Raw genomic sequence first — 115343 nt, 5'->3', positions numbered from 1 at the left:
TTCCGGATGCATGGGGCAAACATAGGTTTTTTGCATGGCCTGTGTTGGTTCTGCCAAGGCTTCAGTAGCCTCATCTTTGACCAAAAACATGTTGCACTTGGGGCAACGTCCCGGCTCATGACTGGTGACTTCCGGATGCATGGGGCAGTAATACTCCTGGGTTGCCGTCCCATGTTGATGATCTTTGTGTTGTTCCTGTCCTTGGGGCTGATTGCCCAAGGCCATTGCCTGCATACTCCATTGCGGGCCGACAGCCAACACCAGACTAAGTGCGCAGGCCAGTCGTTGGCGTTTACGGTTTGAATCGCTCATATGCCTCATCTCCAGCTACAGCTTGATTAGTGGTGGTGGTGTTTCTGGCCTGCTACAGGCTCAAGATTCATACCACACTTGGGGCAGGAGTCCCCTTTCTTGCCTGTCACTTCCGTATGCATGGGACAGTGGTGGCCGGCTTGTTGCTGTTTTTCCAGGAACATACCGCACTTGGGGCAGGAATCCCCTTTGTTACCCGTCACTTCAGGGTGCATGGGGCAGCTATACTCGGCCGTTACCTTAGCATGATGTTGGTCGTGGTGATGTTCGCGTTCACTTGCAAAGCTGGCACGAGCCAGGGTGACAGACAAAAAGGCAATAATCAGGACACTGATAAAGGTTTTCATTGATTCACTCCGTTTGGGATACGGCTTTGACCAGGTGCCTGCGGGCATACCTGGAGCTTATCCCATTAAAAATTTGTATTTATTGGCAGATTTTGGGCACGAGTGTGCCTTGGATATCAAACTATGGGTGGTTTGATGGTCTGGCCGACAGAAACAGAGTGGAAATGAGGCATAGGCGTGGCCACGGCAGCTTCGGGCAGAGACATCACCGGCCAGGAACCGACGGCAATGAGAGTACCCGTTACGGATATCACCAGACAATGGTTACAGTCACTCTTGCACAATCCTTTGCCTTCACAGCAATGACTCACAGTGTCGGGAAGCACTGTATCAATTTGCGGGTCATCGCAGCAGTGACTGCTTTGTGTCTGTTGAGGGTGACAATCCATGGTGGCAGCCATTGGGTGTGCCGTGGAGTCCATTTCTCCGGAATGCGCTTCAGCTGTGGGTACCATCCAGTGTCCATTGGTTAGCATACCCTGCCCGAGCAATGCGAGCATGGTAAACAAAACCAGGATGTGGCGGCGAACCGATAGCATCTTAAGCTAAGACTCCATAGAAACTGAACCTAAAGAGTCTACCATGCATTTACAACGCTTACCTTGATGTTATTCACATCTAGCGAACACTGAAAAAAGCTTCAGTGATTATCGGGCAATCATTGGTTTGCTGGTCGACTCTTTGCCTCACTCCACTCTGAAAACTCAGCGGCGCAGTTGTGCCAACCAGTCGGCCATCAGGCCTCCATGGGTCATTATCTTGGCCGGAACAGCCTGGCCAGCTTCATCCACAACTTGCAACTGTGGGCTGCGAATAAAGGCGTTGGCTTCGGCCTCGGTATCCAGAGTCGGTAACTGCAGTTGTAGACTTTGTTGTTCGGCAACAGTCAGTGTCAGATAAAGGGGACCAGACTTAACCCAAGCGCCCGAGTCATCGGCATTGACGGCAAAAATATCCCGGTACTGGAGCTCAACGACATGTTCACCGGCAGCCAGTTTGTGGTTGTCAAAGTTGGATACTGCCTGACCATCGATAGCCTTGATCGCCAGATTATCCGGCAAGTTCAACTCGGCAGCGAAACTGCCAGGAGTCATAAACAGGCCGGTAAGCACTAACAGGGCGGCGCTAAAACGAGATGCAGAAATTTTGTATGCAGACATAGTGGGAACTCCCAAAAATATTCAGATGTAAAAACATTAACTAAAGTTGTGTGGCCGCAAGGCCAGAGTTACATCTGTGCTGAATTGGGAGGGGGTGTTTGCTGCGAGAGTATAGCGGTTTGCAGGCTCCAGCTCGGCAGAGCGATCGGCTGGCTTCCTGTCACCATCAAAGGGTGGCTGGCGGTAAGCAGGCTTACCCCTGGTGTGCAGTGGCTGGCACAGTTGCCCATGGTGCCGCAATCCATACCCAGACCGCAGTCGGGGCAATGCTGCTGGCCTTGGCAACAATCCATAGCCATGCTGGTGGATGCAGATGAGTCCATGGCTGCCATCGGCTGATGCTCAGACACAGAAACAGACGCGGCTGCAGGCATCACGGCCTGTCCCAGCGTCATTATCAGTGTCAGTATCAGCAGCAAGCTTCTCATCGTCATCCTTTGGTTTTTGGCTAAGCTCAGTATTTGGCTAACCTGCTTGAATAGACAGGGGGAATGATTAAATAGTTTCGTTTTCTTCAAAATAAAATTGCTCCCCGCCTCTTAATGTCGCTTGGATCACATTTATTGTTTCGAGAATTGGTTGTATGTTAATTATTCGATTGACTATGCTTGATTAAGCCTATGCCATGCATTAGGTTTAGGAAAAGTGCATATATGGCACAGACTTAAAATCCAGTCCTCAATAGGGCTTGAGAGTTAGAGCTAAGTCTCATTTTGCACTTTTCAGGTCAGATTAATGAAAGAAAACTGGTTTATAATCAAATTTCAGAACAACTAATAGTTCAATATAGATATAAGAATTTTATTTTGGAGAAGAGTGATGAACTGGCGTGCAATCTTTAAACCCAGCGCAAAGTATTCCATCCTGTCGCTGCTGGTTGTTGGCATTGTGATAGGGGTTGTGGGCTACTTCGCTACCCAGCAGACGCTGCATGCAACCAGTACAGATGCATTCTGTATGACCTGCCACAGCAACCACTCACTGAAAGACGAAGTGCTGGCTTCTGCCCATGGCGGCGGTAGCGCAGGTGTCACTGTTCAGTGTCAGGATTGTCACCTGCCCCATGGTCCGGTTGACTATCTGGTGAAAAAGATCATCGTGTCCAAGGACCTCTACGGTTTCTTGACTATCGATGGTTTCAATACTCAAGAATGGCTGGATGCTAACCGTAAGGAACAGGCCGATAAAGCACTGAAGTATTTCCGTGCTAATGATTCAGCCAACTGCCAGCATTGTCATACTCGCATCTATGAAAACCAGCCTGAAACCATGAAGAAAATGGCTGTTAGAATGCACAGCATGAACTTCAAGAAAGATCCTGAAAGCAGAAAGACCTGTGTGGATTGCCACAAGGGTGTGGCGCATCCTTATCCTAAGGGCTAATCTTCTTTGAGCTGGAAAAACCGCTGCTTGCAGCGGTTTTTTTATGCTCGGACATAACTTATTGATGTCGCTTAGCAAGGGTAGGTGTCGCTATCAATCATATTGAAGCGCTGCTTGCCGGACTTTGTCCGGAAGATTTTCGTTCTATCTGCTCGCCTGTAATTGTCCTGGGTTTTGTTATCTCATAAGGCGGAGGCCGCCGCAGATCTGTCTCTTGGATAAAGCTACTTGAAATTATGCCTCGTGTAATGAAAAGGGCCGCCGATTGGCGACCCTCAATTTGTCATTAACAGGCTGGATTAGAAAGGTAAGCTGAAGCCTATGCTGACAGTACGGCCCATGCCCTTGAAGTAACGATTGTCGTTAGCCATAGTCTGTGAGTAGTAACTGTAGTAGTCCTTATTCAGCAGATTCTGTAGCCCCAATGTCAAAGTGCCTTGGTAAAGCGGCATAGAGAAGGAGGCATCAACCGTGACATAGCCGTCAAACTCGGCATATTCTTCGCCATTGGCCTTCTTGAAGCTACGGTCCATATAGTAGTTGGCCTGAATGCGCCCACTCATCTCGGCATTGAACCTGTGTTCCCAGAACAGGTTGAGACGATTGGGTGCTATGTTGGTGCCGTCGAGATCTGTGTCTGTGCTGCCATCTTTATTTGAGTCATACTCACCTTGCTGCAGCGCCAGGTTCAGCCCCAGATCGTCGTCATTACCCAGGTAAGCCGTGACATTGGCTTCCAGTCCCTGGATCACGCTCTTTTCCCGTTTCACATTGTAGAAGCCGTCTTCATTCAGGGCCAAGCGGGCACCCAGTTTGGCCTCGGAGCGATACAGTGCCAGCTTGGCTGCCAACAACTCGCCTTGATAGTCCAAGCCTAGTTCATAGTTGTCTGTGACCACGGGCTCCAGCGTCAAGGAACCTTCCACGCTGGGGTTCTGGTCCGGGAAGCTGTTGCCGTCACGCAGAATTCGCCCTATGTCGGCCATACCAAAACCTTGGCTGTAACTGGTATAGAGGCGCAGCGCTGAGGTGAAGTTATAGCTGGCACCTATATTGAACAGGGTTTCATTGAAATCCGGTTCGCCACCGGCAACCTGTTTGTGGCCAGAGGCCCACAGAGTTTGGAAGTCATCTACCTTGAGTTTGGCATATTCATAACGAACGCCGCCGGAAAGGGTCAGGGCATCCACAGGTGAGAAGCTCAACTGGGCATAGGGGGCGATATTGTCGTAACGGGTCTCGGGTACCCAGGAGCGTCCGGTCTGCACAAGATCCTGCTCTGTGGTATCGCTGAAAAGGTCTACCCCATAGGCCAGATCCACACCGCTGTCGGCCAGATTATTAGCGATCATCGATGCCTTGAGGCCCCACTTGTTGGACTTGTTACGTGACTGGTCATAGAAGTACTGCTCGCCATTGGCGCCGGTATCACAGGTTGTCAGATTCGCTGCACCTTCGAAGGCCGGATCATAGAAGCTGCCGAAACAGCCACCGCCATAGACACCCTTGAAGTTCTGGTTGAACAGTTGCAGCTCCAACTGCTGCCCGGCGATGTTGCGATGCTTGTAGGTGAGGCTGCTGGTGGTGACCTTGTTGTTGGCTGCCTGCCAGGGTTGTTGCTGTTTCACCGCCGATGTTGGAGTATCTGTGGCGACATTGCCTTTGACCGGCATCCAATCACCATTGTTGTCCATATCGTAGTGGTTGACCATCAGCTCCAGTCGCGACTCGCTGAACTCATAGCCCAACTTGAGGAAGAAGTCCTTGCTCTGGCTGTCCATCGACTCGCCCTGGGTGGTGTCGACACCTATGACATCATCGTTGGCATCATAGTAAACGCCATTGCTGTGGTATCCCACTGAACCCAGCATATCCAGGTTGCCGCTTTGGCCGGAGAAGGCATAGTTGGCACCAAAGCTCAGGCTATCGGACTCGAAGCTGGTGGGGGTGGACAGATCAAAACTTACCCGACTTTCGTTGTCGCCGCTGGGTTTCTTGGTGATGTAGTTGATGATGCCGCCCTGAGCACCAAGGCCGTGCATGGCGTTGGCTCCATGGATGATTTCAATTCGTTCTATCATCATGGGATCTATGGTTTGGCCTGAACGACCACCACTGCGCAGAGGGTTTGACTGAGGCACGCCATCTATCATGATGAGTGGGGCGCGGCCACGCAGGGTTTCGCCGGTATTGGTCATTTTCTGGCGGCTGGGGGAGAAGCTGGGGGCCAGGTTGCCCAAAATGGTCGACAAGTCCCGGGTGGTGGCCAACTGTTGTTTGAGTTGTTCCTGGTCTATGACGGTCACAGTATTGGGGATGGCACTGAGTGGTTTTTCCATCCGACTGGAAGTGATGACCATGGTTTCCATTTGGGGCTCTTTGGCGTAAGCCGCCTGGGCTGCCAGTCCGGAAAGTACTGACAGAGCGACGAGGGAGCGAGTGAAATTCATCGTTATTCCTAATGTTTGCCATCTTGGAAGACGGCTTATTGGTTTGCGGTTTCCGGCGCTCCCTGCCGACCAGATAAATACAAATCATTGTTATTTGTATAACGGTTAAGGAGTATAAAATAGGCTGGTTTTCTCTGTCCATAGCAGTGATGAATTTTTGTAAAGAGTGTCAAGGCGCTAAACCTGAGCGAGTCAAACGCTTAATCGGGAATGTGATTAGCCGACTAATGGCTGGAATCTCGCTCTCCGGCTATGAAACTTTCAGGCTGCCTGTGGTATGGTTGGCGCAACTGAATTTTGTCAATCCAACAGATCCTTACTATGCATAATATTGCTCAGATTATTGCCCAGGAGCTGAACGTTCGTGAGCAGCAGGTTGCTGCTACCATCAGCTTGCTGGATGAAGGTGCAACAGTGCCTTTTGTGGCCCGTTACCGCAAAGAGGTGACTGGGGGGCTGGATGATACCCAGCTGCGTAACCTGCACACTCGTCTCGGTTATCTGCGAGAGCTCAACGATCGGCGTCAGGTGATCCTCTCCTCGATTGAAGCTCAGGGAAAACTGACCGCCGAGCTGAAGCACGCTATCAACGAAGCCGACAGCAAGACCCGGCTCGAAGATCTGTATCTGCCCTATAAACCCAAGCGCCGTACCAAGGGCCAAATTGCCATTGAAGCCGGTATTGAGCCCTTGGCCGATGCCCTCTATGCCGCTGCTGGCAGCGCCTCCATGGATCCTGAGCAGGCCGCCGAGGCCTATCTCAATCCGGAAGTCGGTTTTACCGATACCAAGGCGGTGTTGGATGGTGCCCGTTATATCTTGATGGAGCGGATCGCCGAAGATGCCGAGTTGCTGGCCAAGGTGCGTAACCACCTGCAGCAGTCGGCTGTCATTGAAAGCCGACTGATCTCTGGCAAGGAGAAGGAAGGCGCCAAGTTCCGCGACTATTTTGAACACACTGAAAAACTCAGCTCAGTGCCTTCTCACCGGGCGCTGGCTATGCTGCGCGGCCGCAATGAAGGCGTGTTGAGTCTGTCGATGAATGCCGACCCTGAGGCAGAAGCCAAAGCGGGGAGCTATTGTGAGGTGCTCATCGCCGAGCACTTGCGTCTTAAGCTGAGTGACAGCGCTCTGGATAACTGGCTGAAGACGGTTGTCACCGCTACTTGGCGGATCAAAATCGCCCTGCAGATGGAAACCGAGTTTATCGCCAGAATGCGTGAAGCGGCGGAAACCGAGGCGATTAAAGTCTTTGCCCGTAACCTGGGCGACTTACTGATGGCGCCTCCCGCCGGAGCCAAGGCTACCATGGGGCTGGATCCCGGGTTGCGTACCGGGGTTAAGGTGGCGGTGGTCAACGACACAGGCAAGCTGGTGGGCCATACCACTATCTTCCCTCATGCGCCGCAAAACCAGTGGGACAAGTCGATACGCACTCTGGCTAATCTGGTCAATATGCACAAGGTGGAGCTGATCGCCATAGGTAACGGCACGGCTTCCCGTGAAACCGACAAGCTGGCAGCTGAAGTGATTGCCATGGTCAAAGACAGCAATCCCGGTATCACCAAGGTGATGGTCAGTGAAGCCGGAGCCTCTGTCTATTCGGCCTCTGAGTTGGCGGCCAATGAGTTTCCTGATCTCGATGTTTCACTGCGTGGCGCCGTGTCCATCGCCAGAAGGCTGCAGGACCCGCTGGCGGAGCTGGTTAAGATTGAACCCAAGTCCATTGGTGTGGGCCAATATCAACACGATGTCAGCCAGAGTCAGCTGTCGGCTTCTTTGGAAGCCGTGGTTGAAGACTGTGTAAACGGCGTCGGTGTCGATGTGAATATGGCGTCTATGCCACTGTTGAGCCAGGTGGCCGGTCTTAACCGTACCTTAGCCAAAAATCTGGTGGAATATCGCGACGAGCACGGCCGCTTCAACGACCGTAAAGAACTGCTCAAGGTGCCACGTCTGGGGCCCAAGGCTTTCGAACAGGCCGCCGGCTTCCTGCGGATCCGTGAAGGCAGTAACCCGCTGGATGCATCGGCCGTTCACCCCGAAGCCTATTCGCTGGTGGAAAATATCGCCAAGCTTAAGGGTAAACCGGTTGCTGAACTGATAGGTAACAGCGAACTGCTGAACAGTATCAATCCGGCCGAATTCATCACAGACGCATTCGGTCTGCCGACAGTAACGGATATCCTCAAGGAGTTGGATAAGCCGGGGCGTGACCCCCGAGGCGAGTTCAAGACAGCCAAATTCAAAGATGGGGTTGAGGCGCTCAAGGATCTCAAACCTGAGATGATCCTCGAAGGCGTGGTGACCAATGTCACTAACTTTGGTGCCTTTGTCGATATCGGCGTGCATCAGGATGGACTGGTGCATATTTCTTCATTGACCGACAAGTTTGTCAGCGATCCTCATACTGTGGTTAAGGCCGGTGATGTGGTCAAGGTAAAGGTCATGGAGGTAGATATTGAGCGTAAGCGTATTGGATTGTCGATGCGCCTGGACGAAAAGATTGAGCCAGGCAAGCCACAACAAAGAACCGGCAAGCCGCAGGCCAAGGGCAATAAGCCTGGTCAGGGCAAACAACGTCCTGCCGCCAAGCCGCAGCCAGTGAATGCCGCCATGGGCAATGCCTTTGCCGATGCCTTTGCCAAGCTGAAGAAAAACTGATCGGTAGGCCACTGAATATCTGTCACTGTTTGGCTGACGCCAGCTAATGAATCCCCCGATAACGTTTGGGGGATTTTTTTGTCTCTATTTTCAGGCTCAAGGTGTTTGATTCGCTATTTTCTGTTTCGAATCGATTTTACCTGGCTTTTGCGAGCCGCTTCACCCTCTGGGAACATGCCTGGGTAGAAACAAATGTTAATGAAACTTAATTGCGCTCTTTTTGTCATAATGGCGCAGTAAATCGGCTCAGGTAGAGGGGGAGTGCGGTTTTATTGCAGTTTAATAACAAATGCCAAGATACAAGAGTAACAAGGATTTTTAGGGTATGAAGTTTTTCCCGTTTAAGTTTGCAGGGCCGTTTCGTAGTGTACTGACTTTCTGTTTATTGGCGTTGCTATGTTTGATGCTGAGTCGAATTGGGCTGGGGCTTTGGCAATATGAACGGGTAGCAGCCGTTGGTGGTTGGAGTCATCTGTTGTTGCAGGGGCTGCGGGTCGATGTGGCCATACTCTGTTGGCTCTGGGGCGTTGCGGCATTGGGGACCGCCTTGTTTGGTGGCGAACATTGGCTCGGGCGTTGCTGGTCTTGGATACAGCGTCTGTGGTTGACTCTCGGGCTTTGGTATTTGTTGTTCTTGGAATTGTCCACTCCGTCCTTTATTGAAGAATATGGTGTCAGGCCTAACCGTCTTTACATCGAATATCTTATTTACCCCAAAGAAGTGCTTTCCATGCTCTGGAGTGGCCGCAAGCTGGAGCTGATCCTCTCAGTGGTCTTGTCCGGCGTTATCCTCTGGGGCGGCTGGAAACTCTCAGGTTCCCTCTGTCGCAATTGTCGTTTCCCCAAGTGGTATTGGCGCCCAGTGCTCGGTGTGCTGATCATTGTCTTGTCCTTGGCGGGGGCCAGATCCACTCTCGGTCATAGACCTTTGAATCCGGCCATGGTGGCCTTCGCCGATGATCCACTCGTTAACTCGTTGGTGGTCAATTCCGGTTACTCGCTGGCCTTTGCCATCAGCCAAATGAATAACGAGGCCGATGCATCGCGGATCTATGGCGACATGGAGCGAAAGGAGATCTATCAGATAATCCGCCAGGAGAGTGGCCGTGCGCCCGCTGACTTCATATCAGACCAGTATCCCAGCCTGAGCCAAAACCAGGCCAGTTATCGCGGTAAACCCAAGAATATAGTCATCATATTGCAGGAGAGCCTGGGTGCTCGTTTCGTTGGCAGTTTGGGTGGCTTACCACTGACGCCCAATCTGGATGCCCTGGCCGATGAAGGCTGGTACTTTGAGAGCCTGTATGCCACGGGTACGCGTTCGGTCCGCGGTATAGAGGCGGTGACCACTGGTTTTACCCCCACGCCGGCGCGTTCTGTAGTGAAACTAGGCAAGAGCCAGAGCGGCTTCTTCAGCCTGGCGACATTGCTGCAGGCTCAAGGGTATTCCACCTCCTTTATCTACGGTGGTGAAAGCCATTTTGACAATATGCGCAGCTTCTTCCTCGGCAATGGCTTTAGCACCATAGTCGACCAGAAAGACTATCCTAAACCTGCCTTTGTCGGCTCCTGGGGGGCTTCAGATGAAGATTTGATGCGCAAGGCCGACTCAGAGTTCAAGCGGCTCCATGCCGAGGGCAAACCTTTCTTTAGCCTAGTATTCAGCTCCAGCAATCATGATCCCTTTGAATTTCCTGATGGCCGTATTGAACTGTATGAACAGCCAAAACAGACCCGCAACAATGCTGCCAAGTATGCCGATTACGCCATAGGTGAATTTTTCCGCCTGGCCAAAGAGGCTGACTATTGGCGTGATACCCTGTTTCTGGTGGTGGCCGATCATGACAGCCGGGTTTCCGGGGCCTCCTTGGTGCCTGTGCCCAGATTTAGGATCCCGGGCTTGCTGCTGGGAGAGGGTATTCCGGCCAAATGGGATCAGCGGGTAGTGAGCCAGATAGATCTGCCGCCAACGCTGTTGTCTTTGGCCGGCATCGATGCCACTTACCCCATGTTGGGACGAGATCTGTCAAAGGTGCCCGATAACTGGCCGGGTAGGGCCTTGATGCAGTACGACAAGAACTTTGCTTATATGCAGGGCAATAAGGTCACTATATTACAGCCGGAAAAAGCACCTGTAACCTTTGATTATGACCCTGTAAAGGAGCAACTGCACACGGCTCCACTCTCGGATACCATGGCTCGTAAGGCGCTTGGGTTGGCACTCTGGGGTAGCATGGCATATCAGGATGGCTTATATAAGCTTCCCCCAAAGGCCATTCAAGCCAAGGCGGAAATGCCGGCTTCGGGCAGGGGCTCAGTACGCTGATGGTAGAAGGTGTCGATTCTCTGCCCCAGCTCACGATAAAACTGCGGCGCTTCATTTGGCATGGGATGATGCTCGCGACTTGATTCTATGGTTGGCTTGGGAAAAGCCGCGGCGTCGAGCTGACGGTTACGGATATCGCGGCGATCCAAGGCCGGCTTGCTGATCAGATTCAGCTGCAATGGCTTACCGCCTTGGCGATGCTGTTGTTCCTGTTGCTGCTGTTGTTGACCGGATTGCTGTTGGCGCTCCTGGACTCTGTCGGCCAGTCTGGCCTGTTGCTGCGCCGAGTCTGCCGTACGTTCGTGCTGCGGATTGAAGGCCCTTTCTTCATGGCCTTTACTGGGTTGCTGCGGTGGAATGACCGGCGGTCTTTGCTGACTCTCTACCCGAGCGGCATCGGTCGCGGGATTACTGGTCGCGATCGGTACCTGTGGATAGTGGGAGACAAGTTGCATAGGGCATTCCTTATATTGCTGCCCAAATAATAGTCAATCAGGGCAAGGAATTAAAGTCTTTCTCCGTTAACCAACTATTTAGCCCCTGAATAAACTCCTGAGGATGGGAAATAAAGGGGGCGTGTGATGCCTTGGCCAGCAGTAAATCTGTGGTTGATGCGTTACCCGGCATTAGGTTAGCGACTCTTCTGGGCACCAGCCCATCCAGCCTGCCCCAAACCCTGAGCCAGGGAAGGGCGAGCCGTTCCAGTTCGGGGCGCAGATCCACTTTGGCCAACATCTCCAAACCCTGCGCCAGAGCCTGTTCATTGGGTAGCGGCCGCGCCAGAACCAGCTCGCGAATGGTGCGAATATCATCGCGGGCGCTATCACTGCCCATGGCTTGGATCGCCAGAAACCTTTCTATGGTTCGCTGCAGATCCTGTTGCAGTTGCTCGGCAAACTGAGTCAGCACATTCGATGCTATTCCAGGCCATGGGTTATCGCTCCTGGCCATAAAGCAGGGAGAGGAGGCGACTGTGATAAGTCCGGCAACTCGTTCTGGAAAGCGCTGAGCTACGCGGGTGGCGACCAGGCCACCGAGCGACCAGCCCAACCATACTGCCTGCTCGGGCAGAGCTGCCTCCAGGGCGTCCACCCAGTCATCAAGTTCCCCGTCAATGGCCTGGCTAAAGCCAAATCCAGGCAGGTCGACACTGTGGACTCTATACTGAGACAAGCTAGGTAGCAGGGGATGAAAAACGGCACTGTTGACGCCCCAACCGTGGAGCAAGATCAGATCCCGTCCCTGTCCTTGGCTTTCGATATGCAGACTCACTGAAACACCTCATGGAAGACTTATTATGTGGAGCCCTCTATTGGCAGGATGCCGGGCCCTATTGGCCGCCAGTTTACCCAATCGCTGCCTACTGTGTCATCAGCAGATCCCGTCAGCTAGTCAGGGGTTGTGTGCCTGCTGTCTTGCAGCCAGCAGCTACCGACAACCTATCTGCCTCGGCTGTGGCAGGGAGCTGGCTGTTATTGGTCGCTATTGTGGTTCCTGCATGAAACACAGCCCTATTCCTGTAGTGGCTCCGGCCAGCTATCACTCGGCATTGGGGCCACTTGTCGGCCGAGTCAAATACCAGCAGGATTTTGCTCCACTGCCGGCATTGGTCCGGGCCTTGTCTTGCAGAGTAAAGACGTTGGCGACCGCCGGACTTATCTGTTGGCCACAGGTCTTGGTGCCTGTTCCTTTGCATCCGGCGAGGCTGCAACAGCGGGGCTTTAATCAGGCCTGGGTGATTGCATCTATGCTGAGCCAAGAGCTGGCGTTGCCGTTGGTGGATTCTTTGCTGCTGCGTGTAGCAGATACCGCACCCCAGGCCGGTCTCAGTGGCAAGGCCCGCAGGCGGAATCTGGCCAAGGCGTTTGCTGTGAGGGGGGAATTACAGTGGCAACGGTTGGTATTGGTTGATGATGTGGTGACGACAGGTACCACTATCCGGGAAGCGGCCAAGGCTTTGGCTCCATGGTCACCGGACATACAGGTATGGTGTTTGGCCAGAGCCGAGGCGCCCGGATTGAGTCATAGTTCCTGGGCGGTTAAAGGGAGGCAAGATGGTGCCGACTAAAGATCAGGATCCGGCCTGGAATTGTGGAAGATAAAATCGAGATCCCGACAACAAAAAACTCAGCTCTATCGCTTTCGGGACTACAAAGCGATTGACAGTCAGAGTATGATAGCTTTAATTCTTACTAATTTACTCAGGTTTACCCTGACGGAGCAGGTTGTCATGATTACCATTTCCGAAGCAGCTCAGGCGCACTTTGTTAAACTCCTGGATGGTCAGCCGGAAGGCACTCATATTCGGGTCTTTGTTATCAGCCCTGGGACTCCTCAGGCCGAATGTGGCGTTTCCTATTGCCCACCGGATGCGGTTGAAGCCGATGATATCGAGTTGGAATTCAATGGCTTTAAGGCCATGGTCGATGAAAAGAGCGCTCCCTTCCTAGAAGAAGCCAGCATTGATCTGGTGGCCGATCAGTTGGGTTCACAACTGACCCTGAAAGCGCCCAATGCCAAGATGCGTAAAGTGTCTGACGATGCTCCGCTGACCGAGCGTTTGGAGTATATGATCCAGGCCGAGATCAACCCACAGCTGGCCAGTCATGGCGGTCATATCATGCTGGTGGAGATCACAGACGACGGCGTGGCGGTACTGCAGTTCGGCGGTGGTTGTAACGGTTGCTCCATGGTCGATGTGACCCTGAAAGATGGCATCGAGACTCAGCTGTTGGAGCGTTTCCCCGGCGAATTGACCGGTGTTCGTGATGTAACAGATCACCAGCATGGCGACCATTCTTACCAGTAATATTGGTACTCGGCGCCAAAGAGCTAAAGAAAAAAAGGACAGTTCAACACTGTCCTTTTTTATTGTCATTAGGCCTGGATAAAGTGGTGTTGGCGCCAGAGGAAGTGCAGCCCGAGACTCAGACTACGCGCCAGCATAAAGGCACTCATCGCAACCCAGAGAGCATGGTTACCCAGAGGTTGCAGTATGAACCAGACCGGGAAAAATACTGCCAAGCTGGCGAAAATCATGCTGTTACGCATCACTTTACCCTTGGTGGCACCAATATAGACGCCGTCAAATAGATAGGAAGCAAATGCCAGCAGCGGCAGGACGATAAGCCATGGCAGATAGAGTAGGGCGGTGTGGCGAACCTCGGGAATATTGGTCAGTATGCCGATGAGCTGCTCACCGAAAATCCAGAAACAACCGCTGAAGCCCAGGGCTATGATGGCAGACCAGCTAAACGCCAGGGCGACCGCTTGCCTGAGTGCATCCAAGTGTTTTTGTCCCATAGCTCGGCCCACTTCGGCCTCTGCGTAGTAGGCTATACCGTCCAAAGCGTAAGAAATCAGCAGCAACATATTTAATAACACGGCATTGGCTGCGACAGTTTCATCGCCGAGCCCGGCTCCCTTGAAGGTCATAAAGGCGAAGGTGGCCTGCAAACACAAGCTGCGGATAAAGATATCCAGGTTCAGGCTCAAGAGGCGACTAAAGTCGCGGGGATGCAACTGCCCGAGCAGCTCAGCAATAGGCGGCACATTGAACTGTTTTAACTGGCGCAATACCATAGTACAGGCTACGGCACAGGCGGTCATATCGGCGATGACGGATGCCAGGGCCGCGCCTTCTACGCCCCAACCCAAACCTATAACAAACAGCAGATCCAGAGCTATATTGGCACAGTTGGCGATGATCAACTGCCACATGGCGGCCTTGGGTTGCTGACGACCGAGTAGCCAGCCAAGTAGAGCCAGGTTCAGCAATGCAAACGGGGCCGACCAGATACGAATGGAAAAGTAGCTGGCGGCGTAGTGGCTGACTTGCTCACTGGCATCGGAGAAACTGGCGGCCAGGCTGAGTATCGGCCCTTGCAACAGCAGAGCCAACAAGCCGAGAAAAAGTGCCAGCGAGCCAGCCTGCAACAACAGCTGTAGTTGCCGAGGCTTGTCATCGGCACCATAGGCTTGGGCAACCAGGCCCGTGGTGGCCATACGTAGAAAACCCAGCAACCAGAATAGCAGTGTTATAATGGTCGAACCGACGGCGACGCCACCGAGATAATAGGCGTCACTCAAGTGTCCTATGACAGCCGTATCTACCAGACCCAGTAGCGGTACCGTAATGTTGGACAGTATCATTGGAAGCGCCAGTGCAAACAGCTGACGATTTTTTTGCCTGTCGAACAGGCCAATGCTGGTGGTCATAATTTCTCAGAGGTTAATGATGTTGAAAAAGCTGTGCTTTTTGCTCTGCAGTTGCCTTGGACTAATGAGTTCATCTGCCCTGGCGGCTGTCATTCTACAGTATCACCATGTTTCCGACAGCTCGCCGGTCAGTACCAGTGTGACTCCGGCCCAGTTTCGGGAGCAGATGCAGTATCTGGCTGATCATGATTTCAATGTGGTGCCGCTGACCCAAGTAATAGAGGCGATTCGTCAGTCCAAAACGCTGGCTCCGAGAACGGTTGCCATTACCTTCGATGATGGTTACCTCAACATTGCTGAGACGGCGCATCCAATACTGAAAGAGTTTGGCTTTCCCTACACATTGTTTGTGGCGATTGAGCCGATAGAAAAGGGTTACCGCGAGATGATGAGTTGGGAGCAGCTCAGAATACTGGCGGCAGAAGGCGCCGAAATTGCCAATCACAGTTGGGGGCATGAGCATCTTATCCGCCGCAATACCGCCGAAACCGAGGAGCAGTGGCTGGCGCGAATCGAAGCCAACCTGCTGGCGACCGAAGCCCGAATTGCCAAAGAAACCGGCGACAACTTGAAGATACTCGCCTATCCCTATGGCGAATATAACAGCCAGTTGGAGGCCTTGTTGCAGCGTCTGGGATTTGTTGGATTGGGGCAGCAGTCCGGTGCGGCTGGCCCTCACTCTGCCTTGACCTCTTTGCCGCGTTTCCCCGTGGCCGGCGCCTATGCCGATATGAATGCTCTCAAGGTGAAACTGCATAGCCTGAATATGCCGGTGCAGGCCATCTCCCCCAGTAACCCTGAGTTACCTATGGGCCAGTGGCGGCCCGAACTCGAGGTGACTCTGGACATGAGCGATATCAATCAGTCGCAGCTCATGTGTTATGTACAGGGGCAGGGCGCCAAGAAACCGCAATGGTTGTCGGCGAATCGTTTCCGAATTCAGGCTGAACTGGACTTGCCGCCGGGGCGTTCCAGATACAACTGTACTGCTCCCAGTAAACGTCACGGCAGCTATTATTGGTTTTCCCAAGCATGGGTTAGGCCAAAGGATGATGGCAGCTGGGTCAAGGAGTAGTCAGTAATTGCAACAACCTAGCCGGGATATTCGCCAGTGGTAACTGCTCGTTGCAGGCATTGAGTGCCACTGCCGAGCCCGGCATTCCCCAAACCACAGAACTGGCCTCATCCTGGGCTATGGTGTGGGCTCCCGCTTGATGCATTTTCAGCAGGCCTGCCGCACCGTCTTTACCCATGCCCGTGAGTATCACCCCTATCGCCGACTTAGCGGCAATCTCGGCAATGCTGTTGAACAGCACATCCACCGAGGGCTTATGGCGGTTGACGGTTTCCGTGTCCAGCAGCCGGGTGTAGATATGAGCGCCACGGCGCTCGAGTACCAAGTGGGCATGGCCCGGTGCCAGATAGGCAACGCCCTGAGTCAATCTTTCCCCGCCTTGAGCCTCTATCACTTCCATTCTGGCGTGTTGGTTGAGGCGGCGGGCAAATGAAGCGCTGAAGGCCGCGGGAATATGTTGGGCTATGACTATGGGGGGGGTATTGGCCGGCAGCGGCGCCACTACCCGTTGAATGGCCTCAGTACCGCCGGTGGAAGCGCCTATGGCTATGATGCGGTTTTTGAGTTTGGCATCACCGTTCAGTGGCGCAGTGCTGCCTTGTTGAGGGGTGACATGGCTGGCGGCAGCCAGATGCACCTTATCGATCAGCTCTTGCTGATAGTCCAGAAGCCTATTGGTCAAGTCCTGTTTAGGCTTGGCGATAAAGTCGACCGCCCCGAGGGATAAGGCCTCCAGGGTCACGTCTGCGCCGCGCTCGGTCAAAGACGATACCATCACTACAGGCATGGGTCTTAGGCGCATCAAGTTGCGCAGAAAGGCCAGGCCATCCATCTTGGGCATTTCCACATCCAGGGTCAGTACATCTGGCTGCAGCGCTTTAATCATCTCTCTGGCTTCGTAGGGGTCCTCGGCGCAGCCGACGACATCTATGTCTTGGGCCTGGCTGAGCATATGACTCAGCAACTGGCGTACCAGTGCCGAGTCGTCAACAATCAGAACTTTTACCATGATCAGTATGGCTCCTTGCTTCCTGAGACATGGGACAGCCGCGGCAGAGTCGAATCCTGATGCCGTAGGCGATAAGTGGTTTGAGCGACGGTTTCAAACTCACGGGAGATATTGGTCAGGCTTTCTGAGTGACCGATAAACAACACACCATCATCGGCCAGGAGTTTTCTGAAACCGGCCACTATCTTCTGCTTGGTGCTCTGGTCGAAATAGATCAGCACATTACGGCAGAAGATGGCATCGAATGGGCCCTGCATCGGCCAGGGCTCCAGTAAGTTGAGCTGCTTGAAGAAGAGTAACTTTTTGATCTGGTTGCTAATGCTGAACTCTTCCGCTGCGCCTTGCAGATAGTGGTGCCACCTTTCAGGGATGGCCTCCATTCCGGCCAGGGGATAAACTCCGGCTTCGGCTCTGGCCAACACATTGGTATCGAGATCGGTTGCCAATATTTTCAGATCCCAACCCGAGGCGGCGGGAAAGTGCTCTGCCAAGATCATGGCTATGCTGCAGGGCTCTTCACCACTGGAGCAGGCTGCGGACCAGATTCTCAGCCTGTGCTGCTTGCGCTGCTGCCAATAGGGTACCAGCTCGGTTTCCAGAAAATTGAAGTGATGCCGCTCCCGGAAAAAAGCGGTCAGATTGGTGGTCAGCGCGTTGATAAAGGGCGCCAGTTCCAGAGGGTCGCTTTGTAGTTTGAGACAATAATCGCCGAAATTGGTCAGCCGCAACATCCGCAATCGGCGGCTGAGCCTGGAATACACCATATGGCGCTTACGCTCGGGTAACACTATCCCTGTGTGTTGGTAGGCCAGCTCGCGGATAATGCCAAAGTCCGCGGCTGTCATTGGGAATGCCTTTTCCTCATTTAAACTCAATTAGCGCCTCCTAGAACTCGCTCCACTCTTCTGAACTGACACGGATCTTGGGGGACTTATCCCCGGCGATCAGGGTCAGAGGTTTATTGGTGCCCCGTTCCAGATTAGCGGTATTGAAAAAGCCCAATTGACGCTTCATGCTCCTGGCCTGTTCGGCCATGGCATCACCGGCTGCCGAGACCTGCTCCACCAGGGCGGCATTTTGCTGGGTCATTTCATCCATCTGCGACACAGCCTTATTGACCTCCTGGATCCCAACTGATTGCTGCTCGGCGGCTATGCTGATCTGGTTGATCATGTCGGCAACTTTAGAGACGGCTTGCACTATCTCCTGCAGGGTTTCACCGGATTGATTGACCAACTGGGTGCCATCCGTAACTTTGTTGACGCTGTCGCGGATAAGTTCTTTGATCTCTTTGGCAGCACCGGCGCTGCGCTGTGCTAGGTTACGTACCTCTCCGGCCACAACTGCAAAACCACGGCCCTGTTCTCCGGCTCTGGCTGCCTCGACCGCAGCATTCAGCGCCAGCAGGTTGGTTTGGAAGGCGATTTCATCTATCACGCTGATGATGTCGGCAATGCGCTTGCTCGAGGTGTTGATCTCCTCCATGGCACTAACGGCCTGTTTGACTACCTTGCCACCTTCGCCAGCCTTCTCGCTGGCCTGCTGGGCTAAGTTGTTGGCTAGATTGGCATTTTCGGCGCTTTGTTTCACAGTGGCCGTCATCTGCTCCATGCTGGAGGCGGTTTGTTCCAGGGAGGCGGCCTGCTCTTCGGTACGCTGGCTAAGGTCGGCGTTGCCCTGAGCTATCTCTTCGGCTCCAGAGGTGACGGTATTGGCCGAGTCATTGATACCCCCAATCACTTCGGTCAACTTGCTGATGGTGGCGTTGGCATCTTGCTGCAGCTTGGCAAACTGACCCCGATATTCGCCGTCGAGTTTACGATCCAGTTGCCCCTTGGCCAGGCCATCGAAGATATCGGCGACTTTGGAAATGACATTGTCGGCGATGCCGACCAAGCGGTTAAGGCCGTTGGAAAGATTAAGGAAGAAGCCTTCCTTGTTATGAATATCCAGGCGGCGGCTCAGATCACCGTCGTTGGCCGCCGTGATAATGGCATCAATCTCCTGCTCTATGGCTACCTCATCGGTACGATCGGCCCATTCAACCACAGTGCCAATTCGTCCCTGTTCCGCGTCCAGTATCGGGTTGGCAATGATTCTGAAGGTACGGCCACCGACTTGCAGCTGGCTGTCGTAGGTCTCGGTTAATCCGGCGAGAATATTGCGCTGGTGACTGGGGACCTTGTGGAAACCATCGATATTTTGTCCCAGCAGTTTGTCGGCATTGAACTTGGGCAGATCGCGAAGAATATCTTTCTCGGCTGCTTGAAACATCTGCTGCACAGCCTGGTTGAGGTAGATGATATTGCCGTCGTTATCCGCCACCATGGTATTTGAACTGACATTATCCAATGCCTGACGAATGCGAGCATTTTCGGCCGCCAGCTGTTTTTCCTGCTGCTCTCTGGCCAGGCTGGCGGTGATATCCTGCCACTCCACAACTGTGCCGGTACGCTTGCCTTGTTCAAATACCGGGGTGGCAATCAGGTTGAATGTCAGCCCGGCCACCTTGATGCGGGTGTTATAGCTGTCGGTGAGCTGGTCCAGCAATTGTCGCTGATGCTCAGGATGGCGATGGAAGATATCGATATTGCTGCCAATCAGCTTGCTCATGTTGAAGGTCTGCAACTCCTGTTGCAGCTTTTGCTCATTGCCGGCCAGCATTTCATTTAGTGAGTCGTTCAGGTAGATGATCTTGTAGTCGCTATCGGCGACCATCACATTGGCCTGGCAGACATTGAGGGCCTGCTTGATGCGGGTGTTCTCTGTAGCGCTTTGCTGCTCCAATTGTTGTTTGCTAAGGGCTTCGGTGAGATCTTGCCATTCGACCACAGTGGCAATACGTTGCTTGTTTTCGTCGAATACCGGCGAAGCTATCAGGCTGAAGGTACGACGACCTACCTTGATTTGAGTCGAGTAGACCTGCTCCAAGCCGGCGATCAATTTCCTTTGATGCTCAGGGTTGCGGTGGAAAACATCCATATTGGCACCCTGCAGCTTGTCGGCCTGGAATTTGGGCAACACCTCTTGAATGTCGGCCTCGGCGTCCTGCATGGTTTGTTGCAGCGAGTGGTTGAAGTAGAGAATGTCACCGGCAGGATTGGCCACCATCACATTGGCCTGGCAGATATCCAGAGCCTTGAGAATGGCTTGCTGCTGTCGTTGGCTCTGACGCCAACGGCTGAGCTCCTCCAGCAGTGGCTTCCAGCCCGGCAGATCAAGCTCGGCAAACTGCTGCGTGCCGTCTTTCAGCAACCTCTGCAGTTGGTTGATGGCGCTATCCAGGGTGCCTTTGTGCTTGAGTGAGTGCAATAGCCCAAGCAGTATGCAAACCAGAGTGACGCCCTGCAGAATAATAATGATATTGGGATCCTGGCCTAGCAGCATGAGCGCCATCACGGCGATGCCCGTGATTAAGCCAAGCAGATTCCAGGGATTGCTGTTGATTAGGTTGGCATTGGCGGCATCCATTCTTCTTTCCTCGATGTCTTAAAGGTTGGCAGCCTGAGGCTGTTCCAAGTCCAGTTGCTGCAGCAAACTGGAAAGTTGTGATGCATCCGGCAGCACTTCATTACCGAGTAACATATTGATATTCAATAGTATGACCATCTTATCGGCCACACAGGTGAGCCCATGGATGAAACGCATGTCCGTGTCCTGGCCAAAATCGGGCGCACTGCGGATCTCGCTCTGGGTGATACTGAAAACATCGGAAACGGCATCCACCACTATGCCCATCACCTTGTGCTGTTTATCCAGGCGCACTTTCAGCACTATCACTACTGTGGTTGGGCCATATGCCAGGGTCTTGATACCGAACCTTTGGCGCAGATCTATGATGGGGACTATGGTGCCGCGCAGATTGATCACCCCTTTGACATGGGGCGGTGCATTGGGAATAACCGTGGTTGCTTCCCAGCCACGGATCTCCTGCACCGAGAGAATATCGACGCCATATTCCTCATCGGCCATCATAAAGGTGAGGTATTGCTGTGATTGATCTTCCGCAGCTGCCGATGTTGCAGGGTTGGATTCTGTCATTGCGCTTCCCTTCTAGGCTGCATGTTCCTGAGTTTGATTGAGGCCAGACATGGCTACGAGTCCGGGAATATCCACTATCAGTGCCACCCGGCCGTCACCGAGAATGGTGGCGCCGGAAACCCCGGGCACTTTGGCGTAGTTGTCTTCCAGACTCTTGATCACCACTTGTTGCTGCGCCAGTAACTCATCGACCAGCAGGCCGACTTTTTGGTTGTTGTTGTCCACCACCATCACCAGCCCCTCTTTGACCTCTTTGGCCTGAGCCTGGTGATTGAACTGCTGATAAACGCGGATGACCGGCAGGTACTCGTCTCGCAGGCGGATCACTTCGTGCTCTTCAGACAGCTTGTTGACCTTGCTGCTTTCCACTTGCAGCGACTCATAGATGGAGACCAGCGGCACCACATAAGTATGCTCGCCGACCCTCACCAACTGGCCGTCGAGAATGGCCAGGGTTAAAGGCAAACGAATGGTAAAACGGCTCCCCTTGCCGGGCGTTGAGGCCAGCTCTACACTGCCGCTGAGTGCTTGAATGTTGCGTTTGACCACATCCATACCCACGCCCCGGCCAGAGAGGTCGGAGACGCTGTCGGCGGTAGAAAAGCCGGGTTTAAAGATGAGTTGCTGAATCGCCTCTGTGCTGAGTTCTTCTTCAGCGCCGACCAAGCCTTTATCTCTGGCCTTGGCGAGAATTCTGCCGGTATCCAATCCTGCGCCGTCGTCGGTGATTTCTATGACGATATTGCCGCCTTGATGGAAGGCGTTGAGGGTGATCCTGCCGGTTTCCGGTTTACCCTTGGCGCTGCGCACTGCTGGGGATTCAATGCCGTGATCCAAAGAGTTACGTACCAGATGCACCATGGGGTCGACAATTTTCTCCATCACAGTCTTGTCCAGCTCTGTCTCCTCACCTTTGAGGAGCAGCTCGACTTTCTTGCCCAGCTGCTGACCTATATCGCGTACCAAGCGGGGAAAACGGTTGAAGGCGAAGCTGATAGGCAGCATGCGGATCTGCATCACGCTTTCCTGCAGATCCCGGGTGTGATTGGCCAATTGCTCCAGCCCCTGTTGCAGTGACAGCAGGGCGTTATCGTCAATGCGTTCCTGTTGGCCTATCTGCCCCAACATAGCTTGGGTGATCACCAGCTCACCCACCATATTGATCAGCATGTCTATCTTGTCGGTGCTGACCCGGATAGAACTGGTTTCCGCCGTTTTGGCAACAGCCTTGCCGGACTCCACTTTGGCTGTGGGGGCTGCGACCTGTGTCTCTTGGGAGGCAGGGACAGAAGTCGAGAGGGGGGCTTGTTCCTGCGGTGAGACACCTTCGACAAGCTGTGCCTTGGCGGGTAACTGCTGATAATGGATTTCACAGTCGTCCTCGACCCACTCAAACACCTCTTTTATCCGCTCAAGTGGCGCCTCTGTGTCGAGTTGCAGCTGCCAATACAGACGGCAGGATTCGGGGTCCAGGTCTTCAAACTCAGGCAGTTCCTGCGCTGGCAGGCTGACCTTTAGCTCACCCAGCTCGGCGAGTTCGTTGAACATCAAAATGGGGTCGTTGCCGCATCTGAGAATGTCGGCGCCGGCATGGAAATCTATCTGCCAGCTGAGCCCAATATCTTTGGTTTCAGACTCTTTGGTTTCAGAATCTTTGGTTTCTGATACTTTGGCTGCTGCCTTTTCATTGTTTTGGCAGGCGTTATCCGGCGTGTCTTCGATCCCGGCAACTGCGGACAGCTCCTGATTGAAGCGGTTTTCCAGCTCTTGTTGCTGGGGCGATTCAAAGCTTTGACCTGCCATCAAGGCCTGCAGCATGTTGCGCAGCAGATCCACCGACAAGAGCAACATATCCTGATGATTGGCGGTCATTTCCCGGCGGCCATCACGGATTTCATCCAACAGGGTTTCCAGCAAGTGGGTGAATCCGGCGACCTGGTTGAAACCAAAAGTGGCACTGCCTCCCTTAATCGAATGGGCGGCACGAAAAATGGTATTTATGGTTTCCGGATCCGGTTGCTGCACGTTCAGTTTCAGCAGCTCAGATTCCATGACCTCCAGGCCTTCGAGGCTTTCTTCAAAGAACACCTGGGTGAATTGGCTCAGATCTATGTCCATATATCCGCTCCTTGCCGGAGGCTAACCCAATACTTTGCGAACCGTGGCCAACAGCTGATCCGGGTTGAAGGGTTTGACTATCCAACCGGTGGCTCCGGCGGCTCGTCCCTGTTGCTTCTTGTCTGTGGTCGACTCTGTGGTCAGCATCAACATGGGCACAAACTTGTAGTTGGGCAGCTCGCGCAAGTTACGTATCAGCTCGATACCATCCATAATTGGCATGTTGACGTCCGATATCACCAGGTCAAACTCTCTGCCTTGGGCTACTTTCAACGCTTCCTCGCCATTGTTGGCTTCGGTCACGTCGAAACCTGCTGTCTTGAGAGTAAAGCTCACCATTTGCCGCATGGAGGCTGAATCATCAACTGCGAGGATTGTCTTCATTGAGCGTTTCCTTTTCAAAATCTGAATCGAGTGTCGGGATCCTGATCCCCAGGCGTGTCAGTTGAGCGATAAAGGCGGGTTGAGCCTGTTGCCATGACAGTTTCAACCCTCGCTTGTCGCAACTCAGCGCAAACAGGTACAGCAACTGGGCGCAGGCAGTATCCACCTTGTGCAACTCACCGGCATCCAGGATCAATTCATCGACCCGATGCAGGAGTTCCAATAGTTTTTGGTAGAGTGGCTGAATATTGCGAATGCTGATCTCTGTTCCCAGTGCCAGTGTGTCGATGGACATAGTGCTTCCCTGTTTTCCCAACACACAAAAGATAGTCGGCAAATTTCACTTCTGCCTCTTTTCAAAAGAAAAATGGTATATGAATGACTAGGCTCTTTAGGGGGTTAGTGAGGCCCTCGATACTGAGTAACCAGAGTACGGAAGTCGGCCAGCAGTTCATCGTTGCGGATTTGCGGCAGTTGTCCGGGAGTTTGTGAACTGGGCTTGATGGTGGCGTAGCGGCGGCCGTCGGGTGAGATCAGGATCAAAGAGGCGCTGTGATCCACTTGGTAGTCAGGGCCATCGCCGACCAGTGAATACACCAGGCCCAGATCGCGGCTGAAGGGCAGTAATGCCGGGTGCTCGGCCCGCAAACCTATGAACTCGGGATTAAAGAAGGCCAGGTAGTCCTTGAGTTTGCTTTGGCTGTCACGCTCAGGATCGACACTGAGTAGTATCACCTGTATTGGTGCCACTTGTGCCAGTTTCGGGTAGACGGCACTGAGTTTGCCGAGGGTGGTTGGGCATACGTCCGGGCAGGAGGTGTAACCGGCGAAAATCAGACTCCATTGCTGTTTTAGCTTGTCATTATCGAATTGATGACCGTTTTGGTCCTGCAACTCAAAAGGTTGCAGTGGTCTCGGGGTTTCATATTGAAAGCTGGTTTGTAGTGCCTGCGGCGGCTGAGACGAAGGTCGGTGAAACAGCTGCACACTGGCCAAACCGCCAAGACCTATGAGTAAAATCCCCGCCACCAAGATGCGTTTCTTCATGATTCAACTCCAGAGGTAATGATCCACCAGCAGGGCAATAAACAGCAGCATCAGCTGATAGATGGAGAAACGGAACACGGCCATCGCCAGTCCGGGGCGATCGGCAAACTTGAGTTGCCAGGCCTTGTAGATAAACAGGCAACTGAGAATGGTGGAAGCCAGCAGATAGACGGGGCCACTCAAGCCAACCAAAACCGGTAATAAGCAGGCGATGGCCAGCAGAAGGGTGTAGAGCAGAATACAGGTCTTGGTAAATTCCACCCCGTGAGTCACAGGCAGCATGGGGATATCCACCTTGGCGTACTCTTTTTGACGGTGAATGGCCAAGGCCCAGAAATGAGGCGGAGTCCAGGTGAAAATAATGATCACCAACAGCCAGGCGTGGCCGTGAAAGTCATTGGTTACCGCCGTCCAACCCAGCAGTGGCGGCATGGCACCGGCAAGGCCACCTATCACGATATTTTGGGGGGTTGCCCGCTTTAAATAGGCGGTATAGATAAGGGCGTAGCCAATCAGGCTGGCACAGGTTAACCAGGCGGTGAGTGGATTCACCAGCCAATAGAGTAGGGTAAAGCCCGCCAGTCCAAGCAAGACGGCAAAGCTCAAGGCTCGACTCACGCTCACTCGTCCCTTGGGTAAGGGGCGGTTATAAGTGCGGGCCATCAGGCCATCGATGCGTCGATCGATAAGGTGATTCAAGGCGGCCGCCGAGCCCGCCATCATGGCAATTCCCATTAACCCGGCAAGCAAGGGCTGTAGGGGGACGGCACCGGGCAACGCCAGGCACATGCCCACCAGGACGGTGAGCAGCATCAGCGCCACCACCTTGGGTTTGGTCATTTCCAGGTAATCGCGCCAGGAGATCTCTGTGCGGGTCGCGTCCTGGGCTATGGAGAGTAGTTTAGCCATAAACAGTCCCTCTTTAGGCTTTACGCCAAAGCGCATAGTTGATGAATACCAAAGTCAGCAGCAGCAGGGCTGCGCCGCCGTTATGGGCAACCGCCACCGGCAGCGGCAGATGCAGCAATACGTTGGCCAGGCCCAATGACAGCTGTAATCCCAGCACTAAGGTGAGTACCAGAGCCGAGCGTTTCAGCATGCTCGAGTCGGCTCTGCGCCAGAGCATGAATGCCAGGGTGAGTACCACTATCGCGGTCAGCAGGGCACCTATTCGGTGGGCAATATGTATGGTCATCCGGGTGTGATAATCCAATACGCCGAACTCAAAGCTGGGATGCTGCCCCTGAAAAGGAGAGAAGGCATCTGCCAGACGTAGGTTGCTGCTCCAGTCACCTTCGCAGATAGGCAACTCTGTGCAGGCCAGGGCGGCGTAGTTGGAGGAGGTCCAACCGCCAAGCAGAATTTGCAGTACCACAATGGCCAGCGCCACCATGGCCAAAGGCGCCAAGGTGCGGGCTTTGGGATCGCCATCCGGAATTTGCAGCGGCCGGAGCCTGAGATATAGCAGCAACAACAGCGAAAACAGGGTGAATCCCCCGAGCAGGTGAGACATGACCACGATGGGCATCAGTTTCATGGTCACAGTCCACATTCCCAGCAGCGCTTGAAATACGATCAGTGCGGCGATCAGTCCCGGCAGCTTCTTCGGGGTTGCGCTGCCACGCCAACTCTGGAGCAAAATAAGTAATACCAGGATCCCCAGTGAACCGGCCACGTATCTGTGGATCATCTCCAGCCAGGCTTTCTTGGGTTCTATTTCTTGTCCCGGAAAGTGGCGTTCGACATGAGCCAATTCATGGGCCTGAGAAGGCACCTTGATATGGCCATAGCAACCGGGCCAGTCGGGGCAGCCAAGGCCGGCATCCGACAGCCGGGTGTAGGCGCCCAACAGGATGACCGTCAGAGTGCAGATGAGGGTCATCTTCAGTAGCAAGTTCAGTTTCATCAGCCCACCCTCGAGAGTTTCAACAGCTTGCGCAGGTCGCTGACCAAGGCCTTGCCTTGCAGGAGTTGGCCCTGGTGATCCACTACCCCCGGATAGGCCAACACCCAAGCGCCCAGAGGGTCGACTATCACTAACATCTGCTGCTGTAATGGATTCTCGGCGGTCAGAGGTTTATCCAGAGTAACTCGATGAAAGTCCTTGTTTAGCGGAGCACCCGTGTCGCTGTCCCGGTTGATGAAAATCAGGGTGTCGACCCTGTCCATCTCGGCGCCCAGCGCCGTATGGCTCTGCTGTAATATGTAGAGCCGTTCCTGGCACAGTTCATCGCAGTTGGCCGGTATCAGGTATAGGACTTGCCAACGGCCGGGAAGTGGGTTGTCGAGCCCAAGTTGTTGATAACCCAGATTAGCCGGCAGCAACTGGCCCTTATTGGTGGCTCCGCCTTGATACAGCTCGAAGCTCAGTACCAGTTTTGCCAGTATCACAGGCAGGGCAAAGGCCAGCAGTAGTATCAAGAGTGGTCTTTGGGTTCGGGAGTTCATCCTGGCTCCTCTTGCTGTAATTGGGCGTTCTGAATTCAGCTCGCCCTATGGTTAGTGTGGTTAGTGTCGATTCAGTTTCCAGCGCCACCAGACAAGCAGTAACAACAGGGCGGCAGCCATGGAAAACCACTGCAGGGCATAACCCAAGTGTTTTTCAGCCGGCATGGGCAATGGCTGCCAGGGTCTTGGCAAGTCCACACCTTCCAGCTGAACCGGCTGCAACACGGCTGGGATCAGTTTGTGCCCAAGCAAGTGCTCGAGCTGCGGCCAGTTGAGATTTTGTATTCGCTTGGGCCAACCGGCTTCGGCCAAGAGCTCCTGGCTCAGTGGGTTACTGCCCTTTTGCCACAATCGGCCTTCGAGGGTGAGGCGTGGCGGTAACGGCAATATCTCTGGCAGTTCACTGCGTTTTTCTGGAGCTGGGATAAACCCCAGCTCCAGCAATAACCAGGGTTGCTCCGGCTCAACTTGCAGAGGTTGCAGCAACAGGTAGCCCACGCGTCCTTGGTACACCTGGTTGTCCAGCAGCAATTGCTTGCCGCTCAATACATTGGCACTCAGCTGCAGTTTCTGCCCTGTGAGTCGGCTGTCAGGGTCTTGCCTCAATAGAGCTGAAAAGCTGCTTGGCCCCGCATCCGCTCTTGCGGCAATCTCCTGGGCCAATAGTTGCTTTTCTTCAGCGCGCTGCAGTTGCCAGAATCCCAGCTTGACCATGAGTAGAAACAGCCCCAAAGTAAATAACAGTGCAAGGTAACGCCCCCAAGGGATGGGAGAGTGAATGTCAGTCAGTTTTTTCTTTAAAGTCATATTGGTACTGCTACTGCTGTTCATCATTTTCAACCTTGGTCGCGCCCTGTGGATCATGGTGCGCGGCGATTCATCTGTTCCCATGAGCCGTTTTCTTGGCCGCCGGGTGTTGTTTTCGGCGCTGGTGGTTCTTTTGTTGCTGCTGGCATTGGCGCTGGGGATTATTTCCCCCAATCCCCGGCCTTACTAAAGCACATACACAAAAACAAACAGGCATAGCCAAACCACATCGACAAAGTGCCAATACCAGCTGCCGGCCTGAAAGGCAAAGTGACGCTCAGCGCTGAAGTGCCCCTTTAAAACCCTGAAAAACAGCACCAACAGGAATAGCGTGCCCAGAGTCACATGCATGCCGTGGAAACCTGTCAGCAGGAAGAAGGTGTTGCCATAAACGCCGGACTGCAGCGTCAGCCCCAGCTCAGTGTAGGCATGGACATATTCCTCTCCCTGCAAGATTAAAAACGCCAGTCCCAGCAAGATGGTGAGTCCAAGCCAAAGGGTTAAGGCGGTGCGTTTGCCTTTCTCTAACCCCAGGTGGGCAAAATGCAGGGTAATAGAGGAGGTAAGCAGAATAATGGTGTTGAAAAGGGGTAAACCATTCCAACCCATGGCTTGGGTTTCAGTGCCGTCCGGGGTTTTCAGTAAGGGCCAGCCTGCGCTGAATCCAGGCCAGAGCACTTCGTTGGTCATGGCATTGTTGGATGCGCCACCCAACCAAGGCACGGCCACCATACGGGCATAGAAGAGGGCGCCGAAAAAGGCCGCAAAGAACATCACCTCAGAGAAGATGAACCAACTCATTCCCTGACGAAATGACCTGTCCATCTGTGGCGAATAGAGACCACTCATGGATTCATGGATCACGTTTCTGAACCAGCCAATCAGCATGAACAGAATGACGGCAATTCCTGCCAGCAGTACGTAACTGCCGTGGCCACCGTCAGACTTGAGCTGGGATACATAAGTACCGGCACCATAGGCGATAAGGAAAAGCCCCAATGCGCCGACAATCGGCCAGGCGCTTTGAGCCGGAACATAATAGTGTTCATGTTTACTGGTCATTTCGCTGCTCCTTGCTCCAGGGCATCGGATATCTGTCTATCCGTGATGTCATAGAGGGTGTAAGAGAGGGTCAGAGTGCTGATGGAGTCCGGCAGGTCCGGATCCACGTAAAACACCAGCGGCAGCTCGGCACTGGCATCGGCAGCCAGCGGCTGCTGATTGAAACAGAAGCACTCGGTTTTATTGAAGTAGGCGGCGCCTTGTCCCGGTGAAACGGAAGGGATCGCCTGACCTATCTTGTATTGGTGTGACAGGTTGCGGGCCAGAAAGCGGGTATGGGTCAACTGGCCGGGATGCACCTTGATACGGGTCACTTCCGGCTTGAACTCCCAAGGCATTCCCTTGGCCACCTGAGAGATAAACTCCACAGTGACCAAGCGGCTGTTATCCACTTGGGCACTATAAGTAGCGGCGCTGGTGTTGGTCTTGCCATTGATCCCCAACTGCTGACAAAGCACGTCATAGAGCGGCACCAGGGCAAAGCCGAAGCCGAACATGGCTACGGCGCCAAGCAGCAGCAGGCGTACCAGTTTACGGTTGTCGGGGCGGGAGTCTGCCATATCACTTAATCTCCGGCGGGGTGCTGAAGGTGTGATAAGGCGCCGGACTTGGGAGGGTCCACTCAAGCCCTTGGGCACCTTCCCAAGGTTTGGCCGGAGCCTGGGCGCCGCCGCGAATACACTTGATCACCAGTGCCAGAAATATCAGCTGTGACAGGCCAAAGGCAAAACCGCCTATGGAGACAATCTGATTGACATCGGCAAACTGCACCGAGTAGTCGGGGATGCGTCTGGGCATGCCGGCCAGCCCGAGGAAATGCATCGGGAAGAACAACACATTGACCGAAATGACCGAGCACCAGAAATGCCACTTGGCCAAGGTCTCGCTGTACATATGCCCGGTCCACTTGGGTAGCCAGTAATAGGCGGCGGCCATGATGGAGAAGATGGCGCCGGTGACCAGCACATAATGGAAATGGGCAACCACAAAGTAAGTGTCATGGTATTGGAAGTCGGCTGGGGTGATTGCCAACATTAGGCCGGAGAAGCCGCCTATGGTGAAGAGAATAATAAAGGCACAGGCGAACATCATAGGGGCTTCAAAGCTGATGGCTCCCCGCCACATGGTGGCAACCCAGTTGAATACCTTGACCCCGGTTGGCACGGCAATCAGCATGGTGCAGTACATAAAGAAGAGTTCGGCAAAGACAGGCATACCTGTGGTGAACATGTGGTGTGCCCACACCAGGAAGGAGAGGATCGCGATGCTGGCGGTGGCGTAGACCATTGAGGCGTAGCCAAACAAAGGTTTGCGACTGAATGCCGGAATAATGGCCGAGATGATGCCGAATGACGGCAAGATCATTATGTACACCTCGGGGTGGCCGAAGAACCAGAAAATATGCTGGAACATTACAGGATCTCCGCCGCCGGCGGCATCGAAGAAGCTGGTGCCGAAGAATTTGTCTGTGAGTACCATGGTCACGGCCCCGGCCAATACCGGCATGACGGCTATCAGCAGGAAGGCGGTGATAAGCCAGGTCCAGACGAACAGGGGCAGCTTCATCCAGTTCATGCCAGGTGCGCGCAGATTCACTATGGTGACTATCACGTTGATCGCCCCCATGATTGAGCTTATCCCCATGATATGTATTGAAAAAACAAACAAGGCTGTGCTGTCTGCGCTATAAGTTGTCGACAATGGCGCATAGAAGGTCCAGCCAAAATTGGGGCCGCCACCTTCCATAAACAATGAGCTAAGCAGGATCAGGAAGGCGAAGGGCAAAATCCAGAAGCTCCAGTTGTTCATCCGCGGCAGTGCCATATCCGGCGTACCTATCATCATGGGGATCAACCAGTTGGCCAGACCGGTAAAGGCCGGCATCACGGCGCCAAAAACCATGATAAGGCCATGAACTGTGGTCATTTGGTTAAAGAAGTTGGGTTCGACCAGTTGCAAACCGGGCTGGAATAGCTCAGCACGGATCACCATGGCCATGGCGCCCCCTATCAGGAACATGATGAAGCTGAACCAGAGATAGAGTGTGCCTATGTCTTTATGGTTGGTGGTCAGCAACCAGCGCATGATCCCCTTGGGGGCGTGATGATGCTGGTGTTCCTGTTCAGCGATTTCCTGAACACCGGCTTTCGCATCTTGACTGAATGAGTTCATCTTCTCCCCCCTACTGCCCGTGGTTATTGACGTCGGCGGCTTGCACTGTGTCGCCTGTATTATTGCCCCAGGCATTACGCTCATAGGTCACCACAGCGGCCAGTTCCTTGGCGGTAATCTGTTTGCCGAAGGCCTGCATGGCGGTGCCTGTCTTGCCATGGATCACTATGTCCAGATGGGCAGCCATTGGGCCTATGGCAATAGCACTGCCCTTGAGCGCCGGGAACACCCCTTGAAGTCCGGCGCCGTTGGGCTGATGACAGGCGGCGCAACGCGCCATATAGATCTGTTCGCCAAGCGCCATGGCTTCATCATGGCTCATGGTCTCACTGAGGGCAGCCTGAGCTTCTTCGGCGGCCGTAGCCGCAGCTTGTTTCTGCTCTGCCATCCAGGCGTCGAACTCATCTTCTGCCAGTACCTGCACCACAATCGGCATAAAGCCGTGGTCTTTACCGCAAAGCTCGGCACATTGGCCGCGGTAGATCCCCGGTTTGTCCACCCGGGTCCAGGCTTCGTTAATAAACCCGGGATTGGCGTCTTTTTTGACGGCAAAGGCGGGCACCCACCAGGAGTGGATCACATCATCTGAGGTCATCAGGAATCGGACTTTGCGATTGATGGGCAATACCAACGGCTTGTCGACTTCAAGCAGGTAGTGCTCACCCTTGGCTTCCTGGCCTTCTATCTGGGACCTCGGCGTTGCCAATATGCTGAAGAAGTCGATGTCTTCGCCGAAATAGCTGTAGTGCCATTTCCATTGCGAGCCGGTGATCTTGACCGTCAGGTCGGCATCACTGGGATCCTCCATGGCAATCAGCGTCTTGGTTGCGGGGATTGCCATCAGGATAAGGATTAAGAAGGGGATAAGCGTCCAGGCAATTTCTACCTTGGTACTTTCATGGAATTGGGACGCAACCGCCCCTTTGGACTTCCTATGGTTGATCATGGCGTAGATCATCACGCCGAACACGACCAAACCTATGGCGCAGCAGATATAAAGAATGATCATGTGCAGGTGATACACCTTGCCACTGATCTCAGTTACCCCTTGAGTCATATTCAAGGGCATATCTGCCTGGGCGCATGGAGACAACAAGCTGACGCACAACAAGGTCAGCAAAACACACAGCCATTGCTTCACAAGACATCTCCTCTGTCAATTGCATTCGCAACTACAAAGAAGAGTCACACAGTAAGTCTTTGCTCTATGCAAACTCTTCAGTTCCCAAAAAAGCAACGATGACTTCAAAGTGCGGCGGCGGTTTCACTTAGATCTAGGTATACAGGTGGTAACCACTGTTGCACTTACCGCTGAATATACTCAGCATTTCCGGCGGCGGCCGCACTCGCTATAAAGCGAAATGGGGCGGTCAGCCTACGACGAATTGCATGGAGGTAACACAATCGTTGTTCTTACAATATTTGTAGATTAAATATTGATCAAGATCACGATGTTTTCTAACTATATGAAAAAAAACATCTATAAATTCTTAGGTTCATACCGCGCGAAAGCCGAGCCCGCGCGGTTTACAGGTAAGCGATTACGTCAAGAGGGGGCGGAAAATAGGCCATCTCAAGGATGGCCTTTAAAGGAATATATTAATGGATGGAGCGAGTCAGCTCACTGAGACGGCTCTCCATCTCCTTAGTCAGGGGGCCGGTTTCCAACACTATGCCCATGGCTCTGGCGTTACGGGCGACCAGTTGCAATCGGCGGTTATCACGGGCATCCAGGCTATCAATCCAACTGATCACTGCACTGGAAGTGCCGTTGGTCAGGGCTCTTTCCGTTGCCCACAAGGCTTCAACCTCATCCTTGGTGCGCACCAAGAGCACTCTATCCATTCTAACACCGGCCCTCGCTAAGGTTTCCTTGTAACCTATGCTGGCCGGGGCGTTAATCAAGACTATCCAGCGCCCCTGTTGGCTCAGTTGCGCCAATTGAGGGCAGAGGCGTAATAATTCCTGGCGTCCTTGACTGTGGCTGGCCAGGCTGGAGATGCCTGTATGCGGACAAGGTTGGTTACCGGTGATATTGGTATCTGTCCATAGGCCTGGGTGTCTCGGGGCGTTGCCAGTCATTATGCTCATAGCCAGTCTCCATTGCGTATTATCCCTACCGCCAGTCCTTCAATGGTCAATGGCTGGAAAGTCAGGTCGACTTTGATTGGGGAGTAAGCTTCATTCTCAGCATGTAGATAAACTACATTACCTTTCTTTTCAAAGCGTTTTACCGTTACGTCATCTTCAACCCTGGCCACTACGACTTGACCGTTACGGGCTTCCTGTACCTTATGAACCGCCAGAAGATCACCTTCGAGAATGCCTATATTCTTCATGCTGTCGCCGCGCACCCGCAGCAGGAAGTCGGCATTGGGATGGAACATACTAGGGTCGACCTGGTAATACTGTTCTACATGTTCCTGTGCCAGTATGGGTTCACCGGCGGCGACCTGACCTATTAGCGGGAGGCCGGTTTCTGACTCGGCTTGATCATCATGAGGTAGACGAATGCCGCGAGAGGTGCCTGGTATGATCTCAATACAGCCTTTCTTGGCCAGCGCCTTGAGGTGTTCTTCGGCGGCGTTGGCGCTCTTGAAGCCTAACCGGGTAGCAATTTCGGCCCGGGTTGGTGGCATGCCGGTATCGGCTATATTGCGTTTAATCAGTTCCAGAATCTGTGCCTGGCGCGGTGTCAGTGGTCTCATGATGATTCCTGTTTTTTCATACAGTACCTGTCAGTATATACAGTATTTTTTTTAGTGCAAGTATTAACCAGTGTTGAGATTTTTTAGCCGTGGCATAAATAGGTTAGAGAGCGGCTCCGGCATCAGATAGACCTGGGCTCCAGATCTCTGACATAAGGCTTGCCGGGGCCGGTTCGCAGCTTTCCTAGCTAAGGTTCAGGAAATTCTGGTATTCTATTGAGCTATTGATTGCGACCCAGACTCTGAAAGAACATGTCCAAACAAGATTCATTCTGGTTTAAATCCCTTCGTTGGATCCAAAGTAAACTCGTGCACACCATAGTGGTGCCTCAGGATCCTTTCGCAGATTTAAACTTGGATCCGGCTAAGCCGATGGCCTATGTCATGAAGACGGAATCTGTCAGTGATATTGCTGCGCTGGCGGAAGTCACCCGTAAGTTTGGCCTGCCTTGTCCTTATGAGGCGCTCAAGGTCGATGATATTACCGTCCCCAGAGTCGTCTGTCTGGAAGGAGCTAAGCCTCTGTTTGGCAAGCGTAAGAGTAATAAGCCTTTTCTCAGCTGTTTTACCTCCTTGCTTCATTTGCATCAGACCAATCCACAACTGGACATTCAGTTGGTGCCCGTGAGTCTCTATTGGGGCCGCACTCCAGGCAAGGAAGATGACAGCATGCGCGCCGCCGTATTTGAGCGGGAAAGCCCGACTTGGCTGCGCAAATTTTTAATGATCCTGTTTCTGGGGCGCGACAACTTTGTGCAGTTTTCCAATGCCGTGTCGCTGCGGCTGATGGCCGATGAACATGGAACCGATAAGGCTATTGCCCATAAGTTGGCGCGAGTGGCCAGGGTACATTTCCGCCGTCAGCGTAAGGTGATGACCGGGCCATTACTGCCCAACCGCCAAGCGCTGTTCAATGAACTGTTGCGTTCAGAAACTCTTAAAAAGGCTATTAAAGAGGAAGCCGCAGCCAAGAAGATCCCCGAGGCCAGAGCCAGGGAAATGGCAGAGGAATATCTCGATGAGATTGCCGCCCACTATTCTGACAGTCTGGTGCGTATTGCCCAGCGGATCCTTACCTGGTTATGGAACAAGCTCTATAAGGGGATTAACATCAAGGGCGCCGAGCAGATACGCCAACTGCATCACGATGGCCATGAGATAGTTTATGTACCTTGTCATCGCAGCCATATGGATTACCTGCTGCTTTCCTATATCCTCTATTTTCAGGGCATGGTTCCGCCCCATATCGCCGCCGGTATTAACTTGAACTTCTGGCCCGCCGGACCCATGTTCCGCCGTGGTGGTGCCTTCTTTATCCGCCGCAGTTTCAATGGTAATAAACTCTATACCGCCGTGTTCCGTGAGTATCTCGATCAGCTGTTTGCCAAAGGCTATTCGGTCGAATATTTCACCGAAGGCGGCCGTTCCCGTACCGGACGATTGTTGTCGCCCAAGACAGGTATGTTGGCGATGACGGTCAACTCTGTGTTGCGAGGCATTGAGCGGCCGGTGACTCTGGTGCCCGTATATCTGGGCTATGACCATGTCATGGAAGTGGCCACTTATCACAAAGAACTCAGTGGCAAGAAAAAGCAGAAAGAGTCAGTCTGGCAGGTGGTTGGCGCCTTGCGCAAGTTGGGTAATTTTGGCCAGGGTTATGTGAACTTTGGTGAACCTGTGACCCTGCAGAACTTCCTCAAAGAAACGGCACCCAATTGGCGTGAAGATGTGGCAGCCGATCCCGAGCAGAAACCCAGCTGGCTGACCCCAGCGGTCAATACCTTGGCCAACCGGGTGATGACTCATATCAATGACGCGGCAGCGGCCAGTGCGGTGACTCTTACCAGCTTGGTGCTCTTGTCCTCAGAGCAAAATGCGCTGGAGCGCAGCCAGTTGGAACGGCAGTTGGACCTGTATCTGGATCTGCTCAAGGAAGTGCCTTATACCCAGTACATCTCGGTGGCCGAGGGTGACGGTAAGCAGCTGTTGCAACAAGGTCTGGAGCTGAACAAGTTCACGGTTCAGAAGGATGAGTTGGGTGATATCATCTCAATCGATGAATCGATAGCGGTAACCATGACTTATTACCGCAACAACATCATTCACTTATTTATTGTGCCATCTCTGCTGGCCAGTTGTCTGGTGCGTCTGGAACAGTGCAGCCGGGCTCAGATGCAAGCTGTGCTTGAGGATTTCTACCCTCTGTTGCAGGCCGAGCTGTTTATGGGCAAGACAGATGTCGGCGCCTATGCCGATCAGCTGCTGGATCGCTTCATTGCCAAAGGCCTAGTCGCCGAAGAGGCTAATGGCTTCAGGGTGTTGGAGGCCGGGATCAATCCTCTGGCGCTGTTGGCCGAAACCATGAGTGAGACTCTGCAGCGCTACGCCGTCATCTTTAACCTGCTGGCGGCTCACCCAGGTATTGAGCGCGGCGATTTGGAGCGGGAAAGCCATAAGTTAGCCAGTCGTCTGGGCGCGTTACATGGGATTACCGCCCCTGAGTTTTACGATAAAAAACTCTATGGCATTGTGAGCATCAAGCTCAAAGAGCTGGGTTATCTCACCAAAGAAGACACTCGCCACGATATCGAGCGAACCCGGGATTATGCCAACCTGTTACTGCGTCCTCAGGTCAAGCAAACCATTGTCGACAGCATCGCCGCCGAACAGGAGTCCTGATGGCCAATCATATGAATGCGGCGCCTGCCAAGGCGTCTTTGCTGGGCGGTGCCATGATCATCGCCGGAACCACAGTCGGTGCCGGGATGTTTTCTCTGCCGGTGGAAGGTGCGGGTATGTGGTTTGGCTACTCGGTACTCATGCTGCTGGGGGTATGGTTTTGCATGTTTATGTCCGGGTTGCTGCTGCTGGAAACCAACCTGCATTTTGAGCCGGGAGCTAGCTTTGACACCCTCACCAAGGAGACCCTGGGACAGTTTTGGCGGGTGCTTAACGGCGCTTCGATAACCTTCGTACTCTATATCCTTACCTATGCCTATATCAGCGGTGGTGGCTCCATAGTCAATCACAGCCTGCAAGGAATGGATATCAGTCTGCCACAGAGCTTTGCCGCCTTGGTGTTCGCCTTAGTGTTGGCGTTGGTGGTGCTGATCAGTACCAAGGCCGTGGATAGGATCACGACCATAATGCTGGGAGGGATGATCATCAGTTTCTTTCTGGCGATAGGTAATCTGTTGATCGGCATAGATACCAGCAAGCTGCTGTTGCCGGAAGAGGGGTCTTACGGTTCATATCTGTGGGCTGCGATTCCTTTCGGTCTAGCCAGTTTTGGTTATCACGGCAATGTGCCGTCGCTGGTGAAATACTACGGTAAACAGCCGGGCACTATTATCAAGGCGATTTTTGTCGGCACCTTTATCGCTCTGGCCATTTACCTATGTTGGTTGGTGGCAACTATGGGTAACATTTCTCGCGCCGAATTCAGCAATATTATTGCCCAGGGCGGCAATATGGGGGTCTTGGTCGGTGCCTTGTCCAAGGTGATGGATAACTCACTGCTCAACACCATGCTGACCCTATTTGCTAATCTGGCGGTGGCCTCTTCATTCTTGGGGGTAACCCTGGGTTTGTTTGATTATCTGGCTGATCTGTTTGGTTTTGACGACAGCCGCAGCGGCCGAGCCAAGACCGCCTTGGTGACTTTCCTGCCACCGACTCTGCTAGGTATGCTGTTTCCAGATGGCTTCCTGGTCGCCATCGGCTTCGCTGCCTTGGCGGCCACGGTTTGGGCCGTCATAGTGCCGGCCTTGATGGCTTGGCGCTCAAGGCAACAGTTTGCCGACCACCCGGGCTTTCGTGTGCCGGGGGGAACCCCTCTGATAGCCATAGTGGTGTTGTTTGGATTGCTGACGGCGGCTTGCCATCTGTTGGCCATGGCCGGTATGTTACCCAAGTATTCCTGAAGCGGGAACTGGCTCTCTTTTTCAACGGATTGAGAGAGCCTCATCTTGACAAGGTCATAAAAGTCAGTAATTTATATGTCCACGCCGAATATTTTGTGCGGGTGTAGTTCAATGGTAGAACGGCAGCTTCCCAAGCTGCATACGTGGGTTCGATTCCCATCACCCGCTCCAAGTCTCTCTGCTACAGTTGTTCGAATGCTGTTGGTTTGTCGGCACTGCCTTGATTGAATTCCATACTTTCGAACTCGACTTTGATTATCTGCTTTCCATTAGCTTATTTTCATCGGCGTGACAGCATAGGTCGAAGCTCACACTCCATAAATAGACTCGCCATTCCGGTTTGTTCATTGTTGAGAAGACAGAAGCCCTGTGGGTCATAGCGTTAATAAGTAATTGTTTTAACCACAACAAAATATATTTCCCTGGGTTTTGACTCGTGTCTTTGGTCGTCTGCAATTTGTAATCGAACACTTTCTATACAGCTTGGTATAATTTCTGTTAGCGTTTAACTGAAAGGAACCGGCCTTGGCCGCCTCTTTCGCTTACGATAACAAGGGAACTGGGTAATGAAGATTACAGAATACAGGCATGGTGAGCCCTGCTGGGTAGAGCTGGGTAGAGCTGGGTACGCTGGATTGGAACAGTGCCAAGCATTTTTATTGTCGGTTATTCGGTTGGCAAACGCAGGACATTCCTATGCCTGAGGGGGCTTATTCTACCATTCGGCACGGTGAGGAAGAAATCGGTGCCATGTATCAGCTACCTACCGAATTACAACAGCAAGGCGTTCCCAGTCACTGGGCGGTTTACTTTGCGGTGGAGGATATTAATCACTGTATCGAGGCCATCAGTTCCGCCGGCGGTCAGCTTCTGATGGGCCCTCATGAGGTTGGCAGCGCCGGTAAGATGGCGCTATTTACCGATCCCGAGGGGGCCCATTTTTCGGTTTGGCAGGGTATCGAACATCCTGGCGCTGGGCGTAAGTGGGAAGCCAACACTCTCTGCTGGGTGGAGCTCGCTTGTCGGCAACCCGAGAAGGCCAAGGATTTCTATCCCAAGGTGTTCAACTGGCAGATGCGCCGTAGTGAAGATGCCCCCGACTTTGAATACACAGAGTGGTTGTTGCGTGGCGATGAAAGCATTGGTGGCATGCTGCAAATGACCGAGCTGTGGGGCGATGTGCCGCCCCACTGGATGATTTATTTCAGTGTTGATGACTGTGATCTGATGGCTTGTCGGGCGGCCGAGTTGGGCGGCAAGGTTTGTGTGCCGCCCACTGATATCCCCAACGTGGGGCGCTTTGCGGTGATCAACGACCCGCAAGGGGCTGTCTTCAGCATCATCCGGCTGACGATGGCGCTTTAATTTTTCTTAGTTGGCCGCATCGATGCGGATTTGGCTACCACAGTTGCCGGGAGCAATTCTGGGGGCCTGTTGCAGCAGGGTCTTTAAGTCGCTGTCATCTATCTTTTCGGGAAGACTGAGCTGAATTTCGGTCAACATCCCCCGGTGACATTTAAGGCTCAGCTTGTGCTCGCTCGATGTGCCAAAGCTCTGCTGAAACGCTTGTCTGAAAGAAGCGGTCGCTATCTTGGCGCCGATATTTTGTTGTAGCAGGTTGAGCAGAGGTGCCGCTTGGTTCACTTCTGTGGTCAGCCTGAGTGCCAATGAAAAGTAGGCTTCGGCATTTTCATCCCGGCAACTGCCGTGTTTCCACCATTCATGCCGCTCCAAGCAACTGCCATAGGCGTGACTAGGCATCATCTGAGCCAGGCGTTCGGATACGGCTTCACTCAACTCAATGGCGGGATAAGCGCAGAAGTTGTCGGGCTTGTGTTTGACCTTGCCGCAATAGCCATAGTTGATGCCGCAAGAGCGCTTATTGGGCCATAAGCCGTGCAAGCTGAAATGACTGGCATCGAAGCGGTCGGTGCTTTGGCTGCGACATTCGGGTTTGCTGGAACCTTTTGACTCACAAAAGGCGTTTTGCCATGACAGAGCCAGCAGATGGCTATCGTATTTATCGGCCAGGTTACAGGCGTTTTGGGTTTGAGGTTCAGCGGGCAGCGCGCCCGCTTGCAGCTGACCACAATCGGCGGCAATCCAGCGCAGAGGTGATTGTGTTGCTGAGGTTCTAACCCTGAACCAGGTGGGCGTGTCGTGACCGAGGCGTTCAACTATCTCCAGCCTTTGTCCGGGGTTGCTGTAAAGCTGCCCGGGATTAGTGCCCTTGTTCTTCGATTGAAACAGCGGACAGGTCTTGTCTATCAGCAACTCACCGGAAAAGGGGGCTGCCATGATCCCAACAGGCAGCAGCCACAACAGGAGTATCAGTAAGCGGGTCATAAGATTCCTCTTTGATGAAATAGTCATGATGCGATACTTAGTTTTTCGTAATGCTTTGTATCTAAAGTAAGTTTTTGCGCAACTTAGGTTGAGCCAATGATCTTTGGCTTCTGTTCCAATATTCAGGCCTGATGCACCATAGCCGGAATGTCCGATGTTTTGGCCGCGGATCAGCGGCGCCAATTCTTTATTGGTCAAATGCAGCGTAATTATTGCCGGCCGATAAATTGTGTCGCTTGGCAATGACAGCAGAATTTTACAGGAAAAAATGAATGAAAGGATGTGCCGCCGCGGCGGTTATGGTGTTGATCCTGGGGGCTTGCCGTAGTTCTCAGGAGGCGCAGCAGGCTAAAGCTGAGGGTTATCGCTGTGAAAAAGTTACAGTGACGGGTTCGAGGATGCCGATAAGAAGGTGTATCACTCTGGCACAAAGGGAGCAAGAGCGCTTAGAAGCGGGAGAGATGTTGTGTAATGGAAGAGTGCTTTCTAAGGAGTGAGTAAGGATGCCAGTGGCTGGTGCCACTGGCATACAGGGATCAGGCTGACTTGATCAGTCGGCCTTCGGCGTCACGGAAACTGCCGATGGCGATACGAACAAAGTCGATCAGAGTCCAGATGCCCAGGCCGCCCAGGGTCAGCAACATCAGCAGACCTGTACCGATTTTACCTGTGTAAAAACGGTGTACGCCGAAGCCACCCAGGAAGAAGCACAGCAGCAGAGTTGGTACGAAACCCTTGTCGCTCAGTTGCTCATTTTCGATTGTCATTGTTTGTCCTTAAGTTAACTTTTGTCCCGGGTAAGTGATCAGCCTACCCTGCCCATCTTTATAGCTTCCCACGAGTAACATGAAAGTGATTATCACTGTGTGGATAATATCGACCGCCAGCACTGCTATTCCGGTGAATACCAAGGTAGGATCATCGGTTGAAATCAGCGAGATGCCGATTATTGCCAAACCGAGATCAAACAGGCCATGAAGAATACGACCACAGTAAAAATGGTGTATGCCCAAGATGCCGAAAATGCCTGAAAGACACACGGCTACGCCATAACTCTTATCGGATTTTTTGAGAGTCTGCACTTCCTTGTTCCTTTGTTGAAAGCTGAGTAGTCTGGCTCGGCAGGCATTTCCCTGCACATCTTCGAGCTAAACGGGAGGAGTCTACCTTTTTCCTAGGATTTTTTTCAATAACAAATTGTTAAATTGAGATTATTCTGACACATCTGTTTCAAACGCCTGGTATTGGATCACATTGATGTACCACTCTTTGATCCCGGACGGCGTTTGTACCTGGACCTCATCATCAACCTGTTTACCTATGAGGGCCCGTGCCATGGGGGAATCTATGGTGATATAACCTTTCTTGGTGTCTATCTCATCCTTGCCGACAATCCGGTAGCGCACCACAGTGCCCTGGTCATTTTCCAGTTCGACCCAAGCGCCGAAAAACACCTTTCCTTCCTGTTGCGGTGAGTAGTCAACAATCTTCAACTCTTCCAAGCGTTTGACCAGATAGCGGATCCGGCGATCTATCTGCCGCAGCAAGCGTTTGTTGTAGGTGTAATCTGCGTTTTCGGAGCGGTCACCCTGGGCCGCGGCCTCTTGCACCTTGAGGGTGATCTCGGGGCGATATTCCTTCCACAGATACTTGAGTTCTTTGTCCAGGGCTTCCCAGCCCTTACGGGTAATCAAATGGGCTTTCATCGGTTTATTCGATCAACTGCTGATGGCGCCAGGCGCCGATGCCAATAGTGCTGAAGATTTACAGAACTCAGGCGTGCTTGCAAGTGCGCCTTTCTGCCAATGGGATAAACAGGACGCCTTTGTTTGTCATTTAACACAGGCGATGAGTGTCTGTCCCGGCTCGAAGCTGGCTTGCAGATGATCGCCCAGAGCCAACTGCAGTCCCTCAAGGCTGTCGTTGCATACCGAGGCATAGAGGCGGTCACTGCCGCCAATATCCAAGGTAATTTCGCTGCGCTGGGTATCGCGTTTGATTTGCAATAATTGGCCCTTGAGGCGGTTACCACTGCTGAGGGGGTGTTGCAGCGAGTGGATGCTGACGGCGGGAGCCTTGAACAGCAGCAATACCTTCTTACCGATATGCAGCCCCAGTTTGTCTGTGCTGGCATGGGTGATGGCGGCATCTATCTCCTGCCCGCCGGCCAATTTGACCCTGACATTGTCATTGAGTGAATCATCCTTGAGCGCAATGACTTCACCGGCCAGCTGATTGCGGGCGCTGGTCTTGAGCGAGAAGTGGGCCATCAGATCCAGTAGGTTGTCCATGGGAACGGCCGCATCCAACAGCGCCTTGAGCACCATGTCCTGCATCTGATCCATCAGTTCGTAGAGCTTCAGCAGACGCTCGCCAAACTCGGTTAACTTGGCGCCGCCACCGCCCTTGCCGCCCTTTTCACTGCTGACCACAGGCTGGGGAGCTTGCAGATTCATGTCGTTGACCGCATCCCAGGCCGCCTTGTAACTGATGCCCGCCTGCTTGGCCCCCTGGCTGATGGAGCCGGTAATGCGTATCTGCTTCAACAGTGCAATGCGCTTGGGATTGGCAAACAGTTTATCGGCATTGTTGAGAGTCAACAGGGCTTTGAGATCCATGGCGTATTCCTTATCAGTGTCGGGGTTATTCTCCCTTATTGCGCTGATAAAGACCACAGGGATCACTCACTGACGATCACAGGCTTGCTTATCGTTATATAACTATGTATATAACGTTGGCAATCTCTATTGAGTACCTATTTCACCAAGGAGTCGTTATGAAGTCCCTGTTTCGTCCTGCCCTGAGTCTAGCTCTGGGGCTGCTGTTGGCCTTTAACGTCAGTGCCAAGGAAAAAGTCACCGTCTTTGCCGCCGCCTCTCTCACCAATGCTATGAATGAGTTGGGCGCCGAATATGACCGCAAGCATGACACTGAAACCGTATTCTCTTTTGCTTCCTCTTCGACGCTGGCCCGCCAGATTGCCCAAGGTGCGCCCGCCGAGCTGTTTCTGTCGGCCAACCAGAAATGGATGGATTATCTCGATGAAAACAAGGCCATCGACAGTCATAGTCGGGTCACTCTGCTGCGTAACACGCTGGTGCTGATCGCGCCGAAAAGCAGTGCACTGAACCAGGTTGAAATCTCGGCTTCCTGGGATCTCAAACAGGCATTGGGTAACAGCCGGATGGCGGTTGGCGATCCAGATCATGTGCCGGTCGGTCGCTATGCCAAGCAGGCGCTGGAAAACTTGGGTTTGTGGCAACAGGCCGAACCTTTGCTGGCCAGAGCCAATAGTGTTCGCGGCGCCTTGGCGTTGGTCGAACGCGGCGAGTCATCTCTGGGGATTGTCTATTCCACAGATGCCAAGGTTGCCAAAGGGGTCAAACAGTTGGCGGTATTCCCGGAAAAGACTCACAAGCCAATCAGCTATCCCATGGCACTGGTGGGTAAAGAGCACAGCAAAGGTGCCGAAGGTTTCTATCAATTCCTGCAGTCTGACGCCGCCAAAGCGGTATTTGCCAAATACGGCTTCGGCGTAAACTGAGAACTTGTCCTTGAGCATATTGACCGACTATGAAGTGGCCGCCTTGTTGCTCAGTCTCAAGGTGTCCACAGTGGCTGTGCTTTGCAGCCTACCGCTCGGCATTTTGTGTGCTTGGGTGTTGGCGCGGCTGGAGTTTCCCGGCAAGTCTGTGCTCGATAGCCTGATCCATCTGCCTCTGGTGCTGCCGCCTGTGGTCATAGGGTATTTGTTACTGGTCTCCATGGGCCGCAGCGGTTTTCTCGGTGGTTGGCTCTATGACACTTTTGGCTTCAGCTTCAGTTTCAGCTGGCGCGGCGCCGCGCTGGCGGCCGCGGTGGTGTCATTCCCGTTAATGGTTCGTGCCATTCGTCAGGCGCTCGAAGGGGTGGATGTGCGCCTGGAACAGGCGGCGCGCACCTTGGGAGCTGGCCGACTCAAGGTCTTCTTCACCATTAGCTTGCCGCTGACCGCGCCCGGCATCGTCTCGGGCATGGTGCTGGCCTTTGCCCGCAGCCTCGGGGAGTTCGGCTCCACCATTACCTTTGTTTCCAACATACCCGGTGAAACCCGCACCATTCCCTTGGCCATGTACTCCTTTATCGAGACCCCGGGCGCCGAGGCCGAGGCGGCCAGGCTGTGTGTGATTGCGATATTGATTTCACTGGCCTCGCTGATCGCTTCCCAATGGCTCAGCAAGCGGGCGCAACAGAGGACGCTGGGACAATGCTGAAAATCGCTATCAGACAACAACTGGGGCAAACCTTGCTGGATGTGGACACAGAGTTACCCCTCTCCGGGGTCAGCGCCGTCTTTGGCCGCTCGGGTGCCGGCAAGACCTCGCTGGTCAATATTCTCGGCGGCCTGGCAACGCCGGATGCCGGAGAGATCCGTTTGGGAGAGCGCTGGCTGTTTCATAAAGACAAGAAGATCAACCTGCCACCGGAGCGGCGTAACGCCGGCTTTGTGTTTCAGGATGCCAGGTTGTTTCCCCACTATCGGGTGCGCGGCAATCTCAACTATGGCCGCAAGGATAAAGACAGCCGCGAGTTTGACACAGTAGTACAACTCTTGGGGTTGGAGAAACTGCTCGATCGTTTTCCCTTCACTCTCTCCGGTGGGGAAAAACAGCGGGTCGCCATAGGCCGGGCCTTGCTGACCCGCCCAGAGATCCTGTTGATGGATGAACCGCTGGCATCGCTCGACTTGCCCCGTAAGCGCGAGCTGTTGCCCTACCTACAGAGGCTCACCGCCGAACTTAAGCTGCCGATTATCTATGTCAGCCACAGTCTGGATGAGATCCTGCAACTGGCGGATCAGATGCTGGTGCTGGACAAGGGCCGCTGCGTCCTCAGTGGCCCGCTGGAACAGGTGTGGGACAGTGACGAGCTGAGACCTTGGCTCAGTGCCCAGGAACAAAGCTCACTGCTGAGTGCCACAGTGGCCGAGAGTCATCCCGAGTATGCCATGACTCGTTTGCAACTCGCCGACGGTAACAGCCTGTGGGTCAATGAACTGTTACCCCAACAGAATAAGCCGATACGGGTGCGGGTTCACAGCAATCAGGTCTCTGTGTGCCTGCAGGTGCCGAGTGGCAGCAGTATCCGCAATATCTTGCCGGTAACCCTGGAAGAGGTGAGCCGGGTCGATAGCCGCGACTATGTGCAACTCAGGCTGAGGTTGGCGGGTATGCCACTGTGGGCCAATATTACCCGCTGGGCCCTCGATGAGTTGGCGTTGCAGCCCGGAATGTCGCTCTTCGCCCAGATCAAAGGGGTCAGCCTCACGGCCGCCGACTTGGCTCGTTCTCACTGAGGTACAACAGAAGATCAACTACTGTTACAAAGTCTCGGGTGATTTTTGGTATTAAAATGGCTAAATTTAAGATATTTAGCCATTTTTTTAGATACTATTGTGCAAGTTGCAGGCTTGGCACTCGAGGAATAGCCCATGGGACAAGAAACCTCCAAGATTCTGGTTGTCGATGATGATATGAGGCTGCGGGCCTTGCTGGAGCGCTATCTGATGGAACAAGGCTATCAGGTACGCAGCGCCGCCAATGCCGAGCAGATGGATCGCTTGCTGGAGCGGGAGAACTTTCACCTGCTGGTGCTCGACCTTATGTTGCCGGGAGAGGATGGCCTGTCCATCTGTCGCCGCCTGCGACAACAGGGCAACCCTCTGCCGATAGTGATGCTGACCGCCAAGGGCGATGAAGTCGACCGCATCATAGGCCTGGAACTCGGCGCCGATGACTATCTGCCAAAACCCTTCAACCCCAGAGAATTGCTGGCACGGATCAAGGCGGTGATGCGCCGTCAGGTGCAGGAGATCCCCGGCGCGCCTTCGCAGCAGGAAGAGATGGTCACCTTCGGCGAGTTCAGCCTCAACCTGGCCACCCGCGAGATGTACCACAACGAAGAGTCCATCGCCCTCACCAGTGGTGAATTTGCCGTGCTCAAGGTGTTGGTGACTCACCCCAGGGAGCCCTTGTCCCGCGACAAGCTGATGAATCTGGCTCGTGGCCGCGATTATTCGGCGTTGGAGCGCTCCATCGACGTTCAGGTTTCCCGGCTTAGGCGGCTGATTGAAAAGGATCCCGCCAACCCGCGCTATATCCAAACGGTTTGGGGCCTGGGGTACGTGTTTGTGCCAGATGGTGCCGCCCGTAAATGAAGCTGCGCTGGTGGCAACGCCTGTTGCCCAGGAGTGCCTTCAGCCAAACAGTCATGCTGATAGGCTGCCTGCTGCTGATCAATCAGCTGGTCTCCTATTTGACTGTGACGGTTTATTTCATTAAGCCCAGCTACCAGCAGATCAACCAGCTTATCGCCCGCCAGATCAATCTGTTGTTTGTCGATGGGGTCGAGGTGGGCCGGGAACACCTCACCATAGTGGACGCCCTCAATGCCAAGGTGCGCGACGATGGCATGCATGTCTATAACCAGAAGCAGGCCAGGGAAGCCGGTATCGAGCGGGCGACCTACTATGGTTTCCTCTCAGCCCAGATGTCGGAATATCTCGGTGGCCCGGCCGAAGTGCGTATTGCCCAGAGCAATCTGCTGCAGATCTGGATCCGCCCGCCTCAGGCTCCTTCCATCTGGATTAAGGTTCCCCTCAATGGTTGGAACGAAAATGTACTGTCGCCCCTTAACCTCTATCTGCTGGTGATAGGCGCCTTGAGTGTCGCCGGTGGCTGGTGGTTTGCCCGGCAACAGAACCGGCCGCTGCGGCGGCTGCAAAAGGCGGCGATCTCAGTTTCCAGAGGCAATTTCCCTGATCCGCTGCCGCTGACCGGCTCAAGTGAACTTGTCGAAGTGACCAATGCCTTCAACCGCATGTCCCAGAGTATGAAACAGCTGGAGCAGGACAGGGCGCTGCTGATGGCGGGGATTTCCCACGACCTTAGAACCCCCCTGACCCGAATTCGTCTGGCTTCCGAGATGATGGTGGACGACGATGCCTACCTGCAGGAGGGCATAGTCAAAGACATTGAAGACATGGATGCCATCATCAATCAGTTTATCGCCTATATCCGCCAGGATCAGGAGAGCATTCGCGAGCCGGAACAGATCAACCGTTTAATCCGCGAAGTGGCCCAGGCCGAGAGCAACAGAGTCGGTGAGATAGAGCTGGTACTGGCCGAATGCCCCGAAGTGCCGATGCAGAGCCTGGCCATCAAGCGGGTGATCGGCAATCTGGTGGAAAACGCCTTCCGCTATGGCCGCGGCTGGATCCGGATCGCTTCCCAGGTGGAAAAACACCGCATAGGTTTCAGTGTGGAAGACAATGGCCCGGGTATTGCCGAGAGCCAGATCCCCAAGCTGTTTCAGCCCTTTACCCAAGGTGACAGCGCCCGCGGCAGCGTCGGCTCAGGGCTGGGACTGGCGATCATCAAACGCATCATAGACAGGCATCAAGGCAAGGTCATTCTCAGCAATCGCCCTCAGGGTGGGTTGCACGCTCAGGTGTGGTTGCCAAGGGACTAGCCATAGACGCTGTCTGTCATTCAACTGTCATGCTCCAGTCATAAACTGCGCTCAGTTCAATCAATTGGGCGCAGTTTGCCATGAAGATTTCCACCCTTTCTCTCGGCGCTTCGGCGTTGTTGCTCTTGTTGGCGGCCTTGCTCGCCTCTCTGGTGCTCTGGAGCAGTGAACAGAGACAAGAGGCAGAACTGCAGAGCCAGACGCTGCAAGGCTTGCAGCAAGAGTTTTTGGTAGATATCCGTGCCAATCTGGATAAGTATCTCGCCAGTGGCGATGCCGGGCGGTTGGAGCAGGCCAGAGCCCAGCTCAATGATATTCATGACCGTTTGCCGGTAGATTCACAGTTGACACAGGAGCTGGCGCAATTGGTGACGGCTCTGGATAGCAAGTACCGCGCCGCCGGCAAGTTGGCCGGAAACCCCAGGCAGCTGTTGGCCCATGCCGAAACCGAAATGTTGGATAACAACAAGCGTCTGGCGGATTACGGCGATCAAGGGCTGGCAACGGCGCCACAAGCAGCGCATGAATACCTGCAGCTCAGTCGGGAGCTTCCGCCGCTGGTTTACCAGTTGTCACAGCTGACCCAGGATTACCTGCTCGGACGGGAGCAAAGACTCAAGCCTTACCTCGACAGCACCATAACCCAGTTGGCCGATTGGCATGACAGACTCAACGCCTTGCCACTGCTTGGTCTCTATCGCACTGTAGAGGCCGATGAATTTGCCCTGGGTGACGATGAACCCGAGCGCGAGGAGATAGGCGAGAGCTACCGCGCCGAACTTCTGAGTCTCAGCAGTCGCTATGCCAAGGAAGTGACCAATACCGAGCAGCAACTGTTGGATAACCGTCAGATGCAGGATGCACTGCGCGCCGATATGCACAAGTTGCAGCAGAACTTGCTGACCATGGCCGCTGAGCAGCAACAGCGTACCGACAAGCTCAAACACGAGCTGCAGCTGTGGCTCTATCTGGCTTTGGCAGTGCTGGCTTTATTTGCCGTGGCTTATTTGATTTTGCAGCAGCTCAGGGTGGTGAAGCCGTTGCAGCTGCTCAACACCGCTTTCAGTCAACTGAGTGAGTCCAATACCCGCGAGCGCCTCAATATCAGTCGCCGCTGTGAAACCGGCCAGATAGCCGCCCACTTCAATGCTCTGCTGAATCGTTTCGAGTCCGAGGATGAGCAGCAGCGGCAGCAATTGGCGCGTATCTCCCAAAGCCTATCGGCGCTGGTGCAAAAAATCAGTGAAATGGCCGGCAGTACCCGTGAGACCCAGCAAGTGGTGGATCAGGCCCGGCAGCAAACGCTGCAGCTCAGTGAATTGGCCGGACTGGTGAGTGACAGCTCAGCTGCGCTGGCCTCCCGTGCCGGCAATACCGCCGAGCAGATGCACCAGAGTGAACTCGAAGCGCAGCAGATGCTGGAAGCCACAGATTCAACCCGCACCGCCGTTGCCGAGTGTCATCAAGCGCTTGCCAGTCTGGATGATTCAGTGGCGGCCGTGGCGGGAATTATCGACGTGATAGGTAATATTGCCGGGCAGACTAATCTGTTGGCGCTCAATGCCGCCATAGAAGCCGCCCGTGCCGGTGAGCAGGGCCGAGGCTTTGCCGTGGTGGCCGATGAGGTGCGCAGCCTTTCCAGTCGCACCCAGAGCTCGCTCGATGAGATAGGTGCCATTCTTAATCGGCTCACCAATGCCAACAAGAGTCTGGGGCAGAGTATGGATGGCATAGCCGAGGCGAGCGACAGGCAGAGACAGAGAGCCGAGAGCCTGAAACAACTGGCGCAGGAGGTGAGACTGCAGGCTTTTGCCATGGCGAGCGGGACTCAGCAGGGCACTGAGTATGCCCAGTCACAGCTGGCGCATCTGCAATCCTTCTCCAGCGCCATGGAACAGCTGCGCAGCCAGGCGATCACCGCCTCAGAGCAAGGGCAGGCAATCGCCTCTCAGGTGGCTGCAGGTGTCGCCGAGATAGAACAGAATCTCGGCATTAAAGCCGCCTGAGTCGCGATTAGAGGCTCGCCAGTATGGTTTCAGCCTTGCTGACTTCGAAAGTCTTGGGCGCTTCCACATTCAACAAAGAAATCACGCCATCGTTTATCACCATGGCATAGCGCTGCGAGCGTAAGCCCCCGAAGGCGCCAGTGTCCACTTCCAGCCCCAGCGCCTTGGTGAAGGCACCATCTCCGTCGGCCAACATCATGATCTCACCGGCGTTTTGGGCTTCACCCCAGGCTTTCATCACAAAGGCATCGTTAACCGATACACAGGCAATGATATCGACGCCTTTGGCCTTGAGTTCATCGGCCAGCACCACATAACCCGGCAGGTGAGCTTCGGAGCAGGTGGGGGTAAAGGCACCGGGAACAGCAAACAGCACGGCTTTCTTGCCGGCAAACAGTTCCTTAACCTTGTGGTTGATCATGCCCTCTTTACCGAGTTGGCTCAGAGTGGCATCCGGCAGAGTTTGACCTTGTGCAATCATGGTATTTGTCCTTTCAGTGGGAGTTACAAACCATCATAGCCGTTAATGGAATGGACAAACACAGACATTCTACAGGGGCAATCAGGCGGCGGCCGGTCGGCGCCGAAACAGCGTTCGCAACACCAGCCAGCATAAGCTGAGAAGCAGTTCTGCCGAGGCTGCAAGCAGCAGGCCACTGAGTAGGCCAATAGCAATGGCATCGCCCTTGAGCAGAATATTGTGGCTGTAGTTGTCCCAGACTTCGCGGCGGATATCCGCCTGTGGCGCAAACGCCAGTTGCAGGTAGGGGCTGTAGAGACTCTCGCGGAAGTCGGCCAAGGCCTGCTGCAACTCGGAGCGGCGTTCTACCATGGCGTTGAGCTTATCGCCGCCGGAGGTAAATACCGGATCTTTGTTGGTCACATAATGGGCGATAAGCTTATCCAAATCGCCATCGAAGAAACGGTCAGCATCGCGCTGAAACCCGGCCAATTGGGTTTGGATCTCGCTCAGGTGGGCCTGCAGGCTCTTGCCGTATTGATCGACAAAGCCGGGGAGTTGGATCCCCGCCAGTACCCCCACAAAGAACAGCAGCAGTCTGAGATAGTCGCGTATGGTTCTAAGCATCATGTCTCCCTGAGTTTCGGCCAAACCAGATTGCCGCAGCCGCCCGGTATCTTAACTGACCGGTTCTGGCTTTGTTGCCCATAGCACCCGGGGCTGCAACCAAAATGGCTGCTGACTCAAGTGTATGGTTTGGTCTCAGTTCATCGCCGCTTTGACATAGACATCGAAGCGGTTTTTCTTGGTGGCGATAACTGTGCTGGGTTTAACCCCGGCCAGGTCTTCGGCGTAGTCCGGCCGTTTGACCACTACCCGCTTGCTCGCCAGTGCCAACGCCGGGGCCAGCAAGCCGTCGGCATCGGTATCTGCGCCGACCAGGGTCTGAAATACCCGCATCTCTTTTTTTACCAATGCCGACTTGTCTCTGTGAGGATACATGGGATCCAGATAGACCACATCCGGTTGCGGACTTATCTGGCTCAGTGCCTCCAGACTGGAGTCGTGCAGCAGCACCATTCTTTGCTGCATCCAGGGGCCGATCTCGCAGTCCCGATAACCGCGGCTGAGACCGTCTTCCAGTAGCGCTGCCACCAAGGGGTTACGTTCAATCAGAGTCATTTGGCAACCAAGGCTCGCCAGCACAAAGGCGTCACGGCCAAGACCGGCCGTGGCATCTACCACAGAGGGGCAGGCGCCTTGCTTGAGACCGACCGCCTTGGCTATGGCCTGGCCACGGCCGCCGCCGAACTTACGTCTGTGGGCCACGGCGCCGCCGACAAAATCGACACAGATACCGCCAAGCTTGGGTTCGTCACGCTTGAACAGGGTCAGCATCTCCTGCTCAAACCCCAAGGCAAACACCGAGTCTTCATCATGCTTCAGGCCCCAGCGCTCGGCAATGGCGCACAGGCGTGGCTCCCGGGTATCAAAATAAATGCTATGGCTTGGTTGCTTCACTGTGTTTGAGTCCTTGGCTGAATTGGCGCCATTATGCCAAATGCCAACCTGACTGAATACGTTCAGCTGCAACTCGCAGGCAGAGCCGCTATAATGCCGCGGTCATTTACCCGTCAGTCATTGGGGAACCCATGCTCAGCTACCGTCACGGTTTTCATGCCGGCAACTATGCCGATGTGCTCAAACATTCCATCTTGTTGCAGGCGCTGAGCTTGTTGCAGAAGAAAGATAAACCTTTGGTTTATATCGATACCCATGCCGGTGCCGGTGGCTATGCGCTGGAAGATGATTTCGCCCAAAAGACAGGGGAATATCTGGAAGGTATAGGCAAGCTCTGGCAGGAAACGAGTGTGCCGCAGGCGATGACAGCCTATCTGGAGGCGGTGCGCCATTTCAACGAAGGCAACGAGGAGCAAGCCACAGATGAGCTGGCCTGGTATCCCGGATCTCCGGCGATAGTGGATATGCACCTTAGAGAGCAGGACAGAATGCTGCTGCACGAGCTGCATAATACCGATGTCGAACTGCTGCAGGAGTATTTTGAAGGTGCCCGTCAGGTGAAGCTGGTTCACGGCGACGGTCTGCAGGGCCTGTTGGCCGCCGTGCCGCCACTGGAGCGTCGGGCACTGGTGCTGGTGGATCCCAGCTATGAGCTCAAGAGTGACTATCAGGATGTGGCCGATACCCTGATCAAGGCCCATCGCAAGTTTGCCACCGGGGTATATCTGCTCTGGTATCCGGTCGTCAATCGGGCCCAGACCGAAGCCATGCTGACGAAGCTGAAAGACAGCGGCATTCGGCGCCAGTTACGGATAGAGCAGAGTATCAAGCCTGACTCGGATGAATTCGGTATGACGGCGGCGGGTCTGTGGGTCATCAACCCGCCCTGGCAGTTGGATACCCAGGCCGAAGAGCTGCTGGAATGGCTTCACCCCAGGCTCAATCAGGGTGGCGGCAGCGTCACTGTCACCTGGGAAGTGGGCGAGTAAGCTTGGTTCCATCATAAAAACTTTTGGCCGGGTCACCGGGTATTAATTGGATACTAAGTCGGGTACCAAGCTGTGTACTAATTGCCCGGCCTGTTAACCGTGGCCTTTACGGCGTCTAAGCGACTGTGTGATAGCGACTGTGGTGACAAGCGTGGTGACAAGCGGCTGTGGTGAGTTATTCCGACAGTGCTTTCAGCTCGGCCAACGTCGCCTCATCTATGAGTCCGAGCGCCAGCGCCTGCTGTGGATTGGTCTCTATCATATAGGCGCTGATACTCATCATATTGCGCAGCGCCATGCCGTTGGGGCCATCGTAAGTCGGCTGCTCGCTCCACTGGTCCTGAGCCCAGGCGGCCCAAGTGGCCTTGAGGCTGTAGCCCGCCTCACAGAAGATGGTGCGGGTCAGTTGGCTGCCCTTATCCAGCATCTCCTCGTCGTTCATGCTGTTGTCTAGCTCGCCCTTATGGCTTTGCATGACTTGCTTTATTGCCGTTATCGCTTCGGCGGTTGCGGGAACCGGCCCAAGTTGGCTGTCATCACAGGCTATTACGGTGGAAAAGGGCATCAGCAGACAGGCACAAAGGCCTAGGGACTTGAGGTTAAACATCTTCACTTCCTTGTTGTTGCGCCTCTCAGGCACGGCTCAAATTGCGGTAGCGTTCCAGCAAAATCTTCACCCGTTTCACATAGGCGCGGGTTTCCGGGTAGGGCGGCACGCCACGATATTGGCTCACTGTGGTAGGGCCGGCATTGTAGGCCGCCAGCGCCCGGGTCATATCGCCATCGAAACGGGCCAGCATCTGCGCCAGATAGCGGCTACCGGCATCAATATTCTGTGATACCACAAAGGCGTTGCTGACACCAAGCTCTTTGGCGGTATCCGGCATCAACTGCATCAGCCCCATGGCGCCGGTACGGGACAGGGCCTTGGCGTTGAAGGCCGACTCGGCGTGGATCACCGCCCTAATAAGCGCAGGGTCCAGATTGTAGGTTTGGGCGGCGAGGGCGATTTCGGCGGCATAGTCACTGTCAAACAGAGGGATTGCCTGCCAGTTCACCTTGGAGTCCGGTCGGCAGGCGAAGCAATCATAGAGAATGATCTGATATTCCTGGCTGCCTGGGGGCTTGTCGCTGAATGCCATCACGCCGTTGGCCTGGCGGTATTGATAGACTTTACGCTTCGGTAGACTGCTGTCACTGATGCCGTGTTCCGAGTAACGCGCCACTATACGGGGTTTGGCCGAAGGCTCTTTAGCTATAGCTGAAGTTTTTTCACCCATGGCTGAGGGCTCTTTACCCATAGCTGAAGGCTCTTTACTTATAGCTGAGGGGTCTTCACTCATAGCGGCCTTTTCCGAAGGCATAGGTATCTCGGTGCCGACAAGCGCAGCAAAGGGCTGCGCCGAGCTCAGCAGCCAGAGTAGCAAAGAGATGAGTCCTTGGCCGGAAGTGTGCTTCACGCCTGATAACCTGTCCGTGTTTCCAGTTTCAATATGTCAATGATAGCAAAGAGTTGCTGCATTTCACTGTGGATCTGGCTGAACTCCTTTTCGAAGGTGGCTCCCTCAAAGATGGAGGCGGTTTCGAATCTATCCTTGTTACTGGGAAACAGGATCAACAGCTGCCTGCCGTGGAAGGCGCAGCGCAGATCCCGGCCGAACTTCTTGCTCAAGTCCAGCAAACGCTCCATAAACAAGGGGTTCATCAACACCCGGCCATTGATCTGATTGTCGGCAAAGACATCGAACTCTTTCTCGAACACGGGATCTTCCAGCTTCATCTGTTCCAGCCCCGAATAACTGGAAGAGAGTTTCCCCAGCAGGCCGCGGTCGCGGATCAATACCGCATGACAGCCGAAGTTTTGTGGCACGGTAAAGGTCATGGCCAGTCCCTTGAATACCTCGCTGGTACGCTTCTTATTCTTGCTATCCCGATATTCTGACTTCAGCACTAATTCACTGATCCCCAGTTCGACCTGTTTATAGCTACCGGTAATAAAATCGCTGGCGCGAGCTATGTCATGCTTGGGCAAAATGCCGGCATCGCGAAATGGTCGCAGTGGCAAACCATCGTTGGGACTAAAGGTAAAGTCGTCGCCGAAATAGCGAAAGATCAGCGGAAACAGATCTTTTTTAACCTGTTTTTGAAACGCCTTGATGGGTTTCTTACACCAGAAAAACATCAGCAAAACCGGGGTAAGGGCGAGGGCAAATGAAGCTTCCGGGCCAAGGGAACTGTAGTACATAAGGTCGTACCAATAGTGCCAAACCAGCAGCAGAGTCACCACAAGTGTCAGTACAAACAGGGCTACCCGAGTTCGGCACTGCTTGAGGCTCTTGATCCTCAGTCTTTCATATTGACTGGCCTTGGGCTGTATATGCTGGCGATAGTATTGTTGCAGCTTGGGCAGGTCTTCGCTGGGGGCCTGTAGGCCTTTTCCCGGGCGTACCGGGGAAATCTTGGCCCCCATCAGGAAGGTGATAATATTCACGGATCAATCTTTTACTCTGTCTCAGTTCAAGTAGTCGCCGGCATTGACCGGGCTTTTGGCGCTTTCATCTGCCTCATAGAAGGGCAGAGCCTGTACCTTGGCCATTGAGGCTATGATTGAACCCGGGAAGATTTCCACTGCATTGTTGAGTTCAGTGACCGCCGAGTTGTAGAAACGCCGCGCTGCGGAGATATGGGCTTCCACTTCGTTATAGGTCTGCATCGCCTGCAACATGGTGTTGTCTGACTTGAGCTCGGGATAGTTTTCTACCGACACCATCAACTGGCCGACACGGTTGTTGAGCTGGTTGGCCAAATCCAGGTGTTGTTTTACTGCATCTTTGTCGGCCGGATTGTAGCTTTGGGTCAGTTGAGTGCGCAATTCGGTGATTTCGGTCAGCAGCTGTTTTTCATGATCCATAAAGCGCTTGGCTATCGTGAGAATATTGGGCAGCAGATTGGCCCTTTTCTTGAGCTGGACATCTATGCCGGAGAGGGCTTCACGGGCCGTGTTGCGTTTTTTTATCAGGCTGACATACCAGAGATAAATCAGTATCACGGCGATCGCCAGTATCAACAAAAATCCATCCATATTTGCTAAAGTTCCCTGCAGTTTTTTTTGAACTGCGCCAGCTAATCATAAAATGGCCGCAAATGCATCTTTGTTGTGATTTTGAACCTATGCTGGCCCCTTGACGGCGAGTCTTGCCAAGTCAATGAAAACCATCACTTATATGGCTTTAAAGATAGATTTAAGCAAAAGCTGGTAAATCAAAGGCTTGGGCTGTACGTTTTTAGTACATAGAAAAATTATATAAATGATTTATTTGAAGTATTTATCTATTTTTGAGTGGTAAAAAAACAGCAGTTTTTGACTCAAGTCTGTCGGAAACCGCTATAGGCCCTGGGAAAACTGTTTACCGTGCGTCAAAGCGAAGAAATGGAATCATACTATTTGCAAACAGCTTTTATTATGTTCAGGCAAGGTTCAGACAGCGTGCTGTAAATTGTAATGACACAACGTTGGGGCAAAGCGAATAGTTCAGCGAATTTGCCTTTATGGACCCGCCCTGGGTCCTTTTTTTTGCCTCAATTTCCCTGCAATTTTTCCAGGTTAAGTTTCAGTTAAAAGTGTCGCGGCAAAATGGCCGGCCGCTTGTCGTAGATGTTACGGCCATGAAAATAGAACCGGCAGCCGAGCCGGCAGACAGGGAAATCAGATGCAGTCCAATCATTCTCAGCAACCGCTCGAAACCGCCAAGAGTGGCTGGTTTATCCGCTTCCTCAATGTGGTCGAGCGCCTGGGCAACCTTTTGCCCCATCCCATCACACTATTTGCGCTGTTTTGCGCCGCCGTCATCCTGATCTCCGGCATTGCCGGTTATTTTGAAGTCACAGTGGTGGACCCTCGTCCCGAAGGCGCCAGTGGCCGCAGCGCCGATGGCCTGATCCATGTGGTCAGTCTAATGAATGCCGAAGGGCTGCGGATGATAGTCTCCAACCTGGTGACCAACTTTACCGGTTTTACGCCGCTGGGCACTGTATTGGTGGCCTTGCTCGGGGTTGGGATTGCCGAACGCTCCGGACTCTTGTCCGCCGGCATGCGGGCGCTGGTGATGGGAGCCTCCAAGCGCCTGGTTACCCTGACCATTGTCTTTGCCGGAATCGTCTCCAATACCGCCGCCGAGCTGGGTTATGTAGTGCTGATCCCCATGGCGGCGATGATCTTCCATTCTCTTGGCAGGCATCCCTTGGCGGGGTTGGCGGCGGCCTTTGCCGGGGTATCCGGTGGCTACAGTGCCAACCTCTTGCTGGGAACCGTGGATCCCCTGTTATCCGGGATCACCGAAGCGGCGGCGCAGATGATAGACCCTGACTACACTGTGGGCCCCGAGGTCAACTGGTACTTCATGTTTGTCTCCACCTTTGTGATCTCTTTCCTCGGCGCCTTGGTGACAGAGAAAATCGTTGAACCCAAGCTCGGTCGCTATGATGTCTCTGAAGCCAGTGTCGATTTGGAACAGCAGCGGATGGAAACCGTCACCGAACTGGAGAAAAAGGGGCTGAAAATGGCCGGTTTGGCGGCGCTACTGCTCGGCGCAGTCTTAGCCTTGACCGTGGTACCCGAGTGGGGCCCACTGCGTCACCCCGAGACGGGAGAAGTGGCCGGCTCGCCGTTTCTCAAGGGAATTGTGGTGTTTATCTTTGTCTGCTTTGCCATTCCCGGGCTGGTATACGGCAAGGTGGTGGGCACCATGAAAAAAGATACCGATGTAATTAACGCCATGTCCCACAGCATGAGCACCATGGGGATGTATATCGTATTGGTGTTTTTCGCCTCGCAGTTTGTGGCCTTCTTCAAGTGGACCAATCTGGGCGCCGTGTTGGCGGTGACCGGCGCCGATGCCCTCAGTGCCCTGGGGCTGACCGGGCCGATAGTCTTCCTGCTGTTTATTATGATGTGTGGCTTTATCAACTTGATGCTCGGCAGTGCCTCGGCCCAGTGGGCTGTGACGGCGCCGATATTTGTGCCCATGTTGATGTTGGTGGGTTATGCGCCGGAAACCATTCAGGCGGCCTATCGAATAGGTGACTCAGTGACTAACCTGATCACGCCCATGATGAGCTACTTTGGCCTGATCCTGGCGGTCGCCGCGCGCTACAAGAAGGACCTGGGGATAGGTACTCTGGTGGCTACCATGTTGCCATACACGCTGGTGTTTTTCGTCGGTTGGACCTTGTTCTTCTTCCTCTGGGTATTCGGCTTGGGACTGCCGGTTGGCCCAGGTGCGGCTACCTACTATTCACCGGCGGGCTGATAGCCAGCAAGGGTGAATGACTGAGGATTTTAGTGGAAAGGGGCTTAGGCCCCTTTTTGTTTACAGCGCAAGGCGGGGGTTTAACTGTGTAAATGAGGACGAAAATGGTTACTGTTTTGCTGTAAGTATAAGCAGTTGTTGAACTTTTTCTATTGTCATACACTATCGGGCCCTTTGGTTTGTTGGTTGGGCCCGCATGCGTTTTTCTTCTGCACGTCTGTTGCTGCTAATGGCTTGGTTGGCCACGAGTTTTACCCTGGCCGCCGAGATAGGCGACACGGCCGTGGTCGGTAAACTCTATTTCAGCGGCGCCGAACTGCCCGGGCAATTGACTCCAGAGGGGGCCGCTTGGTGGCCGGAGCCTATGTGGTTGCTGTGGCTCATGGGCCTTGGCAGCTTCTTTTGCCGTTTTCGTTGTTTTGCGCTCTGGCTGCTTGCTTTGCTGGCGTTGCAACTCAAGTTTGTTATTCGGGTCGACGACAGCCTGCTGTGGAGCAGTTGGCTAGTGCTGCTATTGCCTACACAAGTGTTGTTTGGCCTGATTCTGCTGTTGATTGACCGGGGCGAGGGCGCACGAGCCCAGGTAATCACCTTTGACTGACGATAGTCCAAGTCCCAAGCCGTATTGAGGGAGAATAATAGATGTCCAGAAAAGCCAGGGCCGCCATGGTCTCGGTCTGCTCCAATATTTCGCTGATCATCATGAAAGTGGCGGCGGGTATTGTCAGTGGCTCGGTCAGTATCATTTCAGAAGCGATTCACTCCGCCATGGATTTGGTGGCGGCCTTGATCGCCCTGTTTGCCGTGCGCCGCGCCGATGTGCCGCCGGACTGGGATCATCCCTACGGCCACGACAAGATAGAGAATGTTTCCGGGGTTATTGAGGCGCTGTTGATTTTGGCGGCGGCCGGTTGGATTATTTTCGAGGCCGTCGGCAAGTTGCTCAGCCCCTCAGAGGTGGAAGGCCTGGGCTGGGGGGTATTGGTGATGCTGTTGTCGGCGCTGGTTAACACAGGTGTCAGTGCCTATCTCTACCGGGTGGCCAGGGAAGAGCAATCGGTGGCGCTTGAGGCCGATGCCCTGCACCTTAAGGCCGATGTGCTCACCTCTCTCGGGGTCGCCGTGGGGCTGCTGCTCATCTGGGTGGGCGGTTATTTTGGCCATAACCTGGCGCTGCTGGATCCCATAGTGGCCATAGGGGTGGCGCTGTTTATTCTCAAAGAAGCGATAAGCATGCTGGATCAGGCCTTCAAGCCGCTGCTGGATCACAGCATCAGCGAAGAGGAGCTGAACCAGGCCGCCGAGATAATCGCGCACCACTGTCCCAGCGAAGGGGGCTTTCACGACTTGCGCGGCCGTCAGGCGGGCAGACGGCGCCATATCGACTTCCATCTGACCTTGCCCAAGGAGATGAGCGTTGGCCATTCCCATGCCATTTGTGACCGTATCGAGCAGGCCTTGATGGCTGCCATTCCCCATGCGGCGGTGTTTATCCATGTGGAGCCGCTGGAAGAGCAGCCCGAAGAGGAAGGCTTACTGCAACAGGGCGCCTGAAACGGCGCCCGCGTTGGGCATCTGTCCGGGGGCATTAGCAGCCCTCAGGGCCGATGGCCGGTTTTGAGTTCCCTCCTAGCGGGCTGAGCCAACAATGACTTTTGCCGTTAAAAAGCGGATAATTCCCCCAATTTTGCTCAATTTGACCCAGATCACAGCCGGTCGCCGGTTTTACCGCTGCGGCGAGTGTCATAGGGCGAGCGGGAAACCCCGCCGGAACTCGGAACTATCCAATGGAAATCAAAGTAAATTTTCTCGACAACCTCAGACTCGAAGCCAAGTTTGATGACTTCAGTGTCATTGCCGACCAGCCAATCCGCTACAAGGGCGATGGCTCGGCGCCGAGCCCGTTCGACTACTTTCTGGCTTCATCAGCGCTGTGCGCCGCCTATTTTGTGAAGGTGTACTGTGTCGCCCGCGATATTCCTACCGAAGGTATTCGTCTGTCGCAAAACAACATAGTCGACCCGGAAAACCGTTATAACCAGATCTTCAAGATTCAGGTGGAACTGCCGGACACCATCTCTGACAAAGACCGTGAAGGCATACTGCGTTCCATCGACCGCTGCACCGTGAAGAAAGTGGTTCAGACCGGCCCCGAGTTCCAGTTGGAAACCGTGGATAACCTGGATCAGGACGCCCAGGCGATGCTGATGCTGAAACCGGATGACAGCCACAGCACCTTTATTCTGGGTAAGGATCTGCCGCTGGAGCAGACCATAGCCAACATGACCAACACCTTGGCCGAACTGGGGATGAAGATAGAGATCTCCTCCTGGCGTAACCTGGTGCCCAACGTCTGGTCGCTGCATATCCGTGACGCCGCTTCGCCCAAGTGTTTTACCAATGGCAAGGGCGCAACCAAAGAGAGCGCGCTCTGCTCGGCTCTGGGCGAGTTTATCGAGCGTCTCAGCTGCAACTTCTTCTACAACGACCAGTATTTCGGCCCCGAGATCGCCAACGCCGAATTTGTTCACTATCCCAATGAGAAGTGGTTCCAGCCTGGTCCCAACGATGAGCTGCCAGCCGGTATCCTCGATGACTATTGCCTGGAAATCTACAACCCGGATGGTGAGCTCTGCGGCTCCAACCTTATCGACACCAACTCGGGCAATGTCGAGCGCGGCATCTGCGCCATTCCTTATGTGCGTCAGTCCGATGGCGAGACTGTGTATTTCCCCTCCAACCTGATTGAAAATCTGTATCTCAGCAACGGCATGAGCGCAGGTAACAATCTGGATGAGGCCAAGGTGCAGTGTCTGTCCGAGATTTTCGAGCGGGCGGTGAAGCGCCGCATCATAGAAGATGAGCTGGTTCTGCCTGAGGTGCCGAAAGCCGTGCTGGCCAAGTATCCTTCGATAGTGGCCGGCATAGAGGCGCTGGAAGCCCAGGGTTTTCCGCTGGTGATCAAGGATGCCTCCCTCGGTGGCCAGTTCCCCGTCATGTGTGTGACCCTGATGAACCCCCGCACCGGCGGCGTGTTTGCCTCCTTCGGCGCCCACCCCAGTTTTGAGGTGGCGTTGGAGCGCAGCCTCACCGAACTGCTGCAGGGCCGCAGTTTCGAGGGCCTAAACGATGTGCAAAAGCCTACTTTCAACAGCATGGCGGTGCAGGAGCCGGAGAACTTTGTAGAGCACTTTATCGATTCCAGCGGGGTGATCTCCTGGCGCTTCTTCAGTAGCAAGCCGGACTATGAGTTTGTCGAATGGGACTTCTCCGGCAGCAACGCCGAAGAGAGCCAAAGCCTGTTCGGGATTCTTGAAGAGATGGGCAAAGAGGTCTACATCGCCGAGTTTACCGAGATAGGCAATGCCTGCCGGATCCTGGTGCCAGACTTCTCCGAGGTGTATCCGGTATCGGATCTGATTTGGGACAACACCAACAAGGCGCTGGACTACCGCGAAGATATTCTTAACCTGCATCGCCTCAGCGATAGCCAACTGCAAAGCCTGTCCGAGCGCCTCGAAGACAGCCAATTGGATATCTACACGGATATCATCACCCTGATAGGCATAGAGTTTGATGAAAACACCGTCTGGGGCCAACTGACGATACTCGAACTCAGACTGCTGATCTGCCTAGCCATAGGTGAGCTGGAAGAAGCGCTGGAGCTGACCGAAACCTTCCTGCAGTACAACAACAATACCGTCGCTCGTGGCCTCTTCTATCAATGCCTGCAGGCGGTGTTGGAGATCAGCCTGGACGATGAACTCGAGCTGGACGATTACCGTTACAACTTAGGGCGCATGTTTGGCCAGGAAACTCTGGATGCCGCCATAGGGTCGGTCAATGGCACAGTGCGCTTCTACGGCCTGACCCCAACCAATATGCAGCTCGAAGGCCTGGAAAAACACCAGCGGCTGATCGAAAGCTACAAGAAGCTGCACGCCGCCCGCGCCAGAGTGGCTGCCAAGAAGTAAGCTAACGAAAGGACATGCTGCTGGCCAGTTGCCATTTGTATTCAAAGCCAACCCCAGCGGGTTGGCTTTTTTGCGATGGGCTCTGCTGTTGTTTGTAGCGTCATTCCTTCACGGCTTTAGGCCCCGAGAGTATTTGTCGTTAAGCAGCAGATTTATACTTTGTCGGCTTCATAACATTCAAATGCGGGTCGCTTATGGATAATGACAATTTGTTTTATTGAGGGATGATTGACGTTTTGAAAAACCTATGGCTTTTGTTGTTGCCGCTAATTCTGTCTGCCTGTGCCCAGCAACCGGTAACCTGTGTGTGTGACAATCCTCAATCCAATCGCCCTCCGGTTCCCGTGGTCGCCATTTCGCCTTCTCAAGAGCGGCAGGCGTTTGAAAAAATCGTCAAATACTTCGCCTCTCAAGTCAAAAAACAGTGGGGCGATGATAACTATATGGTGGCCAGTAAACATCAATATGTGAAGTACATAGATGGCTACCGTACCCGAGCCCATATTGACTTTGACAAGGGCAAGATTTGGGTCAGCACCGTTTCTCGCCATCAGCCCAAGGCCAGATTAAAAAATGCCATAGTGGAAACGTTGCTGATGCCAGCCGATCCAACCAAGATAGATCTATTCAGTGACAAGAGAGTCATGATCTCAGGCAAGCCATTTTTGCTTGGGCAAGTGGTTGATCATGATGGTAAATCAATAGAATGGCAGTGGCGTGCTAACCGTTTTGCCGAGTATCTGTTGGCCAACAAGCTGGTGACGAAAAAGCTGAAAAAGGGGCAAGCCTATTATGTTGAAATTGACATGGTGCGTGACCACCTCAGTCAACGTGAATATCAGTACGCTCATTTGATCCGCGAGGCTTCCCGCCGCTATCAAATCAATGAAGATCTCCTGTATGCCATCATCAAAACCGAGTCCAGCTTTAACCCCTATGCCGTCAGCCACGCCGGGGCCTATGGGTTAATGCAAGTGATCCCCAAAACGGCCGGGGCCGATGTATTCAAGCTCATCAAGAATCGCAATGATATTCCAACCAGAGACTACCTATTTGATCCGGCTAATAATATTGATACCGGTGCGGCCTATTTTCATATTTTGAAGAATCGCTATCTCAAGGATGTCAGCAATCCTTCTTCGCGGCATTATTCGATGATTTCTGCCTACAACGGTGGAACCGGCGGTGTGTTGGCGACATTTGATCCCGACCGGCAGCGGGCGATGCGGGAACTCAATGCGTTGACACCCTCGCAAGTATACAAGGAGTTGACTACGGCGCATCCCAAGGCCGAAGCCAGAAGATACTTGCAGAAAGTACTGTATTTTCAAAAAGAATTTAATAGCGGTAATTTATAGTTTGCCTTCAGGCATAAGCGCCTATCGCTACCTCTGCTGATGAGTGGCTAGTTCAGCCATCAGAGCCTGGGAGGATGTACATCAGCTGCTCGCAGCGTTCTCTTTTATAGAGAGTTGCGTGCATAACCATTGGCGCTCAGACCACCTGACTTCGGCATGCCGGAGTCAGAGTTTGGCCGCGTTCACGGCGGAGTTTGGATCAACATGCCCCCGTTTGAACGCAGACCCAAGCGGAAGCCGCCCCCTTCAGGAACTATACTCAGAAAGATCCCGTAAGGAGGTTGTTATGCCTAAATTTATCATTGAAAGAGACTTACCCGGAGCCGGAGGTTTATCCGCCGCTGAGTTTCGTGAAATCTCACAAAAGTCCTGTGCCGTGTTGGAAGAGATGTGACCTTTCCCCCGAATTTAAGACCATGACATTGATGAGATTTCCAATACACTAGAGCCAATGGAGATCTCAACATGAAGAAACGTTACACCGAAGAACAAATCATCAAGGCCATCAAACAACATGAGGCAGGGGCAAAAGTCGATGACATTTGCCGTGAAATGGGCATATCCACGGGCACTTTCTATAACTGGCGCAGCAAGTATGCCGGGCTGGAAGTGAACGAAGCGAAGCGGCTGAGGGAGTTGGAAGCGGAGAACAACAAGCTCAAAAAGATGTTAGCCGACAAGATGCTGGAAGTCGAAGCAATGAAGGATGTGCTGTCAAAAAAGTGGTAACGCCAGCGGCCAAAAAGCCTGTTGTTCAACACCTGATTGAGGGATTCAGCCTAAGTGAGCGAGTAGCCTGTAAGCTGGCAGGGCTTAGCCGGACTGCATATCGCTATCAATCCAGGACAAAGCCAGACAATGGGCTCAGACAGCGACTGAAGGCGCTGGCGACGCAATATCCTCGCTACGGGTATCTGATGCTGCATGGTTTGCTCAGGGGTGAAGGCTGGGTCAAAAACCGCAAACAAACCTATCGGCTCTACACGGAGGAAGGCTTGCAGGTCAGGACGAAGAAACGCAAGAAGCTAACCCGGCCAAGGCAGCCTATGGAGGTGCCAACAGCCCCCAATCAACGTTGGTCGATGGACTTTGTGTCAGACCAACTCAGCAATGGTCGCCGCTTTCGGGTACTGAATGTCGTGGATGATTATTCGCGGGAAATGGTTGGTCAATTAGTCTCTGTGGCCATTAGTGGTAGGCAGGTCGCCAGATTCTTGGACCAATTGATGGAAGAGCGAGGCAAACCCAAGAAGGTTACTTGCGACAATGGGACAGAATTTACCAGCAAGGCAATGTTCTTCTGGAGTAAGGAAACGGGCGTCACACTGGGCTTTATCCAACCAGGAAAGCCGACGCAAAATGCCTTTGTGGAAAGCCTGAATGGCAAATTCAGGAATGAATGTCTGAATCAGCATTGGTTCAGAACCTTAGACGAAGCCAGATACGAAATCGAGCTATGGCGTGAACACTACAACCATGTTCGCCCTCATAGTTCACTGAACTATATGCCGCCTGTTGCGTATGCCAAGCAAGCAGCATAAGCTGGAAAATCTCATCAAGAGATTGGTACTAATCTCGGGGAAAGGTCAGTTCAATTCTTCGAATATTTGGTGATTAACATAATTATCGTCTGTTGATTGCATTATTTTATACTCTATCGACGCACACTGGAGAAACCGTCCCTGTCCGCGATGCTTTGCGGGCTAACACTGAGTCTTGTTATGCGATTTAAGGGCCACAGTTAGCATGCATATCAGATTGCCAATCTCTAAGCCCTCCAACTACTAGATCATACTTTTCTGGCTGCTCGGTAAGCAGAGTCATTTGATCATGCGAACCAATTTAGGCCAATCTGTCAGATATGGTCACGTCAAGGAAACGAAACTGACAGATTAGATCCATGCTAATCCAGTTAAAACTGATGAGTCTAAGCTGTGCAGCTATTCCCTGGCGCTGGGAAGCCTGCGCGCAAGCCGATAGCAGGTCGGTGACCTGCCATCCAATCACTGGCCAAACTTATTGATGAATAAGTTTGCCCCCTTTGATGACATCCACCAACGGATTCACGCCGTAGCTGTAGGCCAGTTCCGCTGGGGTTGAGATCCGCCACAGGCAGAAGTCGGCCTGCATGCCGACAGCAAGCACACCCACTTTGGACTCAATACCCAAGGCTTTGGCGGCGTTGCGGGTGACACCGGCCAAGGCCTCTTCCGGCGTCAGGCGGAATAGGGTGCAGCCCAGGTTGAGCATCAACAGGGTTGAGCAGATGGGGGAAGTCCCCGGGTTGAAGTCGCTGGCCAGCACCATGGGCACCTGATATTGGCGCAGCAAGGCTATCGGTGGCAGCTGGGTTTCCCGCAGGAAGTAAAAGGCGCCTGGCAACAAGGTGGCGCAGGTGCCGCTCTCGGCCAGAGCCTTGACCCCGGCTTCATCCAGATACTCGATATGATCCACAGACTTGGCCCCCAGACGGGCGGCCAGTATTGAGCCACCCATGTTGGAGAGCTGCTCGGCGTGCAACTTGATATCCAGCCCTTTGGCCTTGGCGGCACTGAGAATGGCTTCTGTCTGCTGCAGGTCGAAGGCGATATTTTCACAAAACACATCCACGGCATCGGCGAGATCTTCCGCCAATACCTGAGGCAGCATCTCCTCGATCACCAGTTGCACATATTCCTGCTCCCGGCCTTGATATTCGGCTGGAAAGGCGTGGGCGCCCAGGAAGGTGGTAACCACATCCACATGGTGGTGTTTGCCCAGCTCGCGGGCGACCCTGAGCAACTTGAGTTCGGTGGCGGTTTCCAGCCCGTAGCCCGACTTTATCTCCACCGTAGTAACCCCTTCCTTGGCCAGGGCGTTGAGGCGGCGGCGAGCCTCGTCGAACAGTTCGGCCTCGCTGGCCTCACGGCAGGCCTTGACCGTGCTGATAATGCCGCCACCGGCACGGGCGATTTCTTCATAGCTGGCGCCCTTGAGACGCAGCTCGAACTCGTTGGCGCGGTTACCGGCAAACACCAGATGGGTATGGGCATCTATCAACCCGGGCGTCAGCCAGCCACCTTTGCCCTTGTAAACCGGAGTTGCCAGCACGTCGAAGGCAGGCAGTTCGCTGCGCTTGCCAATCCAGGCTATTTTGCCGTCTTTTACTGCCAGGGCTGCATCGGTGATGGCACCATAAGCCTCTGATACAGAAGGGTCCATAGTGGCAATATTGATATCTATCCAAACCTGATCCCAGGACATGCTTGCTCCTTGTTGTTTGCCTTACGCTTGCCTTAATAATGGCAATTGTTGTGATTTTGTGAGCTAACTTGTATTTACTTGTATATACAAGTTAGGATTATAGCCGAGTTTTTGAGCAGATTGAAACCAACACAGAGTCGACTCGATGAGCACAGCCAAGTTCGCCCGCATTAAACAGTACATCTCAGACCGCATTGAGTCGGGTGAATGGGTGGAGCACTCCAGGGTGCCTTCCGAAAACCAACTGGCAGAGCTGTTTGAGTGTAGCCGGATGACGGCCAGACGGGCGTTGACCGAGCTGGTGGACAACGGCGTACTGGAGCGCAGTCAGGGGCTGGGTACCTTTGTAGCTGAGTTCAAGTCGCAGTCATCCATGTTGTCTATCCGCAATATCGCCGATGAGATCAAGGCCCGCGGCCATGGTTACAGCGTGCAGGTGTTGGAGCTGACAGCCATAGAGGCCCTGGCGCCTATCGCCATCGCCCTGGGGCTGGAGACCGGCAGCCGGGTGTTTTACTCGGTGCTGGTGCACTGTGAAGAGGGGCTGCCGCTACAGCTCGAGGAGCGCTTCGTAAACCCTCAGTTAATCCCCGACTATCTGCAGCAGGATTTCAATTTGCAGACCCCTCATGAATATCTGTCGCAGGTGGCGCCTTTGACCGAAGCACGCCACACCATAGAGGCGATAGTCGCCAATGAACAGATACGCGCTCGCTTGGCGATCCCCGCCAGCGAGCCCTGTTTACAGATACTGCGCCGCACCTGGTCACGCCAGGGGGTGGTGAGTTTTGCCCGGCTGATCCATCCCGGCAGCCGCTTCCGTCTCGGAGGGCATTTGACCTTCAGAGGCGAACATAAACCTAAATAAAAACAACAAAATAAACCACAAGACAAGCAACAGAGGAATGGAAGTTTATGGATAAGAGACATGATCCGGCGCGCAAAATCATTGCGCCGACCGGCACCACTCTGAACTGCAAGAGCTGGCAGACCGAAGCGCCGCTCAGAATGCTGATGAACAACCTGCATCCGGATGTGGCCGAGCGCCCCGAGGATCTGGTGGTTTACGGCGGCATAGGCCGCGCCGCCCGCGATTGGCAGTGTTTCGACAAAATCGTCGAGGTGCTCAAGCGTCTGGAAGAGGATGAAACCTTGCTGGTGCAATCCGGCAAGCCGGTGGGAGTATTCAAGACCCACAGCGATGCCCCCAGGGTGCTGATCGCCAACTCCAACTTGGTACCCCACTGGGCCAACTGGGAACACTTCAACGAGCTGGATAAGCAAGGGTTGGCTATGTACGGCCAGATGACCGCCGGCTCCTGGATCTATATAGGCACCCAAGGCATAGTCCAGGGCACTTATGAAACCTTTGTGGCCGTGGCCAAGCAGCATTTCGACGGTGAAGCCAAGGGCCGCTGGATTCTGACCGGTGGCCTGGGCGGCATGGGCGGTGCCCAGCCTCTGGCCGGTACCATGGCCGGTTTCTCTGTGCTGGCCTGTGAAGTGGACGAGACCCGTATCGATTTTCGTCTGCGTACCCGTTATCTGGACAAGAAGGCCCATAGCCTGGACGAAGCTCTGGCGATGCTGGAAGCCGCCAAGGCCGAGGGCAAGCCGGTTTCCGTGGGTTTGCTGGGCAATGCCGCCGATATCTTCAGTGAGCTGGTTGAGCGCGGCATTACTCCGGATGTAGTGACAGACCAAACTTCGGCGCACGATCCGCTGAATGGCTATCTGCCTCAGGGGTGGACGCTGGAGCAGGCCAAGGAGATGCGCCTCAAAGACGAGGCCGCTGTGGTCAAGGCCGCCAAGGCTTCTATGGCGGTGCAGGTTCAGGCCATGTTGGCGCTGCAAAGCCGCGGCGCCGCGACCCTGGACTATGGCAATAACATCCGCCAGATGGCGTTTGACGAAGGCGTGGCCAACGCCTTCGATTTCCCCGGTTTTGTTCCCGCCTATATCAGGCCGCTGTTCTGTGAAGGCATTGGCCCGTTCCGCTGGGCGGCGCTCAGTGGTGACCCTGAGGATATCTACAAGACAGATCAGAAGGTGAAAGAGCTGATCCCGGACGACCCACACCTGCACAACTGGCTGGATATGGCTCGTGAACGTATCGCCTTCCAGGGGCTGCCGGCCCGTATCTGCTGGGTTGGCCTCAAAGACCGCGCCCGTCTGGCGCTGGCCTTCAACGAAATGGTGAAAAACGGCGAGCTGTCGGCGCCAGTGGTCATCGGCAGGGATCATCTGGATTCCGGCTCTGTGGCCAGTCCCAACCGGGAAACCGAATCCATGCTCGATGGCTCGGATGCCGTCTCCGACTGGCCGCTGCTCAATGCACTGCTCAATACTGCCGGTGGCGCCACCTGGGTGTCGCTGCACCATGGTGGGGGTGTCGGCATGGGCTTCAGTCAGCACTCCGGGGTAGTGATCCTCTGTGACGGCAGCGACGCCGCTGCCAAGCGGGTATCCCGGGTATTGTGGAACGATCCGGCCACGGGCGTGATGCGTCATGCCGATGCCGACTATGAGATTGCCAAGCGCTGCGCCAAAGAGCAGGGCCTGGATCTGCCTATGTTGGAGGACTGATGATGACCACTCAAATCACTCTGACACCGGGAAGCCTGACCCTGTCTGAACTGCGCAGCATCAGCCGCGCGCCAACCCAGCTGCAATTGCACCCGGAATCGCTGGCGGCCATCAACAGCAGCGCCGCCGTGGTGCAAAAAGTATTGGATGAGGGCCGCACGGTTTACGGCATCAACACCGGCTTTGGCCTGTTGGCCAACACCAAGATTGCCCCGGCGGATCTGGAACTGTTGCAGCGCTCTATCGTGTTGTCCCACGCCGCCGGTACCGGCCAATTGATGCGCGATGAAACCGTGCGGCTGATGATGGTGTTGAAGATCAACTCACTGTCCCGCGGGTTTTCCGGGATCCGTCTCGAGGTGATCAACTTCCTGATCGCCCTGGTCAATGCCGGTGTTTACCCTTGCGTACCCGAGAAGGGCTCAGTGGGGGCCTCGGGCGACTTGGCGCCGCTGTCGCACATGTGTCTGCCGATCATAGGCGAGGGCGAAGTGCGTTATCAGGGGCGTATCATGCCCGCCATTGAGGGCTTGAGTATCGCAGGGCTGAAACCGATTGAATTGGCTGCCAAAGAGGGCCTGGCCCTGCTCAACGGCACCCAGGCATCGACGGCGTTGGCACTGGAAGGCTTATTCCATGCCGAGGACCTGTTTGCCGCCGGCTCTGTGGTCGGCGCCATGAGTGTCGAGGCGGCCATGGGCAGTCGCAGCCCGTTCGACCCGAGAATTCATGCGGTGCGCGGTCAAAAGGGCCAGATAGACTCGGCGGCTGTATTCCGTCATCTACTGGGGAGCGGCTCTGAGATTGCCGAGTCACACGCCAATTGTGAAAAGGTGCAGGATCCCTACTCCCTGCGCTGTCAGCCTCAGGTGATGGGCGCTTGCCTGACGCAGATCCGTCAGGCGGCCGAAGTGCTGGAAATTGAAGCCAACGGTGTGACAGATAACCCACTGGTGTTTGAAGATACCGGCGAGATCATCTCAGGCGGTAACTTCCATGCCGAACCCGTGGCCATGGCGGCGGATAATCTGGCGCTGGCGATTGCCGAGCTGGGGGCCATCAGTGAGCGCCGCATTGCGCTGCTGATCGATTCCAACCTTTCCAAGCTGCCGCCATTCTTGGTGGAAAACGGAGGGGTTAACTCGGGCTTTATGATTGCCCAGGTGACAGCCGCGGCACTGGCCAGTGAGAACAAGACCTTTGCTCATCCGGCCTCTGTCGACAGCTTGCCGACCTCGGCCAACCAGGAAGATCATGTTTCCATGGCGACCTTTGCCGCCCGCAGGCTCAAGGATATGGCGGAAAACACCCGCGGCGTGCTGGCAGTGGAACTGCTGGCTGCGGCCCAAGGGCTGGATTTCCGCGCGCCGCTGCAGCCAAGCCCGGCGGTGGCCAAGGCCAAGGCTGAACTGCGCGAGCGGGTTGCCTTCTATGACAAGGACAGGTACTTCGGTCCGGACATCACCAAGGCCACTGAGCTGCTGGCGAGTGGGCGCTATAACGTCTATCTGCCAAAGGAACTGCTGCCAAGCAGCCTCTGAGCCGGGAATCGTTACAAGGTCCTGTGGGCCCTTGGGCACCTTAGGGGCAAAAGTCTGTATATAAAACACAAAGAGCGCCATTTGGCGCTCTTTGTTTATTAAAATAAATCAATGCCGTGTTACCAGGCATCCAATTCTGTGATCTTCAGATTCAGCAGTTGTTTCTGCCACTGGTTTTTATCTATCCCTTCAATCCAGATCACCGAGGATTGCCGCTGCTGGCCCTTGCGCAGATAGGTTTCCGGCATACGTTTGATGGCACGCCAGACCTGTAGCTCCTCTTCTTTCATCTTGCGACCCTGATCGTTGTAGAAGCTGGCGCTGATCAGTACGCCAACCATATCTTCACTGCTGTTGCTGCCAAGTTCGAAGGTCAGGCCCAGCTTGTCGCCTTGCCACTGTACCTGCTGCAGTGAAACGCTGATCCCTTCTCTGGCTGTCTTGCCAAGTAGTCCGGGAGTGGTCATGGCGCTCTGGGTCAACTGTTCGACGACAGCGGTTTTGCTTGGATCTGGTTTGGCGGCCATTTCCACTGCAGCTGCTGTGGCGGCTGTGGTATGGGCGGCCGTATTCGGCATCTCGGCCACCACTTCTTCAGTGGTCGTTTCGGGTTCGGCGGCGCTGACCACAGCTTCAGTGAGCACATACTCCCAGGTGAAATCATCTTTGAGTATGATTCTGGCGCCGTTTTCAAGAGTGACTTCGGCCACCTGGGCCGGCTCGGCAACGGCAAAACTTGAGCCCAATAGTAACGCCAGGGCACTGATCGCAAAGCCGGGTTTGAAAAGGTTCTGTTTGGACATGAGAAAATTCGTTTGGCTGAATCCTGGGTCAACAATAACTGCGGGCGCCGCGGCTGGCAATGAGGTTGATGGCATTAATGTATGATGAGCAAGCTCGACCTTGGGCCCTGGGAATTTTGCCAAGGCCTGTTTGTGGCTATGCTTGAGTCGAACCTCAGAGCATAAAGCGAATCTTGATGAGGTCATTTGACTCGGCGTGGTTTGATCTATTCATTAGTTTGATTAGTGAAACAATCAAAGAGTTTGTAACTCTTTGGTCAGCATTTACTTACAGAATGCCCCTCTATATGATCCCGCCAGTAGTCTATTTAAAAGTATGGAGTGGGTATGCCGTCGAATCTGAAGGCCTGGTTGTCGAAGGCCCTGCAATTTGGCGGGGGGTGTTTTTACCTGTTATTGGCCTCATGGAGTCTGTTTCATGTGGCCGGATGGGTTGGTACCTTGCCCGAGCACTGTCAGCACTGCCAGGACTCGATACTGCTCAGTAGTTGGTCGCCTGATAAGGGCTGGCAAGCCGATGTCAGCTTTTCCAACTGTAGCCTGCATGGTCATGAGCATTGGCAGAGTCAATTGAGTTTGACCGATTTGGAGTCCGGGCGACAGTTTCCCGGTTTGCTGGTGGTATCCGGTCGCCACGATGAATTGGTTCTCGATTGGCACAACGATAGAGAATTACGTATCTCCGGCATTCCCTACGATCATCTGTTGCATTTTCAACAACCTCACAGTGCTGAGGTGGTTCTTGGTCTGAAAGGTGATTGAGAGCACGAACTCTCCTGAATGCACAAAATTCCGTCATAAACCTCAGCACGTTCTGACACCTGTATGTTAGTCTGCACCCAGCCCCTATTTGAGTGTTGGGTGAGTGTTTTTTCTCTGAGAGGTTAATTTTGGATAACTTGGACAAAGACTTGAGATTTGAGCTGTCTCATTGGCTATCACAATTGGGAATCGACATTATCCCGGAAGATGGTTTGTCCACTTCGATCATGGTGATTGCCTGCCTGTTGTTGGCGGGACTGGCTTATTTTATTGTCCGTCGCGGCGTAGTACGGGCGATGAACCTGGTGATTCAACGTTCCAAAGTGACTTGGGACGACATCTTTATGCGCCACAGGGTGCTGGAAAAGCTGGCGATGCTGGTGCCGGCGCTGGTGCTCAACCTGCTGATCCCTATTACGCTGACCGACCATAAACTATTGGCGGGCTTGGTCGACAAACTGCTCAGTGTCTGGCTGGTCGTCTTGCTGATCCGCGCCGCCTATGCGGCATTGGATGCGGTCGATGAAGTGGCCGACGTTAAGTTGATTAGCCGCCGTTTACCGGTGAAGAGCTTTGTACAGCTGATCAAGCTGTTCCTATTCTTCGTTGCCATCATTATTTCCATCTCGATTTTGGCCGACCAATCACCAGTTTATTTCCTCAGCGGCTTGGGTGTCGCCACAGGTTTGGTGATGTTGGTGTTCAAGGACACCATACTGGGTTTTGTCGCCGGTATTCAGCTGGCAGCGAACCGCATGGTCAGCACCGGTGATTGGATTCAGATGGATAAATACGGCGCCGATGGCGCGGTGGAAGAGGTGTCGCTGACTACGGTCAAGGTTCGCAACTGGGACAAGACTATCACCATGATCCCGGCCTATGCGCTGGTGTCAGATGCCTTCCGTAACTGGCGAGGCATGTCCGAGTCAGGCGGTCGCCGAATCAAACGTTCGGTCAACATAGATATCAACAGCATACATTTCCTGACCGAAGAAGACAGGCAGCGTTTGGCGAAGATTAATTACCTCAAAGAATATCTGCCGCAGAAGATCCATGAGATTACCGAGTCCAATGCTAAGGTGTCGGATATTGATATGCCGGTCAATGGCCGCAGGTTGACTAATGTGGGGACCTTCAGAGCCTATCTGCTGGAGTATCTCAAGCACCATGACAAGGTGCACAAGGATATGACCCTGATGGTGCGGCAATTGGCGCCCACCACCGAAGGGCTGCCGATCGAGCTGTATATCTTCACCAATGATACCCGCTGGGCATACTATGAAGATATTCAGTCCGATATCTTCGACCACATCTTTGCTATCTTGCCGCAATTCGGACTGCGGGCCTTCCAGGGGCCGACCGGCAACGATATCCGCAGCTTGAAAGATAATGGAGCCAGCGCAAATAAGCCTACATAGGCTTATTCGCACCTACCCTAAAGCGCTTCCCTAATCTTTAACGGCCAATACAGTGGCGAGGGTGACAAACACCCCGCCACTGACACGATCCAGCCAATGCAAGCGTTGGCTGCGCTTCAACCATGAGGCCATCACGCTGGCCATAGAGGCGTAAAGCATCACAAAGCTGAAGTCCACCAAGGCCCAAGTCGAAGCCAATACTGCCAGTTGTGGCCCCTGCGGCGCAGTCACATCGATGAATTGTGGAAACAGAGCGGCGAAAAACAGCAGATCCTTGGGATTGCTGATCCCCACCAGAAACGCCTGCCTAAACAGACTAAGAGGATGGCCATGTCCCTTGGGGGCGACACTCTGTTCGGCTGCATGGGGCTTGGTGAGCAGCAGCTTAATCCCCAGATACATGAGGTAGGCGGCACCGCACCACTTGAGCAGGGTAAAGCCGTATTCGCTGGCATGCAGCAAGGCGCTCAGCCCGGCGATGGAGGCCAACATCAACAGCAGTGCCGCACTGACACTCCCCAAGGCCGTTGCCAGACTGCGGCGTTTACCAAAATGGATCCCGTGAGAGATAGACAACATGGCGATCGGGCCGGGAGAAATGGCTATCAATAAGATCGCAAACAGGTACAGCAGGAAGGTCTGGTGATCCATAGTTTTGTATACAAAGTTTCCGGTTAAGCGTCACTATAGTCGGGCAAAGTTTGCCGAACAAGCATCACTTGTTCGGCGAATAGTCCGGGATCGCCTTGGGAAAGCGGCCGCGAATACCGCGGTAGAAGGCGATAAGTTGGTCCATGTCATGTTGCATGTCAGCACTCGGTATCAAAGGCTGATTGATCACCACCGCCTTCTGACTGAAGTCCAACCCCACGGCCACAATCGGCACTCCTGCCTGGGAGGCGATATGGTAGAAGCCAGTCTTCCAGCGTTTCACCGGGCTGCGGGTGCCCTCAGGCGCCAGTGCCAACTTGAAGTTGGGATCCTGACGATACAACTCGCTGACCGCATCGACCAGATTATTGTTCTTGCGTCTGTCGACCGGGCTGCCGCCTATGGCCCTGAAAAACCAGCCCCAGGGCGGAATGAAGAGTTGATGCTTGCCGAGGAAGTGGATCTTCACCGCCAGAGCCCCTCGGGCGAGCACGCCGATAATAAAGTCCCAGTTACTGGTATGGGGCGCCACTATCACCAGATATTGCAAGGAGTCGGGCAGTTGTCCGCGAATTTGCCAGCCAAACAGAGCCAGCAGCCATTGGCAGATTTTCTTAAACATATAGAGTTGCCAAACCTTGAGTTGATTAAAGGTATAGTTCAAAAGTGTTTGGGGTGGGCTGTCAGTCCAACCTTGATTGGCTTAGGAGTCTGAACATAGGCAGCACTTCCCCAAGCAGAGGCCTGAGAGAAAATATAATTTCAGTATTATCCCGTTTGTGCAAGCCTGGGTGCTATATCTTGCTATGGACTCGTCATTGGCTATGAATCGCTGTGGCGTAAGTTTGTTCAAAATGTGCGGTGGATTTGCTTACAATCTACTAAGACAATGTTTACTCGGACCTTTCCTGATCTCGGCGCGGATGGGTTAGTATCGAGCATATAAGCTCAACGACAGTGTCGGCACGGTTTCCTGGCCTAGTTCCGGGAGGGTGCAAAGGAGGAAAGATGAAAAGGTTAATGTTTGGGCTCCTGTCTGTACTGCTGCTTGCGAGTGCTCCGACCAAAGCGGTACCGACAGATGAAATCACCGAGCTGCTCAATCGTCAGCAACAAGCCTGGAATCAAGGGAATATCGATGCCTATATGCTGGGTTACTGGCACGACCCTAAGCTGAGATTTGTCTCCAAGGGCGAGTTCAAATATGGCTGGGACAAGATGCTGGCCGCCTATAAACGTAGCTATCCGGATCGCGCGACTATGGGCCAGCTCAAGCTGGAGCTCAAGGATGTGCAGATGTTGAGTAACTATTCTGCCTTGGTGGCCGGTCGCTGGGTCTTGCTCAGACAAAAGGACAGCCCATCCGGAGTCTTTACCCTGCTGTTGGAAAAGAAAGACGACCATTGGGTGATCACTCACGATCATTCATCCTGACTTGCATAGGGAATTAGATTTATCTAATATCAATCCATTAAAAAAATCTAATGGAGCGCCCTATGTTAAAACCCACACTGACCGCCTTGCTGGCCTTTGCCTTGGTGAATCAAGCCATAGCCGAGCCGGCTGCCGCAGAATTCAAAGCTGAGGCGGCCGCGCTGGCCAAGCGTTTTGCCCAAACACTCAAGCCGCAACTGCAGCAAGCCCTGGCCGAAGGTGGCCCGGTGGCGGCCATCGAAGTTTGTTCCCATAAGGCGCCGGAAATTGCCCGCCAGCTCTCCGCCGAGAGTGGTTGGCAGGTAAAACGTGTCAGCTTGAAACCCCGTAATCCGGCGGCCGAGCCGGAGGCCTGGCAGCGACAGGTATTGTTATCATTCGATACGCGGGCCGCAGCCGGTGAAGACCCACAAACCCTGAGTCATATTGATGAGACTGAGTCACAACTGCGCTTTATGAAGGCCCAGGGGGTTGCGCCGCTTTGCCTCACTTGTCACGGCAGCCAATTGGCGCCCGAAGTCAAAACCGCATTGGATGAGCACTACCCGAATGATAGTGCCAGAGGTTATCAGCTTGGGCAGATCCGCGGCGCCATTAGCATAGAGGCTCCGCATTTGTCAGCGCAAAACTGAACTGTTCCAACCCCAGTTGTCGCCCCTTGCCATCATACCTGGCTTCGTAAAAGTTCAGTTTCCCCTCGCGGGAGAGGAATATCAGGCTGGTGGCCCGGGTGCCGTATTCCGGGTGGCGAATATAGATGGATGACAGACGTCGCTCCCACTCTAGGCTGACTCCTGTGTTTGGCAGGCTGGTGTCCGGCGCCGGGGTCTCATCACGCATTATTGCCAGCAGCTTATCTATATCCGGCTTGGCCGATTGGCTAATCAACTGCTCCAACGCCTGCTCGCCGCGGGCCATCTTGGGCCAGATATCATCCAAGGCGCCATTGCTGATGGCGTGAAAGCCCCTGTTCAAGCACCGCAATGACTTATCCGGGCTGTGATAACACCAAAATTGCCTGCCCTGGCCGAAAACCAGATTGAAAGGATTGTAGTTGTCGCTGTGGTCACTGAGCCATTGCGGCTCTATTGGCGATTGGCTATCGAGCGCCTTGAGCACCAACTCCCCGCGGCTGCGCATGCCTTCCGGCTGCGTGATTGGCTGGCGGATATTGGTGAGACCGGCCACCATTCCCAAACGATTACAGCCAAGCCAGGTCCCCCCAGCCTGCAGATCCTTACCCGCCAGCAGTTGCTGCTGTGGTGGCCAAAAGTGTGCCGGGGCTGTGGGCCTGTGATGAAACTCATCGCGGTTGGCGCAGAGGATCAGCGGATAATCCGGATGCTGATCCAGCGCCAGAAACAGAATGCACATGGGCTGTCCTTATGCCTAGTCTAAATGCGGGCTTATCCCACAAGTTAGCTAACAAAGGCGCCCATTGACAGGGTTAAATCAGTGAGAGCCTTTGTCTTGATGCTCGTGGCCATGCTGGTGAGCATGGCTGTGTGAACCATGACTATGTGAACCATGGCTATGTGAACCATGGTTGTGGCCTGAGTCATTGTGCTGCCCCGAGCCGTGGTCATGGCTATGGCCTTTGGCCAGCCACATCCCCCGCAAAAACTTGCGTGGCCCCTGACGCAGCAAGCTGCTGGAGTAGAGCAGATACAGCAGCGTCAGCGCCGGGTAGCTTATCTCTTTCGGCAGATCGCCCAGTTCACGCCACTGTGGTTGCCACCAGGCAATGCCGCTAAGCAGAATGGATAGCAGCAGCAACATGCCGAGCCGTTGGCTCCAGCTCATCAACTTGAGTTGTGACAGGTTAAGCACAGGTGCGGCTATCAGAGTCAAGGCTACCGCCAAGGGGCTCCAGCCGCTGTAGGCCAGCGACATCGCCAACACGGCAGCGCCCAGATTGCAGAAACGCAGCGGCAGAAACAGCAAGGCCAGCACCAGCACTTGTGCCAGCGGGTGCGACAGCGGCACTGACGGATGGCCTATCAGATTGGCGAGGATCAGACTGAGCAAGATCCAGGGCGCGCTTCTATCCACCAGATGAGTGAAACCGAAATGCCAGGCGGACTGCGGCACCTTGGGGTGAGGATCGGTCAATTCAATGCGGGCATAACTCAAAAACAGTCCCAGTGCGGCGAGTGCGAGGGTCTGCAGCAGGGCAAACTGCCAGCCCAGCAGTACCAAGGTCAGCAACAAGGCTTCGGGGCCGGCGAGCCGTTGCAGCCAGCGTCCCGGCAGCGAGGCTTGAGTAGGAGACAAACCTGCGGCAAAACGTATGCTGGCCAAGGCGTAGGCCGCCAGCAATACCGGAGCCAGTAACAGCAACCAGTGCAGCAGTTGATCTGTGCTGTGGTCATGGTGAGCGTGTTGGTGGCCGCCGGAATCCATCATCAGCAGCAATGCCAACAGCCCTATCCCCAGCAGGCTGCCTATGCCGGCCTGGTATTCATATTTGCTGCTTGGGGTCTGCTGCCCATGGCCGTGGGGCTGATGCAGCACCACATGCAAAATAGAGCCTGTGACAAAGGCTTGCAGGTAAACGGTATTATCCAGGCTCAGATGGCTGAGCAGTTGCTCGCCGGCGAAGTAGCCCACAGATGTCAGCGCCATCATGGCCAGTAACACCAGACTGGCCCAACGGGTGCCGACCTGGGGTTTGAGCAACCACCAAATCGCCAGGCCCACGGGTAGCCTGTGCATGATCACGCCAAGCGCCAGCAGGCTGGAGTTGCCTTCCTGTTGTGCCAGCACCATGGCGCCGCCATCTGTGATGGTGTGCAACAACAAGCCGCCAATCCCCAGCGTGAGGGTCAAATTATGGGTGATCTCTGAGTAGCGATGAAACAGCTTCTCGCTGGCACTGGGGCCCCAAAGGCCGAGGATCACGAAAACAATCGCCAGTATGCCGCCGTGCTCCAGCAGTTCCGGTAGGATATGGATCAATACCAAGCCACCGAGAGATACAAAAATAAAGCCGTCCAGGCCCTTCTGCAAACCGCTACCTGATGAGAAATAGCGGTAAAACAGCGGGCCCAGGAGCAGGGCGATAAAACTGGCGACGAGATAGAGCATGTATTTCACGGCTGAAGTTTAGAGAACGCCATAGTATACCAGTAGCCGGGCAAATGAGCAGTGCCGTTACCTGGAATTTACCTTGAAGGATTTTCCCCTCCGAGACCACAGATAAAAGTCCACAGCCGGTGACTAAAAAGTTATACAATAGTCGACTCTATGTTGTTGTATTGGTGAATGGATATTTATGGATACTCTGTCGGCTGCCGTAATGCTGTTTCTTATTATGGATCCCTTGGGCAACTTGCCTATCTTTGCCTCTATATTGCGTCATATAGAGCCCAAGAAACGCCGTCGAGTGCTGATCCGAGAGCTTATTTTTGCCTTGTTGATCATGCTGTTATTTCTATACGCCGGTGAAGCCATCCTGAGTTTCCTCAACCTCAAGTCAGAATCGGTCAGCATTGCCGGCGGCATTATTCTGTTCCTGATCGCCATCAGGATGATCTTCCCCCAACCTGGTGGGGTGGTGGGCCTGGCCGCCGGTGAAGAGCCCTTCATTGTGCCGATGGCGATTCCCTTGATGGCCGGTCCTTCGATTTTGGCGGCACTGATACTGCTGGCCCATACGGATAGCAGCCGGATGGGCGACTGGACCATAGCTCTGGTGGCGGCCTGGGGCGCCAGCGTGGTTATCTTGATGTTTTATAAGTTATTTACCAGGGTTTTGGGCGACAAGGGGCTCACTGCGGTCGAGCGCTTGATGGGTATGGTGCTGGTGATGATCTCGGTGCAGATGTTCCTCGATGGCGTCTCCCGATATTTGAACCCCTGAGTTGTTAATCGTTGTGTTAAGTCGAGGTAGAAGTGCTTAGTTGTGCCCTGATCTGTGTTTTGAGTCTGGCCGCCGGAGATTATGACAATCTCTTGCCCTATCAAGGCACGCCGCAACAAGCGCAGGAGCGGGATGTCGCCGGGAATCTGACTATCCCCGCGGTGTACATGGATATGGGCGCTTGGCATGGGTATCACCTGCCGGATGAGCCTGCATTTTATGGCAGCTTCAGCGGCCCCTTGATCATCGCCCAAGAATACAGCTTGCATTTGGCGCCCAGCTTGCAGCACCTCAGCATATTGGAGTTGAGCACAGGCCAGGCGAAGAATTTTGCCGAAGCGGAAAGACGCCTATTCAGTCGCCCGGATGGCCTGTATCAGGAATATCGCTGGCCAGATCTTAGCCTCAGCACCAGACTCTATTTTGCCGATGAGCGCAGTTCACTGATTGAGACTGTGCTGGAAAATACCGGCACCCAAGCGGGTCAGTGGCAGTTGCAGTGGCAGGGAGAACCCTTCGACACTGCGGTAGGCAAGCCCTGGATTGCCGGCAGACAGTTTGCGACCAATCAACTGGAGTGGCAGTTTCGGCCACTGAGAAAAACTTGGTCGCTAATGCTCGATGATGCCAAATTCCGCATAAGCTTCCGTGAACCCACCTTCCTGGAAGAGCGGGGCGCTCGGGGCTACCGAGCCAGTTCTGAAGTGCTGAACCTGGCCCCCTCTGAGCGGCGCAGTTTTCTCAGTGCCCAGCAATATTTTCACACCGCAGCAGAGGCCAAGCCGCTGCAGTGGCCTAAGTTGTTGCTGAGCGCCGAGCGCAACCATAGTCGCTGGGGTTGGCGTCTGGCCAAGTTGGCCGATGGCGACTTGGGACAAAAGCGCATGGCCGCTCGGGCCATTAGCACCCTGACACACAACTGGCGCAGCCCGGCCGGAGCACTGCGTCACCACGGGGTAACGCCTTCGGTCACCTACCAATGGTTCAATGGTCTCTGGGCCTGGGATAGCTGGAAACAGGCGGTGGCCTTGGCGCGTGTCGAGCCCTGGCTTGCCAAGTCCAATGTGCGGGCGATGTTTGACTATCAATTTGATGCGCAGGATCCCGTCAGACCCCAGGATGCCGGCAGCATGCCGGATGCAGTGTTTTACAACCAAGATGCAGCCCGCGGCGGTGATGGTGGCAACTGGAATGAGCGGAATGGCAAACCGCCGTTGGCGGCCTGGGCCGTATGGGAGATCTACCTTCAGGACGGTGACAAGGCATTTGTTGCCGAGCTCTACCCAAGACTGATGGCTCTGCATGCTTGGTGGTATCGCAACCGGGATCATGATGGCAATGGTTTGGCGGAATATGGCGCCAATCTGCATCCGTTGCACGGTGAGCCCGGGGCACCTAATCGTGATGCCATCATTCAGGCTGCAGCCTGGGAGTCCGGGATGGACAATGCGCCCAGATTCGATGCCGATAACAGCCTGCAGGTACTGGAAAATCGCGACGCTAAAGGGCGTTTGCTCGGCTACTCACTCAATCAGGATAGTGTCGATCTCAATGCATTTCTCTATGCCGATAAGCAGTATCTGGCGCAGATGGCCAGTCTGCTGGGACGGGAAGCTGAGGCAATGCAACTGCGGCAACAGGCCCAGCGGTTGGGACAGGCGATTCGGCGGGACTTTTTCGACCCTGCCAGCGGTTTCTTCTACGATGTACGTTTCGATGCCGAGGGTAAGCGGCGCTTGCTCAGCGACAATAAGGGCACTGAAGGTTGGATCCCGCTGTGGGCCAGTGTTGCTTCGCCTGAGCAGGCAGAAGCGGTGGTAAAGCAACAGCTTAGGCCAGAAAGCTTCGGCACCCAGGTGCCGTTTCCGAGCGTGAGCCGCGACAGCCCAGCGTTTGCCCCCGACAGATACTGGCGCGGGCCGGTATGGCTGGATCAGGCCTTCTTTGCCATTAAGGGGTTGCAGCATTACGGTTACCGGCAGCAGGCAAGTGCAATGTCGCGGCGCTTACTGACGGCCATCGCCGCCGAGAGCCGGGATCTGCCGATACGGGAAAACTACCATCCACTCAGTGGGGAAGGACTGCATGGCAGCAACTTTAGTTGGTCTGCTTCGGTCTTAATGCTGCTTTATAGCGAAGGTTTGTTGTCTGAGGCTGAATAATCGCTGAATGAGGCGAATTGGCCGCGACTTTCTGCTGTGCAATCTTAACAGCCGCTGTTAATCTTCTGTACTCTCTCTGTTAATAATTAAGGTGCCGCCGGTGCGACTGCCCTCAACTCTTGCCATCTGTTTGTTTCTGGGTGCCTGTCAGGCTGGAAACGAAGCGGGAACCGATGCCATTGCGGATAAAAACCGCGCGGTTAAACCCTTGTTGCCCTGTGGCAGTGGGGCACCTGTGGTAAATCGGGCTAAAATTAAAGCCAGTCTGATCGAGCGCAACATCATTACTCCGCAAATGAGCGAACAAGAGGCCGAAGCCAAGGTCTCTGAGTATATTCAGCAGCGCAATCAAAAGTTTGAAAAGTGTATCAAGGAGCCAAAGTCATGAGTTTGAAGTCGGTACTGGCCCTGGCCTTGGGGACAGCTTGTCTCTTTGGGGCAACGAATATTTTAGCCGCCACGGCTCCGGCGGATCCCGGAGTCATTAACAAAGAGCAGATCCTCTATTGGTTGGTGAAACGCGGTGAACTCGATGCCGATGCCTCTGAAGAGGAGCGGCAACAGGCGCTGGCAGCCTATACGGCCAAATCTACGGGGGCGGGCAGTAAGACAGCGCAAGTGCTCAAGGCCAAGGAGCAACAACTGCTGCAACAGGCGCGAAGCAACAGCCTGCGTCAAAGCAAGTTAATGCGGGCACAGTCGCGGGTAGCCGATACCGATGTGACCAAGCGGGTCAAGGTGTTGGCCGTGCTGGTGGATTTCCCCGACTTGCCCTATAACGCCAATCGCCTGAGTCCCGGCGATACCGAGATGTATTACGCCAACTACTCGGTAGCCCATTACCGTGGCCTGTTGTTTTCCGATGCAGGTTTCCCTGGGCCCCAGGGGCAAGTACTGCCCTCAGCCTATCAGTACTATCAAGCGGTTTCCGGTCAGAGCTTTTTCTTCAATGGTGATGTGAAAGGCTGGTTTAGAGCCAGCCAGAATGCGGCCTACTATGGCGCCAACGACCCGAATAACAACAATGACGACACAGCCGCTACCGAATTGGTGGAGGAAGCGGTCGCGGCTGCAGTTGCCAGCATGAGCGCCGCTGAGCTGGCGCAGTATGATATTGAAGATCCCTATGATATTGACGGTGACGGCAACCTGAATGAAGCCGATGGGATTTTGGATCATGTGATGATCTTCCATTCCAGCATAGGTGAAGAGGCCGGTGGCGGTATGCTCGGCGATGATGCCATCTGGTCACACAGATTTTTTGTGCCCTCGGCGCCCGGTCAATATGGTCAGGCTATTCCGGGGAGCAATATGCGTCTGTTCGGTTACACCATACAGCCGCTGGATGCCGGTACCGGTGTCTGTACCCACGAGTTTGGTCACGACCTCGGTTTACCTGATGAATATGACATCAGTAGCAATGCCAGCGATGGTTCGCCAGTCGGTCTCTGGTCTCTGATGTCCGGCGGCAGCTGGGCAGGTTCCCCAAGAGGCTCCCAGCCAAGTGGTTTCAGCCCCTACGCCCGCTCATTTCTACAGGACAGGTACAAGGGCCGCTGGGTCAACGAACAAACCCTGGATTATCAAGCACTGGATAGCAACGGCACTCAAGTGTCGCTTGAGCATGCCAATAGCAGTGGCGTAAACCAGTTGGCCATCAAGCTGCCATCAAACTCCATCGCCTTTACTCCGGCCTATCAGGGGCAATACCAGTACTATTCGAATCAGGGCGATCAGCTCAACAACGCCATGTCGTTCGAGCTGCAACTGCCCATGAGTACCAAGCTAACACTGAAGATGAAGGCCCATTGGCAGATAGAAGAGGACTATGACTATGTGCAACTGCTGGTGGATGGGGTGCCATTGGCTGGGAGCCATACCAAGAGCAGCAACAGCATTAACAATGCCGCCTATATCATTAGCGGTGACTCGGCGGCCTTGTCTGGTGGTGAGGGGGAACAGGGCTGGCAGGAGATAAGCTTTGATCTCAGTGCCTATGCCGGGATGAACAAGCGGATAAGCCTGGTATATCGTACCGATGAAGCGGTCGGTGGCTATGGCTTTGTGGTAGATGATATACGTCTCGAGAGTGACGGCAACCTAGTCTACAGCGACAATGCCGAGACGGCTCTCGAGGCGGTAAATCTTTCGGGTTTCGTTCGCACCGACGACACTCGCCCAGGCGCGCCGCGGCGTTATCTGTTGCAACTGCGTAACTATCAGGGCGTGGATAGCGGGTTGCAGCAAGACAGTTATGAGCCGGGACTCTTGGTTTGGTATGAAAACTTAGCCTACAGCGACAACAAGGTGGCCGAACATCCTGGATATGGCCTCATTGGGGTGGTGGATGCGGATCAAAACCTGATCGGCAACCGTGATACCGATGTGCAGGTTCGTGATGCCAGCTTCAGTATTTATCCACAGTCGGCGTTTTTCGGTGACACCCATCTTGGCAACAATAGCCTGTTTGATGACAGCGACGACTACAGCGCGCCGCTTAAGCCTCAGGCCGGTCTGGTGCTGCCCCAGCTGGGTCTGATGGTGCAGTTGTTGACTCAAGAGCCAGACAGCAGCCAGGCGCAGCTGTTGGTGAGTAAACGCAGCGACAGCAGCGGCACAGAACTCAGTGCCAGCATTTCAGCGCAGCAGGAGGGGGGCAATGTCAGTTTTAGCGCCAATCTCAGTGGCGGGACGGCACCTTACACTTACCTGTGGGACTTTGGGGTTGGCGGCGCCAGTAGTACCCAAGCGACGCCTCAATACAGTTACAGTGAGTCTGGTGTCTACACAGTCACACTGACTGTGACAGACGCCAATAACCGGCAAACCGTGACCCGCTTGCAGCTGACGGTCAGCATTCCTCTGTCGGCGCTGTTCGATATCAGTGGTACAGGTTTAACCGTGCAGTTCAATAACCTCAGCCGTGGTGGCAGCGGAGAACTCAGTTATCAGTGGGACTTTGGTGATGGCCAGAGCAGTACTGAGGCTTCTCCATCGCATACTTACAGTGCGGCGGGCAGCTACAGTGTGCGCCTGACAGTGACCGACTCACAGAATAATCAGAGCAGTAATAGTCGTACTCTGGTGGTCTCCAATCCGGTTGTGCCCAATACGACTGAAAGCAGTTCCGGCGGCGGAGGTGGTAGCCTCGGCGGTCTGAGCCTATTGGGGCTGGCGCTGATCGCCTGGCGGCGCAGGCACTGACAGAAATAAGGGACGCTCAAGCGTCCCTTATGTTTTTGGTCGTTCAAGAGAGGGATTACAAGCCCGTGCTCAAGGCGTAAGTTGGCCTTGATTGATGGCGGCAACCGCCGCCGGCAGGAAGATTTCACCGACAATCAGCTGCTGTTCCTGAAAGTGGAAATAACGTCTTCTGCCCCAGATAGCCTCTGTGGTGGGTTGCGACAGTGAATTGGCTAGGGAAGCGACCCGTGAATGGTTGTCGAAGCTGGCAACCTCTATGGCGCCGGGTTCAAAGCCGATATCGCCGAATAACAACTCTCCCAGGGGGCGAGTACCCAACTTACCCAGTCTCTGCTGTTGCTCCAGCAGCTTTGCCGGGATCAGGGTGCGGCCAAAGACCCAGGGGGTCCCGTCCAGGCAGAGCAACACCTCTCTGATCCAGATGGCTTTGTGCTCCTTACCCTGCCACTCTTGAGTCGCGGTGGGCAGCATGGCTTCGCCGAGCAGTCTGACCTCAAAATGATGACAGCAGCTCTTGAGTCTCTTGGTGAGACTGCCGGTCGCCAGCAGCCAATCATGCAATGGTGCTGCGGGGAGTTGTTGTGATTGCTCTGGCGAAAACCACTGAATTGATTCACCATAAGGAAAGCTTAAACTGGTCACATTCATCGGATACCCGGTACAATACTACAACTCGGGAGTCTATCACGCTTGCCCTTGGGCAGATAGAGAGTACGAGGCATGGGCACAAGTCACGGGAGCTGGAAACTGAATATGAAACGCATTTTGACACTGTTGTTTTTTATGCTTGCAGGCATGTTGCAGCCTGTGATGGCGGCCGATGAAAAGCCTGCCGAAGATACCTATGCCTACTATGGTTTTGAACCTGAAATAGTGACCAATTATATCTCCAACCGCAAGAAGTTGGGGTTTGTGCGTATCAGTGTTGAGCTTATGGTGAAAGACCCCCAGGATTTGGTAGCCTTGCAACATCATGATCCCCTGCTGCGGGCCGCGATAGTAGAGATCCTCGGTAACCAACCCGAGGATAGGGTCAAGTCGCTTACCGGTAGGGAAGAGATCCGCCGCGAGTGCTACGACACAGTCAATCGTTTGCTGGAGCAGGAAACCGGCCGGGCGCTGGTGGTGAATCTGCTGTTTACCAAGTACCTGTATGACTGAGGTAAAAAAGCATAGGTTCAACGCTTCGACAAGCAAGGCCAGGGCCGAAGTAAAGGTTAGGACAAGAGTAAAGAAAAAGGCTCCAAAGGCGACGGCCGGCAAAACCTCGGTTAAAACGGGCGGGAAAGCCAAGGACAAGGGCCTCCATCCGCGCAACCCGCACCGCCAAGGCTATGACTTTGCGACTCTGGTCGCCAGTTATCCTGCGCTCGCGCCTCACCTTATCACCACAGACTATGGCCAGGTTTCGATCCCCTTTGCCGAACCGCAAGCTGTCTTGGCACTTAATGCCGCCTTATTGCAGCACCATTATCAAATCCAGGGTTGGCAGTTGCCCGAGGGCTATCTGTGTCCGCCAATTCCTGGGCGAGTAGACTATTTGCATCATATCGCCGATCTGCTGGCTGAAGGCGGTAAGATCCCCCAAGGTCGGCGCATTCGCGGCCTGGATATAGGCACGGGAGCCAACGGCATCTACCCCTTGCTTGGCTCAAGTGTCTACGGCTGGCAGTTTGTCGGCGCCGATATCAACCCTGTGGCGCTGGATAATGTCGCCGGCGTTTTACAGCACAATCTCAAGCTGGCCAGCGCCATTGAACTGCGGCTGCAGCCCAAGCCAGAGCAGATATTTCATGGTTTGCTGCAGGCGGGGGAGTGTTTTGACTTCAGCCTCTGTAATCCGCCGTTTCATGCCTCGGCCGCCGATGCCCGCAGTGGCAGCGAACGCAAGCAGCGCAATCTGGCGACCAATCGTGGTGAGCAACATCAGCGTCAGGAGCATAAGTTGAACTTTGGCGGCTGTCAGGCCGAGCTTTGGTGCGATGGTGGCGAGTTGGGCTTCCTGCTGCGGATGATTCACGAAAGTCGCGACTATGGCGGACAAGTGCTGTGGTTTTCTTCTTTGGTGTCCAAGGGTGACAACCTCAAACCCTGTCAGCAGGCGTTAAAGCAACTTGGCGCCAAAGAGGTCAAGATTCTGGAGATGCAACAGGGCAATAAGCAGACTCGGGTATTGGCCTGGAGTTTCTTCGATGCCGCCGCCAGGCGTCAGTGGTGGAAGTTCAAGGCTTGAGGCCCGCTGTTGGCAGGCCTTGAGTTGGTGCTAACAGCCTAATTACTCCGGGCTCCACAGCAACTGGCCGCAGTCGGTGAGGTCATAGCCGCCGAGTAGGGCGGCCATCTGCCGGGACTGACTGCCGCCGAGCATCTTGAACAGCTGTTGCAACTGGCGACGGAAGTAGATCCCTTGCGGCATGACGAAGTCGAAGGACTCAGTCACCAAAGGCACAAAACTCAGGCCGCTTTCCATGGCGACCGCCTGACAGCCAAAGCCGATATCGGCATCACCCCGGGCAATATAACCGGCCAACTCCCGCTCACTAAAGGCGGTGAGTACCGAGTTGAGTTGCTCGAGTTTGCCCCCCTGTTTCAACAGCCAGTGCTCCAGATGTTGTTGACTGCCGGCACCACCCTGACGGGTGACCCAGCGCCAAGGGAGTTGCAGTACCTTGCTCTCCTCCTGACATCTGTGATGCATATCCGGTCGCACGATCAACCCCTGTTGGCGGTTATAGCCATGCACCATGATCCATTGCTGGTGGTTGGAATATCCCTTCAGCAGCGCCGTATGACGGATATTGCGTTCCTCCAGGCTGCCCCAGTGCAAGGTACAGACATCGGCGTAACCCTTGGATAAGAGCTCCAATCCCAAGCGGGAGCCAGTGGCGCTGTAGCTGATCAGTTCTCGACTGCCCACCTGAGCCATCAGTCTGGCCACCTGCATCGACAACAGGGGATCATCACTGCCGGTGATCAGCAAGCGGTCTGTCAGCATGCCGCTGTGGCAGGAGTCCATGATCCAGCGGTCAATTAGTATCTTTGGAAACAGCCATTTGCCTGTGATTTTGGTCGCCGGCAGCATACGCTCATTGGCCATGGCATAGACCTTCTTTTCATTGAGGTCCAAATACTCGGCCACTTGCTTGGCGCTCATATAGACAAGTTCGCTGGGCTCCGTCATCACTTCTCCTTGGTATCTTGGGTATCAGCGTGGATTGCTGGCATCAAACTCGATATTGTCGGCGCCATTGTACACCAGGAAATGGCGCCCTTTGGCGCGGGCGACCATGGTGATCCCCAGTTTTTGCGCCAGTTCTAGGCCCATTTGGGTGACACCGCTGCGGGACAAGAGCACGGGGATCCCCATCTTGGCAACCTTGATAACCATCTCGGAGGTGAGTCGTCCCGTGGTGTAGAAAATCTTGTTGTCGCCTCTGTCCTGTTCCAGCCACATCTCACCGGCCAGGGTGTCGACTGCATTGTGACGGCCGACGTCTTCAACAAAGGACTTTATCTTATCCGCTTCACACAGCCCACAGCCGTGAACTGCACCGGCATTCTTGTAGGTCTGGTTGTATTCACTGATATTTTTCAATAGGGCGTAGAGCATGCTCTGCTTTAGTTGCGGTTGCGGCAGGACTATGTCGTCCAATCCATCCATAAAGCCGCCGAATACTGTGCCCTGACCACAACCTGTGGTGACCGTCTTATCGGCCAGTTTGGCGTCCAGATCCTCAGTCTGCTCCCGGGTGATCACGGCCGCTGAAGCCACGTCCCAGTCAACAATCACAGATTCCAGTTGCGAAACATCATTAATAAAACCTTGATTCTTAAGGTAGCCCAGTGCCAGAGCCTCGGCTCTTGCGCCCAGGGTCATCAGGGTGACTATCGGTCGCCAGTTGAGGTAAACCGTCAGCGGCCTTTCGCAGGCAACAAACTTTTCCTGCAACTGACCATTCTCATCGACTGCAGTCACGGCAATGGTCAAAGGAACCTGGGTGTTGGTCTTGATCAATTGGGGTTTGGCATTGGTCATTATCGAATCTTCACTGAGAGCTTGAACCACAGCATAGCAATATTTATACCGACACAGGGTTCAGGCTGCTAAATGCGTGATCCGCAGCAAGCGCCGTCGGCGCACAGGTCATGAATGTCCCAGGGCAGATTGCATATTGGACAAAATGTCCTATTTTTAGCCTTAAATAGATGATTGAGTTCAAACTTATTTCTAATATCGTAACTGGCATCAAATTTGCAGATCACCTGAAACCTTACTTATGCCCGAAAATAATCCTATCGGGGGGGAGTCAGTATGCAACATTCCGAAAGCGTATGGCCCATGTACGTTTCACTGAAAAAAGTGGAGAAACAGGTCGGTCGTTGGACATCCATCAGCTGGGAGTTGGATCAAGTCGTGCCCGCCACCCATGAGGCGCCGCCCGGAGCCAAATTGATACTGTTGGAGTTGTTTCGTGATGAGCGCGCCAGTTACCGTCTCAATCTGGATATGGACAATCCCATGCTTTATATCGTCTGCGATGAAGATGTCGAGGGTAACTGGATCCCGGCTGCCATCTCTGCCGACCAAAATGTCGCAGCCGGCTGTCTCGAAGGAGATACCCCGGTACTGAACATGCCGATGCCAGAGGCGATTGCCTGCTGGATCGAAGCCTTCATTACCCGCCATGGTGAAGTGGAAATCACCGCCCACAGACGCAAACATGTTAACCGCCGCAAGGAATTGGCCGAAGACAACATTCGGAGGCACTGATGGCCGAGAAGAGTGGATTCCTGAGCCGCTGGGCACTGCGTAAGCAGCAGGTGCAGGACGGGGAAACCCCAATCGATGAGCCGCTGGCAGAAGTCAGCCCTCAAGAAGACGCCGCTGTTGCGTCTGTGGCAGAAACTCAGGCCGCGCTCGACCCCCAACCAGAGGCCGAGCCGCAGGAAGAAAAACTGCTGACTGCCGAAGACTTGCCCGATCCCAAGGGTATTGAGGTTGGCGGCAGCTTCGCCAGCTTTATGGCCAAGAATGTCGACCCGGCAGTGAAGACCGCCGCGTTGCGCACCCTGTGGAAGCAACCCCATTTCAACGAAATCGACGGCTTGCTTGAGTACGCCCTCGATTACAGCAACCAGCCCAAGTTAAGCGCCGAAGCTTCGGCCGAATTGGCCAAGAAGGTGTTCCGTCACGTACTGGAAAAAGAGGAGCCGGAAGAGGCAGAAGACGCCCTGGCCGAAGCCGATGCTTCTCTGGTGGATGCCGAGGCCGATGCGCCACAGTTGGCCGAGCAATCTGCGCCACAGTCACCAACGGACAATTTGGACGGGGAGATGCCTGCAGAGGTCCAAAATGCCACAGATACCGTGACTGAAACTCATAAGCCGGTTGTTTGACGTCAGTTTAACAGCCTTTAATGCCCATAAATTTGGTATGTGAATTGCTGTATTCAGGCTATAGCAAGCTGTAAATCAATAATAAAAGCAGCAAGATAAAGAATACGGCCACCGCCATAAACTGTTCAGGAACGCAAAGTGAACAATAGTGTGAGCAATAATTCCGCCCAGCAAGCGCTGCGGCAGGTGCGTCGAGAGGTCAGCCAGCAGACTCAGATTCTGCAAAACCTGATCCCGCCGACCGTAAGTTACACCACAGAGGGAAATGTCCTGGTGATAGGTCCCGAGGATCTGGCCCGGCTGGCGGCAGACAAACTGTCTGCCATGGCCGGTAGAGTGATCTTGGCCAATGAGCCGATCACCAGCCAGGAAGAGGCCCATCTCGAAGCCGTCATGGCTGCCGCCGAAGAGGTTGAGAGCTACTACAACAAGCTGATTGGTATCAAAGGCTTCCTCGGTCAATTCCAGGTGAGTGTCGAACACGACAACGGCGCTGCCGAGCTCAGTGTGGTTGCGCTGCGTAAGCCGCATTTTGACCTGATCCTCGACCTGAGCCGCGAGCCGCAAATTCAACTGGAAATGCTGCCACCCGGCTATTTCTATGTGGGGCAGGACCCGCAGAAACTGGCCGAAGCCTTGCAAGAGTTACCTCAGATGGTCGGCCAGTTCGACAAGCCACGCTATGTTAAGGTCAACGCCGATCTCTGTGCCCACAACCGCAATGGTAACAATGGTTGTAACCGCTGCCTCAACTTCTGTCCGGCCGATGCTATCAAGAGCGTGGCCAAGCAGATTGAGATAGACCCCTATCTGTGCCACGGCGCCGGCAGCTGTACCAATGCCTGCCCAACCGGGGCCATCGCCTACGACCAGCCAACCCCTCAGGCGCTGCATTCATACCTGAATAAGTTGATTTCCCGCTTCCGCGAGCAGGCCCAAACTGCGCCTGTGGTGCTGTTCCACGACATGGGACAGGGCGGCGCCTTGATCAATGACGAGCTGCCGGGCGAAGTTCTGCCGGTCGCGCTGGAAGAAGTCACTGTGGCCAGCATGGATCACTGGATGGCTTCTCTGGCCTGGGGCGCACGCCAGGTGTTGATCCTTAACACCAGCGCTACGGCACCGACCCTAACCCAGATGCTCAAGGGCGAACAGGGGTTGGCCAACGCCATTTTGGATGAGATGGGACAGCCTCAAAGGATTCGGGTTATCGACGAAGCCGAGCTTGCCAATCTCTGGCCTATACTGGATGTGAGCATGGACTGGCCTGTGATTGTGCCTGCGGCGCTCACTGAGGGGAACAAGCGCACCCAGCTGTATGCCGCTATCGACCATCTCAATGAGCAGGCAGCCAATGTAGATACCCAACTGGCCATGGGCAATATTCCCTATGGCCTGGTGAATATCAATGCCGACAAGTGCACCCTGTGTATGTCCTGTGTTGCGACCTGTCCTACCCAGGCGCTGACCGACGGTGGTGACACACCAGCACTGTATTTTGTCGAGCAGGATTGTGTGCAGTGTGGCCTGTGTGAGGCCGCCTGTCCGGAGAAGGTGATCAGCCTGACTCCTCAGGTCAATCTGGATAAGGCTGCACGGCAGCAGCGCCGGATCCTGAAAGAAGAAGCTCCGTTCGAATGTATTCGTTGTGGAGCACCGTTCGCGACCCAGTCTATGGTGCACCGGATGCTGGATATGGTCGGAAGCCACAGCGCCTTCAGCGCCAACATAGAGCGCTTGAAGATGTGTGGTGATTGTCGGGTGAAGGATATGTTTGAAGACATACTCCAGGATCCGGAAAAGCAACTGAGATAAGAGATCCGCTATGACCGAAACAGTAAGAGAAGTATCAGAAAACGATCAGCTTAGAGCAGATATCTATCAGCTGCTGGCGGCGCTGCTGAGGCGCCACCCCAGCCCGGAATTGCTGAGTTTTCTTGGCGACCTCGAAGTCGATGCCAATGACGACAGTGACATGACCAAGGCCTGGTTGGCGCTCAAGTTGGCGGCCGTCCAGTTCGACAGTAATCAGTTGGAAGATGAGTATTTCAACATCTTCCTCGGCGTGGGTTCGGGGGAAATCCTGCCCTATGGCAGCTGGTTTATGACAGGTTCGCTGATGGACAAGCCCTTGGCTTTGTTGCGTCAGGACCTGATGCAGCTGGGCTTCGAGCGCGAAGAAAATGTCAAGGAGCCGGAAGATCATGTTGCCGCTCTGTGCGAGGTGATGAGCGTATTGCTGCTGGAGGCTCCGGCCCATCAGCAACTGGCCTTCTATCGCCGCCATATCGGCAGCTGGATCATACGTTTCTTCGATACCTTGTCCCGTTGTCCCTCCGCCGCGTTTTACGCCGTGGTGGCACAACTCGGCCGGGCCTTCTTTGAAACCGAAATCAATGAGTTTGAACAGCTGGTGCTGAGCACGCCCGTGGTGGAAACCCCGGCGGTACAGATCCAGCCCAAGGCCAGCGAGCTGGCCTGAGAATTTGCCCGTGGTAACACGGGCTAAAGCATGCGGGGGAGTTTCCCCCGTCTACCTTCAACACGAGGAGACACTATGAAGAAGCAAGCTTCCGACATGGGTCGTCGTCAACTGCTCAAGGCATTGGCGATCGGCAGTGCGGCAGGCGCGGTTGCGACTGTCAGTGGTCAAGCCTTGGCGGCCAAGCCTGAAGCACCAGAAGTGCCAAAGGGTGAGGGCTACCGTGAGACTGACCATGTGCGCAATTATTACGCCTCATTGCGTAATAAATAACGATAAGGAGAGTGTGTGATGCGATTAACCCGCAAAACAGACCAGGTCGCTGTGGCTGCAAAGCCCGCTCTGGGTCTGAATCGTCGTCAGTTCCTTAAGTCTGCCGGTTTGGCTACCGGTGGGATTGCCGCAGCGTCTATGCTGGGCGCAGGAATGATGCGTAAAGCCGAAGCCAAAGATGTTCCTCACGATGCACCCACTGAAGTGAAGCGTACTATCTGCTCTCACTGCTCAGTAGGTTGTGGTATCTACGCCGAAGTGCAAAACGGTGTTTGGACCGGGCAGGAGCCTGCCGTGGACCATCCATTCAACCGCGGTGGTCACTGTGCCAAGGGCGCATCACTGCGTGAGCACGGCCATGGTGAGAAACGTCTCAAGTATCCAATGAAACTCGAAGGCGGTAAGTGGAAGCGTCTCAGCTGGGAACAGGCTATCAATGAAGTCGGCGACAAGATGCTGAAGATCCGCGAAGAATCCGGCCCTGACTCTGTGTACTTCATGGGTAGTGCCAAGTTCTCCAACGAGCAGTCTTACCTGTACCGCAAACTCGCAGCCATGTGGGGCACCAACAACGTCGACCACTCGGCGCGTATTTGTCACTCTACCACTGTAGCCGGTGTGGCCAACACCTGGGGCTATGGTGCGCAAACCAACTCCTTCAACGATATGCACAATGCCAAGTGCATGCTGTTTATCGGCTCCAACCCCAGTGAAGCTCACCCTGTGGCGATGCAACACATTCTGGTAGGTAAAGAGCGCGGTGCCAAAGTCATAGTGGTTGATCCACGTTTCACCCGTACCGCAGCTAAGTCTGACGAGTACGTGCATATCCGTCCCGGTACCGACATTCCTTTCATCTACGGCTTGCTGTGGCATATCTTCGAAAATGGCTGGGAAGATCAGAGCTTTATCGATCAGCGTGTCTACGGCATGGAACGTATCCGCGAAGAGGTGAAGAAGTACAACCCTGCCGAGGTTGAGCATGTTGCCGGTGTCGGTGAGGCTCAGATGCGCCGTGTCGCCAAGATGATGGCCGAGCACAAGCCCGGCACTATCGTTTGGTGTATGGGTGGTACTCAGCACCACGTAGGTAACGCCAATACCCGTGCTTACTGTATCCTGCAGTTGGCTCTGGGTAACATGGGTGTTTCCGGTGGCGGTACCAACATCTTCCGTGGTCACGACAACGTACAGGGCGCCACTGACTTTGGTCTGCTGTTCGATAACCTGCCTGGTTACTATGGTCTGACTTCCGGCGCCTGGGCGCACTGGTGCAATGTGTGGGATCTGGATCCTGCCTGGGTCAGCAGCCGTTTCGATCAAGGCGAGTATCTGGGCCAGAAGCCACAGACTTCAGCCGGTATCCCTTGTTCCCGCTGGCACGACGGTGTGTTGGAAGACAAGAACAAGATTGCCCAGAAAGACAATATTCGTCTGGCCTTCTTCTGGGGTCAGTCTGTCAACACCGAAACCCGTGGCCGTGAGGTGCGTGAAGCACTGAACAAGATGGACACTGTGGTCGTCGTTGACCCATTCCCAACCATGGCCGGTGTTATGCACCAGCGTAAGGATGGCGTCTACCTGCTGCCTGCCGCGACTCAGTTCGAAACCTATGGTTCTGTGTCAGCTTCCAACCGTTCACTGCAGTGGCGTTCTCAGGTCATTGACCCTCTGTTCGAGTCGCTGCCTGACCATGTGATCATGTACAAGCTGGCCAAGAAGTGGGGCGTTGAGAAAGAGTTCTGTAAGCACATCAAGGTCAACGGTGAAGAGCCGCTGGTTGAAGATGTCACCCGCGAGTTCAACCGCGGTATGTGGACCATAGGTTACACAGGTCAGAGCCCTGAGCGTCTGAAGATGCACCAGGAAAACTGGGGTACCTTCGACTTCGATACCCTCGAAGCACCCGGCGGCCCAGCCAAGGGTGAAACTTATGGTCTGCCATGGCCATGTTGGGGCACACCTGAGATGAAACATCCAGGTACCCAAATCCTCTATCGTACCGACCGTGAAGTCCGCTACGGCGGTGGTAACTTCCGTGCCCGTTACGGTGTTGAGCACAATGGCAACAACATACTTGCCGAAGGTTCCTTCTCCAAAGGCAGTGAGATTCAGGATGGTTACCCTGAGTTTACCGACAAGATGCTCAAGCAGCTGGGTTGGTGGGATGACCTGACCGAAGAAGAGAAGAAACACGCCGAAGGCAAAAACTGGAAAACCGATATTTCCGGTGGTATTCAGCGTGTGGCCATAGCTCACGGCTGTATCCCTTATGGTAACGCCAAGGCTCGTTGTATCGTATGGAACTTCCCGGACGACATTCCGTTGCACCGTGAACCTCTATACACGCCTCGTCGTGACCTGGTCGCCAAGTACCCCACCTACGAAGACCGTATGGTGGCGCGTCTGCCGACCCTGTACAAGTCAATTCAGGACAAGGACTTCTCCAAAGACTTCCCGCTGGCACTGACCTCTGGTCGTCTGGTGGAATATGAAGGCGGTGGTGAAGAAACCCGTTCCAACCCTTGGTTGGCCGAGTTGCAGCAAGAGATGTTTATCGAGATCAGCCCAGGCGATGCTGCCGACCGCGGTCTACGCGATGGCGATGATGTTTGGGTACACAGCCCAGAAGGCGCCAAGATCAAGGTCAAGGCCATGGTTACGCCAAGGGTGATCAACGGTGAATGTTTCATGCCGTACCACTTCGCCGGTATCTTCGAAGGCGAGAGCCTGGTGAAGAACTATCCGGAAGGTACAGTACCTTACGTTCAGGGTGAATCGGCCAACACGGTTCTGACTTACGGCTATGATGTGGTGACACAGATGCAGGAAACCAAATCCAGCCTGTGCCAGATCACCAAAGCCTAACCGTACTTGATGAGGAGATAAGCCATTATGGCAGTCATGAAATTCTTATGTGACACCAAGCGCTGCATCGAGTGTAACGGTTGCGTCACAGCCTGTAAAAACGAAAACGACTCCGCGCTTGAGTGGGGTATCCAGCGTCGCCGCGTGGTAACCATCAATGATGGTCAGCCCGGTGAAGCGTCCATTTCAGTTGCCTGTATGCATTGTACCGACGCGCCTTGTATGGCGGTTTGTCCTGCAGACTGCTTCTACCGCACTGACGATGGCATAGTGCTACACAATAAAGATACCTGTATCGGTTGTGGCTACTGCTTCTATGCCTGTCCTTTCGGGGCGCCTCAGTTCCCGAAAAAGACCGCCTTCGGCAGTCGCGGCAAGATGGATAAGTGTACTTTCTGTGCCGGTGGTCCAGAGGAAAACTTCTCTGAAGCCGAGCGCAAGAAGTATGGTGCCAACCGTATCGCCGAAGGTAAGCTGCCTATGTGTGCCGAGCTTTGCTCCACCAAGGCGCTGCTGGCCGGTGACGCGGAAGTGGTATCCAATATCTATCGTGAGCGGATGGCCGCCCGGGGTAACCCTGATGTCATTTGGGGCTACAATCCCAAGACCGGTGAGATCAACTGAGACAGAGCGAGGGTGGGCTAAGGCCCACCCTGACGAGGAGTGACTATGTTAATCAAATCACTGCGCAGTCTGTTCGCTCTGCTGGTATTGGTTGCCGGGCTGGGGTTTGCTTCCACAGCCATGGCCGCCGATGAACAGTCGAGCCAGCAACAGGCGCAAACCAGTGAGGCCGATCTTTGGCGCGCGGTAAAATCCGGTGAATCCGGCTATACCACAGCCAAAGGGGTTGAAACCGGCGTGCTGATCAACGTGGCCGGCAACCAGGGCAAGGAGCTGCGCAATCAGTACCTGACACCCGTTATGGCAATAGCCGTAGTCGGCGTGTTTGGGGCGTTCGTGCTCTTTTACCTGGTGAATGGACCATCCAAACTGCACCATGGTTTTTCCGGCAAGTTGGTGTTCCGCTGGAGTAAGGCGGACCTGATCATCCACTGGGTAGTGGCGATCAGCTGTCTTATCCTGATCTTCACCGGCCTCAACATCATGTTGGGCAAGCATGTGCTGCAACCCTATGTCAGTGGCGATATTTGGGCGGCACTGATCTATGGCTCCAAGACGATCCACGATTGGGTCGGGCCGCTGTTTATCGTCTCCTGGGCGGTACTGGTGGTGAAATGGATGCCGGATCAGCTGTTCAAGAGCTATGACCTCAAGTGGTTCATGCTGGTGGGAGGCTACATCAACTTCGGTCCCTTCAAGGGTAAGCACCCGGATTCGGGTTTTGCCAACGCCGGTGAGAAGATGTGGTTTTGGACCCTGGCCATTTTCGGTCTGTTTATCAGCATTTCCGGCATCATGATGGTGTTGCCTAACCTGGATTTGCCCCGTGAAGCCTCGATGGCAGCGTTGTTGGTGCATGGTATCAGTGCAATTCTGATCATCGCCTTCACCATAGTGCATATCTGGATGGCAACCGTACTGTCTGAGGGCGGTATGGAGTGCATGAAGTCAGGTTACTGTGATGAAAACTGGGCGATGCAGCACCACAATGTCTGGTACGACGAAATCAAGGCCAACGGTACGCTCAAATATCGAGATAATTGAGCCCTTGAGCTGATTTAAGACTGCAAACACCCCGGCCTGCCGGGGTGTTTTTTTATGATCTGTTTTTTAACATTCTTTTCTTCGAAATGTCGTCAAGAGTGACATTTTTCAACTCCGCTTATCGCTGAAAGTTTGAAGCAGTTAACGCTTTGAACAGCCGTTCCCATGGGGCTTACATCCAAACTGTCCCAGATCAAAACCACCTTACTAACAAAGCCTTATATTGCTCATGCTGATAGAAGGATTCTATTCATATTTAACGGATTTTTTACCTTTTTTGCGCATGGGAATAACTTGGATTGTCTAAGGGCTCAAGTGCACGAAAGAGGGTTGTATCACCCGCAGCGTGGGTGAAAATTATCAGGAGCAAAAATGAAAGACCAGAAGCCAGATCTGAACCGCAGATCCCTGCTGAAGGCTATCACCATAGGCAGTGCCGCGGGTGCCGCGATTGCTGCCACCGGAGTGAGTGCCGCTCAGGCCAGTGAAACTGTTGAAGCGAAATCCGAGAACACGGGTTATCACGAAACAGCGCATATCCGCAGCTATTACAACAGTCTGCGTAGCTAATCCAGGAGATCTCAAGCGATGAAGTTAACTCGCACATCTAATGTCGCCCCCAAGGCCGACAAACCAAAACTGGGGATCAGCCGTCGTCAGTTTATGAAAAATGCCGGTATTACAGCCGGTGGTATTGCAGCTGCCTCTATGCTGGGCACTGGCATGATGCGTCGCGCCGAGGCCAAAGATGTTCCTTATGACGCGCCGATCGAAGTCAAGCGCACCATTTGTAGTGCCTGCGCCGTAGGTTGCGGTCTGTATGCCGAAGTACAAAATGGTGTTTGGACTGGTCAGGAGCCTGCCTTCGATCACCCATTCAACGCCGGTGGTCACTGTGCCAAAGGTGCTGCACTGCGCGAGCATGGCCATGGTGAGAAGCGTCTCAAGTACCCAATGAAGCTTGAAGGCGGTAAGTGGAAGCGTATCAGCTGGGATCAGGCCATCAACGAAGTTGGTGACAAGATGCTGAAGATCCGTCAGGAATCGGGTCCGGATTCTGTTTACTTTATGGGTAGCGCCAAGTTCTCCAACGAAGGCTGCTACATGTATCGTAAGCTGGCCGCCATGTGGGGTACCAACAACGTCGACCACTCTGCCCGTATTTGTCACTCTACCACTGTAGCCGGTGTGGCCAACACCTGGGGCTATGGTGCGCAAACCAACTCTTTCAACGATATTCAGAACACCAAGGCTATTTTCTTCATTGGTGCCAACCCTGCAGAAGCACACCCTGTTTCCATGCAGCACATTCTGATCGCCAAAGAGAAGAATAACGCCAAGCTGATCGTGGTCGATCCACGCTTCTCCCGTACCGCAGCTCATGCCGATCTGCACTGTGCCATCCGTCCGGGTACCGACATTCCGTTTATCTACGGTATGTTGTGGCATATCTTCGAAAACGGTTGGGAAGATAAGACTTTCATCAAAGAACGTGTGTTCGAGATGGAAACTATCCGTGAAGAAGCCAAGAAGTTCCCACCTAAAGAAGTGGCCAATATTACCGGCTGTAGCGAAGAGTATCTGTACCAGGCCGCCAAGATGATGGCCGATAACCGTCCAGGCACTGTGATTTGGTGTATGGGTGGTACTCAGCACCACGTAGGTAATGCGAACACCCGCGCATACTGTATCCTGCAGTTGGCTCTGGGTAACATGGGTGTTTCCGGTGGTGGTACCAACATCTTCCGTGGTCACGATAACGTACAGGGCGCTACCGACCTGGGTCTGCTGTTCGATAACCTGCCAGGTTACTACGGCCTGACCACTGCGGCATGGCAACACTGGACCCATGTATGGGATCTGGATATGGAGTGGATGAAGAGCCGCTTCGATCAGGGTACTTACCTGGGCCGCGAACCTATGACGACTCCGGGTATTCCTTGCTCCCGTTGGCACGACGGTGTACTGGAAGACAAGCAGAAGCTGGCACAGAAAGACAACGTGCGCCTGGCCTTCTTCTGGGGTCAGTCTGTCAACACTGAAACCCGTCAGCGCGACGTGCGTGATGCACTGGACAAGATGGATACAGTTGTTGTTGTTGACCCATTCCCAACTATGGCCGGTGTTATGCACCGTCGTAAGGATGGCGTCTACCTGTTGCCTGCCGCGACTCAGTTTGAGACCCGTGGTTCCATCTCCAACTCAGGCCGTTCTATCCAGTGGCGTGAACAGGTTATCGAGCCGCTGTTCGAGTCCAAGACAGATATCGAAATCATGTATCGTCTGGCGCAGAAACTGGGCTTTGCCGAGCAGTACACCAAGCGCATCAAGAAAGAAAATGGTCTGCCTCTGATCGAAGACATCACTCGCGAAATCAACCGCGGTATGTGGACTATCGGTATGTCCGGCCAGAGCCCTGAGCGTATTAAGGCTCACACCATGAACTGGGGTACTTTCTCCAACAAGACTCTGGAAGCCGAAGGTGGCCCATGCAAGGGCGAAACCTATGGTCTGCCTTGGCCATGTTGGGGTACACCTGAGATGAAGCATCCAGGTACCCAGATCCTCTATAACACAAGCAAGCACGTCAAAGACGGCGGCGGTAACTTCCGTGCCCGTTACGGCGTGGAATATCAAGGCAAGAACCTGCTGGCCGAAGGCTCCTTCTCCAAGGGCGCCGAGATCCAGGACGGTTATCCTGAGTTCTCCGACAAGCTGCTCAAGCAATTGGGCTGGTGGGATGAGCTGACTGCCGAAGAGAAAGCTGAAGCCGAAGGCAAGAACTGGAAGACCGACCTTTCTGGCGGTATTGTCCGGGTTGCCATCAAGCACGGCTGTATCCCATTCGGTAACGCCAAGGCCCGTTGTATCGTGTGGACCTTCCCCGATCAGGTGCCAGTACACCGTGAGCCACTGTACACCTCCCGTCGTGATCTGGTCGCTAAGTACCCGACTTACGACGATATGCAAGTACACCGTCTGCCGACTCTGTACAAGTCTATCCAGGAGAAGGATGTCAGCGGTAAGTATCCTCTGGTACTGACTTCTGGTCGTCTGGTGGAGTACGAGGGTGGTGGTGAAGAATCACGTGCCAACCCATGGCTGGCCGAACTGCAACAGGAGATGTTCGTTGAGATCAACCCTGGTGATGCTGCCGACCGCGGTATCCGCGACGGCGAGAAGGTATGGCTGGAAGGCGCCGAAGGTGGCCGGATACTGGTTCAGGCCATGGTGACCCCAAGGGTTCAACCTGGTGTGACCTGGATGCCTTATCACTTCGCCGGGATCATGCACGGCGAGAGCCTGGAGCCCAACTATCCGGAAGGCACTGTGCCTTACGTATTGGGTGAATCCTGTAACACTGCGCTGACCTATGGTTATGACCCAGTGACTCAGATGCAGGAAACCAAGGCGTCGCTTTGTCAGATCGTCAAAGCATAAGTGCAGCTTAAGCGAGGAGAATTGCCACTATGGCTACAATGAAATTTCTGTGTGATACCAAGCGCTGCATCGAATGTAATGGTTGTGTCACCGCCTGTAAAAACGAAAACGACTCCGCTCTCGAGTGGGGTATCCAACGTCGCCGCGTGGTGACCATCAAGGATGGTCAGCCCGGCGAGGCCTCTATCTCTGTGGCTTGTATGCATTGCAGCGACGCGCCTTGTATGGCCGTATGTCCTGCCAACTGCTTCTACCGCACCGAAGATGGCATAGTGCTGCACAACAAAGATACCTGTATCGGTTGTGGTTACTGTCTCTATGCCTGCCCATTCGGCGCGCCTCAGTTCCCGAAAAAGGGTGCCTTCGGTTCCCGCGGCAAGATGGACAAGTGTACCTTCTGTGCCGGTGGTCCTGAAGAAAACCATTCGGAAGCCGAGCGTCAGAAATACGGTGCCAACCGTATTGCTGAAGGTAAGTTGCCTATGTGCGCCGAGCTCTGTGCAACCAAGGCCCTGCTGGCCGGTGATGCGGAAGTGGTTTCCGGCATCTACCGCGAGCGTGTGGCTTATCGCGGTGCCGAAAACGGCGCCTGGAAGTAACAGACGGCACGAATATCCGGCCCGGCTTAGCCGGGTCGGTGAGAGAGGTTAATATGAACAAATGGTTCAAACACATAGGCTTGGCTATTGCGCTCATGTTCAGCGCCGTATGCTTCGCCAATGGTGCCGATGCACCTGTGGAACCACAAGCGAGCGATGCCCAGATCTGGGCTCAGCTCAAGGATGGGGCAACGGGGTATACCACGTCTCACAGCCAGTTCCACAACCAGCCGATCAATACCTATGATCTGCGGGTACTGGAGCTGCGCAGCGACTGGCTGGCTCCGGGGTTGATGTTGGCCCTGTTTGGCATGATCATCATCTTTGCTCTGTTTATCATGGTTAACGGTATTTCCAAGTTGCACCATGGTTTCTCCGGCAAGATGGTATATCGCTGGTCCAAGTTTGACGTGAGCATTCACTGGCTGGGGGCGATCCCCTGCTTGCTGCTGATCCTCACCGGCTTGGTACTGCTGGCCGGGCGTTTCTTCTTCCAACCTTATTTGGGGGAAGGCTTCTGGGCTTCACTGGTCAATGGCGCCAAGCAAGTGCACGACGTGATGGCGATTCCCTTCATGTTCGGTTGGGCGCTGATGACGCTGTTGTGGGCCAAGAACCAGCTACCTAAGATGTACGACGTCAAGTGGTTCATGGTGGTGGGCGGTTACATCAACTTCGGTCCTTTCAAGGGCAAACACCCTGATGCCGGCTTTGCCAACGCCGGTGAGAAGATGTGGTTCTGGGCCTTTGCCTTCTTTGGACTGATCATCTCAGCCTCAGGCATGTTGCTGTTGTTCCCCAACCTGTTTGAACCCAGCCGTACCCTGAGCCTGATCGCTCTGGTATTGCACTCAATCAGCGCCATCATCATCTGTGCCTTCTCCATAGTGCATATCTTCATGGCGACAGTTATGTCTGAGGGTGGTATGGAGTGTATGGTTTCCGGTTACTGTGATGAAAACTGGGCGACTCAACACCATAACCTGTGGTATGACGAGATTAAGGCCAACGGTACTCTGAAATACAGAGACTGAGGTCCATTCTTCCGCTGAAAAGCCGTGTCAGTCGACACGGCTTTTTATCAATAATGAAAAATACCTAAATGATTTTTTTATTTTTGATATTTAAACCTGGATTGAGATTCATTAATCATAAATACGAGGTGTATTTATATAATTGACTGTTTTTTATTGCTAATTTAAATCATCCCCAGCCATGCCCTCGGTTTTTTTGTCTAAAAATGTAACAAAGTTACAAATTAACCCCTCTTAACGGTTAACTTTTTTATTTTCTGCTCGCAAACATGGACATAAAAATAAAACAGTACTATGTTTTTTTTATGGGATGCACAGAGTGTGTCTGCATTTGGAGTGGATTGATTATTTAATCGCCATTAAGTAAGATCATTCTACAAACGTAACAAAGTTACGCATCTTTCCTTCATTCAATCAGATACCATCATGATCAATAATACTCGAACCAGTGTGTTATCAATGCTGCCGTCTTTGCTATCCAGTGTGCTACTGATAGTGATCGGCATCTTTGCATACCGTGCATTTTTTCAGCTCAACGATGTCAGCGAACGTCTGGTAAACAATAACAATTTGTCAGAGACTTTCGCCGGTGTTCGTGAGGAGTTTTACCAACTGAGATTGGCGTCTTTGGTACACAATACCGAGGGTGTGCGTAGCCACCAAGCCAATGTACATGGTTTGATAGCCAACCTTGCCAATTTTGATACCGGCTTTATGAGCAATGCCGATTCACGGATTGCCAGCCTCAAGCCTGGGATCGATCGTTATACTCGGCTCTACTTTGATGAGTTGGCATTGGCTGAAAGAACCGGTACCGAGCCGGAGCTATCTCCTGAGCGCCGGGATCTGGGCCCTGAGGTCAGTAATGAGATCAACCAATTGGTTGCACAGATCACTGACCGCAACCAAGAGTTGGGCGAAAGAACCGTTGCCGAAGTCGATAAGGCCGAAGCCATTCTTTTAGGGTTGATTCTATTTGCGATAGTGACCTCCTTGGTGATGGCGCTGATGATGAGCCGTCATCTGGTGGCGATCATTACCCGTATTCAACAATCAGTTGCCAAACTGGCGGTCGGCGACTTGACCCACAAGATAGGGATCAAAGGTCAGAACGAACTTTGTACTCTGGCGGCCGATTTGGATCAGCTTAGCGACAGATTACAAGCCATGATCCGTGAAATCGCCCAAGCCTCTGAACATATGGCGCAGCAGGTGGGTGAACTCAATGTTCAATCTGAGGCTAACTCGGCCGCATTGCAGGCCCACGCTTTGGAAACCGACCAGGTCGTTACCGCAGTTGAAGAGATGAGCGCTACCGCTCAAGGGGTTGCCAACGATGCCGCCTCTGCTGCACAGCTGACAGACAAGGCCAGAAACCAAGGTGATGAATCCCGTCAGGCAGTTGAGCAAGCTTCCAACAATGTGATGGCACTGGTACATGAAGTCGACAGCGCCTCTCAAACCATTGCCGAGATGGATGAGAGCACCCGCAGAATTGCCGGTGTGCTGAATGTGATTGGTGAGATTGCCGAGCAAACTAACCTGTTGGCATTGAACGCCGCTATCGAGGCGGCCCGTGCCGGTGAACAAGGGCGCGGCTTTGCCGTGGTGGCCGATGAAGTCAGGGCGTTGGCGGCACGTACTCAGGCCAGCACTTCAGAGATCAACAACATGTTGGAGCAACTGCGTCAAGGCGCCGATTCCGCGGTGAATGCCATGAATCGTACCCGCCAGAGCTGTCAGGCTACCGCCGATACTACGACTCTGGTGGCCGAAAGTCTGCAGGGGCTGACCGAGCATGTGTTTGATATCAATGGCCTCAGCACTCAGATAGCTACGGCTGCTGAAGAGCAGAGTTCGGTTTCTGAAGAGATTACCCGTAACCTCAGTGTTATTCGCGAAATGGTAGAAGAGTTGAATCAGAGCGGTAAGGCGACACTTGACAGTACCGAGGCGCTGGCCGCCGCTAAAGATCAGCTTGCAGCCGTGGTTAGACAATTTAAACTCAATTAAAATCAGGGGGCTACGGCCCCCTTTTCTATTCTGAGCCCTCAACCCCTCTAAAGACGGATTTTCATCCGTCATCACTAAAACATGATCTGCTTAACAAAAAGATACAACCGATGCTGATAGGAATTGTTAACTTCTAGCCAGTTCACGGTTTGGCTACTCCACAGGAGGTAGTCTACCCACAGCTGGCAGTACCTTGGGATATCACTTAATGGACTGTGATTCTTAAGGATTAGCAAAACTAACAGGAAGCCTTATGTCATCTATAATTCAAACCCTCGATCGCCAACTGGCCACACCTTACCAAGCCAATATTACTGTACCCAACTGGATGTTGGGGGCCATGGAAAGGGTGATGCAGTACTATGTTGACAAGAATCTGAGGCTGGACACTATTTCTGCTGATGTGATGCCGGCGCCGATAGAGGGCAAGAAGTACATGCTCTATGCCCATGTGCCTTTCTGTCATACGCTCTGTTCCTACTGCACCTTCCATCGTTTTCTGTTCAAGGAAGACAAGGCTCGCGCTTATTTTGTGGCGCTGCGCAAAGAGATGGATATGGTCAAGCAGTTGGGCTATGACTTCGAGTCCATGTATATAGGTGGCGGTACCACGACTGTGCTGGAAGATGAGCTGGCGCGTACCATAGAGTATGCCAAGACCCTGTTCCCTTCCATCAAGGAAGTTTCTTGTGAATCGGATCCCCAACACCTGGACAGTCCTGGCTTTAAACAGCTCAAGGGCTTGGTTGACCGCATGTCCATCGGGGTGCAGAGCTTCAATGATGACATCCTCAAGATGACAGACAGGTTGGAAAAGTTCGGTACCGGCCAGCAAACATTCGACAAGATCATGGCCGCCAAAGAGCTGTTTCCGATTATCAACGTCGATCTGATCTTCGGTTTCCGCGGTCAGACAGACGAAGTGATCCAACATGACTTGGATATGGCTTCCAAACTGGATCCGCGTCAGATCACCACTTATCCCTTGATGATCACTCACCAGACCCGTAAGAGTGTCAAAGGGAAACTGGCAGCACCGCAGGCCGATATGGCCAACCAGTACCGGATGATCCTCAATACTCTCAATGGTCAGTATAACCAGTTGTCGGCTTGGGCCTTTGGCAAGGCCAACGATGAAGGCTTTGACGAGTACGTGATCGACTACGACGAATACTTGGGCGTGGGCTCAGGTTCATTCAGTTTCCTCAACGATACCCTGCATGTGAATACTTTCTCGCTGCGCAAGTATCAGGAGCGGATCGCCAGCGGCAAGATGGGTGTTGAGCAGCAAAAGCAGTACAGCAAGAAAGATGTGATGCAGTATCGTTTCCTGCTCGGGATGTTCTCTGGCCGTCTGTCGCGCAAGTATTTCCGCGATACTTTTGGCGTTAATCTGGACACGGCCCTGTTCAAAGAGATGAGCTCGATGAAGTTGATTGGCGCTATCAAGAATGATCCTAAAAATCCGGATGAGCTGATCATTACAGACAACGGCAAGATGATGGGCCTGCTGATGATGAAAGAGTTCTATTCCGGTATGGATAATGTCCGGGCGCAGCTGCGTAAGCCACTGAAGCCTTGTGATATGTAAGCTTTGCCTCAATCAATGATAAAAAATCCGCCACAGAGCGGATTTTTTATTGCGCAATTACGCATCTGCCGACGGTTAGCCGCCTTGACTGCGATGACTGGGATAACGGGGGCAGTCGTCAGTAATCTGCAGCCAGGCGGGTTTGTTGGTGCTGTAGATATGATATCTGGGCACCACTCTGTCTGGGTCATCCAAAGAAGCAATGCTCAAGCTGATAAACTCGGGATGGTCGAGACTGCGATAACTCAGGCTGGTGCCACAGTTTGGGCAAAAGCCGCGGCGGATCTTGGCCGAAGAGGCATATTCCCGCACGGTCTCCCCCTGCCAGGTGAGTTGCTCCAGCCTGAAGTCCATCCAACTGCCCACCACAGCCCCTGTGCTCTTGCGGCATTGACTGCAGTAACAGTGGTCGGCATCGAACGGTTCACCCTCGAGGCGATAACGTATGGCGCCGCACAGGCAGCCTCCCTGTAACTCATTCTGCGGTTTCATCGCTCGACTCCTGGATAGCTTATCGTCAGGGCCTATCTGGCGCGATAGACGGGATACGCCAGGTAAGCCTTGTCATAGTAAGGGCTGCGCTCGTAGAACCAACGCAACCTAGCCTTGGCATCGGCGGCAAAGGCCGGGTCTTTGAGCGCCTGGTCAAATTCGGCCTGAAGCGCTTTGGAGTTGGCCAGCATCTGTTGTGCCAAAGGCTCAACCGCATAGTCCTCAATATATTCGGTGCGGGTGAATATGGTGTTGAACAATCCCCACTGCAGCAGTGAGTCGGGCGATTGCGGCTCCAGCAGTATCATCGCCAGATCGCCGAGCGGCTGCTCAGTACTTATCTTGACTGTGCCGACGGGCAAGGTGAGTTCAACCTTTTCCAGTTTGGCCTTGGCACTGACTCTCTGGCGGCCTTCATAGTCACTGGCGGCAAACTGGGGTTCGCTGAGGCGATATTGTTGCAACTTCAGTGTTTGAGGTTGCTCCAGGCGAGTCATGCGAATGCCGTGCAGCGATAGCTTGGCAATCGCCTCTTGCCACTGGGGCGGAATATAGTAAGCGGCCGGGCGGCTGACCCGGATATCCGCCTCCGTGTTGCCTATTACCGGCAGGTTGGGATAAAGCTTGGGCTCGCCGGTCCAGCGTACCACTTGTTTGCCTGAAATGGGGCTCTGTTCCAATTGGTAGTCTATGCCTTTGAAATCCCAGCCCTGCTGCTGCTTTTGTGACTTCCAGGTCAGGGTCACCAGCCGTGGGTAGCGGTACTTGTCTTTCTCTATCGCCGCGCGCAGCTTGGTCGCCTTGGCGCCCACCGTCTTGAGGGTTTGCTCCAGCATCACATAAGTGCCCAGCACCCGTTGCCGGAACGGCTTGAGGCTGTGGTTTTCAATCAATATGGTCGGTAGGTGTCTGGCATCGCCATAGCCGTTGGAGTAGCGGGCCGAGGCATTCCACAGTGACATGCCCTTGCTCAAGTCAGTATTGTCCAAGGCGAAGACCAGAGACCCCGGGATATGACCTGCTTGGGTCAGCGCCTGCTCTACCGCCGGGCGATACTCCTGTTGTAGCCAGTTATAACCGGCGGGGCTCAGCCCCTGAGATAGGTTGTAACCAAAGGTCACATCATATTGGTAGTCGATACCGTCGGTGACATGCACATCGATATACAGCTGTGGCTGCCAGTCGTTGATGGCGGTCAGCATGTGTTGCATCTCTATGCTGTCGGCCTTGGCGTAGTCACGATTGAGGTTGATGTTTTGGCTGGTGGTTCGCCAGCCCATGTTCAGTGGGCCGCGTTGATTAACCCGGTTGCTTTGGCTGGAGCGCTCGTGCGCATCGACACTGAAAATCGGTACAAACAGCAGGTTGACTTGTTCCAACAGCTCGGCCTTGTCGCCGACTATGATATCCCGCAATAACATCATGCCGGCATCTTTGCCGTCAATTTCACCCGAGTGGATCCCGGCTTGCACCAGAACATTGGGCTTATGGTTGCGTCTCAGCTGTGCCGGGGTGGCGGCACCTTCGGCGCTGGCCACTATCATCCAGATATCACGGCCCTGGGGGCTTTTGCCCAGGCTCACCTTGTTGAGCTTGTTGCTTTGGGTCATCAGCCTATCCAGCCAGGCAAAGGTCTGCTGATAGCTTGGGCTTTCAATACCGCCGGATTGCTCAAAAGGCGTGGCCCAGCCGTCGTCGGCTGGACGCATTAAGGCCTCGCTGGCACCACTCCAGGGTTTGAGCGGCGGCAAAATGGCATCATTGATATAGGTGTTGGCTTGGATGGCTGGTTCGGCAAGTGCGGCGCTGGGTAACGTCGCGACAGCGAGCCAGAGCAGGGACAGCATGCGCATGAAAGGCTCCGGGGTACAGGATATTGTTATTGTGTAAACGCTCTATCTTTCACCAATTTACTGAACCCTGCAAGTCACTCAAGGTGACTGATTCAACTTAATTAGGGTTAAGCAAGATGGCTGCAGAACCCTGCCTAATTTCAGCTACGTCAAATTAGTGTCAAAAAATATCTTGGATGGCCGAAAATTTATATATTTGCAATCTATTCGAAATAACCACAAATGGGCTCTTTTTAAGTTATTTTCATTGTTGTAATTTCTTGTTCGAATTAATTGAAATGACGTTTGTTTTTATTTTTTGAATATAAATATTAAATATCTTATATCAGTAAAGTAGAGGCTTGATGTGGCTGCCTTCCATTTGTCGATTTTTGTATGTGGCAATCACATTAATAGATCCTGATTAAGTAAGATTTTGGAGAAATGTCGATGAAAGGCATATCAAATATATTGATAGTATCTGCAATGGTTTTACCGCTTGGATGCGCTTCGGCTGCAGAGGTAATTACCCTGGATGGTCAGTCACTCCAGATTGAACAGCTGTTGCAATTGAAAGAAAAGAATGTCCAAGTTGCTTTGACCAAAGAGGCTAAGCAAGTCATCAATGCCAGTCACGAATTACTCATTGATTCTGCTCGTCAAGGCACGCCGGTATACGGGCTCACCGTTGGGGTAGGCAAGAACAAGGATACCCCGGTATTCGGTAAAGACGGTTCCCTGAGCGCCGAAGCCCGTAAGCTATCGGAAGACTTTAACCGTGACATGCTGTTCACTCACTCGGCAGCCAGCGGCCAACCCATAGCGCCGGAAACCGTGAAAATGGCGATGGCGATTCGGTTGAATCAGATAGCCACTGGGCATGTTGGTGTGCAGCCAGATGTGGCCCGCATCTACCAAGAGTTTATCAACGAAGATATTATTCCCGTTGTGCCGGAAGATGGCTCTGTGGGGTTGAGTGACATCCTGTTGGCCTCACACATAGGCGCCGCCATGATGGGTGAGTGGGATGTGTTCTACAAAGGCCAGCGGATGTCGGCGGCCAAGGCGATGAAGCAAGCCGGGATCAAGCCGCTGGTACCTTTCGGGAAGGATTCACTCTCTATTCTGTCCAACAACGCACTGGCAACGGCACAGGTAATCAATGCTATTGGTGATGCCCGTCAGATCATCCAATTCTCTCCCCGACTCATTGCCGCGGCTCTTGAAGGGATCAACGGTAATATCAGCCCCTTGTTGCCTCATACTCTGGCAGCCAGACCTATGCCAAATATCGAGAAGGTAGGTCAGGAGATTCTGGCCAATCTGGAGGGAGGATATCTATTCCAACGCGATGAGAAACGGCCGTTGCAGGATGCGCTCTCCTATCGTGGTGCTCATTGGCCTGTGGCCCATGCCATGTCGCAGTTGCAGCAGTTGGAAACCTTGGTGAATATTCAGATCAACAGCTCTGATGATAACCCTACGGTTTACATCAATGCCAACCCCGGACGTTACGCCGATGCTCCTCAAGTGGCGCAATATTTTACCAAGGGTGGGGTCTCAGGAGCGGTTAACTCCTCGGCCAACTTCGATACCATCCAATTGGCGTCCCAGACCGAGGCCTTTATCAATGCCATGGCGCAGTTGGGCAAATACTCCAGCAACCGTCAGATCAAGTTGATTGATCCCTACTTCACCGGTTTGCCAAGAGCCTTGGTCGACCCTGATGATGCCAATGGTCAGGCCTTCTATACCCTGCAAAATGGTTTCACCGCGCTGTTTGCTGAGATTGCCCATGCTGCCAATCCAGTGTCTTTCTATGGTATTGCCAACCAAGGGGGTATCGAGGATAACTTCAGCAACTACTTCCAGGCCGGTAAGAACCTCACCAAGGTCGTCGATGGCGTGGCACGCATCTATGGCTTTGAGCTGATGCAGGTGGCCCAGGCGATGGACCTACAGAAAAAGGTTAACCACAAACAGCTTTCTCCTCAAAATGAACAGTTGTTGAAAGCGCTGCGTAAGCAGGTGGCATACTACGATAAAGATAGAGTGTTCACGCCTGACATTGAGGCATCTACTCAGTTCTTGATGAAGTTCTAACGGCATATTATTGCATTGACGCAAGCCCCGACCGGATTCGCTCCCGTCGGGGTTTTTTATTGAAAAAGAACCCGCAAGGACGAATACGACTGTTTCCGCCAGATAAGCTTATTGGTTTAATGTGTAATCATCTGATTTTAATGGTTATTAGTCTTTTTTTGCGGTTTTTCTTATTATCGATTTTGAACTAACGCCACTAAGCAACGATATAAGCAAAGATACAATTGATGGGAGCTTTTGGGGACGATTCTCTGGAGAAGGAAGCTTGGGAAACTGCAGGTTTAATCAAAATAAACCTGTTACAGGCCCGAAAGCATAACCAAAATTATGTGAAAATATCGTCAAAAACCGCGCCTGACTTTACATGAGTTACATTTTTGCAGCCCAATCTAAATATCTGTTTCAGTTGACTTTGTTCAATTCATAACCTGAGTTATGTTGGCTTCGATTCTTATTCTTGAGGAGCGCCGCATGAGTACAGTGATCGACAAGGTTACATTTGCTGAAACCAACAGCAGTCCCTTAGAGGTTCTGCAAACCGTCAGTCCTTTGATTGCCAGATTGGGATTTAAGGGGTTTTGGTTTCGGGGATTACCTTGTCACGCCAAGGAGTCTTTGGAGCAACCTGAAAGTCAGGAGTTATTTGCCCCTGTATGGCTACGTAAGCCGATAGCCTCTCTGGCATCCACGAGCAGGATAGCGGCGTTGCAGCAGTTCTATTTGGAACACTTTGCCCGTAGTGACAGTAATTTTGTCGAGTCGTTGAGCGCCGACAAGGCCTGGCGTTATCGCTGGCAAGAGGGGGATCCGGTAAAAAAACTATTCACCAAGCATGGTTATGATACCGTGCTTAGCTTCCCCGTGCCCAGTTACGCTAATCCGACCTGGTTTGGCCGTTTTATCCTGTTGGGTTCAGGTCATCCGGATCCGGAACCTGAGCGTTTGCAGCAGACCCTGATCTTGGCTCAGAGTCTATTGTTTGAACACGATAGACAGAGGTTCAACCCGTTTTTACAGAGCCGGATCTTCAAGGCTAATGCCAGAAAAGTGCTGAGAATGGCGGCAACCGGGTTACAGAATCACGAAATCTCTGATCGGCTGCACATTAGTGTCCGCGGGGTTGAATACCATATGGAATCAATGCGTAAAAAACTGGGCGCCAGTAACAGGGCAAACCTGATCCATCTGGCCCATCAATTTGAGTTGATCTGATATGTTAATACTGCTGGTCGAAGATAACCGTCTGTTGGCAAACAATATTATTCAGTACCTGGCGATTAAGGGCATTGAGTGTGACTATGCAGAAACCTTGGCCCAGGCCAACGGGCTGCTGAGGCAACAGCATTTCGATGTAATAGTGTTGGATCTCAACTTGCCGGATGGTGACGGTATCACTGCCTGCGCGGGATGGAAGGCAGAGTGTATCGCGACTCCAGTGATTATGCTTACCGCTCGCAGTGGCCTGGATGACAGGTTGCATGGCTTTGATGCCGGCGCCGATGATTATCTGATCAAGCCGTTTGCCATGGAAGAACTGGTAGCCCGTCTCAAGGTGGTGGCACAGCGCCGCCCGGCACCGCCAAAACTACAATTGGGTGAGTTGGAGATGGACTTTGGCAAGCACGAAGCCTATCGCCAGGGACAGTTGTTGTCTTTGAGTCGCACCGGCTGGCAGATACTGGCTTTATTGGCGCGCCGCAGTCCGGAAACCGTGGAGCGGGAAGAGATAGAGCGCATGCTCTGGCCCGATTGTCCGCCAGATAGTGATAGCCTGCGCAGCCATTTGCATCTGCTGCGACGAGTGGTGGATAAGCCGTTCGACAGCCAGTTGATCCACACCATTCGCGGGGTTGGACTCTGCCTGAGGAGTGACTGAGATGATGCCCAAGTTCAGTCTCAAACGCAGTTACCAGATTTACGGTTTGGTATTTTTGGCGGTGACCTTGGCCATCAACAGTATCATTCCCCTTTGCATGATGTGCACCGGCATGTTTTCCATGCATGAGATCACCCTGCATAATGCGGGTCAAGCGGCCGAAGCCGTATTTCGACAAGGCAGTACTGAACTGGATACCGATAATATCAGTGTGTTTGCCGACTGGCAGCGGGTACCTGATAAGATCAAGGCTATCAATGATTTTCAGCCTCCAACCGAAGAAACCGGCATTCGCTATCAGCATCTAGATGGTCCCTATATCGATGCCTTGAGCGTGCATTACACTGCTTCAGGGCAGCCACTGTATCTGTGGCTGCACTATGATGCCACCCATGATCTTGTCTTTGCGCCGAAGAACATGACCGCTATCTTGCTGTTGATAGTCATGACCTTTGGGGTGGTCGCCAGTCTGGCGTTTCATATGCAAAAACAGGTGATCACTCCGGTACATAAAATAAGCCAAGCGATCAAGCAACACGACTGGCAAAGCATGAATGGCTTCAGCTTTCCCAAGCAAGGTTATGCCGAGCTGCAATCGATAGTGGATGCCCTTAACACCTCACTGCAACAACTGCAAAACGCCCAGCAGAGGGAGCTTAACTTTCTGCGTTTTGCCAGTCATGAACTGCGTACTCCTGTAGCTATCTGTCAGTCATCTTTTGAACTACTGACCCTGCAATGGGGTAAACTGACCGGACCGGTGCTGGCCGCCAGCCAAGCAACTGCGCAGATGAAATCCATCATAGAAACCTTGTTATGGCTCACCAATAAGAGCAGTACCAAGCTGGAAAAACAGCCATTGGTGCCGGCGAAGTTGTTGCAGCAGTTGGCTGCTGAGCAGGAACACGCTCAAGGTAAACCCGGTTTGATTCAACTTGACTGCGACGATACCCAATTACTGGTGTTGAAAGAGCCCTTGTCCATCATGCTCAACAATCTGCTGCGTAATGCGCTCGAACACGGTTCTGGCTGGGTGCAGGTTGAACAACGTGGTAATCGTATTCGGGTCAGTAATTCCACGCTCCAAGATGGTTTGGGTGGGTTTGGTTTGGGGTTGATGTTGGTCAAACGGTTGGCCAGACAATTGGGTTGGCAATTTAAAGAATATCGGCCGCCCCAGATGTTTATTGCCGAGATAGAAATTACAGATTAGAGGAAAGTGTGAGTTAAATCCTATATTTAAAGTATGGCTGTTATTATTTTAGCGAGAGACGGCATTAGCCGTCTCTTCTTATTATATTTGACGGAATTTTCACTTAATTTATGTTCTTTTATTATCTACTTCCTTAAACCACAGAGTTTATATTTTTAAGGATTGTAATCGACCAAGATCACAGCCGTTGTAGGCTGAGTTTAATTACTATTTTCTTGTCCAATTCATGTGTTTAAAGTTTTCAACTACTTGGCATTTAATTTGTCTGAGGAAATATTATGAACTCAAAATGGTTGTTGAGTGGAGTGGCGCTGGCGCTGGCGTTTGCTGCCAATGTGCAAGCCGATGTGACCAAAACCAGTCTGGATCTTGGTTATAAATTTTATACCAGTGATACCGAGGATGATAACCCTGGCGTCTTTAACCAGCCTTTTCTGAAGCTAAGCCATTTAGGTCTGGCTGATTGGGGCAGCTATTTCGCCAATATCAAGCTTGAAAACCCGGGTGAAGTTGCGGAAAACCAGAAGAATCAAGATGGTAAAACCACTATAAAATCCTTGGCGATCATCGAGCATAAGCTGGGTGAGAGCGGATTCAACTTTTGGGCGCAAAACTTCGTTTCTTCCAGTCAAACCCTGATGGAAGACAATCTGTATCTGGGGGTTACTCATAACAGCAAGCTTGGCGATTTGGCACTGAACTACGGGGTCGGCTTCAACTATACCTTTGGTCATTTTTCACCAACAGATGAGAATTTTAATGACATCTCGGGTTATGCCCTGGTGCTAAATGCCAAGTATCCGCTGAGTTTTGCCGGATTAAAGCACAGACTCTCCGTCAATTATGAGGCGCAGATAGATAGGGATGAAGAGCACCAGAAGCTGTTCAGTTATGACAGTTATGGGCACCAGATCATTTTGGGTTGGCAGACCAACTTTACCGATGCCTTCTACGGCAAGCTGCATTTGACTCAGTACGAAAGCTGGGGTGCGCAGTACAACGATGGTATCGAGTATGGGTTGGCATTGGGATACCAGTTTTAACAATGGAGCCAAGCTCCCTTTTTTAATCGACAGGAACTGAATATGCAGTTGAACAAATCCGTTTTGGGCGTGGCCATATCCACTGCCGTGGTGATTACCGGCTGTCAGGTGACCCATGAGATCATCAAGAGTCAGGGGACTGCCCAGGGCAAGCATGGTGAAATCCTGGTAGAAACCAGCATCCAGGATGGCCGTATCGTGGCTATCGATGTACTGAAGCAGAAAGAAAACCCGGTATTGGCTGCCGCCGCATTCAAAGATGTGAAGCAGGCGATCATAGATAACAACTCTGTAGATGTTGACGGGGTTTCCGGTGCGACCGTGACCTCTAATGCTCTCAAGCAGGCCGTGGCGGCCAGTATTGAAGCCGCGGGTGTGACCCTGGTTGCAGCCAGCGCTACCGCCAAGCATGGTGAAGCCCTGACACCGGCCGAATACACCTACGATGTGGTGGTGATAGGCTCTGGTGGTGCCGGTTTCAGTGCCGGTCTGGAAGCCATGGAAGCCGGCGCTTCTGCCGTTATCATTGAAAAGATGCCCATCATCGGCGGTAACTCGCTGATCTCCGGCGCCGAGATGAACGTGGCCGGTAGCTGGGTACAAAAGAACATGGGGATTACCGACTC

At 53.7% G+C, this 115343-nt stretch carries 107 protein-coding genes, 1 tRNA gene and 1 pseudogene (2 of these 109 only partly in view); 59 read left to right on the top strand and 50 right to left on the bottom strand.

What is annotated here, in order from left to right:
• The 5 genes from K5621_RS19745 to K5621_RS19725 all read right to left on the bottom strand — a co-directional run.
• Positions 1-141, bottom strand: partial view of an efflux RND transporter periplasmic adaptor subunit gene (locus K5621_RS19745; protein WP_245003192.1) — the beginning only. The gene continues 1356 nt to the left of window position 1, outside the view; the window shows 141 of its 1497 coding nt (coding positions 1-141); the start codon lies at positions 139-141; its stop codon lies beyond the left edge, outside the window.
• Positions 142-338: 197 nt separating this feature from the next.
• The gene (locus tag K5621_RS19740) at positions 339-659 is read right to left on the bottom strand and encodes a heavy metal-binding domain-containing protein (RefSeq protein WP_100143193.1); all 321 of its coding nucleotides are present in this window, start codon (positions 657-659) and stop codon (positions 339-341) included.
• Positions 660-775: 116 nt separating this feature from the next.
• A complete protein-coding gene (locus tag K5621_RS19735; RefSeq protein ID WP_229671983.1) occupies positions 776-1114 on the bottom strand; it encodes a hypothetical protein in 339 nt (112 codons plus the stop codon).
• Positions 1115-1363: 249 nt separating this feature from the next.
• Positions 1364-1819 carry a DUF2057 family protein gene (locus tag K5621_RS19730; protein ID WP_221050110.1) on the bottom strand — a complete coding sequence of 152 codons (456 nt, stop codon included), beginning with the start codon at positions 1817-1819 and terminating at the stop codon, positions 1364-1366.
• A 68-nt stretch (positions 1820-1887) separates the two neighbouring features.
• A complete protein-coding gene (locus tag K5621_RS19725) occupies positions 1888-2247 on the bottom strand; it encodes a hypothetical protein (protein ID WP_221050109.1) in 360 nt (119 codons plus the stop codon).
• A gap of 391 nt (positions 2248-2638) precedes the next feature.
• Here K5621_RS19725 and K5621_RS19720 point away from each other — a divergent pair, with 391 nt between their 5' ends.
• The gene (locus K5621_RS19720) at positions 2639-3202 is read left to right on the top strand and encodes a NapC/NirT family cytochrome c (RefSeq protein ID WP_100143197.1); all 564 of its coding nucleotides are present in this window, start codon (positions 2639-2641) and stop codon (positions 3200-3202) included.
• Positions 3203-3501: 299 nt separating this feature from the next.
• Here K5621_RS19720 and K5621_RS19715 read toward each other — a convergent pair whose 3' ends face one another.
• Entirely contained in the window at positions 3502-5652 is a 2151-nt protein-coding gene (locus K5621_RS19715; RefSeq protein WP_221050108.1) for a TonB-dependent receptor, read from the bottom strand.
• 321 nt (positions 5653-5973) lie between these two features.
• Between K5621_RS19715 and K5621_RS19710 the strand changes: the two genes are divergently transcribed.
• Both K5621_RS19710 and K5621_RS19705 read left to right on the top strand, forming a co-directional pair.
• Entirely contained in the window at positions 5974-8316 is a 2343-nt protein-coding gene (locus K5621_RS19710) for a Tex family protein (protein WP_100143199.1), read from the top strand.
• A 325-nt stretch (positions 8317-8641) separates the two neighbouring features.
• Positions 8642-10642 (top strand): LTA synthase family protein, encoded by a 2001-nt coding sequence (locus K5621_RS19705; protein ID WP_221050107.1) that lies wholly within the window; start codon positions 8642-8644, stop codon positions 10640-10642.
• Here the strand turns inward: K5621_RS19705 and K5621_RS19700 are convergent.
• Together K5621_RS19700 and bioH are read right to left on the bottom strand one after the other, a co-directional pair.
• Entirely contained in the window at positions 10594-11097 is a 504-nt protein-coding gene (locus tag K5621_RS19700) for a hypothetical protein (protein WP_221050106.1), read from the bottom strand. The genes K5621_RS19705 and K5621_RS19700 overlap by 49 nt on opposite strands.
• A gap of 37 nt (positions 11098-11134) precedes the next feature.
• Positions 11135-11914, bottom strand: a complete 780-nt coding sequence (gene bioH, locus K5621_RS19695) for a pimeloyl-ACP methyl ester esterase BioH (protein ID WP_221050105.1) — start codon at positions 11912-11914, stop codon at positions 11135-11137.
• Positions 11915-11939: 25 nt separating this feature from the next.
• Between bioH and K5621_RS19690 the strand changes: the two genes are divergently transcribed.
• The gene (locus tag K5621_RS19690) at positions 11940-12710 is read left to right on the top strand and encodes a ComF family protein (protein WP_221050104.1); all 771 of its coding nucleotides are present in this window, start codon (positions 11940-11942) and stop codon (positions 12708-12710) included.
• 162 nt (positions 12711-12872) lie between these two features.
• A complete protein-coding gene (gene nfuA, locus K5621_RS19685) occupies positions 12873-13451 on the top strand; it encodes a Fe-S biogenesis protein NfuA (protein WP_028780834.1) in 579 nt (192 codons plus the stop codon).
• Between the two features lie 68 nt (positions 13452-13519).
• Here the strand turns inward: nfuA and K5621_RS19680 are convergent, their stop codons facing one another.
• A complete protein-coding gene (locus K5621_RS19680) occupies positions 13520-14860 on the bottom strand; it encodes an MATE family efflux transporter (protein WP_221050103.1) in 1341 nt (446 codons plus the stop codon).
• Between the two features lie 19 nt (positions 14861-14879).
• Here K5621_RS19680 and K5621_RS19675 point away from each other — a divergent pair, with 19 nt between their 5' ends.
• Positions 14880-15935: a polysaccharide deacetylase family protein gene (locus tag K5621_RS19675; RefSeq protein WP_221051253.1), complete on the top strand. Its 1056-nt coding sequence runs from the start codon at positions 14880-14882 to the stop codon at positions 15933-15935.
• On the opposite strand, the gene K5621_RS19670 is transcribed toward K5621_RS19675, so the two are convergent.
• From K5621_RS19670 to K5621_RS19615, 12 genes are all read right to left on the bottom strand, one after another.
• Positions 15925-16944 (bottom strand): protein-glutamate methylesterase/protein-glutamine glutaminase, encoded by a 1020-nt coding sequence (locus tag K5621_RS19670; RefSeq protein ID WP_280638579.1) that lies wholly within the window; start codon positions 16942-16944, stop codon positions 15925-15927. The genes K5621_RS19675 and K5621_RS19670 overlap by 11 nt on opposite strands.
• A gap of 2 nt (positions 16945-16946) precedes the next feature.
• A complete protein-coding gene (locus tag K5621_RS19665) occupies positions 16947-17789 on the bottom strand; it encodes a CheR family methyltransferase (RefSeq protein ID WP_221050102.1) in 843 nt (280 codons plus the stop codon).
• 40 nt (positions 17790-17829) lie between these two features.
• Positions 17830-20415, bottom strand: a complete 2586-nt coding sequence (locus K5621_RS20115) for a methyl-accepting chemotaxis protein (RefSeq protein ID WP_221050101.1) — start codon at positions 20413-20415, stop codon at positions 17830-17832.
• A gap of 18 nt (positions 20416-20433) precedes the next feature.
• Positions 20434-20985 carry a chemotaxis protein CheW gene (locus K5621_RS19655; protein WP_025888185.1) on the bottom strand — a complete coding sequence of 184 codons (552 nt, stop codon included), beginning with the start codon at positions 20983-20985 and terminating at the stop codon, positions 20434-20436.
• 12 nt (positions 20986-20997) lie between these two features.
• Positions 20998-23103 (bottom strand): chemotaxis protein CheA, encoded by a 2106-nt coding sequence (locus tag K5621_RS19650; RefSeq protein WP_221050100.1) that lies wholly within the window; start codon positions 23101-23103, stop codon positions 20998-21000.
• A 21-nt stretch (positions 23104-23124) separates the two neighbouring features.
• Complete coding sequence (locus tag K5621_RS19645; RefSeq protein ID WP_025010825.1) at positions 23125-23487, bottom strand: response regulator; 363 nt, start codon at positions 23485-23487, stop codon at positions 23125-23127.
• Positions 23465-23782 (bottom strand): STAS domain-containing protein, encoded by a 318-nt coding sequence (locus K5621_RS19640; protein ID WP_221050099.1) that lies wholly within the window; start codon positions 23780-23782, stop codon positions 23465-23467. The genes K5621_RS19645 and K5621_RS19640 overlap by 23 nt, the downstream gene beginning before the upstream one ends.
• A gap of 104 nt (positions 23783-23886) precedes the next feature.
• Positions 23887-24534, bottom strand: coding sequence for an SCO family protein (locus K5621_RS19635; protein WP_101096274.1), 648 nt, complete (start codon positions 24532-24534; stop codon positions 23887-23889).
• Between the two features lie 3 nt (positions 24535-24537).
• Positions 24538-25443 (bottom strand): heme o synthase, encoded by a 906-nt coding sequence (cyoE, locus tag K5621_RS19630; RefSeq protein WP_028780842.1) that lies wholly within the window; start codon positions 25441-25443, stop codon positions 24538-24540.
• A gap of 13 nt (positions 25444-25456) precedes the next feature.
• The gene (locus K5621_RS19625; RefSeq protein WP_221050098.1) at positions 25457-26440 is read right to left on the bottom strand and encodes a COX15/CtaA family protein; all 984 of its coding nucleotides are present in this window, start codon (positions 26438-26440) and stop codon (positions 25457-25459) included.
• Positions 26440-26982 (bottom strand): hypothetical protein, encoded by a 543-nt coding sequence (locus tag K5621_RS19620; RefSeq protein ID WP_100143214.1) that lies wholly within the window; start codon positions 26980-26982, stop codon positions 26440-26442. The genes K5621_RS19625 and K5621_RS19620 overlap by 1 nt, the downstream gene beginning before the upstream one ends.
• A gap of 60 nt (positions 26983-27042) precedes the next feature.
• Entirely contained in the window at positions 27043-27789 is a 747-nt protein-coding gene (locus K5621_RS19615) for an SURF1 family protein (protein ID WP_100143456.1), read from the bottom strand.
• Here K5621_RS19615 and K5621_RS19610 point away from each other — a divergent pair.
• Complete coding sequence (locus K5621_RS19610) at positions 27761-27979, top strand: DUF2909 family protein (RefSeq protein WP_025010819.1); 219 nt, start codon at positions 27761-27763, stop codon at positions 27977-27979. The genes K5621_RS19615 and K5621_RS19610 overlap by 29 nt on opposite strands.
• Here the strand turns inward: K5621_RS19610 and K5621_RS19605 are convergent.
• From K5621_RS19605 to lexA, 6 genes and pseudogenes are all read right to left on the bottom strand, one after another.
• Complete coding sequence (locus tag K5621_RS19605; RefSeq protein ID WP_025888193.1) at positions 27976-28851, bottom strand: cytochrome c oxidase subunit 3; 876 nt, start codon at positions 28849-28851, stop codon at positions 27976-27978. The genes K5621_RS19610 and K5621_RS19605 overlap by 4 nt on opposite strands.
• Positions 28848-29411 carry a cytochrome c oxidase assembly protein gene (locus tag K5621_RS19600; protein ID WP_028780846.1) on the bottom strand — a complete coding sequence of 188 codons (564 nt, stop codon included), beginning with the start codon at positions 29409-29411 and terminating at the stop codon, positions 28848-28850. Before K5621_RS19600 ends, K5621_RS19605 begins: the two co-directional genes overlap by 4 nt.
• A gap of 1 nt (position 29412) precedes the next feature.
• The gene (ctaD, locus tag K5621_RS19595; protein ID WP_221050097.1) at positions 29413-31023 is read right to left on the bottom strand and encodes a cytochrome c oxidase subunit I; all 1611 of its coding nucleotides are present in this window, start codon (positions 31021-31023) and stop codon (positions 29413-29415) included.
• Positions 31024-31042: 19 nt separating this feature from the next.
• A pseudogene (gene coxB / locus K5621_RS19590) lies at positions 31043-32164 on the bottom strand (cytochrome c oxidase subunit II); the annotation flags it as partial.
• Positions 32165-32622: 458 nt separating this feature from the next.
• Positions 32623-33114 carry a cell division inhibitor SulA gene (locus tag K5621_RS19585; RefSeq protein ID WP_221050096.1) on the bottom strand — a complete coding sequence of 164 codons (492 nt, stop codon included), beginning with the start codon at positions 33112-33114 and terminating at the stop codon, positions 32623-32625.
• On the bottom strand, positions 33111-33731 hold the full coding sequence (lexA, locus tag K5621_RS19580; RefSeq protein WP_100143217.1) for a transcriptional repressor LexA: 621 nt from the start codon (positions 33729-33731) through the stop codon (positions 33111-33113). The genes K5621_RS19585 and lexA overlap by 4 nt, the downstream gene beginning before the upstream one ends.
• A 252-nt stretch (positions 33732-33983) precedes the next feature.
• On the opposite strand from lexA, the gene plsB reads away from it, so the two are divergent.
• From plsB to K5621_RS19560, 4 genes are all read left to right on the top strand, one after another.
• On the top strand, positions 33984-36410 hold the full coding sequence (gene plsB, locus K5621_RS19575; RefSeq protein ID WP_100143218.1) for a glycerol-3-phosphate 1-O-acyltransferase PlsB: 2427 nt from the start codon (positions 33984-33986) through the stop codon (positions 36408-36410).
• Positions 36410-37654, top strand: coding sequence for a tryptophan permease (gene mtr, locus K5621_RS19570; protein ID WP_100143219.1), 1245 nt, complete (start codon positions 36410-36412; stop codon positions 37652-37654). The genes plsB and mtr overlap by 1 nt, the downstream gene beginning before the upstream one ends.
• 97 nt (positions 37655-37751) lie before the next feature.
• Positions 37752-37825: transfer RNA gene (locus K5621_RS19565), tRNA-Gly, on the top strand.
• Between the two features lie 450 nt (positions 37826-38275).
• Entirely contained in the window at positions 38276-39019 is a 744-nt protein-coding gene (locus K5621_RS19560) for a VOC family protein (protein WP_342370172.1), read from the top strand.
• A gap of 6 nt (positions 39020-39025) precedes the next feature.
• On the opposite strand, the gene K5621_RS19555 is transcribed toward K5621_RS19560, so the two are convergent.
• Complete coding sequence (locus K5621_RS19555; protein ID WP_221050095.1) at positions 39026-40000, bottom strand: ribonuclease T2 family protein; 975 nt, start codon at positions 39998-40000, stop codon at positions 39026-39028.
• Positions 40001-40272: 272 nt separating this feature from the next.
• Between K5621_RS19555 and K5621_RS19550 the strand changes: the two genes are divergently transcribed.
• Complete coding sequence (locus tag K5621_RS19550) at positions 40273-40497, top strand: hypothetical protein (protein WP_221050094.1); 225 nt, start codon at positions 40273-40275, stop codon at positions 40495-40497.
• A gap of 39 nt (positions 40498-40536) precedes the next feature.
• Here K5621_RS19550 and K5621_RS19545 read toward each other — a convergent pair whose 3' ends face one another.
• From K5621_RS19545 to K5621_RS19530, 4 genes are all read right to left on the bottom strand, one after another.
• Entirely contained in the window at positions 40537-40767 is a 231-nt protein-coding gene (locus tag K5621_RS19545) for a TM2 domain-containing protein (RefSeq protein ID WP_221050093.1), read from the bottom strand.
• A 9-nt stretch (positions 40768-40776) separates the two neighbouring features.
• Positions 40777-41082, bottom strand: coding sequence for an NINE protein (locus K5621_RS19540; protein WP_100143223.1), 306 nt, complete (start codon positions 41080-41082; stop codon positions 40777-40779).
• A gap of 129 nt (positions 41083-41211) precedes the next feature.
• Positions 41212-41706, bottom strand: a complete 495-nt coding sequence (gene greB / locus K5621_RS19535) for a transcription elongation factor GreB (RefSeq protein ID WP_039035338.1) — start codon at positions 41704-41706, stop codon at positions 41212-41214.
• A gap of 126 nt (positions 41707-41832) precedes the next feature.
• Positions 41833-42618, bottom strand: coding sequence for a TOBE domain-containing protein (locus K5621_RS19530; protein WP_100143225.1), 786 nt, complete (start codon positions 42616-42618; stop codon positions 41833-41835).
• Between the two features lie 158 nt (positions 42619-42776).
• Between K5621_RS19530 and modA the strand changes: the two genes are divergently transcribed.
• The 6 genes from modA (at position 42777) to K5621_RS19500 (ending at position 49515) form a co-directional block, all read left to right on the top strand.
• Entirely contained in the window at positions 42777-43544 is a 768-nt protein-coding gene (gene modA, locus K5621_RS19525; protein WP_221050092.1) for a molybdate ABC transporter substrate-binding protein, read from the top strand.
• Positions 43545-43560: 16 nt separating this feature from the next.
• Positions 43561-44253, top strand: a complete 693-nt coding sequence (gene modB, locus K5621_RS19520; protein WP_028780857.1) for a molybdate ABC transporter permease subunit — start codon at positions 43561-43563, stop codon at positions 44251-44253.
• Positions 44247-45335, top strand: a complete 1089-nt coding sequence (gene modC, locus K5621_RS19515) for a molybdenum ABC transporter ATP-binding protein ModC (protein WP_100143227.1) — start codon at positions 44247-44249, stop codon at positions 45333-45335. Before modB ends, modC begins: the two co-directional genes overlap by 7 nt.
• A gap of 135 nt (positions 45336-45470) precedes the next feature.
• Entirely contained in the window at positions 45471-46196 is a 726-nt protein-coding gene (gene ompR, locus K5621_RS19510; protein WP_221050091.1) for an osmolarity response regulator transcription factor OmpR, read from the top strand.
• Positions 46193-47509 (top strand): two-component system sensor histidine kinase EnvZ, encoded by a 1317-nt coding sequence (envZ, locus tag K5621_RS19505; protein WP_100143228.1) that lies wholly within the window; start codon positions 46193-46195, stop codon positions 47507-47509. Before ompR ends, envZ begins: the two co-directional genes overlap by 4 nt.
• An 80-nt stretch (positions 47510-47589) precedes the next feature.
• Positions 47590-49515, top strand: coding sequence for a methyl-accepting chemotaxis protein (locus K5621_RS19500; protein ID WP_221050090.1), 1926 nt, complete (start codon positions 47590-47592; stop codon positions 49513-49515).
• Positions 49516-49522: 7 nt separating this feature from the next.
• Here K5621_RS19500 and K5621_RS19495 read toward each other — a convergent pair whose 3' ends face one another.
• The 3 genes from K5621_RS19495 to K5621_RS19485 form a co-directional block, all read right to left on the bottom strand.
• Positions 49523-49996, bottom strand: a complete 474-nt coding sequence (locus K5621_RS19495) for a peroxiredoxin (protein WP_221050089.1) — start codon at positions 49994-49996, stop codon at positions 49523-49525.
• Between the two features lie 81 nt (positions 49997-50077).
• Positions 50078-50605 (bottom strand): DUF2937 family protein, encoded by a 528-nt coding sequence (locus K5621_RS19490; RefSeq protein WP_245003118.1) that lies wholly within the window; start codon positions 50603-50605, stop codon positions 50078-50080.
• Positions 50606-50737: 132 nt separating this feature from the next.
• On the bottom strand, positions 50738-51475 hold the full coding sequence (locus tag K5621_RS19485; protein ID WP_425332475.1) for a class I SAM-dependent methyltransferase: 738 nt from the start codon (positions 51473-51475) through the stop codon (positions 50738-50740).
• 152 nt (positions 51476-51627) lie between these two features.
• Here K5621_RS19485 and K5621_RS19480 point away from each other — a divergent pair, with 152 nt between their 5' ends.
• Positions 51628-52485 carry a 23S rRNA (adenine(2030)-N(6))-methyltransferase RlmJ gene (locus tag K5621_RS19480; protein WP_100143232.1) on the top strand — a complete coding sequence of 286 codons (858 nt, stop codon included), beginning with the start codon at positions 51628-51630 and terminating at the stop codon, positions 52483-52485.
• Positions 52486-52660: 175 nt separating this feature from the next.
• On the opposite strand, the gene K5621_RS19475 is transcribed toward K5621_RS19480, so the two are convergent.
• The 4 genes from K5621_RS19475 to K5621_RS19460 form a co-directional block, all read right to left on the bottom strand.
• On the bottom strand, positions 52661-53092 hold the full coding sequence (locus tag K5621_RS19475; RefSeq protein ID WP_221050087.1) for a hypothetical protein: 432 nt from the start codon (positions 53090-53092) through the stop codon (positions 52661-52663).
• Between the two features lie 25 nt (positions 53093-53117).
• Positions 53118-53786 (bottom strand): lytic transglycosylase domain-containing protein, encoded by a 669-nt coding sequence (locus tag K5621_RS19470; RefSeq protein WP_234519740.1) that lies wholly within the window; start codon positions 53784-53786, stop codon positions 53118-53120.
• 155 nt (positions 53787-53941) lie between these two features.
• Positions 53942-54976: a DUF3137 domain-containing protein gene (locus tag K5621_RS19465; RefSeq protein WP_221050086.1), complete on the bottom strand. Its 1035-nt coding sequence runs from the start codon at positions 54974-54976 to the stop codon at positions 53942-53944.
• 21 nt (positions 54977-54997) lie between these two features.
• On the bottom strand, positions 54998-55567 hold the full coding sequence (locus K5621_RS19460) for a LemA family protein (RefSeq protein WP_039035348.1): 570 nt from the start codon (positions 55565-55567) through the stop codon (positions 54998-55000).
• A 628-nt stretch (positions 55568-56195) separates the two neighbouring features.
• Between K5621_RS19460 and K5621_RS19455 the strand changes: the two genes are divergently transcribed.
• The 7 genes from K5621_RS19455 (at position 56196) to K5621_RS19425 (ending at position 64667) form a co-directional block, all read left to right on the top strand.
• The gene (locus K5621_RS19455) at positions 56196-57794 is read left to right on the top strand and encodes an AbgT family transporter (protein ID WP_100143235.1); all 1599 of its coding nucleotides are present in this window, start codon (positions 56196-56198) and stop codon (positions 57792-57794) included.
• 196 nt (positions 57795-57990) lie between these two features.
• On the top strand, positions 57991-58395 hold the full coding sequence (locus K5621_RS19450) for a hypothetical protein (RefSeq protein WP_157929053.1): 405 nt from the start codon (positions 57991-57993) through the stop codon (positions 58393-58395).
• Between the two features lie 41 nt (positions 58396-58436).
• Complete coding sequence (locus tag K5621_RS19445) at positions 58437-59348, top strand: cation diffusion facilitator family transporter (RefSeq protein WP_025888223.1); 912 nt, start codon at positions 58437-58439, stop codon at positions 59346-59348.
• A gap of 233 nt (positions 59349-59581) precedes the next feature.
• Positions 59582-61768, top strand: coding sequence for an OsmC domain/YcaO domain-containing protein (locus K5621_RS19440; protein ID WP_100143237.1), 2187 nt, complete (start codon positions 59582-59584; stop codon positions 61766-61768).
• Between the two features lie 236 nt (positions 61769-62004).
• Entirely contained in the window at positions 62005-63126 is a 1122-nt protein-coding gene (gene mltC, locus K5621_RS19435) for a membrane-bound lytic murein transglycosylase MltC (RefSeq protein ID WP_245003117.1), read from the top strand.
• Positions 63127-63412: 286 nt separating this feature from the next.
• A complete protein-coding gene (locus K5621_RS19430; protein ID WP_221050085.1) occupies positions 63413-63520 on the top strand; it encodes a DUF4242 domain-containing protein in 108 nt (35 codons plus the stop codon).
• Between the two features lie 71 nt (positions 63521-63591).
• A protein-coding gene (locus K5621_RS19425; protein ID WP_221049608.1) for an IS3 family transposase occupies positions 63592-64667 on the top strand; the annotation gives its coding sequence in 2 pieces (ribosomal slippage) (positions 63592-63841 and positions 63841-64667; 1077 coding nt in all).
• 475 nt (positions 64668-65142) lie between these two features.
• On the opposite strand, the gene hutI is transcribed toward K5621_RS19425, so the two are convergent.
• A complete protein-coding gene (hutI, locus tag K5621_RS19420) occupies positions 65143-66369 on the bottom strand; it encodes an imidazolonepropionase (RefSeq protein WP_221050084.1) in 1227 nt (408 codons plus the stop codon).
• A 145-nt stretch (positions 66370-66514) separates the two neighbouring features.
• Between hutI and hutC the strand changes: the two genes are divergently transcribed.
• Genes hutC through hutH form a run of 3 tightly spaced genes read left to right on the top strand, consistent with a single transcriptional unit; the run spans position 66515 to position 70496 of the window.
• Positions 66515-67237: a histidine utilization transcriptional repressor HutC gene (gene hutC, locus K5621_RS19415; RefSeq protein WP_028780547.1), complete on the top strand. Its 723-nt coding sequence runs from the start codon at positions 66515-66517 to the stop codon at positions 67235-67237.
• A gap of 47 nt (positions 67238-67284) precedes the next feature.
• Complete coding sequence (gene hutU, locus K5621_RS19410; protein ID WP_221050083.1) at positions 67285-68955, top strand: urocanate hydratase; 1671 nt, start codon at positions 67285-67287, stop codon at positions 68953-68955.
• On the top strand, positions 68955-70496 hold the full coding sequence (gene hutH, locus K5621_RS19405) for a histidine ammonia-lyase (RefSeq protein WP_100143244.1): 1542 nt from the start codon (positions 68955-68957) through the stop codon (positions 70494-70496). Before hutU ends, hutH begins: the two co-directional genes overlap by 1 nt.
• A gap of 119 nt (positions 70497-70615) precedes the next feature.
• Here the strand turns inward: hutH and K5621_RS19400 are convergent, their stop codons facing one another.
• A complete protein-coding gene (locus K5621_RS19400) occupies positions 70616-71299 on the bottom strand; it encodes a DUF3157 family protein (RefSeq protein ID WP_221050082.1) in 684 nt (227 codons plus the stop codon).
• 327 nt (positions 71300-71626) lie between these two features.
• On the opposite strand from K5621_RS19400, the gene K5621_RS19395 reads away from it, so the two are divergent.
• Both K5621_RS19395 and K5621_RS19390 read left to right on the top strand, forming a co-directional pair.
• Positions 71627-72061, top strand: a complete 435-nt coding sequence (locus K5621_RS19395; protein WP_221050081.1) for a hypothetical protein — start codon at positions 71627-71629, stop codon at positions 72059-72061.
• Between the two features lie 137 nt (positions 72062-72198).
• Positions 72199-73479, top strand: coding sequence for a mechanosensitive ion channel family protein (locus tag K5621_RS19390; protein WP_100143459.1), 1281 nt, complete (start codon positions 72199-72201; stop codon positions 73477-73479).
• A 30-nt stretch (positions 73480-73509) separates the two neighbouring features.
• Here the strand turns inward: K5621_RS19390 and K5621_RS19385 are convergent, their stop codons facing one another.
• The gene (locus tag K5621_RS19385) at positions 73510-74130 is read right to left on the bottom strand and encodes a LysE family translocator (protein ID WP_221050080.1); all 621 of its coding nucleotides are present in this window, start codon (positions 74128-74130) and stop codon (positions 73510-73512) included.
• 64 nt (positions 74131-74194) lie between these two features.
• Positions 74195-74752, bottom strand: coding sequence for a lysophospholipid acyltransferase family protein (locus K5621_RS19380; RefSeq protein ID WP_221050079.1), 558 nt, complete (start codon positions 74750-74752; stop codon positions 74195-74197).
• Positions 74753-75138: 386 nt separating this feature from the next.
• Here K5621_RS19380 and K5621_RS19375 point away from each other — a divergent pair, with 386 nt between their 5' ends.
• Both K5621_RS19375 and K5621_RS19370 read left to right on the top strand, forming a co-directional pair.
• Positions 75139-75564 carry a YybH family protein gene (locus tag K5621_RS19375; RefSeq protein WP_229671981.1) on the top strand — a complete coding sequence of 142 codons (426 nt, stop codon included), beginning with the start codon at positions 75139-75141 and terminating at the stop codon, positions 75562-75564.
• A 62-nt stretch (positions 75565-75626) separates the two neighbouring features.
• Positions 75627-76196, top strand: coding sequence for a Tll0287-like domain-containing protein (locus K5621_RS19370; RefSeq protein WP_221050078.1), 570 nt, complete (start codon positions 75627-75629; stop codon positions 76194-76196).
• Here the strand turns inward: K5621_RS19370 and K5621_RS19365 are convergent.
• Both K5621_RS19365 and K5621_RS19360 read right to left on the bottom strand, forming a co-directional pair.
• The gene (locus K5621_RS19365) at positions 76159-76938 is read right to left on the bottom strand and encodes an NRDE family protein (RefSeq protein WP_221050077.1); all 780 of its coding nucleotides are present in this window, start codon (positions 76936-76938) and stop codon (positions 76159-76161) included. The genes K5621_RS19370 and K5621_RS19365 overlap by 38 nt on opposite strands.
• 78 nt (positions 76939-77016) lie before the next feature.
• Complete coding sequence (locus tag K5621_RS19360) at positions 77017-78651, bottom strand: ZIP family metal transporter (RefSeq protein ID WP_221050076.1); 1635 nt, start codon at positions 78649-78651, stop codon at positions 77017-77019.
• 187 nt (positions 78652-78838) lie between these two features.
• On the opposite strand from K5621_RS19360, the gene K5621_RS19355 reads away from it, so the two are divergent.
• The 4 genes from K5621_RS19355 (at position 78839) to K5621_RS19340 (ending at position 84792) form a co-directional block, all read left to right on the top strand.
• Positions 78839-79426 carry a YhgN family NAAT transporter gene (locus K5621_RS19355; protein WP_039035135.1) on the top strand — a complete coding sequence of 196 codons (588 nt, stop codon included), beginning with the start codon at positions 78839-78841 and terminating at the stop codon, positions 79424-79426.
• Positions 79427-79458: 32 nt separating this feature from the next.
• Entirely contained in the window at positions 79459-81588 is a 2130-nt protein-coding gene (locus K5621_RS19350) for an MGH1-like glycoside hydrolase domain-containing protein (RefSeq protein ID WP_221050075.1), read from the top strand.
• A 100-nt stretch (positions 81589-81688) separates the two neighbouring features.
• A complete protein-coding gene (locus tag K5621_RS19345; protein ID WP_100143254.1) occupies positions 81689-81976 on the top strand; it encodes a hypothetical protein in 288 nt (95 codons plus the stop codon).
• Positions 81973-84792, top strand: a complete 2820-nt coding sequence (locus tag K5621_RS19340; RefSeq protein WP_221050074.1) for an immune inhibitor A domain-containing protein — start codon at positions 81973-81975, stop codon at positions 84790-84792. Before K5621_RS19345 ends, K5621_RS19340 begins: the two co-directional genes overlap by 4 nt.
• 69 nt (positions 84793-84861) lie before the next feature.
• On the opposite strand, the gene K5621_RS19335 is transcribed toward K5621_RS19340, so the two are convergent.
• Positions 84862-85440: a chorismate--pyruvate lyase family protein gene (locus K5621_RS19335; RefSeq protein WP_221050073.1), complete on the bottom strand. Its 579-nt coding sequence runs from the start codon at positions 85438-85440 to the stop codon at positions 84862-84864.
• A 105-nt stretch (positions 85441-85545) separates the two neighbouring features.
• Here K5621_RS19335 and K5621_RS19330 point away from each other — a divergent pair, with 105 nt between their 5' ends.
• Together K5621_RS19330 and rlmF are read left to right on the top strand one after the other, a co-directional pair.
• A complete protein-coding gene (locus K5621_RS19330; RefSeq protein WP_100143257.1) occupies positions 85546-85953 on the top strand; it encodes a flagellar basal body-associated protein FliL in 408 nt (135 codons plus the stop codon).
• The gene (rlmF, locus tag K5621_RS19325; protein ID WP_221050072.1) at positions 85946-87025 is read left to right on the top strand and encodes a 23S rRNA (adenine(1618)-N(6))-methyltransferase RlmF; all 1080 of its coding nucleotides are present in this window, start codon (positions 85946-85948) and stop codon (positions 87023-87025) included. Before K5621_RS19330 ends, rlmF begins: the two co-directional genes overlap by 8 nt.
• A gap of 42 nt (positions 87026-87067) precedes the next feature.
• Here the strand turns inward: rlmF and K5621_RS19320 are convergent, their stop codons facing one another.
• A complete protein-coding gene (locus K5621_RS19320) occupies positions 87068-87973 on the bottom strand; it encodes a helix-turn-helix transcriptional regulator (protein WP_100143259.1) in 906 nt (301 codons plus the stop codon).
• Positions 87974-87997: 24 nt separating this feature from the next.
• Complete coding sequence (locus tag K5621_RS19315) at positions 87998-88828, bottom strand: formate dehydrogenase accessory sulfurtransferase FdhD (RefSeq protein WP_100143260.1); 831 nt, start codon at positions 88826-88828, stop codon at positions 87998-88000.
• A 276-nt stretch (positions 88829-89104) separates the two neighbouring features.
• Between K5621_RS19315 and K5621_RS19310 the strand changes: the two genes are divergently transcribed.
• The 14 genes from K5621_RS19310 to K5621_RS19245 all read left to right on the top strand — a co-directional run bounded on the left by K5621_RS19310 (position 89105) and on the right by K5621_RS19245 (position 106158).
• Entirely contained in the window at positions 89105-89563 is a 459-nt protein-coding gene (locus K5621_RS19310; protein ID WP_100143261.1) for a DUF3305 domain-containing protein, read from the top strand.
• Complete coding sequence (locus tag K5621_RS19305) at positions 89563-90189, top strand: DUF3306 domain-containing protein (protein WP_221050071.1); 627 nt, start codon at positions 89563-89565, stop codon at positions 90187-90189. The genes K5621_RS19310 and K5621_RS19305 overlap by 1 nt, the downstream gene beginning before the upstream one ends.
• A 150-nt stretch (positions 90190-90339) precedes the next feature.
• Positions 90340-92004 carry a 4Fe-4S binding protein gene (locus tag K5621_RS19300; RefSeq protein WP_221050070.1) on the top strand — a complete coding sequence of 555 codons (1665 nt, stop codon included), beginning with the start codon at positions 90340-90342 and terminating at the stop codon, positions 92002-92004.
• Positions 92005-92014: 10 nt separating this feature from the next.
• Entirely contained in the window at positions 92015-92671 is a 657-nt protein-coding gene (locus tag K5621_RS19295) for a TorD/DmsD family molecular chaperone (protein ID WP_025889566.1), read from the top strand.
• 75 nt (positions 92672-92746) lie between these two features.
• On the top strand, positions 92747-92944 hold the full coding sequence (locus tag K5621_RS19290) for a twin-arginine translocation signal domain-containing protein (protein WP_025010612.1): 198 nt from the start codon (positions 92747-92749) through the stop codon (positions 92942-92944).
• 18 nt (positions 92945-92962) lie between these two features.
• Complete coding sequence (locus tag K5621_RS19285; RefSeq protein WP_100143263.1) at positions 92963-95812, top strand: molybdopterin-dependent oxidoreductase; 2850 nt, start codon at positions 92963-92965, stop codon at positions 95810-95812.
• A gap of 27 nt (positions 95813-95839) precedes the next feature.
• On the top strand, positions 95840-96436 hold the full coding sequence (gene fdh3B / locus K5621_RS19280; protein WP_039035146.1) for a formate dehydrogenase FDH3 subunit beta: 597 nt from the start codon (positions 95840-95842) through the stop codon (positions 96434-96436).
• A gap of 45 nt (positions 96437-96481) precedes the next feature.
• On the top strand, positions 96482-97480 hold the full coding sequence (locus K5621_RS19275; RefSeq protein WP_071239162.1) for a formate dehydrogenase subunit gamma: 999 nt from the start codon (positions 96482-96484) through the stop codon (positions 97478-97480).
• Between the two features lie 372 nt (positions 97481-97852).
• On the top strand, positions 97853-98050 hold the full coding sequence (locus K5621_RS19270; protein ID WP_100143264.1) for a twin-arginine translocation signal domain-containing protein: 198 nt from the start codon (positions 97853-97855) through the stop codon (positions 98048-98050).
• 18 nt (positions 98051-98068) lie between these two features.
• A complete protein-coding gene (locus K5621_RS19265) occupies positions 98069-100921 on the top strand; it encodes a molybdopterin-dependent oxidoreductase (protein WP_100143265.1) in 2853 nt (950 codons plus the stop codon).
• 29 nt (positions 100922-100950) lie between these two features.
• Positions 100951-101520 (top strand): formate dehydrogenase FDH3 subunit beta, encoded by a 570-nt coding sequence (gene fdh3B, locus K5621_RS19260; protein ID WP_221050069.1) that lies wholly within the window; start codon positions 100951-100953, stop codon positions 101518-101520.
• Positions 101521-101573: 53 nt separating this feature from the next.
• Complete coding sequence (locus tag K5621_RS19255; RefSeq protein WP_100143267.1) at positions 101574-102554, top strand: formate dehydrogenase subunit gamma; 981 nt, start codon at positions 101574-101576, stop codon at positions 102552-102554.
• A 459-nt stretch (positions 102555-103013) separates the two neighbouring features.
• A complete protein-coding gene (locus K5621_RS19250; protein WP_245003116.1) occupies positions 103014-104567 on the top strand; it encodes a methyl-accepting chemotaxis protein in 1554 nt (517 codons plus the stop codon).
• A gap of 253 nt (positions 104568-104820) precedes the next feature.
• Positions 104821-106158 (top strand): coproporphyrinogen III oxidase family protein, encoded by a 1338-nt coding sequence (locus K5621_RS19245; RefSeq protein WP_100143269.1) that lies wholly within the window; start codon positions 104821-104823, stop codon positions 106156-106158.
• Between the two features lie 75 nt (positions 106159-106233).
• Here the strand turns inward: K5621_RS19245 and K5621_RS19240 are convergent, their stop codons facing one another.
• Positions 106234-106650 (bottom strand): GFA family protein, encoded by a 417-nt coding sequence (locus K5621_RS19240; RefSeq protein ID WP_221050068.1) that lies wholly within the window; start codon positions 106648-106650, stop codon positions 106234-106236.
• A 32-nt stretch (positions 106651-106682) separates the two neighbouring features.
• A complete protein-coding gene (locus K5621_RS19235; protein ID WP_221050067.1) occupies positions 106683-108503 on the bottom strand; it encodes a M14 family metallopeptidase in 1821 nt (606 codons plus the stop codon).
• A gap of 429 nt (positions 108504-108932) precedes the next feature.
• On the opposite strand from K5621_RS19235, the gene K5621_RS19230 reads away from it, so the two are divergent.
• The 6 genes from K5621_RS19230 to urdA all read left to right on the top strand — a co-directional run.
• The gene (locus K5621_RS19230; RefSeq protein WP_100143272.1) at positions 108933-110585 is read left to right on the top strand and encodes an HAL/PAL/TAL family ammonia-lyase; all 1653 of its coding nucleotides are present in this window, start codon (positions 108933-108935) and stop codon (positions 110583-110585) included.
• Positions 110586-111056: 471 nt separating this feature from the next.
• Positions 111057-111797, top strand: coding sequence for a response regulator transcription factor (locus K5621_RS19225; protein ID WP_221050066.1), 741 nt, complete (start codon positions 111057-111059; stop codon positions 111795-111797).
• Between the two features lies 1 nt (position 111798).
• Entirely contained in the window at positions 111799-112461 is a 663-nt protein-coding gene (locus K5621_RS19220; protein WP_221050065.1) for a response regulator transcription factor, read from the top strand.
• Between the two features lies 1 nt (position 112462).
• Positions 112463-113674, top strand: a complete 1212-nt coding sequence (locus K5621_RS19215) for a sensor histidine kinase (protein ID WP_100143275.1) — start codon at positions 112463-112465, stop codon at positions 113672-113674.
• A 278-nt stretch (positions 113675-113952) separates the two neighbouring features.
• On the top strand, positions 113953-114717 hold the full coding sequence (locus K5621_RS19210; RefSeq protein WP_221050064.1) for an outer membrane protein OmpK: 765 nt from the start codon (positions 113953-113955) through the stop codon (positions 114715-114717).
• Positions 114718-114759: 42 nt separating this feature from the next.
• Positions 114760-115343: the 5' end (the start) of a urocanate reductase gene (gene urdA / locus K5621_RS19205; protein WP_221050063.1), read on the top strand. The gene runs 1171 nt beyond the window's last position; 584 of the gene's 1755 nt are visible here — the first part of the coding sequence; it begins with the start codon at positions 114760-114762; its stop codon lies beyond the right edge, outside the window.

Source organism: Shewanella carassii (assembly GCF_019670705.1).
GTDB classification, from domain to species: Bacteria; Pseudomonadota; Gammaproteobacteria; order Enterobacterales; family Shewanellaceae; genus Shewanella; species Shewanella carassii.
Note: the sequence above shows the minus strand (reverse complement) of the source record. Positions and strands in the feature narration are given on the sequence as shown.

What these genes read in the sequence shown, in the direction of transcription:
- K5621_RS19290 (WP_025010612.1), top strand. Translation starts at nt 92,747, where the DNA reads ATGAAGAAGCAAGCTTCCGACATGGGTCGTCGTCAACTGCTCAAGGCA.
- K5621_RS19265 (WP_100143265.1), top strand. Translation starts at nt 98,069, where the DNA reads ATGAAGTTAACTCGCACATCTAATGTCGCCCCCAAGGCCGACAAACCA.
- K5621_RS19675 (WP_221051253.1), top strand. Translation starts at nt 14,880, where the DNA reads ATGTTGAAAAAGCTGTGCTTTTTGCTCTGCAGTTGCCTTGGACTAATG.
- lexA (WP_100143217.1), bottom strand. Translation starts at nt 33,731, where the DNA reads ATGAGACCACTGACACCGCGCCAGGCACAGATTCTGGAACTGATTAAA.
- K5621_RS19670 (WP_280638579.1), bottom strand. Translation starts at nt 16,944, where the DNA reads ATGGTAAAAGTTCTGATTGTTGACGACTCGGCACTGGTACGCCAGTTG.
- K5621_RS19735 (WP_229671983.1), bottom strand. Translation starts at nt 1,114, where the DNA reads ATGGTACCCACAGCTGAAGCGCATTCCGGAGAAATGGACTCCACGGCA.
- mtr (WP_100143219.1), top strand. Translation starts at nt 36,410, where the DNA reads ATGGCCAATCATATGAATGCGGCGCCTGCCAAGGCGTCTTTGCTGGGC.
- K5621_RS19295 (WP_025889566.1), top strand. Translation starts at nt 92,015, where the DNA reads ATGACCGAAACAGTAAGAGAAGTATCAGAAAACGATCAGCTTAGAGCA.
- K5621_RS19555 (WP_221050095.1), bottom strand. Translation starts at nt 40,000, where the DNA reads ATGACCCGCTTACTGATACTCCTGTTGTGGCTGCTGCCTGTTGGGATC.
- K5621_RS19310 (WP_100143261.1), top strand. Translation starts at nt 89,105, where the DNA reads ATGCAACATTCCGAAAGCGTATGGCCCATGTACGTTTCACTGAAAAAA.
- K5621_RS19375 (WP_229671981.1), top strand. Translation starts at nt 75,139, where the DNA reads ATGAAAAGGTTAATGTTTGGGCTCCTGTCTGTACTGCTGCTTGCGAGT.
- K5621_RS19360 (WP_221050076.1), bottom strand. Translation starts at nt 78,651, where the DNA reads ATGCTCTATCTCGTCGCCAGTTTTATCGCCCTGCTCCTGGGCCCGCTG.
- K5621_RS19440 (WP_100143237.1), top strand. Translation starts at nt 59,582, where the DNA reads ATGGAAATCAAAGTAAATTTTCTCGACAACCTCAGACTCGAAGCCAAG.
- K5621_RS19335 (WP_221050073.1), bottom strand. Translation starts at nt 85,440, where the DNA reads ATGAATGTGACCAGTTTAAGCTTTCCTTATGGTGAATCAATTCAGTGG.
- K5621_RS19270 (WP_100143264.1), top strand. Translation starts at nt 97,853, where the DNA reads ATGAAAGACCAGAAGCCAGATCTGAACCGCAGATCCCTGCTGAAGGCT.
- nfuA (WP_028780834.1), top strand. Translation starts at nt 12,873, where the DNA reads ATGATTACCATTTCCGAAGCAGCTCAGGCGCACTTTGTTAAACTCCTG.
- K5621_RS19585 (WP_221050096.1), bottom strand. Translation starts at nt 33,114, where the DNA reads ATGAGCATAATGACTGGCAACGCCCCGAGACACCCAGGCCTATGGACA.
- K5621_RS19655 (WP_025888185.1), bottom strand. Translation starts at nt 20,985, where the DNA reads ATGACAGAATCCAACCCTGCAACATCGGCAGCTGCGGAAGATCAATCA.
- K5621_RS19370 (WP_221050078.1), top strand. Translation starts at nt 75,627, where the DNA reads ATGTTAAAACCCACACTGACCGCCTTGCTGGCCTTTGCCTTGGTGAAT.
- ctaD (WP_221050097.1), bottom strand. Translation starts at nt 31,023, where the DNA reads ATGAACTCATTCAGTCAAGATGCGAAAGCCGGTGTTCAGGAAATCGCT.
- K5621_RS19650 (WP_221050100.1), bottom strand. Translation starts at nt 23,103, where the DNA reads ATGGACATAGATCTGAGCCAATTCACCCAGGTGTTCTTTGAAGAAAGC.
- rlmF (WP_221050072.1), top strand. Translation starts at nt 85,946, where the DNA reads ATGACTGAGGTAAAAAAGCATAGGTTCAACGCTTCGACAAGCAAGGCC.
- K5621_RS19500 (WP_221050090.1), top strand. Translation starts at nt 47,590, where the DNA reads ATGAAGATTTCCACCCTTTCTCTCGGCGCTTCGGCGTTGTTGCTCTTG.
- K5621_RS19210 (WP_221050064.1), top strand. Translation starts at nt 113,953, where the DNA reads ATGAACTCAAAATGGTTGTTGAGTGGAGTGGCGCTGGCGCTGGCGTTT.
- hutI (WP_221050084.1), bottom strand. Translation starts at nt 66,369, where the DNA reads ATGTCCTGGGATCAGGTTTGGATAGATATCAATATTGCCACTATGGAC.
- K5621_RS19470 (WP_234519740.1), bottom strand. Translation starts at nt 53,786, where the DNA reads ATGGGTAAAGAGCCCTCAGCCATGGGTGAAAAAACTTCAGCTATAGCT.
- ompR (WP_221050091.1), top strand. Translation starts at nt 45,471, where the DNA reads ATGGGACAAGAAACCTCCAAGATTCTGGTTGTCGATGATGATATGAGG.
- K5621_RS19220 (WP_221050065.1), top strand. Translation starts at nt 111,799, where the DNA reads ATGTTAATACTGCTGGTCGAAGATAACCGTCTGTTGGCAAACAATATT.
- K5621_RS19395 (WP_221050081.1), top strand. Translation starts at nt 71,627, where the DNA reads ATGCCGTCGAATCTGAAGGCCTGGTTGTCGAAGGCCCTGCAATTTGGC.
- K5621_RS19240 (WP_221050068.1), bottom strand. Translation starts at nt 106,650, where the DNA reads ATGAAACCGCAGAATGAGTTACAGGGAGGCTGCCTGTGCGGCGCCATA.
- K5621_RS19330 (WP_100143257.1), top strand. Translation starts at nt 85,546, where the DNA reads ATGAAACGCATTTTGACACTGTTGTTTTTTATGCTTGCAGGCATGTTG.
- greB (WP_039035338.1), bottom strand. Translation starts at nt 41,706, where the DNA reads ATGAAAGCCCATTTGATTACCCGTAAGGGCTGGGAAGCCCTGGACAAA.
- K5621_RS19480 (WP_100143232.1), top strand. Translation starts at nt 51,628, where the DNA reads ATGCTCAGCTACCGTCACGGTTTTCATGCCGGCAACTATGCCGATGTG.
- K5621_RS19385 (WP_221050080.1), bottom strand. Translation starts at nt 74,130, where the DNA reads ATGGATCACCAGACCTTCCTGCTGTACCTGTTTGCGATCTTATTGATA.
- K5621_RS19250 (WP_245003116.1), top strand. Translation starts at nt 103,014, where the DNA reads ATGCTGCCGTCTTTGCTATCCAGTGTGCTACTGATAGTGATCGGCATC.
- K5621_RS19690 (WP_221050104.1), top strand. Translation starts at nt 11,940, where the DNA reads ATGTGGAGCCCTCTATTGGCAGGATGCCGGGCCCTATTGGCCGCCAGT.
- K5621_RS19545 (WP_221050093.1), bottom strand. Translation starts at nt 40,767, where the DNA reads ATGACAATCGAAAATGAGCAACTGAGCGACAAGGGTTTCGTACCAACT.
- K5621_RS19380 (WP_221050079.1), bottom strand. Translation starts at nt 74,752, where the DNA reads ATGTTTAAGAAAATCTGCCAATGGCTGCTGGCTCTGTTTGGCTGGCAA.
- K5621_RS19215 (WP_100143275.1), top strand. Translation starts at nt 112,463, where the DNA reads ATGATGCCCAAGTTCAGTCTCAAACGCAGTTACCAGATTTACGGTTTG.
- K5621_RS19740 (WP_100143193.1), bottom strand. Translation starts at nt 659, where the DNA reads ATGAAAACCTTTATCAGTGTCCTGATTATTGCCTTTTTGTCTGTCACC.
- envZ (WP_100143228.1), top strand. Translation starts at nt 46,193, where the DNA reads ATGAAGCTGCGCTGGTGGCAACGCCTGTTGCCCAGGAGTGCCTTCAGC.
- K5621_RS19245 (WP_100143269.1), top strand. Translation starts at nt 104,821, where the DNA reads ATGTCATCTATAATTCAAACCCTCGATCGCCAACTGGCCACACCTTAC.
- K5621_RS19665 (WP_221050102.1), bottom strand. Translation starts at nt 17,789, where the DNA reads ATGACAGCCGCGGACTTTGGCATTATCCGCGAGCTGGCCTACCAACAC.
- K5621_RS19490 (WP_245003118.1), bottom strand. Translation starts at nt 50,605, where the DNA reads ATGATGCTTAGAACCATACGCGACTATCTCAGACTGCTGCTGTTCTTT.
- K5621_RS19445 (WP_025888223.1), top strand. Translation starts at nt 58,437, where the DNA reads ATGTCCAGAAAAGCCAGGGCCGCCATGGTCTCGGTCTGCTCCAATATT.
- K5621_RS19475 (WP_221050087.1), bottom strand. Translation starts at nt 53,092, where the DNA reads ATGTTTAACCTCAAGTCCCTAGGCCTTTGTGCCTGTCTGCTGATGCCC.
- K5621_RS19550 (WP_221050094.1), top strand. Translation starts at nt 40,273, where the DNA reads ATGAAAGGATGTGCCGCCGCGGCGGTTATGGTGTTGATCCTGGGGGCT.
- K5621_RS19400 (WP_221050082.1), bottom strand. Translation starts at nt 71,299, where the DNA reads ATGTCCAAACAGAACCTTTTCAAACCCGGCTTTGCGATCAGTGCCCTG.
- K5621_RS19235 (WP_221050067.1), bottom strand. Translation starts at nt 108,503, where the DNA reads ATGCGCATGCTGTCCCTGCTCTGGCTCGCTGTCGCGACGTTACCCAGC.
- K5621_RS19635 (WP_101096274.1), bottom strand. Translation starts at nt 24,534, where the DNA reads ATGAAGAAACGCATCTTGGTGGCGGGGATTTTACTCATAGGTCTTGGC.
- K5621_RS19530 (WP_100143225.1), bottom strand. Translation starts at nt 42,618, where the DNA reads ATGGATCTCAAAGCCCTGTTGACTCTCAACAATGCCGATAAACTGTTT.
- K5621_RS19430 (WP_221050085.1), top strand. Translation starts at nt 63,413, where the DNA reads ATGCCTAAATTTATCATTGAAAGAGACTTACCCGGAGCCGGAGGTTTA.
- K5621_RS19700 (WP_221050106.1), bottom strand. Translation starts at nt 11,097, where the DNA reads ATGCAACTTGTCTCCCACTATCCACAGGTACCGATCGCGACCAGTAAT.
- cyoE (WP_028780842.1), bottom strand. Translation starts at nt 25,443, where the DNA reads ATGGCTAAACTACTCTCCATAGCCCAGGACGCGACCCGCACAGAGATC.
- K5621_RS19615 (WP_100143456.1), bottom strand. Translation starts at nt 27,789, where the DNA reads ATGACTTTAAAGAAAAAACTGACTGACATTCACTCTCCCATCCCTTGG.
- modC (WP_100143227.1), top strand. Translation starts at nt 44,247, where the DNA reads ATGCTGAAAATCGCTATCAGACAACAACTGGGGCAAACCTTGCTGGAT.
- plsB (WP_100143218.1), top strand. Translation starts at nt 33,984, where the DNA reads ATGTCCAAACAAGATTCATTCTGGTTTAAATCCCTTCGTTGGATCCAA.
- K5621_RS20115 (WP_221050101.1), bottom strand. Translation starts at nt 20,415, where the DNA reads ATGGATGCCGCCAATGCCAACCTAATCAACAGCAATCCCTGGAATCTG.
- K5621_RS19460 (WP_039035348.1), bottom strand. Translation starts at nt 55,567, where the DNA reads ATGGATGGATTTTTGTTGATACTGGCGATCGCCGTGATACTGATTTAT.
- K5621_RS19600 (WP_028780846.1), bottom strand. Translation starts at nt 29,411, where the DNA reads ATGGCAGACTCCCGCCCCGACAACCGTAAACTGGTACGCCTGCTGCTG.
- K5621_RS19610 (WP_025010819.1), top strand. Translation starts at nt 27,761, where the DNA reads ATGTCAGTCAGTTTTTTCTTTAAAGTCATATTGGTACTGCTACTGCTG.
- hutH (WP_100143244.1), top strand. Translation starts at nt 68,955, where the DNA reads ATGATGACCACTCAAATCACTCTGACACCGGGAAGCCTGACCCTGTCT.
- K5621_RS19680 (WP_221050103.1), bottom strand. Translation starts at nt 14,860, where the DNA reads ATGACCACCAGCATTGGCCTGTTCGACAGGCAAAAAAATCGTCAGCTG.
- modA (WP_221050092.1), top strand. Translation starts at nt 42,777, where the DNA reads ATGAAGTCCCTGTTTCGTCCTGCCCTGAGTCTAGCTCTGGGGCTGCTG.
- K5621_RS19340 (WP_221050074.1), top strand. Translation starts at nt 81,973, where the DNA reads ATGAGTTTGAAGTCGGTACTGGCCCTGGCCTTGGGGACAGCTTGTCTC.
- K5621_RS19710 (WP_100143199.1), top strand. Translation starts at nt 5,974, where the DNA reads ATGCATAATATTGCTCAGATTATTGCCCAGGAGCTGAACGTTCGTGAG.
- K5621_RS19305 (WP_221050071.1), top strand. Translation starts at nt 89,563, where the DNA reads ATGGCCGAGAAGAGTGGATTCCTGAGCCGCTGGGCACTGCGTAAGCAG.
- K5621_RS19645 (WP_025010825.1), bottom strand. Translation starts at nt 23,487, where the DNA reads ATGAAGACAATCCTCGCAGTTGATGATTCAGCCTCCATGCGGCAAATG.
- K5621_RS19620 (WP_100143214.1), bottom strand. Translation starts at nt 26,982, where the DNA reads ATGAACTCCCGAACCCAAAGACCACTCTTGATACTACTGCTGGCCTTT.
- K5621_RS19625 (WP_221050098.1), bottom strand. Translation starts at nt 26,440, where the DNA reads ATGAAACTGAACTTGCTACTGAAGATGACCCTCATCTGCACTCTGACG.
- hutC (WP_028780547.1), top strand. Translation starts at nt 66,515, where the DNA reads ATGAGCACAGCCAAGTTCGCCCGCATTAAACAGTACATCTCAGACCGC.
- K5621_RS19705 (WP_221050107.1), top strand. Translation starts at nt 8,642, where the DNA reads ATGAAGTTTTTCCCGTTTAAGTTTGCAGGGCCGTTTCGTAGTGTACTG.
- hutU (WP_221050083.1), top strand. Translation starts at nt 67,285, where the DNA reads ATGGATAAGAGACATGATCCGGCGCGCAAAATCATTGCGCCGACCGGC.
- K5621_RS19455 (WP_100143235.1), top strand. Translation starts at nt 56,196, where the DNA reads ATGCAGTCCAATCATTCTCAGCAACCGCTCGAAACCGCCAAGAGTGGC.
- K5621_RS19720 (WP_100143197.1), top strand. Translation starts at nt 2,639, where the DNA reads ATGAACTGGCGTGCAATCTTTAAACCCAGCGCAAAGTATTCCATCCTG.
- K5621_RS19275 (WP_071239162.1), top strand. Translation starts at nt 96,482, where the DNA reads ATGTTAATCAAATCACTGCGCAGTCTGTTCGCTCTGCTGGTATTGGTT.
- fdh3B (WP_221050069.1), top strand. Translation starts at nt 100,951, where the DNA reads ATGGCTACAATGAAATTTCTGTGTGATACCAAGCGCTGCATCGAATGT.
- K5621_RS19230 (WP_100143272.1), top strand. Translation starts at nt 108,933, where the DNA reads ATGAAAGGCATATCAAATATATTGATAGTATCTGCAATGGTTTTACCG.
- K5621_RS19365 (WP_221050077.1), bottom strand. Translation starts at nt 76,938, where the DNA reads ATGTGCATTCTGTTTCTGGCGCTGGATCAGCATCCGGATTATCCGCTG.
- K5621_RS19715 (WP_221050108.1), bottom strand. Translation starts at nt 5,652, where the DNA reads ATGAATTTCACTCGCTCCCTCGTCGCTCTGTCAGTACTTTCCGGACTG.
- K5621_RS19225 (WP_221050066.1), top strand. Translation starts at nt 111,057, where the DNA reads ATGAGTACAGTGATCGACAAGGTTACATTTGCTGAAACCAACAGCAGT.
- K5621_RS19450 (WP_157929053.1), top strand. Translation starts at nt 57,991, where the DNA reads ATGCGTTTTTCTTCTGCACGTCTGTTGCTGCTAATGGCTTGGTTGGCC.
- fdh3B (WP_039035146.1), top strand. Translation starts at nt 95,840, where the DNA reads ATGGCAGTCATGAAATTCTTATGTGACACCAAGCGCTGCATCGAGTGT.
- K5621_RS19255 (WP_100143267.1), top strand. Translation starts at nt 101,574, where the DNA reads ATGAACAAATGGTTCAAACACATAGGCTTGGCTATTGCGCTCATGTTC.
- K5621_RS19725 (WP_221050109.1), bottom strand. Translation starts at nt 2,247, where the DNA reads ATGAGAAGCTTGCTGCTGATACTGACACTGATAATGACGCTGGGACAG.
- K5621_RS19495 (WP_221050089.1), bottom strand. Translation starts at nt 49,996, where the DNA reads ATGATTGCACAAGGTCAAACTCTGCCGGATGCCACTCTGAGCCAACTC.
- K5621_RS19640 (WP_221050099.1), bottom strand. Translation starts at nt 23,782, where the DNA reads ATGTCCATCGACACACTGGCACTGGGAACAGAGATCAGCATTCGCAAT.
- K5621_RS19320 (WP_100143259.1), bottom strand. Translation starts at nt 87,973, where the DNA reads ATGACGGAGCCCAGCGAACTTGTCTATATGAGCGCCAAGCAAGTGGCC.
- K5621_RS19605 (WP_025888193.1), bottom strand. Translation starts at nt 28,851, where the DNA reads ATGACCAGTAAACATGAACACTATTATGTTCCGGCTCAAAGCGCCTGG.
- K5621_RS19730 (WP_221050110.1), bottom strand. Translation starts at nt 1,819, where the DNA reads ATGTCTGCATACAAAATTTCTGCATCTCGTTTTAGCGCCGCCCTGTTA.
- K5621_RS19285 (WP_100143263.1), top strand. Translation starts at nt 92,963, where the DNA reads ATGCGATTAACCCGCAAAACAGACCAGGTCGCTGTGGCTGCAAAGCCC.
- K5621_RS19315 (WP_100143260.1), bottom strand. Translation starts at nt 88,828, where the DNA reads ATGACCAATGCCAAACCCCAATTGATCAAGACCAACACCCAGGTTCCT.
- K5621_RS19355 (WP_039035135.1), top strand. Translation starts at nt 78,839, where the DNA reads ATGGATACTCTGTCGGCTGCCGTAATGCTGTTTCTTATTATGGATCCC.